Here is an 82,869-nt window from a genome sequence, read left to right as displayed (position 1 = left end):
CCTCTCCCCCGCCCGCGCCCGCCGCCTGATCGGCACCGTCCTCGAGCAGCTCGCCGCCCGCTGACCCCCCAAGACCCGAGCAGCCGTCCGCGCGGGAGACCGCGATGCCGTCGAGGACTGCGAGGAGAAGCGCCGCGTCGTCGGCGCCGAACGACGCCGCGGGATGCGCGGCGCGCAGCAGCTCCAGGCCGACGTCCTCCGTGCGCGACCAGCCGGCGGTGTGGATCGCGCGGATCTCCGGATCGGTGCCGGCGCGGGAGGCGAAGGCGGTCCACACGATCGCGTCGGGCACGTCCTCGTCCGCGACGCACGCGATCTCGTCGCAGAAGACGCGCAGCCGCACCTCGGCCGAGGGTTCGGCCTCCAGGCGGCTCCGCATCCGCTCGCGGAAGCGCTCCTCGACCCGGGCCATCGCGCCGGCCAGCAGCGCCTGCTTCGTCGGGAAGTGGTGCTGGACGGCCCCCACTGAGACGCCGGCCTCGGCCGCGACGGTACGGATGCTGAGGTGCTCCGCCCCGCGGGCCGAGAGGACGGCGACGACCGCCGAGAGGATGTCGCTCCTGCTCTCGCGCCGATCCGGCATGGCGTCCCTCTCGTTCGACTGCTCGAGCAGGCTACGCTCTCGGACATGACCAATACGACCGTATTGCCGCCCCGTGCCGGAGCCGGCCGCCGCATCGCGACCCTGGACGTCGTCCGCGGTGTCGCGATCATCGGGACCCTCGGCACGAACATCTGGATCTTCTCCCACCCCTGGGGGATGCTCGGACTGCTCTCCGTCCCGGTGACGCCGGAGACCTCCTCCTCCGCCGGGACTGCGCAGCTCCTGCTGATGGCGCTGGCGCAGGGCAAGTTCCTCGCCCTCCTCTCCCTCGCCTTCGGGGTGGGCCTCGCGATCCAGCACGCCTCCGCGGTCCGGCGCGGGACGCGCTGGCCGGGCCGCTACCTCTGGCGCGCGACGCTCCTCCTCCTGGACGGCGCGGTCAACTACGTGCTGATCGCGGAGTTCGACGTCCTCATGGGATACGCCGTCACCGGAGCGGTCGTCGCCTGGCTGCTGCTCACCCGGCCGACGACGCAGCGCCGCGTGATCCTCGTCTGCGGTGCTCTGCACGTCGTCCTGATCTCGGCGCTCGTGGCGCTCGTGGCGGCGAGTCCGGACGGTGCCGGACAGGGGCCGACCGGCCGGAGCCCCTACGCGGACGCGTCGTTCCTCGGCCTCGCCCTCTTCCGGCTGCAGAACGCGGGCGTCTTCCGTGCGGAGCCGGTGCTCATCGGGCTCCTCAGCCTCGCGATGTTCCTCCTCGGCGCGCGCCTCCATCGGGCGGGGGTCCTCGCCGCCGAGGGCGCGTCACTCCGCCGTCGCATGATGGTCCTCGGCGCCCTCGCCCTCCCCGTCGACCTCGCGCTGGGCGTCGGGGGGAGCGCCGCCGGTCTGCTCGCCGAGCGCTACCTCGTCGCGCCCCTGGTCGGGCTCGGCCTGCTCGCGGCCCTCGCCGAGGCCTGCCTCCGCCGGGGCGCCGAGGGCTGGGCGGCACGCCGGGCGCGGGAGGTCGGCCGGGTCGCCCTGAGCGCCTACCTCCTGCAGAACCTGCTCGGCGGCGCCCTCTTCTACGGCTGGGGACTCGGGCTGGCGGTGACCGCCGCGCAGTGGCGCGTCCCGGCGACCGTCGGAGCGTTCCTGCTCATCGCGGCGGTCGTCGTGCTCGCCGCGCACCTGTGGCTGCGCCGGTTCGAGCTCGGTCCGGTGGAGTGGCTCTGGAAGCGGGGCGAGCGGATCGGTGTCCGCGCGCCCCGCTGACCGGAGGGGGACCTACGCGAGGAGCTCCGCGGCGCCGGTGCGCAGGGCGGCGAGGCGGGACGAGACGGCCGACCAGCGGGCGTCGGCGTCGGAGTCGTGCGACCAGGCGTCGAGGTAGAGCTTGACCTTCGGCTCCGTGCCGCTCGGGCGCGCGATGAGACGGGCACCGTTCAGGGAGAAGCGGAGCGCGTCGGTCGGGGGCAGCGCGCCGCCCTCGGCGAGCAGGTCCTCGCTCCGCTCGACGGCGAGCCCGCCGATCGCGGTCGGAGGCGTCGCGCGCAGTCCGGCCATGATCCGGCCGATCTCGGAGAGGTCGGTGACGCGGAGCGAGATCTGCTCCGATCCGAAGAGCCCGAACCGCTCGGCGAACGACTCCAGCTCGTCGTCGATCGTGCGCTCCTCGGCGGCGAGCGCGCTCGCGAGGGAGAGGAAGGCGAGCGCGGCCGAGACGCCGTCCTTGTCGCGGACCGTCCCGGGGTTCACCAGGTAGCCGAGCGCCTCCTCGTAGCCGAAGACGAGGTCGGGGACGCGCGAGATCCACTTGAAGCCCGTGAGCGTCTCGGCGAAGTCGAGGCCGTAGTCGGCCGCCAGGGCACCGAGGGCGGGGGAGGACACGATCGAGCAGGCGAGCGCTCCTCCGGTGCGGCCCTCGCGGCGGGCCTGCTCGGCGGCGCGCCAGCCGAGGAGCGCTCCGACCTCGTTGCCGGTGAGGCGCCGGAAGCCCTCCGGCGCGGAGGCGTCGGGCACGGCGGCGGCGAAGCGGTCGGCGTCCGGGTCGTTGGCCACGATCAGCTGCGCGCGACCGGAGCGCGCGGTCGAGAAAGCGAGGTCGAGGGCGCCCGCCTCCTCCGGGTTGGGGAACGCGACCGTGGGGAACGCCGCGTCGGGCTCGATCTGCTCGACCACGACGGCCGGCTCGTCGAATCCCGCCGCGGAGAGCACCCGGTGCGCCGTCTCCCAGCCGACCCCGTGCATCGCCGTGTAGACGATGCGCAGCGGAGCGGACTGGCGGCCGACGGCGGCCGTCGCCTCGATGTAGGCGGCGACCACGGACTCGTCCGCGAGCCGGTACTCGCCGCGCGGCAGCTCCGGAACGCGCCGGTCCCGCGCGACCGCGAGGATCCGCTCGGCGATCTCGGAGTCGACCGGCGGCACGATCTGCGAGCCCTCGTCGGCGCCGCCGAGGTACACCTTGTAGCCGTTGTCCTGCGGCGGGTTGTGGCTCGCCGTGACCATCACTCCGGCGTCGGCGCCGAGGTGGCGCACGGCGAAGGCCAGCACGGGGGTGGGCAGGAGCCGGGGCAGCAGCACCGCGTCCACGCCGGCGCCCGCCATCAGCGCGGCGGAGTCCTCCGCGAAGACGCGCGAGTTCTTCCGGCCGTCGTAGCCGATCACGACCACGGGCCGCTGGACGCCCTGCGCCAGCAGGAAGTCGGCCAGGCCGACGGCGGCCTGCGAGACCAGCACGCGGTTCATCCGGTTGGATCCCGCCGCGATGGCGCCGCGCAGGCCCGCGGTGCCGAACGCCAGGCGGGCGCCGAAGCGGTCCTCGAGCTCGGCGCGGGCGGAGGCGTCGCCCGAGTCGGAGGCGGTCAGCAGGCCGACCAGCTCCTCCCGCGTCTCCGGGTCGGGGTCCTGGGCGAGCCAGGCCTCGGCGAGCTCCCGGACGTCGGCGCTCACAGGGCGCCCGTGATCCCGGCGAGCAGGCGGGCGAGGTCGTCCTCGGCGTCGCGGCCGGCCTCGAGCACCTCCTCGTGGCTGAGGGGGGTCTTCTGGATGCCGGCGGCGAGGTTCGTGATGAGCGACATGCCCAGCACCTCCATGCCCGCCTCGCGCGCGGCGATGGCCTCGAGGGCGGTCGACATGCCGACGATGTGGCCGCCGATGATCCTCGCCATCTGCACCTCGGCCGGGCTCTCGTAGTGCGGCCCGCGGAACTGCACGTACACGCCCTCGTCCAGCTCAGGACGCGTCCCCCGGGCGAGGTCGCGCAGGCGCGAGGAGTAGAGGTCGGTGAGGTCGACGAAGGTCGCGCCCTCGAGCGGCGAGTCGGCGGTGAGGTTGATGTGGTCGCTGATCAGCACGGGGGTCCCGGGCGTCCAGTGCTCCTTGATGCCGCCCGCGCCGTTGGTGAGGATCATCACCGTCGCGCCCGTCGCGGCGGCGGTGCGGACGCTGTGCGCGACGCGGCGCACGCCGTAGCCCTCGTAGTAGTGGGTGCGGGCGCCGATGATCAGCGCGCGCCTGCCGGTGGGGAGCAGGACGGAGCGCAGGGTGCCGCCGTGCCCGTGCACGGCCGGCTTGGAGAAGCCGAGGATCTCGGTGGCCTCCACCGTCGCGGTCGTCTCGCCGATCGCGTCGGCGGCCTTGCCCCAGCCGCTGCCGAGGGTGAGGGCGATGTCGTGCTTCTCGACCCCTGTCGCCTCGGCGATCTGAGCGGCCGCGCGGGCCGCGATCTCGAAGGGATCGGCGTCGGGGGCGTCGAGGGGGTGAAGGGTCTGGTCGGACATCCTCCCACCCTACCGACGGGCTGCGCGGCGGCGGAGGGCGACTCCCGCGGCCGATCCGACACCCCGCGATTGGGCGAACACTCAGTGAGAGAGGACAATGGGAAGCATGGCTTACGAGTTCGAGCGCGCGCAGAGGATCGCTGTACTCGGAGGGGGGCCGGGCGGCTACGAAGCCGCCATCGCGGGAGCGCAGCTCGGCGCTGAGGTCACCCTGGTCGAGCGGGTCGGAGTGGGCGGCTCGGCCGTCATCACCGACGTCGTCCCGTCGAAGTCGCTCATCGCGACGGCGGAGGCCACCAACGCCATCGGCGAGGCCGCCGACCTGGGCGTGCAGTTCTTCACCCGCTCGGAGCAGAACAAGCCGGTGCGCCCGGACGTGGCGGTCAACCTGGCGACGGTGAACAAGCGCCTGCTCGGGCTCGCGCGCCAGCAGTCCGAGGACATGCGCGCGAACCTGGTGCACCACGGCGTGCGCATCGTCCAGGGGGACGGGCGCCTGGACGGCTCGAACGCCTTGATCGTCTCCACGGCGGCCGGCGGCGAGGGCATGGACTTCGACCGCATCGAGGCGGACACGATCGTGGTCTCGGTGGGCGCCAGCCCCCGTGTGCTCCCGACCGCGGCTCCCGACGGCGAGCGCATCCTCAGCTGGACCCAGCTCTACAACCTCAAGTCCGTCCCCGAGCACCTGATCGTGGTGGGCTCCGGCGTGACCGGCGCGGAGTTCGCCTCCGCCTACCGTGCGCTCGGCGCCCGCGTGACCCTCATCTCCTCCCGCGACCAGGTGCTGCCCGGCGAGGACGCCGACGCGGCCGCCGTGATCGAGAACGTCTTCAAGCGCAACGGCATGGTCGTGCTCTCGAAGTCGCGCGCCGACCGCGTCGAGCGGACCGAGAAGGGCGTGCAGGCCGTGCTCTCGGACGGACGTGTCGTCGAGGGCTCGCACTGCCTGATGGCCGTCGGCTCCGTGCCGAACACGGCGGGCATCGGCCTCGAGGACGCGGGGGTGCAGCTGACGGAGTCGGGGCACATCCGCGTCAACCGCGTCGCCCGCACCAGCGTCCCCTCGATCTACGCGGCCGGGGACTGCACCACGTTCCTCCCGCTCGCCTCCGTCGCCGCCATGCAGGGCCGCACCGGCGTGTTCCACGCGATGGGCGACGCCGTGAACCCGACCGAGGTGCGCAACGTCGCGGCGAACATCTTCACGCAGCCCGAGATCGCGACCGTCGGGTGGAGCCAGCGCGAGATCGAGGAGGGCATCGCGCAGGGCGAGATCTACAAGCTCCCGCTCGCCGCGAACCCGCGGGCGAAGATGATGGGCATCCGCGACGGCTTCGTCAAGCTGTTCGCGCGCACCGGCTCCGGCACCGTCATCGGAGGCGTCATCGTCGCTCCGAAGGCGAGCGAGCTGATCTTCCCGCTCGCCCTCGCCGTGGAGCACCGCCTGACCGTCGACCAGGTCGCGCGGGCCTTCACCGTCTACCCGAGCCTCACCGGCTCGATCTCGGACGCCGCGCGCGCCATGCACATCGTCACCTGACGCGCCCCTCCGCCGGGCCGCGCGGGGTGCGGCCCTTCATCGGCAGAGCGCGCGACCGGGAATCGCGTGCGAAGCGATTGACGGCAGCGCGACGCGACCCGCTCGGCGGTACCCCTCACGTCGAGGAGCCGACCGCGCCGGGCCGCGCGGGGAGCGGCCCGGAACGGGCTCAGACGATCTGGAGGAGCACGTGTCCCGCGGGGACGGTCGCTCCGGCCGTCGCGTCGAGGCCCTTCACGACGCCGTCCTTGTGGGCGGTGAGCGGCTGCTCCATCTTCATCGCCTCGAGGACGACGACCAGGTCGCCGGTGACGACCGTGTCGCCCTCGGCGACGGCGACCTTGACGATGGTGGCCTGCATGGGCGAGGCGACGGAGTCGCCCGTGACGGTGCTGACGGAGGAGGAGCCGCGGCGCTTCGGGGAGGCGGCAGCGGCCCCGCGGGCGGGTCCCGAGCCGACCAGGTCGCCGGGGAGCGTGACCTCGACGCGGCGCCCGTCGACCTCGACGACCACGTTCCGGCGGGCCGCCGGCTCGTCGGTCGCTCCGGGCTCGCCGCTCCAGGCCGGGATCGTGTTCTCGAACTCGGTCTCGATCCAGCGGGTGTAGATCGTGAAGGGTGCGCCGCCCTCGGGGGCGAAGGCCGGGTCCTCGACGATCGCGCGGTGGAAGGGGAGGACGGTCGGCAGTCCGGTGACCTCGAACTCGGCGAGGGCGCGGCGCGAGCGCTCCAGCGCCTGCTCGCGGCTGTCGCCGGTGACGATCAGCTTCGCGAGGAGCGAGTCGAAGGAGCCGGAGATCACGTCGCCGGCGACGACGCCGGAGTCGACGCGGACGCCGGGTCCGCCGGGGGCCTTGAAGACGTGCACCGGGCCCGGAGCGGGGAGGAAGCCGCGGCCCGCGTCCTCGCCGTTGATGCGGAACTCGAAGGAGTGGCCGCGGGGCGCCGGGTCGTCGTAGTCGAGCACGCCGCCCTCGGCGAGGCGGAACTGCTCGCGCACGAGGTCGATGCCGGTGATCTCCTCCGACACGGGGTGCTCGACCTGGAGGCGGGTGTTCACCTCGAGGAAGGACACCGTGCCGTCCTTGCCGATCAGGAACTCGCAGGTCCCGGCGCCGAGGTAGCCGACCTCCTGCAGGATCGCCTTCGAGGCGCGGTAGAGCTCGGTGTTCTGCGTGTCCGTCAGGAACGGCGCGGGCGCCTCCTCGACGAGCTTCTGGTGGCGGCGCTGGAGGGAGCAGTCGCGGGTGGAGACCACGACGACGTTGCCGTGCGCGTCGGCCAGGCACTGGGTCTCGACGTGGCGCGGCTGGTCGAGGTACTTCTCGACGAAGCACTCGCCGCGGCCGAAGGCGGCGACGGCCTCGCGCGTGGCCGAGGCGAACAGCTCCTCGACCTCGTCGCGCTCGCGGGCGACCTTGAGGCCGCGACCGCCGCCGCCGAAGGCCGCCTTGATCGCGACGGGGAGGCCGTACTGGTCCACGAACTCGAGCACCTCGGCGGCGCCGGAGACGGGGTTGAGGGTTCCCGGGGCGAGCGGCGCGCCGACCTTCTCGGCGACGTGGCGGGCCGAGACCTTGTCGCCGAGGCGCTCGATGGCCTCGGGGCCGGGGCCGATCCAGATCAGGCCGGCGTCGATGACGGCGCGGGCGAAGTCGGCGTTCTCGGCGAGGAAGCCGTAGCCGGGGTGCACGGCGTCGGCACCGGAGCGGCGGGCCACCGAGAGCAGCTTGTCGATGACGAGGTAGGTCTCGGCGCTGGTCGTCCCGCCGAGGGCGTAGGCCTCGTCGGCGAGGCGGCTGTGCACGGCGTCGCGGTCCTGGTCGGCGTAGACGGCCACGGAGGCGATCCCGCTGTCGCGGGCGGCGCGGATGACTCGGACGGCGATCTCGCCCCGGTTGGCGACGAGCACCTTCGTAATCTTCGGCATGGTCCCCAACCCTAGGGGGCGGCTCCGCCCGGCCCGGCGCGGCTCACCACAAAGAAGCGGAGGGCCTTCGTCGGTTCCTCACAAGGGCGGGACGGGCCTCAGCGGTTCCAGAGCGCGGTCCAGTCGACGCCGAGGCTCCGCACCAGAGTGCGGAGGGTCGGCACCGACATCCCGATCACCGTCGAGGGGTCGCCCTCGATCGCGGTGATGAAGCCGGCGCCGCGGCCGTCGATGGTGAAGGCGCCGGCCACCTCGAGGGGCTCGCCGGTGGCGACGTAGGCGTCGATCTCGGCGTCGTCGATGTCGTCGGCGAACGTGACGGCGGCGGAGGTGACCGCTCCGGCCTCGGCGACGATCCTCCCGCCACGGTGGTCGACGAGCCAGTGGCCGGAGTGGAGGCGGCCGGTGCCACCGCGCTGGGCGCGCCAGCGCTCCCGGGCCCGCTCCGGCTCGTGCGGCTTGCCGTGGACGACGCCGTCGAGGACGAACGCGGAGTCGCCGCCGAGCACCAGACCGTCGATGTCCGGGCGCAGGACGGCGTGCGCCTTGGCGCGGGCGAGCAGCGAGACGGTGGCGTCCGCGTCCAGCGCCGCGCCCCGCTCCTGCTCGGCCCGGGCGACGGCCGCGGGCTCGTCCACCTCGGAGGGGACGACGACGGGCTCGATCCCGGAGGCCCGCAGCAGCGCGAGGCGCGCGGGGGAGGTGGAGGCGAGGTAGAGGCGCACGAGGGCTCCCTGCGGCCGGGCCCACGCTGTGGGATGCTCGACGGATGGCACAGACCCCGTCCCGAGCATCCGCCCGCCCCGACGGGGCCGACGACGCACTCGGGACCGAGATCGAGCTCGACATTAGCAACGTCGCCCACGGCGGCGTGTTCGTCGCCCGGCACGAGGGCCGCGTCGTCTTCGTCCCGGACGTCCTCCCCGGCGAGCGCGTGCGGGCGCGGATCAGCGAGGTCCGGCACGACAGCTTCTGGCGTGCCGAGGCGCTCGAGGTGCTCGAGGCGTCCGAGCACCGGGTGGAGCACGTCTGGCCCGAGGCCGCCCTCGACCGCCGCCCGGGGGAGCGCGTCGGCGGCGCCGAGCTCGGCCACGCCGACCTGGCCTACCAGCGCGAGCTGAAGCGCCTCGTGCTCGTCGACTCCTTCTCCCGCTTCGCCCGTCGCGAGGTCGAGGTGGAGGTCTCGCCGATCGGCGGGGACGACGCGTCCGGCGGCCTCGGCTGGCGCACGCGGAACCGCCTCCACGTCGACGACGACGGACGGGTCGGCCCCTACGCGGCACGCAGCCACCACGTCGTCACCGTGGAGTCGCTGCCCCTCGCGACCGCCGACTCCTCCTTGGCCGCACCGCTCGGCGAGCGCCTCGCTCCCGGCTCGGTGGTCGACCTCGTCGACGCGGCCGGGTCCGAGGGGGCCGCGGTGCTCGTGCACGACCCCTCCGACAAGCGCGCCCGCCGCGACCGCACGGTGGTGAGCGAGTTCGTCGCCGACCGCACCTTCCGGGTCGACCGCACCGGCTTCTGGCAGGTGCACCGCGGAGCCGCCGCCGCGCTCTTCGAGGCCGTGCAGGCCGCCGTCGACGCGGATGCGGCGGACCCGTCGGCCGCCAACCACGACCTCTACGGAGGGGTCGGCCTGCTCGCCGCGGCGCTGGCCGACCGCCTCGGCGCCGGAGTGCGCGTGACCAGCGTCGAGAGTGACTCCCGCGCCACCGAGCACGCGCTCGAGAACCTGGCCGACCAGGTCGGCGCCCGCGCGGTGACCGCCCGCGTCGACCGCTACCTCCGCGACGTCGTCGCCCAGGCCGATGCGCGCGAGCGGGCGCGGTGGCGCGCGGCGACCGTGGTCCTCGACCCGCCGCGCTCGGGCGCCGGCCGAGCGGTCACCGACGCTCTGGCGGAGCTGCGGCCGGCGCAGCTCGTCTACGTCGCCTGCGACCCGGTCGCGCTCGCCCGCGACGTGGGCGCCCTGACCGGGGCGGGCTACGAGCTGGAGTGCCTCGAGGGCTTCGACCTCTTCCCGCACACCTCCCACGTGGAGGCCGTTGCGCGACTGGTCCGCCGAGAGGACTGACCGCGGGCCCGCGTCTGCGTACCATGGGCGGGATGGAGCCCCACGTCGACGCAGCCGAGGCCCCGCGCGTGCGCGTGGCGATCGTGGACGACCACGAGTCGGTGCGCCTGGGCGTGGCCGCCGCCGTCGAGAGCGCGGGGATGCAGGTGGTCGCCGCCGCCGAGACCGTCCAGGCCCTCGAGAGCACGATCGGCGGCGCCGAGATCGAGGTGCTCGTCCTCGACCTGTCCCTGAACGACGGCTCGAGCATCACCAGCAACGTCAAGTGGGGGCAGGTGCGCGGCTCCGCCGTCCTCGTCCACAGCATCGCCGACCGCGTCGTGGCCGTGCGGGAGGCGCTCGCCGCGGGAGCGGCCGGCGTCATCCCGAAGTCCTCGCCCATGTCGACGGTCGTCGCCGCCATCCGCACCGTCGCCCGCGGCGAGGTCCTCAACAATCTGGAGTGGGCCTCGGCCATCGACGCCGACGACGACTTCGCGCGGGCCGTGCTCGGTCGTCGCGAGCGCGACGTCCTGCACCTCTACGCCTCGGGGCTGCCGTTGAAGCTGGTGGCCGAGCGGCTGCAGATCTCGGTGTCGACGGCGAAGGAGTACCTCGACCGGATCCGTGACAAGTACGTCGAGATCGGCCGTCCCGCCCCGACGAAGGTCGATCTGCTGCGGCGCGCGGTGGAGGACGGCATCCTGCCGGGCATCGACCCGGACGACGGCGATGGCGGGCGCTGAGGCGCCGATCGCCCGCCGCAACGCCGGGCGCGAGCGGATCGACCGGATCATCAGCACGGTCGTGTCGTTCTTCGGCTTCGGCTTCGGTGTGCAGACCGTCCCGCCGATCCTCGCCCAGCTGCCCCTGCTGCGCCCCGAGGTGGCCTGGCCGGTGCTGGTGCTGGTCTTCGGATCGCTCACCGCCGCCGTGGTCACCGCCGTGCTGCGGCGGGGCACGCGGATCACGGCGGTCCTGGTCGCGGTCGGTGTCCTCGTGGCCCTCCTGACCTGGCCGGCCGCCGTCGCCACCGGGGGCGCGGACCGCGAGACCCCGTGGATCTGGTACCTGCTGACCATCGGCACCGCCTTCTGCACGATCGCGGCTCCCCTCCGGATCGCGATCGCGTACGTGTCGGTGACGACCGTGCTGTTCGGGCTGCTGCGCGTCCTCCCCTCCGGCGGCGGGGCGGAGCCGACCCGCGCGATCCTCGACGCCGCCTACGTGGGCATCGTCGGCTTCGTGATGCTGGTGCTGATCACCGTGCTCCGGCAGTCGGCCGACCAGATCGATCGCGCGCAGACGACGGCCATGGAGCAGTACGAGGCGGCGATGCGCCAGCACGCCGGCGAGGTGGAGCGGGTCGAGGTCGACGCCCTGGTGCACGACAACGTGCTTGCGACGCTGCTCTCCGCCGCCTCCGCCGAGTCGCCGGCCGAGCGTGCGCTGGTCTCCTCGATGGCGCAGCGCACCCTCGCCGTGCTGCTGCCCGACCACGAGCCGGAGCCGCCCGAGGGGCTGGTCCCGCTCGAGCTCCTGCAGCGCCAGCTCGCCCACGCGGCGTCCACCTTCGGGACCGAGATCGCAGTCGCGACGGCCGACGGAGTGGATCCGCGCGCGACGACGCTGCCGCGCCCGGTGGCCGAGGCGCTGCTCGGCGCGGTCTGGCAGGCGCTCGCCAACAGCGTTCAGCACGCGGGTCCGAGCGGCAGCGTCCACCGCGCCGTGCACGGGCTGCTGGGCGACGGCGCGGTGGAGGTCGTGGTGGAGGACGACGGCCGCGGCTTCCGGCTCGCCGACGTCCCGCGCGAGCGGCTGGGCATCCGGCTCTCCATCCTCGAGCGGGTGCACAACGCGCGGGGATCGGCGCGGGTCGACTCGACTCCGGGCGAGGGCACCCGTGTCGTCCTCTCCTGGCGGGCGGACGCGGGAGGAGGGCCGTGATCGCCTACCCGCGCCCCCTGCTCCAGGCGCTCGGCGCCGGCTTCTCGCTGTACCACGTGGTGCTCGCCTTCTTCTCCTTCCGCATCTCCCCGGCCACGCCGGCCGACCTCGTCGCGGTCGCGCTGTACGTCGCGGCGACCGTCGTCGCCCTCTGGCCGGGAGCGACGACCCGGCTCGCCCTGCCCGTCGCGGTCGGGATGACCGCGGTCGCCGTCGCTCTGCCGCTGCTGGTCGCGCCCTCGCTCGATCCGGGTGCCTCCAACGGCTACTCCACCTGGTACATCGCCGCGGTCGGCACCCTCATGACGATCGTGTGCGCCCGCCGGCGCGCGGCCTGCGCCTGGGTCGGCGTCGGCTTCCTGATCGTGCACACCGTGTTCTGGGCCGGCCCGGCCGCGCTGGCCACTCTCGGCGTCGTCGGGGGGATCGCCTGGGTCGCGATCGCGCAGCTGCTCATCGTCGAGCTCGGGCGCGCGGGCTCCGAGGCGCGCGTGCTCGAGGCGGCCGAGCGCGCGGCCGCGTCGTGGCGGGCCGCGGAGGAGGCGCACCTCACGGAGCGCGAGGTCCGGCTGGAGCAGACCCGCGCCCTCGCCGCCGACATGCTGCTGCGCATCGCCGAGCCGGGACCGGGCCTCACCGACGAGGAGCGGCGCGAGTGCCGGCTGCTCGAGGCGGCCGTGCGCGACGAGATCCGCGGCCGGCGGCTGCTGGACGACGAGGTGCGGCGTCTCGTGCTCGACGCGCGGCGGCGGGGGGTGACCGTGTCGGTGCTCGACGACGGCGGCCTCGACCGCACCTCCGAGGGCGAGAGCCGACGGGTGCTGGGGGAGCTCGCCCAGGCTCTGAGCGGGATCCGCGAGGAGGTCGACCGCGTGGTGGTGCGCACCGCGTCGGCCGACTCGGCCTCGGCGGTCACAGTGGTGGGCCTGCGGACGGCCGGCGACGGCAGCGCGGGCGCCCTCGGCTCCGACGACGCGGGGGACGAGGTCGACGCCTGGGTCGAGATCCGGCGCGACGGCGTCGGCGGACGGGACGTCTGAGCGGCGGAGCGCGCGCGGGACGGCGCGGCCGTCCGCCTGCGCAGCGACCGGCGGCGACCCGCCCCGGAGGGCGTGCGGATGTCGGATCGGTGCCGCGGTCGGTACGCTCCGGCTCTCAGCACGGCTCAGGTCCTGGCGCACCCGGTCTCTCGGCGCGGACCGATCGTCGGCGCGGCACGAGCGTGAGCAGAGCCGTCATGAGCGGAGCCCGTTGAGCGCAGAGCGCGTCAGGACGAAAGCCCGTTAACGGAGTGCGGCGGGCCGTCCACTCCTCCGAAGAGGGGGCCCGGCCCGCCGTCAAACCCCGAGTGAGGGTAACAACCCGAATATTACCCTCACTCGCCCCCAACACACCCGCCTGCTTACCCTGGTCGGCGAGTGATTGGCGGTGCCCCTTCCGAAGGAGGAGCACCGTACGTCCACTAGTGTGCTCGCTCCGCCAGGAGGCGCATAGTCAGCACTTTAGGGGACTAATCGGGGGACAAATTTCACGTTCCGCGTCGCGGATCGCTCGTTCCCCGACGGGCTGCGTCTGCGAGTCCGCTCAGCCGGAGAAGGAGCGCCACGCTCCGGGTGCCGGCCGGAGCGGCCTGCGGACCGCTGCGGCGCGGTCGTTCCAGCCCCCGCTGAGCTCCTGCGGGGTCTCCGGCTCGGCCTCGGTGCGAGAGGTCAGTGCGGTGACGACGGCCGTGACGGCGGCGATCTCGGCGGCGTCGAGGCCGGGGGTGGAGATGACGACGGCGGGTGCGGAGTCGGAGGCGGTCATCCCGTGACGCTATCGCATGCCGTTCACGGCGCCGGTCGGCGGGGCATGGCTATGCTGACGCCGGATGCCGCCGGAGCGTCGTCCGTCCGTTGCGAACAGGAGCGTCCCCGCATGCCGACGTGGTTCCCGAGGAGCGGTGCCGCGGCGCTGCGCCCCCTGCGTCTGCTGGTCCGGAGGTCGCCTGCGGCCGTCTCGGTCGTCCTGGTCCTCCTGGCCGCGAGCGCGATCACGGGGACGCTCGTCGCCCCCGCGGGAGCCGAGACGACGGCCTGGTGGGCGGCGGGCCCGATGACGACCCTCGACGGCCGTCCGTGGACAGCGGTGACCGCCCTCCTGATCGCGGCGGACCCGCTGCAGCTGCTCCTGGACGTCGTGCTGGTGCTCCCGATGCTTCTCGCCGCGGAGCGCCGCCTCGGCTCGGCCCGCACCCTCCTCGCCTTCCTCGTGACCGGCGCCGTCGGGATCGTCGTCGGGTCCTCCGTGCAGTCGATCGGCGCTCTCGTCGGGGAGTGGTGGGCGGGCGACACCGTCGGCGACCACACCTTCGACCCGCTGATCGGCGCGGTCGGCGCCCTCATCGCCTCGACCGCCTTCATGGGCGCTCTGTGGCGTCGCAGGCTCCGGGTGACCGTCTTCGCCGTCGTGCTGATGTTCGTGCTCTACGCGGGCGACTCCGCCGACGCGTACCGGCTCCTCGCGGGCGGCGCGGGGCTCGTGCTCGGCGCGGTGCTCGCGCGGGGAGCGTCGGGGCTGCGTCCGCAGCGTCCGGCGCCGAGCTCGCACCGCGAGTCCCGGGGGCTGCTGGCGGCGGTCGTCGTCGTCACCGCGATCGGTCCGCTCGTCGCCGTCCTCTCCGACTCGGGCTACGGTCCGTTCTCGTTCCTCGGCCGACTGCTGCAGAGCGCCTTCACGGGGACGACGGACCTCGAGGACCCGTGCAGCCGCGCACTCCGGCACTGCGCGCACCACGTGAAGCTGAGCCTGGTCGCCCCCGGGCCGATCCTGCTGACGTTCGTCCCGCTCGTCCTCCTGCTCGTCGCCGCCTACGGCCTGCGCTCCGGGCGCCGCTTGGGCCTGCTGCTGGCGGTCGGGGTGAACATCGCGATCGCGATCCTGGAGGTCTTCTCCCTCCAGCGCGCCGCCCGTCACCCCGAGTTCCTGTACTACGCCGAGTACCTGCTCTGGGTGGCGACGACGGTGCTGGTGCCGCTGGCCGTCGTGGCGATGCTCGTGTTCGGGAGGAGGCACTTCCGCATCCGCGCGCCCCGTGCCGCCGCGAGGCTCTGGACGCGGGTCGTCGCCATCGCCTTCGTCGTGTCCCTCGGCGGCTACCTGGCGCTCTCGGCCGGCGTGCGCACGAGCTTCGAGCCGCTCCTGGGCCTCGGGAGGCTCCTCCTGGACGGGCTGCTGCGCTTCGTCCCGGTGAGCTTCCTCGGCGGCGCCGGACTGCTCGCCGTGCCGCGGGAGCCCGTTGCGCGGATCGTCTTCGAGTGGGTCGGCCCGGTGTTCTGGCTCGTGGTCGTCGTGGCGGTGGTCGCTCTGCTCCGGGCCACCGACGTGCAGCGGAACCGCGGCGACGAGGCGCGGTACCGCGCGCTCCTGTCCCTGCACGGCGCCGGCAGCCTCGGCCACCAGGGGACCTGGGAGGGCAACGCGCACTGGATCTCGGCCGACGGGACCGGCGGAGTCGCCTACCGGGTGATCGGCGGCGTGGCGATCACCCTCTCCGACCCGGCCTGCGCTCCGGAGCGGCGGGAGGACGTCGTGGCCGAGTTCGTGCGTTTCTGCGACGAGCGCAGCTGGACGCCCGTCTTCTACAGCATCCACGACGAGCTGCTCCCCGTCTTCGACCGGCTCGGCTGGTCGCGCCTCTCGGTCGGCGAGGAGACGATCATCGAGCTCTCCTCCTTCGAGCTCACCGGCAAGCGGTGGCAGAAGGTGCGCTACCCGCTCACGCGCGGCATCAAGCTGGGCATCGAGGCGCAGTGGACCAGCTGGCCCGAGCTCTCCCTCGGCATGGCCAACCAGATCGTCGACCTGTCGGAGCGCTGGGTCGCCGAGAAGGCGCTGCCCGAGATGGGCTTCACCCTCGGTGGGATCGACGAGGTCCGCGATCCCGACGTCGCCCTCCTGCTCGCGGTCGGACCGGACGGCGTGCTGCAGGGGGTGACGAGCTGGCTGCCCGTGCATCGGGAGGGGCGCGTTGTCGGCTGGACCCTCGACTTCATGCGCCGCTCCGACGACTCGATGCCCGGCATCATGGAGTTCCTCATCGCCTCCGCGGCGCTGCGCGTCAAGGAGGAGGGCGCCGAGTTCCTCTCGCTCTCGGGCGCACCGCTCGCCACCGCACCGGTCGAGGAGGGGGAGGAGCCTCCGGAGCCGACGGTCCTCTCGCGCCTGCTCGAGTTCCTCTCGCGGACGCTCGAGCCGGCCTACGGCTTCACGTCGCTGTTCCGCTTCAAGGCCAAGTTCCACCCGCGCTACGCGGGCCTCTGGATGACCTACGCCGACGCGCTGCAGCTGCCCCGGATCGGAGCCGCGCTGGGTCGCGCCTATCTGCCCGACCTCTCCGCCGCGCAGGCGCTGGCGTTCGCGCGGGTGGTCGGGGCGAAGCCGGAGGAGAAGCCGTCCGAGGCGTCCGCGGCGAAGCCGGATGCTCCGGCCGCCAGGGCAGGCGCTCCTGCGGCGAAGGCGGGTGCTCCGACAGCCGAGCCGGACGGTCCTGGGGTGAAGGCGGGTGCTCCTGCGGTCAAGGCGGGTGCTCCGGCTGCGAGGGCGGATGCCCGGGAAGCGGAGCCCGATTCCGCGACAGGGAAGCCGGACGCTCCGGCCGCGGAGCCGGACGCTCCCGTCGTGCGGCCCGATGCTCCCGCGGAGTCCGCTGCCCGACGGACCGGCCCCGGCTCCTCCGACTGATCGTTCCGCCCCCTCCGCCCCGTGAGGAGGTGGGCGCAGCGGAACGCCGCGGCACGGACGGTCTCCCGTCTCCTGCCGCGGCGTCCGAGCAGGCCGGGTCAGAGCGGGATGTTGCCGTGCTTCTTCGCGGGCAGGTTGGCGCGCTTGGTGCGCAGCGCCCGCAGCGCCTTGATGACGGAGACACGCGTCGCCGAGGGCTCGATCACGCCGTCGAGCTCGCCGCGCTCGGCCGCGAGGAACGGGCTCGCGACGTTGTAGGTGTACTCGTTCGCCAGGCGCGTCCGGACGGCTGCGACGTCCTCGCCGGCCTCCTCCGCCTTGCGGATCTCGTTGCGGTAGAGGATGTTCACCGCGCCCTGGCCTCCCATGACGGCGATCTCGGCGGTCGGCCACGCGAGGTTGATGTCGGCTCCCAGCTGCTTGGACCCCATCACGATGTACGCGCCGCCGTAGGCCTTGCGCAGGATGACCGTGACCAGCGGCACGGTCGCCTCGGCGTAGGCGTAGAGCAGCTTCGCGCCGCGGCGGATGACGCCGGTCCACTCCTGGTCGGTGCCGGGCAGATAGCCCGGGACGTCGACCAGGGTCAGGATCGGCAGCGAGAACGCGTCGCAGAAGCGGACGAAGCGGGACGCCTTCTCGCCCGCCTCGATGTTCAGCGTGCCCGCCATGGCGCTCGGCTGGTTCGCGATGATGCCGACGGAGCGGCCCTCGACGCGGCCGAAGCCGATCACGATGTTCGGCGCGAACAGCGGCTGCACCTCGAGGAAGTCGCCCTCGTCGACGATGTGCTCGATGACGGCGCGCATGTCGTACGGCTGGTTCGGGCTGTCCGGGATGACCGTGTCGAGGAAGCGGTCCGCGTCGGTCGTCTCGAGGTCGACCTCGGTCTCGAAGACGGGGACAGGCGACAGGTTGTTGTCCGGGAGGAAGGACAGGAGCGTCCGCGCGTAGTCGAGCGCGTCGTTCTCGTCGCTCGCGAGGTAGTGCGAGACGCCCGAGATCTTGTTGTGGGTCAGCGCGCCGCCGAGCTCCTCCATGCCGACGTCCTCGCCGGTGACGGTCTTGATCACGTCGGGCCCGGTGACGAACATCTGGCTGGTCTTGTCGACCATGATCACGAAGTCGGTCAGGGCGGGGGAGTAGACCGCCCCTCCCGCGGCAGGGCCGCAGATGATCGAGATCTGGGGGATCACGCCGCTCGCCGCGGTGTTGCGGCGGAAGATCTCGCCGTACTTGCCGAGGGCGACCACGCCCTCCTGGATCCGTGCTCCGCCGGAGTCGAGGATGCCGATGATCGGGACGCCGGTCTTCAGGGCGAGGTCCATCACCTTGATGATCTTCTCGCCGGCCACCTCGCCGAGCGAGCCGCCGAAGATCGTGAAGTCCTGCGAGTACACGGCGACCTGGCGGCCGTGGATGGTGCCGGTCCCGGTGACGACGGCGTCGCCGTAGGGGCGCTTCTTCTCCATGCCGAAGGCGTGGGTGCGGTGGCGCACGAACTCGTCCAGCTCGACGAACGAGCCCGGGTCGAGGAGGGTGTCGATCCGCTCCCGTGCGGTCATCTTGCCCTTGGCGTGCTGCTTCTCGATCGCCGCCTCGCCACTGGCCGTGACGGCCTCGTGGTAGCGGTTCCTGAGGTCCGCGATCTTCCCCGCGGTCGTGTACAGATCGGGCGCGGGACGTTCGGTGTTCGCGGTCACCCGCTCACCCTACCGGCGGGGCGGACGCCTCCTCTTGTCGCACTCGCACAGGGAGGGCCGCTCCCGACGGGAGGATCCGTACAAGGGCGGGACGTCGCGAGCGGCGCTCGGAGCGGCCTCGCGGGAGCCGCCGCTACCGTGGCGGCATGCTCCTCCCGCTCTCCTCCGCCGTCTCCCCCCGCGTCCTCGCGCTCGAGTCGGCGGGGTCGACGAACGACGAGCTCCGCGAGCGGGCGGCCGCCGACCCCGCCGCGTGGCCGCACCTCTCCGTCGTCGCCACCGGCGACCAGCGCGCCGGGCGCGGCCGGCTGGGGCGCGTCTGGCAGGCGCCCGCGGGCCGCACGCTCGCGGCCTCGACTCTGGTCGACGCCTCCGCCCTCGGCGCCGAGGCCTCCGGCTGGCTGCCGCTCGTGGCCGGCGCCGCTCTCGCCCGGGCCCTCGCACCCCTCGTCGACGGGGACGTCGCCGTCAAGTGGCCCAACGACGTCCTGATCGACGGCCGGAAGGTCGCGGGGATCCTCGCCGAGCGCCTGCCGGACGGGCGGGTCGTCGTCGGCACCGGCGTGAACCTGCTGCTGACGGAGGCGGAGCTGCCGGTCCCGACCGCCACCTCGCTCGCCCTCGCCGGAGCACGGACGACGAGCGCCGACGAGGTGCTCGCCGCGTTCCTGACCGGATTCCAGGGGCTGCTGGCTCCGCTGCTCGCCCAGGGCGACGCCGAGGCCTCCGGAGCGGCCGCCGCCGTCCGCGCCTCCTGCGGCACCCTCGGCACGCGCGTCCGGCTCGAGCTGCCCGACGGCACGCAGGAGGAGGGGACCGCCGCCGCACTCGCCCCGGACGGCTCGCTCCTGCTCGAGCAGGGCGGCGCGCTGCGCTCGTTCCCGGCCGGCGACGTCACGCATCTGCGCTCCTGATGGCCAGGACCGACCCCGCCGACCGCGAGCTGGCGCGGCTGACCCCGCGCGCCCGCCGGGCGGTCGCACCGGTCGTCGGCCTCCTCCTGCTCACCTGGACGGGCTTCTACTTCGCCGCGCAGTTCGAGCTCGCCCTGCAGCGCTGGATCATCGGGCTCGGCACCGCACTTCTGGTGCTGCTCCTCTGCGCTCCCGGGATCGCGGGCTGGGCGAGCGTGCGCTACCGCGTCACCGCCTCCGGCCTCAGCGCGCGCCGGGGCGTGGCGTCGATCCGGCGGGCCGAGGTGGTCTTCGATCGGAGGATGGAGGTCGCGGTCGACCGCTCCCTCGGCCAGCGCCTCGCCCGGTGCGGCGACGTCCGGATCCTGCAGGCGGGAGCCGAGGTGTTCGTGCTGCGGGACCTGCCGGATCCGGAGCTCACGGCCGACCTGCTGCGGGAGGCGATCGGCGCGGCTCCCGCTCTCGAGCCGGAGTGGCCGCCGCCCGCGTGAGCGCGTCGGGGCCTCGGTAGCATGGAGCCGCCCCGCGCCAGCGGGCGGAGACGGAGGAGCGCCATGCGCGTCGGCGTGATCGGGGGCGGCCAGCTCGCCCGGATGATGATCCCCGCGGCGGTGGAGCTCGGCATCGAGATCGCCGTGCTCGCCGAGAGCGAGGGCGCCCCGGCGGGCCTGGCCGCGACACGGGTCGGCGACCACCGCGACGAGGCGACCGTGCTCGCCTTCGCCGAGACCGTGGACGTGGTCACGTTCGACCACGAGCACGTTCCCCAGCCGATCCTCCGCGAGCTCGTCGCCCGCGGCGTCGCCGTGCACCCCGGGCCCGACGCCCTGCTGTTCGCCCAGGACAAGCTGATGATGCGGCGCCGCCTGACCGAGCTCGGCGTGCCCGTGCCCGAGTGGGCCGAGGTCTCCTCCGCCGAGGAGCTGGGGGAGTTCCTGGCCGAGCACGGCGGCAGCGCCGTGGTGAAGACCGCGCGCGGCGGCTACGACGGCAAGGGCGTTCGCGTGGTGCGCGGCGCCCACGAGGCGGACGACTGGTTCACCGCCCTCGCCGAGCACGGCCGGGGCGGCTCGCTCCTGGTCGAGGAGCTGGTGGGCTTCCGCCGCGAGCTCGCGCAGCTCGTCGCCCGGCGTCCCTCCGGCGAGAGCATCCTTTGGCCGGTGGTGGAGTCCGTGCAGCGCGACGGCGTCTGCGCCGAGGTGATCGCTCCGGCCCCCGCGTCCGCCGGCCGGCTCGCAGCCGCCGCGGCCGAGATCGCGCAGACGATCGCCGACAGCCTCGGGGTCACCGGCGTCCTGGCCGTCGAGCTGTTCGAGACGACGGACGACCGGATCCTGGTCAACGAGCTGGCCATGCGCCCGCACAACAGCGGCCACTGGACGATGGACGGATCGACCACGTCGCAGTTCGAGCAGCACCTGCGCGCGGTCCTCGACCTGCCGCTCGGCGCGACGGGCTGCCGCGACCCGTGGACCGTGATGGTCAACGTGCTCGGCGGCCCGGTGGGGGAGTCGCTGACCGACCGCTACCCGCGGGTGCTCGCCGATCACCCGGGCGTGAAGGTGCACAACTACGGCAAGGAGCCGCGACCGGGCCGCAAGGTCGGGCACGTGAACGCCACCGGCGACGACCTCGACCTCGTGGTCTACGAGGCTCGCGCGGCGGCGGCCGTTCTCACGGACTGACCCGTACGATGGTCGCCGTGACGAGCCTGCCGACCTCCCCGACCCCTGCCGGAGCCCTCTCGTGAGCGCGGACGCGCTCGTGAACGGGCCCGCGCCGCTCGTCGGCGTCGTGATGGGGTCGGACTCGGACTGGTCCGTCATGCAGGCGGCGTCCGCCGTCCTCGCCGAGTTCGGCGTGGCGCACGAGGTCCGCGTCGTCTCCGCGCACCGCACCCCGGAGGCGATGATCGCGTACGGCCGCGAGGCCCGCGGCCGCGGCCTGAAGGTCGTCATCGCCGGAGCGGGCGGAGCCGCCCACCTCCCCGGCATGCTCGCCGCCGTGACCTCGCTCCCCGTCGTCGGAGTGCCGGTCCCGCTCGCCCGACTCGACGGGCTCGACTCCCTCCTCTCGATCGTGCAGATGCCCGCGGGCGTCCCCGTCGCCACCGTCTCCATCGGCGGAGCGCGGAACGCCGGACTGCTCGCGGTGAAGATCCTCGCGACCGCGGACGACGCCCTCTCCGCAGCGCTCGACGCCTTCGCCGCCGACCTCGAGGTGCAGGTCGCCGCGAAGAACGACGCCCTGGTGGCGGGCCTGTGACGGCCGTCGCCCTGCCGCTGCGGCACCCGGACGTCGCCTCCCGCGCCTTCATGACGCGGCGGGCGTGGTGGCTGCTGATCGTCAACCTGCTGGTGCCCGGGTCCGCTCAGGTCCTCGCGGGCAACCGCCGGCTCGGGCGCCTGGGGCTCGGCTTCACCCTCGGGCTCTGGGTCGCCCTCCTGGTCGCGGTGCTCCTCTACTTCGTCTTCCCGACCGGCCTCTACACGCTCGCGACCTTCGACCTCTCGATGCTCGCGCTCCAGGCCGCGCTCGTCGTCTACGGGGTGGTCTGGGCCGTGCTGACGCTCGACACCCTCCGCCTGATCCGCGTCGTCCGGGTGCGCCCGCGGATGCGCGGCGTGCTCGCGTTCGCGACGATCGCGCTGATGGCGGTCTCGGTCGGCACCACCGCCTACGGCACCTACCTGCTCGGCGTGACCCGGGGGACGCTGTCGTCGATCTTCGGCGGCGGAGCGATCGAGCAGCCGATCGACGGCCGCTACAACGTGATGCTCCTCGGCGGCGACGCGGGGGAGGACCGCGACGGTCTGCGCCCCGACAGCATCTCGGTGGTCAGCATCGACGCGTCGAGCGGCAAGGCCTCGATCATCGGCGTCTCGCGCGAGTTCGTCGACTTCCCGTTCCCCGAGACCAGCCCGATGCACGAGCTCTATCCCGACGGCTACGACACCGACAACTGCGCCGTCGACGTCTGCAAGCTCAACTCGGTCTACACCGAGGTCGAGCTGAAGCACCCGGAGCTCTACCCCGACGCCGTCGACCACGGCAGCGAGCCCGGCATCGAGGCGATGCGCGACGCGGTCGAGGGCATCCTCGATCTGAGGATCCAGTACTACGCGCTGATCGACATGGAGGGCTTCGCCCAGCTGATCGACGCGCTCGGCGGCATCGACATCGACTACGTGGCCGACGAGCCGCTGCCCCTGGGCGGGCTGCCCGACTCCGACGGCGTGATGCAGGGCGTCAACCAGTGGATCGATCCCGGGCACTGGCACTTCAACGGCGAGCAGGCGCTCGCCTACGCCCGCTCGCGCTACACCACGAGCGACTACGACCGGATGGCGCGCCAGCGGCAGGTGCAGGAGGCGCTGCTCGCCCAGTTCGAGCCGGGCAACGTCCTCGCCAAGTTCCAGGACGTCGCGTCCGCCGGGTCCCAGGTCATCAAGACGGACGTCCCGCAGGGGATGCTCGGCTACTTCGTGCAGCTGGGGCTCAAGACGAAGTCGCAGCCAGTGGATCCGATCGAGCTGGTCCCGCCGGCCGTCGACCCGGAGGACCCGGACTACGACGTCGTGCACTCGCTGGTGAGTGCCGGACTGTCGGGCGACTCCGCGCCGTAGACGGCCGGGTGCCGCACGCCTCAGAGGTCGGCGTGCAGCGCCCAGACGCGCTCCGCGGAGTCGCGCCAGCTGAAGGCGCGGGAGCGGTCGCGGCCGGCCACCGACATCCGCTCGCGCAGACCGGTGTCGGCGAGCACGCTGCTCATGGCGAGGGCGAGGCGGTCCGGGTAGTCCTTCGCGTCGCCGCGCTCGACGGCGACGCCGGCGTCCGCGGCGACCTCCATCAGCGCGGGGTCGTCGGAGTGCACCACCGGCACTCCGAAGTGCATCGCCTCGAGCACGGGCAGGCCGAAGCCCTCGGCGATGCTCGGGTAGACGAAGAGGGTGGCCCGGGAGAGGACGACGGCGAGGTCGGCGTCGCTGAGGACTCCCAGGGCGCGCACGCGCGTCTCGTCGAGGCCCTGCTCGTCGGCGACGGAGGCCACGTCCAGGTCGCCCCAACCGGTCGGGCCGACCAGGAGCAGCGGGATCGCCGGCGCGGACGCTCCTCCGAAGGCCGCGATCAGCGAGACCAGGCCCTTGCGCGGCTCCAGCGTGCCGACGCTCAGCACGTACTCCGGGGGGAGGCCCAGCGCCGTGGCGCGCTCGTCGGCGTCCTCCGGGACGACCAGGCCGGAGCCGACGGCTCCGCCGATCACGCGCAGTCGATCGCCGAAGTCCATCAGCTGGGAGAGCTGGTGGGCGACCGCGTGGGTGGGGACGACCACGGCGTCCGCGTGCTTGCGGGCGCGCTTGGCCATCGCCCGGTGCCACTTCGCGCCGTGCGGGGTGAGGGTCTCGGGATGCGTCCACGGCACCGTGTCGTGGATCGTGACGGCGATCTGCTCGCCCTCGCTCCCGTCGTGGCTGCGCAGCGGGGCGAAGAGGCTCGGGGCGTGGATCATGCCGCCGCCGGCCGGGATGGCGATCCCGTACTGCCAGGCGCGCGAGAGCTCGCGGCGCCCGAGCGGCAGCCGGTGGATGCGCGCGAGGCCGGGCAGGCGCAGGCGCAGCTCCTCCTCCTTCTCGGGCGGGTGGGCGGAGACGACGGCCTCCACCTCGCAGTCGCGGGGAGCCGTCGCGATCAGCTCGCGGGTGAGCTCCTCGGTGTAGCGGCCGATGCCGCCGGGCACGCGGGCGAGCATCTGGTCGACGACGACGCGGAGAGTGGTGGTCACGGGGTCACCGCCTCGAGGGGTGCGGCGGCGAGCGCGTCCTGCCAGGAGCGCAGCGGCGGCAGGCCCGCCCGGCTCCAGCCGTCGTGTCCGAGGACCGAGTAGGCCGGACGCGGAGCGGGGCGGACGAACGAGCCGCTGTCGGTCGGGCGCAGGCGCTCGGGATCCAGGCCCGCCTTGGCGAAGACGGCACGGGCGAAGCCGAGCCAGGTCGTCTCGCCGGAGCTGGTGCCGTGGTAGACGCCGGCCGGGGCCTCCGCGTCGACCAGCTCGATCAGGCGCGCGGCGAGGTCGGCGGTCCAGGTGGGCTGGCCGTGCTGGTCGTCGACCACGGTCAGCGTCTCGTGCGCGCCCGCCAGCCGCACCATCGTCTTAGCGAAGTTGCCGCCGTGCTCGCCGTAGAGCCAGGCCGTGCGGACGACGTACCCGCGCTCCGGGTTGGCCTCGAGCACCAGGCGCTCGCCCTCGGCCTTCGTGCGGCCGTAGGCCGAGATCGGGTTCCGGGGGTGGTCCTCGGAGTAGGGGGTCGTCGCGGAGCCGTCGAAGACGTAGTCGGTGGAGACCTGCACGAGTGCGGCTCCCGTCTCGGCGGTGGCGAGGGCGAGGTTGCGCGCTCCGACGGCGTTGACGCGGTGCGCCTCCTCCTCGTCGGTCTCGGCGTCGTCGACGCGGGTGTACGCGGCGCAGTTCACCACGGCGTCGTGTCCCGCGACGGCGGCGCGCACGGCGTCGAGGTCGGTCACGTCGAGGTCGGAGCGGCCGAGGGCGGTGCTGGGGCGGGAGCCGAGGGCCGCGCGCAGGTCGGTGCCGAGCATGCCGGAGGCGCCCGTGATGAGGAAGGTCACCTCCTCATCATGCCCGAGCGGTCCGTCGGCCGACGGTCGGCGCTCCGGCACGCCGCCGGGTGGCGCAGAGAGGCGTCGCGGGCCCGTGACACGCCGTCGTTACACTGGCGACCGTGCAGATCCGAGAGCTCGACATCCCCGACGTCTACGAAGTGACTCCGCGCCAGTTCCCCGACGATCGCGGGGTCTTCTACGAGTTCTACCGCTTCGACCGCCTGGCCGAGAAGGTCGGGCACCCGCTCTCGCTCCGGCAGGGCAACACCTCCGTCTCGCGGCGCGGCACCGTCCGCGGCATCCACTTCGCGCAGATCCCGCCGTCGCAGGCCAAGTACGTCTCGTGCTTCTCCGGCGCGGTCCTCGACTACGTGATCGACGTGCGCGTCGGGTCGCCGACCTTCGGGCGCTGGGAGTCGATCCTGCTCGACGACGTCGACCGCCGCTCCGTCTACATCGCCGAGGGCGTCGCGCACGCCTTCGTGGCGCTGACCGAGGGCGCCGTGGTCTCGTACCTCGTGAACGCCACCTTCGACCCGGTGCGGGAGAAGGGGATCGACCCGCTCGACGAGCAGATCGGCCTGCGCTTCCCGGAGGAGGCCGGCGAGCTGCTCCTCTCGCCGAAGGACACCGACGCACCGACGCTGGCCGAGGCCGAGGCGCAGGGCCTGCTGCCGACCTGGGACGAGGCGCGGGCCTTCTACACGGAGCTCGACTCCGCGTCCTGACCGCCGATCCGGTGGGCGGGCCGCCCGGCGCCGGCCGGGCGGCCCGCCCGATCGGAGCGGATCAGCTCTTCGAGCGCAGGCGCATCAGCGCGACCCGGGCGCCCAGCCCGGCGCGGACCGCCGCGCGGATCGGCGCCTGATACCAGGCGCCGTACTTCTGCGCGAGGTAGAGGTAGGCGCTGCGGTGGTGAACCGCGAGCATCCGCGCCGAGGCCAGGCGGGTGGAGTGCCCGCCGAGGTGGGAGACGACCGCGTCGGCGAGGTAGACGTTGGTCCAGCCGCGCTGTCCGAGCGAGTCGCCCAGCTGGACGTCCTCGAAGTACATGAAGTAGCGGTCGTCGAACCCGCCGATCTCCTCGAAGGCCGTGCGGCGCACCATCACGCAGGCGCCGGAGAGCCAGCCCGCCTCCATCCGGCCGTGGCGGAGGGTCTCGACCGCGCGCGAGCGCCGGTAGGTCGCCGACCACGGGTTGCCGGGCCAGACGTGGGCGAAGACGGCGTGCCCGACGCCCGTGCCGAGCGAGGGCAGAGCGCGGGCGGAGGGGTAGATCGTGCCGTCGGAGTCGAGGATCCGGGGCCCGATCGAGCCGATCCGGTCGTCCGCCGTCGCGGCGGCGTAGAGGGCGTCGATCGAGCCGGGGAGGAAGACCGTGTCCGGGTTGGTCACCAGGATCCACTCCACTTCGGGCCCGAGGCGGTCGACCGCGTAGTTGACGGCCCGGCCGTAGCCGAGGTTCTGCCCGGTCTCGTGGAACTCGACCTGCGGCAGGCGCTCGACGACGCTGCGGACGGAGTCGTCCGTGGTCAGGTTGTCGACCACCACGATGCGCACGTCGTGCTCCGTCGCCTCCGGCACGGACTCGAGGCACGCGCGGAGGACCTCACCCGAGAAGTGGGTGACGACGACGACCGCGATGGGCAACGTCGAGCGGGCGATGGGAGCCTCCGGGTGGTGCGGCGTCGACGGGAGGAGTGCCCCGTCGGAAGAACTCGACGAGGCTAGCACGCGGCTCGAGCGGGGCCCGGGAGCCTGCGGCCCTCAGCGGACGATGTCGACGGGCTCGGTGCTGACGGCCACGGCGGCGGGGGAGACCGTCTCGATCGCGGGCAGCGCATCGTGCGCCGGACGGCGGAAGACGACGAACTTGTACATGCAGAAGTTCCACACCAGTCCCACGAGGACGGCGACGGCCTTGGCGATGTTGATCGCGAGGAAGGCGTTCTCGCCGGAGCTGGGGAGGAAGAGCAGCGAGTTGCCGAAGCGGGTGTCGAAGAAGACCTCGAAGCCGTAGATGATCGCCGACTGCAGGACCAGCGAGCTGAACCCGGTGACGAGGAAGAACTTCGCGAACGTGGCGACCGAGACCCTGCCCGGGTGGCGGAAGACGAAGAAGTGGTTCAGCGCGTACGAGATCGTGATGCCGACCAGGACGGAGAAGACGTTGGCGACGAGGGTCGGCAGACCGAGCAGGAGCACGAGCGTGTTGAGGATGAGGAAGTCGATCGCCGTGTTGGTGCAGCCCGCGATGAGGAAGCGGACCTTCTGCGATTCGAGGAGTCTCTTCATCTGCGGTGCTCTTTCCCGTCCCCCTCTGGCGTCGATGCCCGACCGTCGGGCTCCGACGGGCGTCCATCGGGGCAGGCGAACAAGGGGTGAACCGCCGTGCACTGTCGTCCATCGTAACCGCGGACCCCTGCCGGGCGGTCGAACGGCCGGTGCCATGTTCCTGAGAGAGTGCGCGGGCGGGGCGGCGGGCCGCGGGGCGCGCTCGGAGGCTCGCGAGCACCGCCTCGTTATACTCGCAGGGCTCTCACCGGTCAGCCGGTGCACCGGAAGAACGGATCCTCCCCGCCTCATGCGCTCCCTCGCCGTCGTCGTCCCCACCTACAACGAAGTCGCGAACATCGCGACGGCGCTGCCGCGGGTCGCGCTCGCGGCGTCCCGCAACCCCGACTTCCACGTGACCGTCGCCGTCATCGACGACAGCTCCCCCGACGGAACCGCGGACCGCGCGCGCGAGCTCGCGGCCGAGCTCGGATCGGACACCTTCGAGGTCCTCGTGCTCTCGCGCGAGAAGAAGGAGGGGCTCGGCGCGGCGTACATCTGGGCCTTCCAGCACCTCCTCGCGGCCGAGCGCCGCTACGACTACCTGCTGCAGATGGACGCCGACCTCTCGCACGACCCGGACTACATCGACGCCTTCCTCCGCGAGGTGCGCGCGGGCGCCGACTTCGTGGTCGCCTCCCGCTACATCGCGGGCGGGGGCACTCCCGACTGGACGCTCGACCGCAAGCTGCTGAGCGGTGGCGGCAACCTCTACACGCGCCTCTTCCTCGGTTCGAAGATCACCGACTGGACCGGCGGCTTCAACCTCTTCAGCGCGGACCTCCTGCGCACCCTCCACCTCGAGACGATCCGCGCAGCCGGCTACGGCTTCCAGATCGTGCTCAAGTACCGGGCGCTGCGCCGGGCCCGCGGAGTGAAGGAGATCCCGATCGTCTTCCTCGACCGCACGGTCGGCAACTCCAAGATCCCGAGCGACACCCTCCTGAAGAACCTCCTGCTCGTCCTGGCCATCCGGTTCGGCGGGAAGCACCGGTGACGGCGGGTCCGACGGGATCCCCTCGGACCCGGAGGGCCCTCCTCGAGCTCGCCGCCCTCGCCGTCGTCGTCAGCGGGACCCTGCTCGTGCTCGGATTCATGGTCGGCACGCCGTGGCGGCCGCTGCTCTTCCGCGACGGCGACTCGCTGGCGCTGCCGCTGATCCTGCAGTCCTTCGCCGAGGGCCGCCCGGCGGCGTGGGTGATGACGAGCCAGCTCTTCCTCTTCCCCGAGCTCCCCGTCTTCGGCGTCGCGTGGCTGCTGACCGGTGGCGATCCCGCGGCGGCGCTCGCGGTCAACGCCGTGCTCAACGTCGTCCTCCTCTACGGCGTGCTCCGGATGCTCGCGCGACGGCTCGTCGCGGACCGGCACCGCCGGCTGCGGCCCGCGGCCGCGCTCGCCGGCATCGCCGTGCTGCTGGTGCTCTGCTTGACGGAGGGCCGCGCGCTCAACAACGAGGGGGCCCTGGCGACCACCTTCCTCCTCACGACCTACTACTACGGCGCGGTGCTCACAGGCCTCGCCGGGCTCGCCGTCGCTCTGGGCGCACTGCGCGAGCGCCGTCCGGCCGCGCGTCCGCTGCTCCTGGTCGGGGCGGCCGTCGCCGCGACGACCCTCTCCGATCCGCTCCTCCTGGTGCAGTTCGTCGGCCCCCTGCTGGTGGTCCTCGTCGTGCTGCTGGTGCTCGCTCTCGCTGCTCCCCGAGCGGTCCTGATCGTCGCGGGCACGGTCCTCGGGGCCGCCGCGCTCGGAGCCGCGCTGCGGGTCCCGCTCGGCTTCCTGATCGGGACCGACGCCGGCGGGTACCTCCGGCTGCCGCTCGCCGGGACGGCACTGGACGACCTGATCGTGCAGTTCCTGGTGCTGAAGGCGCCGCTGATCGGCAAGCTCGAGGTGGCGCTGCTGGGTCTGCTGCTGCTGGCGGCCCTCGCCGTCGTCGTGGCCGGTGCCGCCCGACTGGCGCGGGGAGCCGCCCTCGACGAGGCGGCCCGTGCGCGCTTCGCGGTGTGCGCGTTCCTGCCGGCGCAGACGGCGGTGCTCCTGGTGGTGCAGGTCTTCACCGGCAGCTCGGTCAGCCGCTACCTGATGCCGATCCCGGTGACCGCGACCGTGGTCGTGATCGCCCTGATCGGCGCCGCGGCGGCGCACCGGCGTGCTGCGGGCGCGCGGCTGGCGCCGGTCGTCCGCGTCGTCGCCCCGCTGGCTGCGGCAGGCCTCGTCGTCGCCGCCGTGCCGGCCACAACGGCGGTCGCCTCCGCGGCGGCCGAGGCGCGATCGGACCCGGACGCCGACTGCCTGGAGCGCTGGATCGACGGCCGCGAGCTCGCGGGCGTCGGCTCGTTCTGGTCGACGCGGCCGCTGGACCTCTACGGGCCGGCCTCGCTGCACGTCCAGCAGGTCAACTTCGACTTCACGGTGCAGCTGTGGATGAACAACCTGAGCGACTACCGCGACCGGCAGTACAGCTTCGTCCTGGCCGACCGTTCGCCCGACTGGGCGGGGCTCGCGCGCGGGACGCTCGGCGCTCCCTCCGATATCGTCGCCTGCGGGGGGTTCGACATCTACGACTACGCGGGCACCGACGGCGAGACCGAGCTGAACCGGATCGTCCAGACCAGCGTGGAGGAGCAGCGCCGTGAGCGCGGCTACTGACGTGCGCGGCCCGCGGACGGCGAGTCGGCGGCGCCGGACGCTCGTCGAGCTCGGATGGGCCCTCGTCGCCGCCCTCGTCTCGGTCGTCGCCGCCGTGCTCGCGCTCGGGATCGGGCCGCAGGACCTGACGGCCCGCTGGACCGTGGGCGGCGACGACCAGATCCTGCACTACACGCTCTTCACCAGCGCCACGCAGGCGTTCCCGTTCGACGGCAACGCAGCGCTCGGCTTCCCCGACGGGTTCAACGCCTTCTTCAGCGCGCAGTTCGACGTCGCCTCCGCCCTCGCCGTGTCGGTCCTGGCCCTCGTGGTGCGCGACGGGACGACGCTCCTGAACGTCTTCTACCTGGGCACGTTCGCGACGGTCGCCGTCACCGGCTACGTGTTCTTCCGCGCCCTCCGCACGCGGCCCTGGGTCGCGGCGTTCTCCGCGGTCCTGCTGTCGCTGCTGCCGTACCACTTCCTCCGGATCGGATTCGGCCACGCGTTCCTCGCCAACTACTGGGCGATCCCGCTCCTGGGCGTGATGGTGCTGATGGTCGCCGGACCGCGCACCGATCCTCTCCGAGCCTGGGCCGAGCGGGGCGCGACGCGGAGGAGCCGCGTACTGCGCTCCGTCGTCCCGGGAGTCGTGCTCGGGCTCCTGGTGGCGAGCACGGGCGGCTACTACTACGTCTTCGCGGTCCTGGTCCTCGGAGCGACCTGGGCGGTGAGCACGGCCGCCGGGCTCCTCTCCCGCGAGCGGCTGCGCGTGCTCGCGGTCTCGTCGGTGCCGATCCTCGCGCTCGGCGTGTTCGTCGGGCTCTCGCTGCTGCTGCTCTCGCTCGACTTCGGGGAGCGCTACAGCCCGTACTTCACGTCGCGGACCGTGGGGGAGTCGGAGGCCTACGCCGGCAAGCTCGTGCTGCTGGGCCTGCCCTGGTCGGGGACCGGGCTGCCGCAGGGGTACGGCCTGCTCAACACCTACGCGGGCCAGTCCGGCGTGGCGCCGACGACGGAGCCGCCCGGGTTCTCGATCCTCGCCAGCGTCGCGCTCCTGATCACGCTCGTGGCGCTCCCGATCTCCGCGCTCGGCGGCGGACGGGCGCTCCGTGCGACCGCGGTCGGCCGGTTCTTCTCGGACGCCCGCGTGCGCGTCCTCGCCGTGGCGACACTGGCCGCGCTCCTCTTCTACACGGTGACGGGCCTGGGCGTCGTGGTCTCGCTGGTGGCGGGGCCGACGATCCGTGCGTGGGCGCGGATGTCGATCGTCATCGCGGTCCTCGTCCTCGGCGTGCTCGCGCTCCTGCTCGATCGGATCACGGCCCGTGGCGGTGTCCGGATCCTCGTGGCGGCGCTGCTCGCCGCCGTCGCCGTCATCGATCAGCTGGCCGGAGTGTCGGCCGCGGTGCCGATCGCTCCGACCGACGACTCCGAGATGCGCTCGTTCGTGTCGGAGGCCGACGCGCAGCTGGACGACGGCTGCGGAGTAGTGGAGCTCCCCCTGAAGAGCTTCCCCGACAGCGGGCGGATCGGAGCGCTCTCCGACTACGACGAGGCGCTGCCCTACCTCGCGACCGAGGAGGGACGCCTCCGCTGGAGCTACGGGGCGGTGGAGGGCACCTACGGCTGGGACGTCTGGGGCGACGTCGACGACCCCGCGGAGTTCGCCGACGCCGTGGCGGGCAGCGGCGCCTGCGCCGTCTACGTGGACACCGCCGGCTACACCGACGACCCCGACGGCTGGCGGGCCTACGTCGAGGCGGCGACGGGGGACGTCGAGCCCGAGGTCGCCTCCGTCTCCGGGCGCTGGCTGCTGTTCACGACCCGGCGCTGATCAGCGGTCGTCGAAGGCCAGCTCGAGCAGGCGCCGGGCGGTGCGGTCCCACCCCGGGATGGGCTCCGGTGCGAGTCGCCGGGGACGGCGCAGCGCCTCTCCGATCGCGGCCGACCACCCGGTGCGGTCCGCCGGGTCGATGAAGACGGCGGTGGACTCCCGCCCGGCGAGCGCGTCGCGGAGGCCGGGGATGTCTGCCGCGAGCACCGGAGTGCCGCAGGCGACGGCCTCGAGGGCGGGCAGGCCAAAGCCCTCGTGCCAGGAGGGCATGGCGACGGCGTCGGCCCCCGTGAGCAGGGCCGGCAGATCCTCGTCGGCGACGTAGGAGGAGGCGAAGCGCACGTCGGCTCCTGCGGCCACCGCGCGGGCGACGGCGGAGTGGACGTCCTCGTTGTCCCAGCCGTCCCCGCCCACCAGGAGCAGGGTGTGGTTCTCCGGCCGCTCGGCCTGCCGGTACGCGTCCACCAGGGTGACGAGGTTCTTGCGGCGCTCGATCGATCCGACGAAGAGCAGGTAGGACCCGAGCCCGTGCTGCGCGCGGACCCGCGACACCTCCTCCTCCCCACGGGCATGGAAGAGGTCGGCGTCGATCGTGGTCGGCAGCACGCGGACGCGCGCCGGATCGACGCCCAGAGCGCTCTCGACCTCGGCCGCGGAGGACGGGGTGCCGGTCAGGACCAGGTCGCTGCGCCGGATCCACCGGGGCACGGACCGCGACAGCAGCTCTCGGCGCTCGCGCGGAACGAGCTCGGGCATCACAGCGAAGCAGACGTCGTGCACGAAGGTGAGCGAGCGGGAGCGGGCGAGCGGCCAGCTCCGGAAGTTCGGGAAGAAGTAGGCGCCGCGGCCGAGCAGGAGGTCGATCCCCGGCGCGGGCACTCGGGTCAGTGCGCTCCACACCGGCCGGGGCAGCGGCACCGGTCGGACGCGCAGCGTACGGAAGCCGAAGCGCTCGATCGAGCCCGCCTCGCTCGCCGGGACGACGAGGAGCACCTCGACCTCTGCGGCGGTCGCGTCGGTGTCCAGCGCGTGCAGCAGGCCGAGCAGGACGCGGCCGACCCCGGTCAGGCGCGGCGCCGCGAGGGCGGTCGCGTCGACCAGGAGGCGGCGGCGCCGCGCGGTCACGGCCTGCTGAGGCGGACGGTGGAGTCGATGTCGACGACGCCGTCGTGCACGGAGGCCCGCTCGACCGTGAAGGTCGCGGCGACCGGGATCCGCATGGTCTCGCCCTGCGAGAAGGTGGCCGAGGAGGCGTGCACGGCGTAGTTGCCGGCGCCGAGGTGCAGGTTGGGGAGGGTGAACGTGACCGTCATCTCTCCGTCGACCGCGCTCAGCGGCGTGCCGATGCGCTCGGTGTTCGTCCCGAAGACGCGCTGGCCGAGGGGGGTGTCGATGCCCATGCCGATGTTCCAGTCGTCGACCGGGAGGCTGGTGCGCACCGTGACGTCGAACTCGAGGGTCTCGCCGCTGCGGACGACCGTGCCGCCGTGCTCGATCGATCCGCCGCGCAGTCGGCAGCCCAGGATCTCGATGAGCTGGGGGGCGGGCTCGTCCGCGGCCTCGGCGGCCTCGGCCTCGCGCTCCTGGCGGGCGGCCCGACGGTCCTCGAAGCTCTCGCGGAGGACCTGGAGTCCCTCGGAGGTCTCACCGTCGAAGACGACGGTGCCCTTCTCGAGGACGATGGTGCGGTCGCAGAGCTCGCCGACCTGCTCGAGCGAGTGGGTGACCAGTACGATGGTCTTCCCCGCGCGCTGGAAGGCGCGGATGCGGTCCATGCACTTGCGCTGGAACGGCTCGTCGCCGACGGCGAGCACCTCGTCGACCAGCAGCAGGTCGGGATCGGTGTGGATCGCGATAGCGAAGGCGAGCCGCACGTACATGCCCGACGAGTAGAACTTGACCTGGGTGTCGATGAACTCGGCGATCTCGGAGAAGTCGACGATCGAGTCGAACTTGCTGTCCAGCTCGCTGCGCGAGAGTCCGAGGATCGCGCCGTTGAGGTAGACGTTCTCGCGCCCGGTGAGGTCGGGGTGGAAGCCCGCTCCGAGCTCGAGGAGCGCGGCGAGGCGTCCGCGGCGCTCCACGGTGCCGGTCGTCGGCTGCACGATGCCGCCGATGAGCTTGAGGAGCGTGCTCTTGCCCGATCCGTTCGCGCCGATGAGGCCGACGGTCGAGCCCAGTGGGATCTCGAGGTCGACGTCGCGGAGTGCCCAGAACTCGTCGCGGTGCTTGCGCCCGCGGCCGAAGTTGACGATCCGCTCCTTGAACGACTTGTCCTTGCGGATGACGAAGCGCTTGGAGGCGTTGCGCACCCGGACGACGGTCGGGGTGCCGGAGGAGGCGGGCACGGACTCCTGCTTGCTGGTGAGGGTCACGATCAGATCTCCTGGGCGAAGTTGCCCTCGAGGCGGCGGAAGATCCGGTGGCCGATCCACACGAACACCAGCCCGACGACGAGGACGATGAGAAGGCGCAGCTCCATGTCCGGCGGCCACACCTGGGGGGCGATCTCGTTGCCGTCGATGATGCTGACGCGCGAGCCGTCTCCCCAGATCGCGCGCTGGAAGGCGAGGATCGCGTTCGAGATCGGGTTGATCAGGTAGAGCTGCTCGGCCCAGCCGTGGCCCGCTCCGGTGGAGGCGGCGACGACGAAGTTCCACGCGTAGACGATGGGGGAGAGCCAGAAGAAGATCTGCAGCCCGACCTCGACGAGGAACTGGACGTCGCGGAGGTAGACGTTGAGGGCCGAGAGGGCCAGGGCCAGCGCGAGGCCGTACACGAGCACGATCGCCAGCGCGGGCACGATGTAGAGGAGCTGGACGCCGAAGATCAGCGAGCCCGTGAGGACGGCTCCCGCGATCAGGACGACGAACTGCACACCGAAGTTGAAGAGGGCCGAGCCGATGGCCGCCACCGGGAAGATCTCCCGCGGCAGGTACACCTTCTTGATCAGTCCGCCGTTGCCGAGGATCGACGTGGTGCCCGCGGTCACGATCTCGCTGAACAGGCCCCAGAGGGTGAGCCCCGAGAAGACGAAGATCGCGAAGTTCGGGACGCCGCGAGAGGCCCCGAGGATCTGGCCGATCGCCACGTAGTAGATGAGGAGCATGATCAGCGGCCGGACGAGGCTCCAGACGAAGCCCAGGCTGCTGTCCTTGTAGCGCGACTTCAGCTCGCGCCCCACGAGCAGGCGGAGCAGCTCGCGGTGCCGCAGGATCTCGGCGAGGGAGGCGACGAAGCCGCCCGAGCCGCCGCCGACGGCCGACGTGGTGCCGGCGATCTGGAACGGCTCGTCGGCGATCGCGCGCGCGCGATCCACAGCTTTGCTGGGCATGGAACTCCAAGCTCTCGGCCTCCGCCGGGCGACGGACCGCATCATTATACGTGCAGCCCACCCTGGAGCCCCCTGGCTGGCGTGCCGGTGCGCGGCGCATGGCGGGTAGTCTTGCTCCCGCTCGCCGACTGAACGACACGAACGAGGTGTTCGCCATGCCCACGCAGCCTTCCGACGTCCCCCTGGACCCGGCGCCGCAGAGCGCTGGGGACCCCGCCCCCGTCCTCGGCGGCACGGGCGAGGACGCTCCTCCCGCTCCCGACCCGAGCCTCGAGTCGGCCGTCGGCGACGCCGCTCCCGCAGCCGTCCCGGCCGAGCCCGCTCGCACATCCGGGGTTCCCGTGGAGCCCCGTCTCGCCGAGCCCGAGTCCCCGGACGAGGAGCTCGCCCGCCTGCGCGCGCAGGTCGACTCCCTCCTCAACGACCCCTTCGACGAGTGGGTCGAGCGGATCCAGGTGGGCGGAGTGACCGCCTCCGGCTTCGAGCGCACCCTCTCCTGGCGGGTGACGAAGCCGCTCCGCCTGGTGCGCACCTTCCAGATCCGCGTCGAGCAGCTCGGGCTGTCGGGCGCCGTCGGCCACAGCGCGCGCTTCGTGAAGCGCCGCCTGTCCGGTCGGGCGCGATGAGCGACCGGTCGCAGGTCTCGGCCGCCGGCGCGGCCGCCGCGCGCGCCCACCGCACGGAGGCGATGCTGCAGCGCCTGGAGCAGATCGGCGCGCTCCTCTTCGACGAGGAGCGCCGCGCCTCGCTGCGCACCCGCGGGCCCGGCCCGTACCTCGACGAGGTGGCCCGCGAGATCCGCTCGCGCCAGGACGACGAGCTGACCTGGGTCGCGCTGGTGTCGTTCACGGCCGCGTACCCGACGAGCGAGCTGTTCGACTGGTTCCGCCGCGCCCTCGAGCTCGCCCCCGAGGAGGCGGCGCTGCGCATCTTCCTCGAGGCGGGCTCCCGCACCGCGACCGGGTTCGCCGATCTGGACGCCCGCGTCGAGGTCGTCGCCGGGGCCGTCCTGATCGACGTCGACTTCCCCGCCCGCCACGGGCACAACACCGGCGTCCAGCGGGTCGTGCGCCAGACCGTGTCCCGCTGGGACGCCGAGCACGAGATCGTCCCGGTCGCCTGGGTCCACGGATCGATGTCCTTCCGGCGCCTGAGCGCGATCGAGCACGAGCGCGTCGTCGACTGGTCCTCCGCCGGGCGGCGCGACTGGGAGCACGGCGATCCGGAGCGCATCGAGTTCGTCGTGCCCTACCGCAGCGTCGTCGTCATCCCCTCGGTGCCCGACTACAACCAGTGCGGGCCGCTCGCGGCCCTCGCCGAGTACTCCGGCAACGAGGTCGTCGTCCTCGGCCACGACGCGATCCCCGTCGTCAGCGCCGACACGGTGCCGCCGGAGGAGACGGTGCGCTTCGTCAACTTCCTCTCCGTGGTCAAGCACGCCGAGCGCGTCGCCACGGTGAGCGCCGCGGCCGCGCTGGAGTTCGAGGGCTTCGTGCGCGCGCTCCCCGGTCAGGGCCTCACCGGCCCGACCGTCGTCCCGGTCCCGCTGCCCGTGGAGCTCCCGGACGGCCTGCGCTCCGAGGGCCGGAGCGCGTCCGGCCTGCCGCTCGTGCTCTGCGTCGGCAGCCAGGAGCCCCGCAAGAACCATCTCGCGGTGCTGCACGCCGCCGAGGTCCTCTGGCGCGAGGGCCTGCGCTTCCGCGTCCGCTTCATCGGCGGGGCCAACCCCTGGGCGCACCAGGTCTTCGATCCCCGCGTGCGCGAGCTGGTCGCCGCCGGACGCCCGGTCGAGGTGCTCCGCGGAGCCGACGACGACGTCCTGATCGCGAGCTACCGGGAGGCGCTGTTCCTGGCGTTCCCGTCGCTGCACGAGGGGTACGGCCTGCCGGTCGCCGAGGCGCTGTCGATCGGGCTCCCCGTGCTGACCTCGCGCTACGGCAGCACGGCGCAGATCGCCGAGCACGGCGGATGCGTCCTGATCGACCCGGAGTCCGACGAGGAGATCACCGACGGCATGCGCCGCCTGCTGACGTCGCCGGAGCTCGTCGACGAGCTCCGCCTCGAGGCGGCAGAGCGGCCCGAGCGCACCTGGGACGACTACGCCCGGGAGCTGTGGGCCGCCCTGATCGGCCCCTCGGCCCTCATCGAGCACGAGGAGGCGCCCCGTGCGCTCTAAGCAGTACCTGGTCGACCGTCTCGCCACCCTGGTGCGCACCCTGGCCCCCACTGTGGAGCCGCTGGGCAGCGTCGACGCCCTCACCGGACAGCTGAGCGTTCTGCTGCCCGCCCCCACCGACCGCGAGGTCTGGCTGGTGCTCGCCGTCCTCCGCGGCACGCTCCCGCGCCGGGAGGACGTCGTCGACGGCCGTCGCCGGGCCCGGCTGGACGGCACCGCCGGTCTGCTCACCCACGCCGCGTCCACCATCGCCTCGAACCGGGTCTTCGCCCGCTTCCACCACCCCGAGGTCGAGGTGGTCGTCGGCGCGGTCGTCGTCGACGTGCACCACACCGCGCGCACGGGGCTGGCCACGGGCATTCAGCGCGTGGTGCGCCAGAGCCTCGTCCGCTGGACGCGCGACCACGAGATCCTGCTCGCCGGCTGGGACTCGACCCACGAGTCGCTCGTCATGCTCACCCCGGAGCAGAGCCGGAACGCCGTCTCGGGCGACGTGCCCGACGCCGCCGAGGACCGCTCCCGCGTGATCGTCCCGTGGCAGGGCACCTACCTCCTGCCCGAGCTCGCCGTGGAGGACGAGCGGACGTCGCGCGTCTCCGCCCTGGCCGAGTTCAGCGGCAACCGCACGGGCACCATCGGCTTCGACTGCGTACCGGTCACCACCGCCGAGACGGCGAGCACCGGCATCAGCGCCGCCTTCTCGCGCACGCTCGTCGCCGTGTCGCACATGGACCGGATCGCGACCATCTCCGAGGCGGCCGCGACCGAGTACTCCGGCTGGCGCCACATGCTCGGCAGCGTCGGGATGCAGGGGCCGGACATCCGGCCGATCCTGCTGCCCTCGCAGCCGGAGAGGGTCTCGGACGAGGAGCTGGCCACCGCCGCGCGCTCGCTGGTGACCGGTGACCTCCCGCTCGTCGTCTGCGTCGGCAGCCACGAGCCGCGGAAGAACCACCTGGCGGTGCTCCAGGCCGCCGAGCTGCTCTGGCGCCGGGGCGTGCGCTTCAGCCTGGTCTTCATCGGCGGCAACGCCTGGAGCAGCGCCGAGTTCGAGTACCGACTCGAGGTCCTCGAGGGCCAGGGCCGTCCGGTCCGCTCGCTCTCCAAGATCACCGACGCGCTGCTCTGGAGCGCCTACCGCCTGGCCCGGTGCACCGTGTTCCCCTCGATCAACGAGGGCTACGGTCTCCCGATCGTGGAGTCGATCTCGGTCGGCACCCCGGTCGTGACCTCCGGATTCGGCAGCATGCACGAGGTCTCCGCCTCGGGCGGCGCACTGTTCGTCGATCCGCACGACGACCACGACATCGCCGCGGCCCTCGAGCGGCTGCTGACCGACGACGAGCTGCACGCGCGGCTCTCGGCGGAGGCGCTCGCGATCGACGGCGGCACCTGGGACGAGTACGCCGCCCGCGTCTGGTCGTACCTCGTCGAGGGCGAGGGCGTCGACGAGCGGGCCCGGGCCGAGCAGTCGGACGCGACCGCCTAGGCGTCCTCGATCCACCGCGTGCAGAAGGCCCCCGCTCCAGGAGCGGGGGCCTTCTGCACGCGGTGCGCGCGGCTCAGCGGGAGCGGCGCGCCAGCTCGAGGTCGTTCTCGACCATGCGGGCGACGATCTCCTCGAAGCCGACGGTCGGCGCCCAGCCGAGCACCTCGCGGGCCCGGGAGGCGTCCCCGCGCATCTCGGGGGCGTCCACGGGGCGCGCGAACCGCGGGTCGATCGTGACCCGCTGCTCCCAGTCGTCGATGCCGGCCGCGGTGAAGGCGGCACGGACGAAGTCGCGGACCGAGTGCGCGACTCCGGTCGCCACGACGTAGTCGCCCGCCTCCTCGGCACGCGAGGCGCGCACGAGGGCGTCCACGTAGTCGGGGGCCCAGCCCCAGTCGCGGCGCGCGTCGAGATTGCCGAGCGAGAGCTCCGACTCGGCGCCCGTCGCGATCGCCGCGACTCCGGCGGTGATCTTGCGGGTGACGAAGCCGAGCGGCCGACGCGGCGACTCGTGGTTGTAGAGGATGCCGGACGAGGCGTGGAGCCCTCGGCCGCGGTAGACCGCGACGAGGTGGTGCGCGAACGCCTTCGCGGCTCCGTAAGGGGAGACGGGGCGGATCGGGGTCCGCTCGGTCTGCGGGTTCTCGGTCGCGGCCCCGAAGATCTCGGAGGAGGAGGCCTGGACGAAGCGGACCTCCCGGCCCGCCGACTCCTGGAGCGCCAGCGAGGCCTCCAGGAGCGCGGCGACCGCGGTGCCGGTCACCTCGGCCGTGAGCACGGGCTCCTTCCACGAGAGCGCGACGGAGGAGAGGCCGGCGAGGTGGAAGACCGTGTCCGGCTGCGCCTCCGCGACGATACGGCCGAGGCCGGAGGCGTCGCGGAGATCGCCCTCGAAGGCGCGGACGGCGGCGGGAAGAGCGGCGTCGTCGGTCCCGCGCACGAGCGCGGAGACCTCCCAGCCGTCGGCGAGCAGGCGCTCGACGAGGTAGCCCCCGTCCTGACCGCTCGCTCCGGTGACGAGAGCGGCAGGCATGACTACTTGATCAGCGCGGACTGCTCGGCGAGGTCGTTCTCGACCATCATCGCCACGAGCTCGGGGAACGAGACCTTCGGCTCCCAGCCGAGGACGTCGCGCGCCTTCGCCGGGTCGCCGATCAGCAGGTCCACCTCGGCGGGACGCATGAACGCGGGGTTCTGGGTCACGTACGGGGTCCAGTCCTCGATGCCGACGTGGTTGAAGGCGATGTCGAGGTACTCGCGGATCTCGTGGGTCTCGCCGGTCGCGACCACGTAGTCGTCGCCCTCGGGCTGCTGCAGCATGCGCCACATCGCGTCGACGTAGTCGCCGGCGAAGCCCCAGTCGCGCTTCGCGTCGAGGTTGCCGAGCTCCAGCGTCTCCTGGAGGCCGAGCTTGATGCGGGCGACCGCGAGGCTGATCTTGCGGGTGACGAACTCCGGGCCGCGGCGGGGCGACTCGTGGTTGAAGAGGATGCCGGAGGAGGCGTGCATGCCGTACGACTCGCGGTAGTTGATGGTCATGTAGTGGCCGAAGACCTTGGCCACTCCGTAGGGCGAGCGCGGCCAGAGCAGCGTCTCCTCGCTCTGCGGGACCTGCTGGACCTTGCCGAACATCTCGGAGGAGGAGGCCTGGTAGAACTTCACGCGCGACATGTCGGAGCCGGCGTAGAGGCGGGTCGCCTCGAGGATGTTGAGGACGCCCTTGCCGGTCACGTCGGTGGTGAGCGACGCGTTCTCCCACGAGTAGGCGACGAATGAGATCGCACCGAGGTTGTAGACCTCGTCGGGCTGGGCGGCGGCGAGCACGCGCACCAGGCTCGACACGTCGGTCAGGTCGCCGGTGAGCAGGGTCACCTCGGGCACGGTGCGGCGGACCAGCTCGTACTTGGGGTTGTTCTGCCCGCGGACGAGCCCGAAGACCTCGTAGCCCTTCGAGAGGAGGAGCTCGGCGAGGTAGAGGCCGTCCTGGCCGGTGATTCCGGTGATCAAAGCGCGGGGCACGTGGTGGTCCAATTCGTCGGGGTCGATGACAGCGGGACACATACTACCCACGGGCACGGCCGGGCGCCGGGAGCGGTGCGGCCCGCCGGTATCCTGGCCGGGCTTCGGACCGATTGGACGCCATGCCGGAACTCCGCCCCGTCACGCTCGCCGTGCTCACCGTCGACCCGGGCGGGATGGGCGGCGGCGAGACCTACGCGCGCGCGCTCACGCGCCTCCTGGCGCCGCGGCCGGGGGAGGAGGGACCCGCCGTGCAGGTGCTCGTCCCGGAGAACGCCCGCGGCTTCAGCGAGGGCGTGCCCGAGGTCGTGGCCGAGGGGGTCGTCAGCGGGGCGGGCCACCGCCGCCGGGCCGTGGGGATGCTCCAGGCGCTCCTGCGCACGCCGCGCCTGCGCCGGCGCCTCGGCCGGGACGCGGTGCTCTACTTCCCGTTCACGGTCCCGCTCCCGTGGCCGTCGCGGCGGCAGGGGCACGTGCAGATGCTGTTCGACCTGCAGCACCGCGACCTCCCGCACCTCTTCCCCCGCGTCGAGCGCGTCTTCCGCCGGCTCGCCTACGAGGCGACCGCTCGCCGCGCCGACGCGGTCATCACCATCAGCGCCTTCACCAAGGGGCGGATCGTCGAGCTGCTGGGCATCCCGGAGGAGCGGATCCACGTGTCGCATCTCGGCGTGGACACCCGGCGCTTCGTCGCGAATCTGGGCACACGCGAGGACTTCGTCTTCTACCCGGCGCGCGCCTGGCCGCACAAGAACCACGCCCGCCTGTTCGAGGCGGTGCGCCTCCTGCGGGAGCAGGGGCACGCCCTCCGGCTCGTGCTGACCGGAGGGGATCTGGACCGCCTCGGCCCGCTGCCGGACTTCGTCGAGTGGCGCGGCCACGTCACTCCGGAGGAGCTCGCCGACCTCTACCGCCGAGCCGCGGTGCTGGCGTTCCCGAGCCTCTACGAGGGCTTCGGCCTCCCTCCCATCGAGGCGATGGCGTCGGGATGCCCGGTCGCCGCGTCCGACGCGGGCTCGCTCCCGGAGATCTGCGGGGACGCCGCGGTCTACGTCGATCCGCTCGAGCCGCGCTCGATCGCGGACGGGATCCTCGAGGCGATCGAGCGGACCGGCGAGCTCGGCCCGCTCGGCGTCGAGCGTGCCCGGTCCTTCAGCTGGGAGCGCTGCCGGGAGGAGCACCTCGCCGTGCTCCGCCAGGTGGCGCGGCGGCGCGGGCGCTGAGGAGTCCGGTCAGTCCCGCGGGTGCAGGAGCCGACGCCAGCTCAGTCCCTGGGCCGCGCGCATCGCGCAGAGCACCACGAGCAGCCAGCCGGCGTCGAGCAGGATCGAGCTCTCGGCCAGCGCGGTGACCATCAGCACGGTCAGCACCAGCACCGGCCAGACGTGCACGACCGCCTTGCGCTCGGAGGCGATCAGCCAGGAGCGCCAGAGCGCGAGGCCGATCAGCACGACGAAGAGGACCACCCCGACCGCGCCGACCTGCAGGGCCACGTCGAAGAGCGCGTTGAGGCTCGACGAGTGCGGGCGGCCCGAGAGGTAGTCGATGGCGGTGAAGGGGTAGAGGTCGGGCCGCCAGTAGCCCACCCAGCCCCAGCCGACGATCGGAGCGAGGTCCGTGAAGCGCCAGACCTGCTGCCAGAGCCGCAGCCGGAACTCGAACTCGCTGCCCGCGTTCAGCAGCTCGATCACCCGGTAGCGCAGGAGCCACACGGTGAGGGCGGCCGCTGCGGCGACGCCGAGCACCGCGACCTGCCGCCGACGGCGGTGGGTGCCGTCGCCGTGGCGCACCCAGCGCAGAGCGAGGGCGACGACGACGGCCACGGCGAGCACGCCCGCGCTCACGGCGGAGCGCGTGAAGAGGAGGGTGACCGCGGCGAGGGCGATCGAGGCGACGGCCGGCCCGCGGGCGACGGAGCGGGTCATCAGCTCCACCGAGAACGTCACGATCGCCAGCAGGCAGACCAGCCCGAGCTGGTTGCGCGTGCCGACGAGTCCCTGGATCGGCCCGCCGACCGCGAGCAGGCCCTCCACGCCGAGGAAGCGCAGCGGCTGGTCGATCAGCACCCCCGAGAGCACCTCCACGGCCAGCGAGGCGATCAGCACGACCCGCAGCACGTCGCCGACCGAGCGGATGATCTGGATGATGTCGCGCGTGAGGCCGATCGCGATCGCCAGGAACGCCAGGGCGAACTGGTAGACGACGCTCGAGACCGTGGCCCAGGTGTAGTCGCTCCACAGCACGCTGAGCGCGATCCAGCCGAGGAACACCAGGATGCTCGTGGGCAGCAGGCCCTCCCAGTCGAGCCGCCCGCGCCGCAGGACGAGCATGACCGCGGCGAGGGCGGTGAGCGTGGCGACGGCGGCGATGTAGCCGGGCCAGCCGAGGAGTCCGCGGACCGCCGGAGCGCAGAGGACGGTGACGAGAGTGGTCTGCGCGAGGGCCGCCGCGAACTGCGGGGACGCCGTCGCGTCGGCGACGGAGGCGGGGAGCGAGGGGCGGCGGGGCCTCATCGCCTCGGGGAGGCGTCGGCGAGGGGGAGCGGGGTCGCGGCGAGGACCTCGGGCGTCTCGCTCGCCGGCCGCTTGGTCTGCACCGCGAAGAGGACGAGGAGCAGCCAGCCTCCCTCGATCAGGATCCGGCTCTCGAACAGCGACTGCGCCAGGAGGGCGACCACGATCAGCAGCGGAGCGAGGCTGACGGCCGTGTAGGGGAGGGTCGAGGTCGCGTCGCGCCGCGGGCGGTCGACCGCGCGGAACCAGGAGCGCCACAGCGTCGAGACGGCGAGCGCCGCGAAGAGGACGAGGCCGACCGCTCCCAGCTGGAGGGCGACGTCGAGCCAGGCGTCGTGGGCCTGCAGGTAGAGCACGCCCTTGCGCTCGGCGAGGGTGTCGAACGGGGCGGCCCAGGGAGCCCAGTAGCTGACCCAGCCCCAGCCGAGGACCGGGCGCTGCAGCGTGAGCGCGATCACCGAGTCCCAGATGTCGAGGCGGCCCGTGGCGTCCTCGCTCTTGCCGAGCAGGCCGAGGAGGGCGCCCCAGCCCGCGGCGCCTCCGGCGACGGCCGCCACCGCCAGCCCCGCGGCGGTCAGGTAGACGGGACGCCGGCGGGACTCGCCCCTCCGACGAGCCCAAAGCGCGAACGCGGCCGCGAGGACGACGGCGACGAGGCAGAGCAGGACGGTCGCCGAGCGGGTGAGCAGGAGGGTCGCGACGAACAGGGCGACCCAGACCGCTCCCCACCGGCGCCGGATCGAGTGGGCCGCCAGCTCGATCGCGATCACGATCAGGCCGAGCAGGGCGAGGAAGCCGAGGAGGTTGCGGTTGCCGACGATCCCCTGGACGGGCTCGCCGGTGAAGAGGGCGGCCTGCGACCAGTAGAAGGCGTCGGGCGTCGGTCCGTCGGCGGGAGGCTCGACGCCGAACGGCAGGACGGGCTGCCGCACGACGACCGCGACCACGAGCTCGAAGAGGAGCGACAGGCCGACGGAGAGGCGCAGGGCCCGTCCGAGAGCCGTGAGCAGCTCCCGGCTGCTCAGCGTGACGGCGAGGACGACGCCGCCGAGCGTCGTCGCGAGCTGCGCCGTGACTCCGATCGCGCTCGCTCCCGGATAGGCGGACCACAGCAGCGAGAGCACCGCGAGCCCGAGGAAGAGGACCAGCGACTTCGGCGTGCGGGCCCAGCGCGGGCGGGGGCGGGCGCGGACGAGCACGGCGATCGAGGCGCCCAGGAGCAGCGCGACGACGACGCCCCAGCCCCACCATCCGGCGAGGTTCCGCAGCGACTGGCCGGCCAGCAGCACGGCCAGCACCGCCACCGCGAGCGCTCGGGGAGCGGCGGGGGCGGCGCGTCGGATCATGGCGACCAGTCTAGGGAGCGGGGGCGGTGCGGCGGCGTGCCGGGCGCGCCGCCGCACCCTCCCCGGCCGGGGAGGCTCAGACGAACGCAGCGGTGCCGGTGATCGAGCGGCCGACGATCAGCGTGTTCATCTCGCGGGTGCCCTCGTAGGAGTAGAGGGCCTCCGCGTCGGCGAAGAAGCGGGCGACGCCGTAGTCGAGGACGATGCCGTTGCCGCCCATCACCTCGCGGCACCAGGCGACGGTCTCGCGCATCCGGGCCGTCGCGTAGGCCTTCGCGAGGGCGGAGTGCTCGTCACGCTGCTCGCCGGCGTCGAGCATCTCGGACACGCGGGTCGCCAGGGCGATGCTGGCCGTGATGTTGCCGATGCTCTTGACCAGGAGGTCCTGCACCAGCTGGTGCCCGACGAGCGGCTTGCCGAACTGCACGCGCTCCTTCGCGTAGCGCAGCGCCGCGTCGTAAGCGCCGATCGAGACGCCGATGGCCTGCCAGGCGACCTCGGCGCGGGTGAGCCGGAGCACCTTCGCGGTGTCGCGGAACGAGTTCGCGCCCTGCAGGCGCAGCGACTCCGGGACGCGGACGCCCTCGAGCACGATGTCGGCGTTCTGCACCGTGCGCAGGCTCTGCTTGCGCGCGATGGCGGTGGCGCGGTAGCCCGGTGTCGAGGTGGGGACGAGGAAGCCCTTCACCTGGCCGTCCTCCGCGTCCTTCGCCCAGATCACGGTCACGTCGCTGAAGGTCGCGTTGCCGATCCAGCGCTTCTCGCCGTCGAGGATCCAGTCGTCGCCGTCCCGGCGGGCGGTGGTGCGCAGGCCCTGGGCGGAGTCGGAGCCGGAGTGCGGCTCGGTGAGGCCGAAGGCGCCGACGACCTCGCCCGAGGCGAGCTTCGGCAGCCACTCGGCGCGCTGCTTCTCGGAGCCGGCGACGCCGACCGTTCCCATCACCAGGCCGTTCTGCACGCCCACGTAGGTCGCGATGCCCGCGTCCACCCGGCCCAGCTCGAGCGCCACCCAGCCGCGGAACACGGCGGAGTTCTCGATCGCGCGGGTCTCGGGCCAGGAGAGGCCGATGACGCCGGTGGCGTGGATCGCGGGGATCAGCTGCCGCGGGAACTCCGCGCGCTCCCAGTACTCGTCGGCGATCGGCCGCACCTGCTCCTCGAGGAACGCGCGGACGCCGACCAGCAGCTCCTTCTCGGCGGGCGTGAGCGCCGCCTCGAACCCGTAGAAGTCGGCCCCCAGGGTCTCGAAGGTCGTGCTGTCCATGCTCTGTGCTCCCTCGCTCGTCGGATGCGGCACGGCGACCGCTCCGACGGCGACAGTGCTGCGACTCCCAGCGTACGAAGCGCGCCTGCGAGTGCCGCGTCCTCTGGCGGAGAGCACCAACAGGCGGGCCCTCCTCCCGGGCCCGCGTTGTGGATCCTGCTAGCGTCGCAGCGGAGCGGCCCCGGCGCGTCCGGCTGAGCGGCTCGGACCCACCCCTCGGACGGAAGGCCAGCGCTCCCGTGTTCATCCCGATCGGCAACACCCCCCGCGACTACGCCTGGGGCTCGCTCACCGGCATCTCGGAGGCCCTCGGCACCGCGCCCTCCGGCGCCCCCGAGGCCGAGCTCTGGCTCGGCGCGCACCCGGGCTCGCCCGCGCGCCTCCTCGACCCCGCCTCGGTCGGCGCCGGCACGCTCGCCGAGTGGATCGGCGAGCACCCCGAGGCGGCGCTCGCCGGAGTGGAGGGGTCGGTCGATCCGGTCTCGGGCGCTCCCCGTCTGCCGTTCCTGCTCAAGATCCTCGCCGCGGGCGGGCCGCTGTCGCTCCAGGCCCACCCCTCGTCCGAGCGGGCCCGGCGCCGGTTCGTCGAGGAGGAGGAGGCCGGCATCCCCCGCGACGCCGCCGATCGCAACTACAAGGACCCGTTCCACAAGCCCGAGCTGATCTACGCGCTCAGCGAGACCTTCGACGCGCTCTGCGGCTTCCGTGAGCCGGCGGACGCCCGGGCGCTGCTCGCCGAGCTGGCCGGGCGCGCCCCGGCGGAGGAGGCGGCCGCGATCGCGCGGTTCGCCCGGACGCTCGAGGGCGAGCCCTCGGAGGTCCTCCGCGGCGCCGTGTCGTGGCTGCTCGCCGACGGCGACCGTGCGGAGGTCGCCGCGCTGGTGTCCGCGGTCGTCGCGGCGTCCGCGGGCGACGACCGCCTCGAGACGACCACGGTCCGGGACCTGGCCGAGAGCTACCCGGGCGACCCCGGAATCGTGCTCTCGCTCCTGCTCAACCGCGTCCGCCTCGCCCGCGGCGAGGTGCTCTACCTGCCCGCAGGCAACATCCACGCCTACCTCGCGGGCACGGGCGTGGAGCTGATGGCCGCCTCCGACAACGTGCTGCGCGGGGGCCTCACGCCCAAGCACATCGACGTGCCCGAGCTGGTGAGCGTCCTCGAGTTCTCGCCGCTGCCCGTGCCCTACCTCCCGGCCGAGCAGGCCGGATCGGGCGTGCGCGTCTACCGTCCGGACGTCCCCGACTTCGTGCTCGCCGTCGTGGAGCCGGAGTCGGAGACGCCGGCCCGCGTCGCCCTGCACGGACCCGCCATCGCGATCGCGACCGAGGGCTCGTTCTCGCTCGAGGGCGCCGAGGGCTCGGTCCGCGTCGAGCGCGGCGGCAGTGTGTTCGTGACGCCGTCGGAGGGCGCCCTCGCCGTCACCGGACGGGGCAGGCTCTTCGTCGCGACGGTCTGACTCCTCCAGCGATCCCGGTGCCGCCCGCTCAGGCGGCGAACGTGCGGCGGTAGGCCGCCGGCGTGGTCCGCAGGACGCGCGTGAAGTGGTGGCGCATCACCGCAGCCGTGCCGAAGCCGACCCGCGCGGCGATCGCCTCGAGGGTCAGCTCCGTCTCCTCCAGCAGCACCTGCGCCCGGAGGAGGCGCTGGCGGGTGAGCCAGGCGAGCGGAGTCGTGCCGAGGTCGGCCCGGAAGCGGCGCGCGAAGGTGCGGGGGGCCATCACGGCGCGACGGGCCAGCGCCTCGATCGAGAGGTCCTCGTCGAGGTGCTCCAGCATCCACTCGGTGACCTCGGCCAGCGAGTCCGCGCGCGCCTCGGGAACGGGGGTCCGCAGGTACTGCGCCTGCCCGCCGTGGCGCTGCGGGGGCACGACCATCCGCCGGGCGACGACGCTCGCCGCCGTCGCGCCCAGCTCCTCGCGCACCACGTGCAGCGCCGCGTCGATGCCGGCCGCGGTGCCCGCGCTCGTCACGATGCGCCCCTCCTGCACGTAGAGGACCTCGGGGTCCACCGTGACGGAGGGGAAGCGCCGGGCGAGCTCGGCGGCGTGCATCCAGTGGGTGGTCGCGCGCCGGCCGTCGAGCAGGCCCGCCTGCGCCAGGGTGAAGGCCCCGCTGCAGACGCTGAGGATCCACGCGCCGCGCTCGTGAGCCTCGCGGAGGAGGTCGAGGACCCGCTCGTCGGCGGGCCCGCGGCCGTGGGCGGGGACGGCGATCAGGTCCGCGTCCCGGGCCGCGTCGAGACCATCGGCGATCAGCAGGTCGAATCCGAGGCTCGTGCGGACGGGGCCCGGGTCGGGAGTGGCGATCCGGAAGTCGAGGGCGGGACCTCCGTCGGCGCCGCGGTCGATCCCGAACACCTCGCAGACGACCCCGAACTCGAACGGCGCGAGGCCGGGCAGGGCGAGGAGGGCGACGGAGCGGAGCACGGCGGCAGGATATCGCGCCCCGTCGTCATCCGGCCGATCCGCGCCGTCGATCCCCGCCGCTAGGGTGTCTTCCGGCGCGCGGAGTCGCGGGCCCGCACCGAGGAGGATCCACATGGCATGGCTGGTCACCGGGGGAGCCGGATACATCGGGGCGCACGTGGTGCGCGCGTTCTCGGAGCAGGGCATCGACCCCGTCGTCCTCGACGACCTCTCCTCGGGGCACGCGTCGTTCGTGCCCGAGGGCGTCCCGTTCCACCAGGGCTCGATCCTCGACGAGGCCCTGCTCGACCGCGTGCTCGCCGAGCACGACATCGAGGGCGTCGTCCACGTCGCCGGGTTCAAGTACGCCGGAGTCTCGGTGCAGCGCCCCCTGCACACCTACGAGCAGAACGTCACCGGCACCATGCGCGTGCTGGCGGCGATGGAGCGCGCCGGGGTCTCCTCGATCGTCTTCTCCTCGAGCGCTGCCGTCTACGGCGCGGTCGACGTCGAGATCGTCACCGAGGACACCCCCAAGAGCCCGGAGTCGCCCTACGGCGAGTCGAAGCTGATCGGCGAGTGGCTGCTCGCGGACGCGGGGCGGGCGCACGGCGTCCGGCACGCCTCCCTGCGCTACTTCAACGTCGTCGGGTCCGGCTACCCGGACGTCTACGACACCAGCCCCCACAACCTCTTCCCCCTCGTCTTCGAGGCTCTGCTGGACGGCCGCACGCCCCGGATCAACGGCGACGACTACCCGACGCCGGACGGCACCTGCGTCCGCGACTACATCCACGTCGCCGACCTGGCGCTCGCGCACGTCGCCGCGGCGCGCCGCCTGGCCGCCGGCGAGCCGATCGACCCGGTCTACAACCTGGGCAGCGGATCCGGGGCCTCCGTCGGGGAGATCATGCGCGCGATCGCCGACAGCACCGGCATCGCCTTCACGCCCGAGGTCGCCCCGCGGCGGCCGGGCGACCCGCCCCGCATCGTCGCCTCCGGCGCGACGGCGGCCCGCGACCTGGGCTGGGAGATGCGGCACACGGTCGCCGAAATGGTGGAGAGCGCCTGGCGCGCACGGAGCGCCGCGACCGCCTGATCGGATCTCACGTTCGCGACACGCCGGTGTGTCATGAACCCTCCACGGCGGGTTGAGGGTTTATGGTCCGCGACTTGACCTGAGCGAATGACACCGCTGTAATTACCTAGGCAGCGGCTCCGGGAGGAGCGGCCGCCGATCATCGGTTCGCAGGCGGGGTAGGAGACGGCATGACGCTTCCGGAACAGCACTCCGGAGTCCCCGAGGACTGGTTCGTCGATCCGGTCCGTCTGGGCGTGCCCGGGGTCCGACCCGGGATCGACACCGCGACCGAGGCGCCGGGGGGCGCGCTCTCCTGGCAGGTCGACTCGCTGTGCGCGCAGACCGATCCCGAGGCCTTCTTCCCCGAGAAGGGCGGCTCGACCCGCGACGCCAAGAAGATCTGCACCTCGTGCGAGGTCCGGGCCCAGTGCCTCGAGTACGCGCTCGAGAACGACGAGCGGTTCGGCATCTGGGGCGGCCTCTCCGAGCGCGAGCGCCGGAAGCTGCGCCGCCGGGCCTAGTGCCCTCCTCGCCGCGACCCGACCGACGGGGCGGCGAGCCGCAGGCGGGCGGCGCGGCGGCATCGCTTAGGGTGGTCCGCGATGTATCCACGAGTCACCGCCGTCCTCGTCGCGCGCAACGGCGCGGCCTATCTGGAACGAACCCTCGCGGCTCTGCGGGCGCAGACCCGTCAGCCCGACGCGACGGTGTTCGTCGACGGAGGCTCGAAGGACACGACCGACGAGCTCCTCGCGTCCTGGGGTCCGACGCAGCTCGTGCAGGTCGCCGAGCACCTCCCCTTCGGCCAGGCCGTGGCCCGCGCGGTCCGCGTGATGCAGCCGCCGGCCGGAGAGGACGAGTGGCTGTGGCTGCTCGCGCAGGACTCCGCCCCCGAGCCCGGCGCCCTCGCGGCGCTGCTGGGAGCCGTCGAGGTCGCCCCCTCCGTCGCGGTCGCCGGCCCCAAGATCATGGACTGGACGCGCTCCGGCTACATCCGCAGCTACGGCGAGTCGATCACCAAGCACGGCACGACCGTCCACCTCGTCGAGGACGAGCTCGACCAGGGCCAGCACGACTCCACGCCCGACGTCCTGGCCGTCGCCGCCGGCGGCATGCTCGTGCGCCACTCCCTCTGGGAGGAGCTCGGCGGCTTCGACCCCGGCCTGCCGGTCGTCGACGACGCGCTCGACTTCTCGATCCGCACCCGGCTCGCCGGGCACAGGGTCAGCCGCGTGCCGGACGCCCGCGTCACCACCGCCCGCATCGGGCTGCAGCGCCCCGACGGCCGCCGCATCGACAGCGGGGAGCGGCGCCGCGCGCGCCAGCACCGCACCGCGCAGCTGCACCGCCGGCTCGCCTACGCGCCCGTCGCGCTCCTCCTCCTGCACTGGCTCTCGCTCGTCCCGCTGGCGATCGGCCGCGCGGTCGTGCGCCTGCTGCGCAAGCAGCCCGGGCTGGTCGGAGGGGAGCTGCTGGCGGCCCTCGTCGTCGCCTTCGGGGGGACGAAGGTGCTGCGGGCCCGCACCGTTCTCCGCTCGTCGAAGAACGTGGGCTGGAAGGCGATCGCGCCGCTGCGCATCCCGCTGGACGTGGTGCGGCAGCTGCGCTCGGTGCGCCACGACGCCGTGCGCGTGCAGGCCGGGCGGGACCGCCATCCGCTGCACTTCTTCCAGGGCGGGGGAGTGTGGGTCGTCCTCATCGCCGCGCTCGCCGGCCTGGTGGTCTACACGCCGCTCCTCGCTGCTCCCGCGCTCAGCGGCGGCGGTCTGCTGACGCTCTCGCCGACCGTCGGCGAGCTGTGGCGCAACGCGGCCTACGGCTGGCGCGACCTCGGCTCGGGGTTCATCGGCGCGGCGGACCCGTTCGCCGCCGTCCTCGCCGTGCTCGGCTCGCTGACCTTCTGGTCGCCCAGCTACTCGATGGTGCTGCTCTACCTCGTCGCGCTCCCCGCTGCCGCCCTCGGCGCCTGGCTGATGATCGCGCGGCTCACCCCGCGCGCGACCGCCCGCGCCGCCGGAGCCCTCGTCTACATCCTCGCTCCCGCCTTCTTCGCCGCGCAGGCCGACGGGCGCCCCGCCCCGCTGCTGGTGCACGTGCTGCTTCCCTGGCTCTTCTTCGCCGGGTTCGGCGCGTACCGCTCCTGGTCCGCCTCCGCGAGCGCCTCGATCCTGGCTGCGGCCGTCGTCGCGTGCGCGCCGGTGCTGGCCGTGCCGCTCCTGGTGATCTGGCTCGTCGTCGTCGCCACCTCGGGGCGGCGGATCGGCCGCTTCCTCGGCCTGCCGATCCCCGCGGCCGTCCTCCTCTTCCCGCTGGTGGTCGCCCGCGCACCGCGGGGCGACTGGCTCGGCGTCCTCGCGGATCCGGGCGTCCCGCTGCCCTCCGCGCAGTCGGACCTCGTCGCGCTGCTCGCCGGCTTCCCGGCCGGTCTGCCCGACGGATGGCTCGCGTTCCTCGGCGGTCTGGGGATCGGCGCCTCCGCCGCCCCGCTGGTCACGGCCGTGCTCGTCGTGCCGCTGATCGTCGCGGCGCTGGCCGCCCTCCTCCTCCCGAACAACCTCTCGGCCCTCGGCGGAGTCGGCGTGGCGGCGGCGGGTCTCGTGACCGCCTCGCTCGCCCAGGGCGTGCAGGTCGCGACCACCGGCTCCGAGGCGGTCTCCGTCTGGAGCGGCACCGGTCTCAGCCTCTACTGGCTCGGCCTGGTGATCGGCGCGTCGCTCTCGCTCGCCGCCGTGCGCTCCGTGCGCGTGGTGCCGGCGCTCGTCGTCACGGCCGCGGCGGCAGCACTGGTCGGTCCGCTCGCGGTGGCTTTCCCGACCGGCGCCGGCACGTCGGTGTCGACCACGTCGGACCGCTCGCTCCCCGCCTACGTGGCGGCCGAGGCCCGGAACGACCCGCGGGTGGGCACGATCGTGCTCGTCCCGCAGGCGGACGGCGGCGTCCTCGCCCGGCTGGAGCGCGGAGCGGGCGCGACCCTCGACCAGCAGTCGACCCTCGCGAACACCGGCGCCGAGAGCACGGACGCGATCGACGAGCTGGCGGGCAACCTCGTCTCGCGGACGGGCTACGACGTCCCCTCCGCGCTCGAGAGTCTCGGCGTGCGCTTCGTCGTGCTGACCGAGCCGGCCGGCACCCAGGTCGGCGACGCGGCCGCCGCCGTGCGCGCGCGGGCGGCCGTCTCCCTCGACGGCAACGCGGCGTTCTCGGCCGTCGGCGACACCCGCTACGGGCTCCTCTGGACGGCCGTCGACACCGAGGGGACCCGCACCGAGGCCGCTCCGTCCGGCGTGGTCGGGCCCTTCGGGATCGCCTACACGATCGCCCTCCTCCTCGTCTTCGTCGTCGCCCTCCTGCTGGCGGTGCCCACCGGGCTCTCGCTCGAGCGGGGCCGCTCCAGCGGCGCGGTCGCCGGGATCGACGACGAGCCGGGCGAGGCCACCGGCCAGTTCGACGACGGGAACGACGATGTCTGACCCCGCCGACCAGGAGAAGCAGATGCCCGAGTCCTCCGCCCGCCGCTCCCGCGCGGAGCGCCGCGCCGATCGCTCCGCGGCATCGACGCCCGATCGCGCACCCTCGGCCGCCCGTCGGCGCCGGACGGCCCTGCGCGGTGCGGTGGGCGCGGCCGGAGTCGTGATCGCTGCGGCCGCCGTGGTCGTGCCCCAGCTCCTCCCGTCCCCCCTGGTCTCGAGCGCCGCGGAGGGCGTCGTCGTGACGCCCGTCGCGGCCGACAGCTCGCTGGTCTGCGGCGGCGATCTGATCGACGCCGGAGAGCCGGAGCAGCTGCGCGCCCTCGACGGCGCGGCGACCGCGGTCCGGCCCGAGGGCTCCACCTCGGACCCCACGGTCCTCGACGAGGACGATGTCGCCGCACCGGGCACCGGCATCACCGGTCTGAGCGTGCCCGCGGGCTCCGACCCCGCTCCCGGTGGAGCCACCGTCCAGGCCATCGGCACGGACACCCTCTCCGGACTGTCCGCCCGCGCCTGCGCCGAGCCCTCGGCCGACAGCTGGCTCGTGGCCGGCTCGACCGACGTCGGGCGCACCTCCGTGCTGATCCTGGCGAACCCGAGCGAGGTCGCCTCCACCGTCGACCTCACGCTCTTCTCCGAGACCGGCACCGTCCAGGCCACCGGCGCCACGGGCATCGTCGTTCCGGCCGGAGCGGTCCGCGCGCTCCCGCTCGCGGGGCTCGCCCCCGGGGTCGTCCAGCCCGTCGTGCACGTGACCGCCCGGGGCGGCGAGGTCGCCGCGAGCATGCAGAGCAGCGCCATCTCCGGCCTCTCCCCGGAGGGCGTCGAGACCACCGGCCCCTCCGCCGGCCCGGACACGCTCGCCGTGATCGCCGGCTTCACTGTCACGTCGCCTCCGGCCGAGACCGCGAGCGACGACGGCAGCGGCGGCGCGGGCAGCCCCGTGCTGCGCATCCTCACCCCCGGCGACGCCGACAGCACGGTCTCGGTCGAGGTCACCAACGAGGACCCGAGCGGGTCGGGCGCCTCCACCCAGGTCGTCGTCCCCGCCGGCCTCGTCGGCGAGGTCCCGCTCACGGGCCTGGCGGACGGCTCCTACCGCATCGTCCTGCGGGCCGATCAGCCGATCGTCGCGGCGGGGCGGACGACCTCGACCGGCTCGGCCGGCACGGACTTCGCCTGGTTCGCCTCCGGCACCGCGACCACGACGCCCTTCGGCGTCGCCGGCACGGGCGAGGGCGACGCGCGGCTGCACCTGGTCAACGGCAGCGACTCGACCGCCTCGGTCGAGATCGAGGCCCCGGGCGGCACCCGCACGCTCGAGCTCGGCCCGTTCGCGGCTCTCGCGACCCCGCTGGACGGCGACGGCGCGGTCGTCAGCAGCACCCAGCCCGTGCAGGCCTCGGTCTCGATCGCGCGCGACGGGCGGATCGCCTCGTACACGATCGTCCCGCCGGGACCGCTCTCCTCGCCGATCACGGTCTACTCGCACTGAGACGCGGGGCGGCGGCGCCTCGGCGGTGCCGGCGCCTCAGAGCTGCCGGCGCCTCAGGGGTGCCGGTAGCGGTCCGGGGAGATGTCCCACGGGTCGCGGCCGAGCAGCTCCGCGACGGCGCGGAACACGTAGCTCTCGATCAGCATGCGCTGGTGCCACTCGTCGCGGCGGTGCAGCTTCGCCAGGCGCTCGATCGGCACACGGTAGAGCGTGATGCGGCGCGCGGCGTGGTCGACGCGCCACCGCGCGATGCCCGTGCCCTGCAGCCGGTCGGGGTCGACGTCGGGAGTCGCCGCGACGTCGACGCGGATGCCGGCGAGCTCCTCCGGCCAGGTGCCGCGGAGGTAGTCGAAGGCCGAGCCGATCGTCGCCTCGAAGAAGTCGGAGCGGGTCTGCAGCAGGGGGAGGTGCGGACCGGTGATCGGCCCTCGTGCGCCGCGGCCGTGCCGGTCGCGGGAGCCTCCGCGCGACCCGCTCGTCGGGCGAGCGGCGGAACGACGAGCACGGGGCATGGCTCCAGCCTATTGCTACTGTGGGCGGCGATGACCGGACGGCACTGCTCGCGGACGGGCTGCCGCGCGCAGGCCGTCGTCACGCTGACCTACGACTACCGCGACTCGCTGGTGGCGGTCGGGCCGCTGAGTCCTGCGCCGGATCCGCACGGCTACGACCTCTGCGCCGAGCACGACCGGCGGCTCCTCGTCCCGCGCGGCTGGGAGACCGTCCGCTACGGCGCGGGGCCCGCCTAGGCCGCTGCCGCGCGCGTCAGGGCCGCTCGGGGAAGCCGCGCGGCGTGCTCGAGAGCACCGGGGCCAGCCGCTCGAGGCGCTGGTCGGAGAGGAGAAGGGCGCGCTCCTCCCGCGCCCGGCGGAGGGCCGCCACGGCGAGGAGGAAGTCCTCCGCGGGCGCGGCGGGCAGCGGGGAGACGTGGACCGCGGTCTCGTCGGCCAGCGCGGCGGCGAGCTGCGAGCGCGAGGGCTCCGTCATGCCGTGGCGCTGACGGAGGAACTGCGCCAGTCGGCGCGCCAGTGCGTCGGGGAGGCGCGCGGTGTCCGCTGTGACGGCCCAGCCCCGCAGCGGCTCCGGGATCTCGACGACCAGCGGCTCCGCGCGGGGAACGCGCTCGAGCTGGCTGTGCGTGCCCGCGAGGACGTCGCCGAGACGGCGCGATCGGCGCGAGAGGAGGCCGACGACCGCGGCGAGCCCGCCGAAGGTCATCAGGATCTCGAGGACGCCGGTGAGGCCGCGCACGAGGGCGTGCCGGAAGCCGATGGAACCGCCGTCGTCGCGGACGACGCGAGCGCCGACGGTGAGCTTCCCGAGCGAGCGGCCGCGACTGGCCGTCTCGACGGTGACCGGCACGATCACCACGGCGATGACGAGGGCCGCGATCGCCACGGCGGCCGAGGCGGCGGGGTCCAGGCCGCCGTCCCCGGAGAGGGAGGAGACCAGCAGGAACAGGCCCAGCGCGAGCAGGAGCTCCGCGATCAGGTCGATGATCGCGCCGACCGCGCGGAGCACGAAGGAGGTGACGGGCACCTCGAGCGCGATCGCCTCGCCGGTGACCAGGTCGGCGTCGTCGAACTCGGTGCGCTGCTCCTCCACGGTGCTCCTCCCGGATGCTCGGCCTCGGCGGCGTGCCTGGCTATCCTGTCAGGAGATGGACATCGACGCTCTCTCGGCCGCCCGCACTGCGCAGTGGACCCGCCTCGACGAGCTCTCGCGCAGGCGCCGCCTGACCGGAGCCGAGGCGGACGAGCTGATCGAGCGCTACCAGGCGGCATCCGCGGACCTCGCCACGATCTCCTCCACCGCCGGATCGACGGCCGTCGGCACGCGGCTCGCCGTCTCGCTCTCGCGGGCTCGGGGACGCCTGACCGGCACGCGAGACGAGCCGCTCGCCGCGGTCTCCCGCTTCGTCGTCCTCTCGCTCCCGGCCGCTCTGCACCGGCTGCGCTGGCTGACGCTCGCCGTCGCCCTCGCGACCGCGGTGGTGGCGACGCTCTACGCGCTCTGGATCCTCGGCGACCCGCGCCTGCTCGCCGCGCTGGGCGACGACGAGGAGCTGCGGCGCTTCGCCCGGGGCGACTTCATCGACTACTACTCCGAGAACCCCGCCGCCTCGTTCGCCGGGCAGGTCTGGACCAACAACGCCTGGATCGCGGCGCAGTGCGTGGCCTTCGGAATCGTCGGCGTCTACGTGCCGTACATCCTGCTGCAGAACGCGCAGAACCTCGGCACGTCGATCGCGGTGATGTTCCACGTCGGAGAGGGCGACACGTTCTTCCTCTACATCGCGCCGCACGGCCAGCTCGAGCTGACGGCCGTGTTCGTCGCCGCGGCCGCGGGCCTGCGGATCTTCTGGGCCTGGATCGCTCCCGGCGCGCGCACCCGCGGCCAGGCGCTCGCCGAGGACGCGCGGAGCCTGTTCACGGTGGCGATCGGCCTGGTCTTCGTGCTGCTCGTCTCGGGCGTGATCGAGGGGTTCGTCACTCCGGCGCCCTGGCCCTGGTGGCTCAAGATCGGGATCGGGGCGCTCGCCCTCGGCGCGTTCCTCTTCTACATGATCGTCGTCGGCGGGCGCGCGGTGCGGGCGGGGGAGACGGGCGACCTCGACCGGTTCGAGGCGGGGTCGCGCAGCATCGCGGCCGGCTGAGCCGAGCCGGACGAGCGCGGCCGTCGGAGCGGGGCCGACGATCAGCGCTCCCGGGACCGACGACGGCCCCTCTCGCAGGTCAGAGCCGTCCGGCCGCCTTGAGCGCGAGGTAGCGGTCCGCGAGCGCCGGCGGGAGCGCGGAGGGGCTGCCGAGCACGACGTCCCCGCCGAGACGGCGGACGGCGGCCGAGAGCCGGTCGACGTCCGCGAGCGAGCGCTCCGCGGCGGCGGCGGAGTAGACCGCGGCCCGGTCGCTCCGGTCCTCCGCCATCCGCTGCAGCTCGGGGTCGAGCGCGCAGGCGACCACGACCGTGTGCGCGCGGGTGAGCTGCGGGAGCACCGCGAGGAGCCCCTCCGCCGAGCCGACCGAGTCGAGCGCGGTGAGGAGCACCACCAGCGAGCGCTGGGAGGCCAGGGTGCGCACTTGCGCGGGCACCGCCGCCCAGTCGGTCTCGATGAGCTGGGGCTGCACGGGGGCGAGGGCGTCCACGACGCGGGTCAGCACCTCCGTGCCGGTCGCGCCGTGCACGCGGGCTCGCCGGGTGCGGTCGAACGCGAGCACGTCGACCCGGTCGCCGGCCGAGGCCGCGAGGGCCGCCAGGAGGAGTGACGCCTCGATCGCCGTGTCCAGGCGCGGCTCGTCCTCGATCCGGGCGGCGGACGTGCGGCCCGTGTCGAGCACGACGATCACGCGCCGGTCGCGCTCCGGGCGCCAGGTGCGGACGACCGGCTCCCGGCGCCGCGCGGTCGCCCGCCAGTCGAGCGAGCGGACGTCGTCGCCGCGGACGTACTCGCGCAGGCTGTCGAACTCCGTTCCCTGCCCGCGGATCATCACGCTGGTCCGCCCCTCCAGCTCGCGCAGCCGCGCCAGGCGCGAGGGCAGGTGGCGGCGGGAGCGGAAGGCGGGCAGCACCCGCACGACGGCCGGCGCGGCCCGTGTCGCCTGGCGGCCGGCCAGCCCGAGCGGCCCGCGGGAGCGGATGGTGACGTGGAGTGCCCGGCGCTCGCCGCGGCGCAGCGGCTCCAGGACCGTGGTCACCGCGCGGCGCTCGCCCGGAGGCAGACGCAGGGGCGACCGGGTCTCGAGGGCGCCGGCCGAGGGCTCCCAGGCGTCGCGGAGGACCCCCGTGATCCTCCTGCGGCCGGTGCTCGTGACCAGGAGGGTCGCCTCGGCCCGCTCGCCGAGCCGCACCCGGTCCGGCACCCGCCGCTCGAGCACGACGGCCCGGGGCGAGCCCGCGACCGCGACGTCGATCCCGACGAGGACCGCCCAGGCCAGGAGCCAGAGGCCGAGCACGGCGAAGGCGACCTCGGGGCGGCCGCCCAGGAGGACGACCGGCACCAGGCCGACGAGGAGGACGAGGACGCTGCGTCCGGTGAGGTGCACGGCTCAGACCGGGACGCGGACCTGCTGCAGGATCCCGCCCAGGACGGCCTCGGTGCGGACGCCCTCGAGCTCCGCCTCCGGCTCCAGCTGGATGCGGTGGCGCAGCACGGGCAGGACCATCGCCTGCACGTGGTCGGGGGTGATCGAGCCGTAGCCGTTGAGCCAGGCCCAGGCGCGGGACGCCGCGAGCAGGGCGGTCGAGCCGCGGGGGCTGGTGCCGAGCTTGACGCTCGGGCTCTCGCGGGTGGCTCGGGCGAGGTCGACGATGTAGCCGAGGACGTCGGGGCCGGCTCCGACGCGCCGGGCCGACGCCTGGGCGGCGCGCAGACGAGCGGCGTCGAGCACGGGGCGCACGCCCGCGGCGTCGAGATCGCGCGGGTCGAAGCCGGCGGCGTGGCGCGAGAGCACCTCCACCTCGACGTCGCGCGGCGGGATGTCGAGCACGAGCTTGAGCAGGAACCGGTCCAGCTGGGCCTCCGGGAGCACGTAGGTCCCCTCGTACTCCACCGGGTTCTGGGTGGCGGCGACGAGGAACGGGTCCGGCAGAGGCAGGGTGCGCCCGTCGACGCTGACCTGGCGCTCCTCCATCGCCTCGAGCAGCGCGGCCTGGGTCTTCGGCGGCGTGCGGTTGATCTCGTCCGCCAGCAGGAGGTTCGTGAAGACCGGGCCCTCGCGGAAGGCGAAGCCGGAGGTGGAGGCGTCGTAGACGAGGGAGCCGGTGATGTCGCCGGGCATCAGGTCCGGCGTGAACTGCACCCGGCGGGTGTCGAGGCCGAGCGAGACGGACAGGGCGCGCACGAGCAGCGTCTTCGCGACTCCGGGGACGCCCTCGAGCAGGACGTGGCCGCCCGCGAGGAGGGCGATCAGGAGCCCGGAGACGGCGCCGTCCTGGCCGACGACCGCGCGGCCGACCTCGGAGCGGACCCGGTCGAGCTCGGCGCGCAGGTCGTCGTCGGAGACCGGCGCTCCGTCGCGGGCGGAGGGGGTGGTGTCGCTCATCGGGAGGGGCCTTCCGGTCGTCGGGCGGTCGTCGGGGAGAGGGCGGCGCGGAGCGCGCTCTCGAAGCGGAGGAGCTCGTCGGAGGCGGCGACGAGGGCGGCGTCGTCGCCCGGCAGGTCGTCGACGAGCAGACGGCGCAGCGCGGCCTGATCGCGGCCGAGGCGCTCGGCGGCGACGGCGACGATCTCGTCGACCCCGGTCGCCGGAGCGAGTCCCAGGAGCGCGGCCGTCCGCCGGAGGGTGCCGATGCGCAGTGCGTCGAGGGCGCGGGGCCGCAGGGCTCCGCGCGCGTAGAGCCGCGCGCGGCCGCGGGCCGTCTCGCTCGCATGCACGACGACCGGCAGCGGCTCGACCGCGAGCGGGCCGAGCCGGCGGCCGCGCCAGACGGCGGAGGCGACGAACACGGCCACCAGCAGCAGGAGAGCCGGTGTCACCCAGCCGGGGGCGAGGTCGGCGGGTGCAGGGGTGGTGCTCGCCGAGTCGGCGGCTCCGGCGCGGTACCAGACCAGCCGGTCCTCACCGCCGAGCAGTCCGAGCGCGAGAGCGGCGCGGCCGTCCTGGCCGATGGTGCCGTTGCGGAGGAGGTCGGCGTCGCCGATCGCGGTGACCTCGGCGCCCTGCGGGAATCCGGTGCTCACGAGCAGGAAGCCGTCGTCGCCCGAGGGGAAGCAGCCGACGGCGTCGCCGTCGTCGAGGATCCGGTACGTGTTCCCTCCGGCGGGGAGCGTCCCGGCGCGCTCGGCCGCCGGGAGCGGGCACTCGGGGCGGAAGGGGCCGTCGCCGGCCGGGGAGCCGGCGAAGCGGACGTCCGGCAGCAGGGCGTCGAGCGCGGCTCCTCCCGGGGTCACCAGGACGAGCGAGGCCGAGGCGCGGGCGAGCCGGCGGTACTGGGCCTCGTCGAGGGCCACGTCCGGGTCGTCGACGAGCAGTGTCGCGTCGGGGGAGGAGGCGGCGAGAGCGGAGTCCAGGTCGTCGGCGCGGACGACCTCGACGCCCTGATCGCGCAGCACCTGGGCGAGCGCGCGGGCGCCGTCCGGGGTCGCGCTGTCGACGTCGAGGTCCGGGGCGGCCACCCGGGTCCCGGTCGCGACGGTGAGCAGCAGAGTGCCGACCGCGACGATCACGAGGAGGAGCACCCACACCCGTCCGCGGCGCAGCAGTGCGCCGAGGGTCGGGCTGGAGACCGTGTCGGCGCTCACCGGGGCGCCGCCAGGGCGTCCAGGACCGGCGAGGCCGCGGCGAGCTCGCGGTCCAGAGCCGCGACCCGCTCGTACTCGGCCGGGCCGCAGGGCTGCCCGAGGTAGCGCACGCGGTCGAAGTCGTCGGCCGTGCGGCGCAGCGCGGCGGCGGAGGAGGGGAAGGCCGCAGAGGCGCGCGACGCCAGGCCGAGCGCGGTCGTGCCGGGCGAGACCCGCAGGACGGTCCGCTCGTCGAGGGAGCGCACCAGGGCGCGGAAGCGCTCGACGAGCGCCTCGTCCCAGTCCCCGCGAGCGGCCGCGGCCTCGGCGAGCGAGCGGAGGATCGCGGCCGAGCGGGTGTCGTCGTCGGCGAGCACCGCTCCCGTGACGGTGCTGCGGCGACCGGCGCGGGGCCGTCCCGCGATGACGAGCGCGGCGACCACGAGCGCCACCAGCACCAGCACGCCGATCACGGCGGCGATCGGCACCGGCGGGCCGTCCCCCTGCAGCGTGAGGGAGGCGAACCAGTCGCGCACCGCCTGCACCACCCGGTCGAAGAGGGTCGGCTCGGCCGCCCGGTAGCGCGGGTCGGCGAGCTCCTCGAGGAGGAGTCGGCGCGCCTGCTCCGCGTCGGGCTCGAGAGGGGCCGCGGCGAGGATCACGGGCGCTCCGGCACGGGGAAGGGATCGGGGGAGGGGCGGCCCGCCGCGCGCTCCTCGACGTGGCGCATCAGCACCAGGTCGAAGCCCTCGCGGCGCATCCGTCGGTCGAGGTAGACGAGGCCCGTCACGGCCGACTGGAGCACGGTGCCGACGGCGCCGATCACGAAGCCCACGGCGACGGAGGCGATCGTCACCACGAGCGAGGTGACGAGCTGCGCGTCCGGGTCGGTCGGGGCGATCAGGGCGCCGGCGATCGGGATGAGCAGGCTGAACGGCGTGGCCACGATCTGGCCGGCGATCTGGATGATCACGGTCATCAGCGCGAGCGCGCCGAAGGTGCGCCAGAAGCCGCCCGCCACCAGCCGCCAGGAGCGCGCCACCGCACGGCGCAGCGGCAGCCGCTCGACGACGATCAGGCTCGGAACCAGGGCGAGCTTCGTCGACAGCCAGACCCCCAGCGCGAGGGCGACCAGGCCGGAGCCGACGAGCACCAGGATCCCGCCGACGATCGCGCTCGACGTCCCGTCCATCGCTCCGATGACGAACAGCGGCACGGCGAGCGCCACGGCGAGGAGCACCAGGAGGAGGTAGCCGACGCCCTGCAGGACCGTCCAGCCGATCAGCGCCCAGAAGCGGCCCCGCAGCCGGGCGAGCAGCTGTCGGAAGGTCGCCCGCTCGCCGAGGACGCCGCGGGTGACCTCGAGCACGACCACGCCCTGCACGAGAGCGCCGCTGGCGAGCGAGACGGCGAGGGGGATGAGGGCGGCCAGGACCACGACCGCGAGGGAGCCCGCGCCGACGGCGTCGCGGTCGGCGGACTCCGCCTGCGCGATGCGCCCGACGGCGAGCACCGCGATCAAGCCGTAGACCGCCAGGGCGAGCACCGACCCGAGGCCCTGCACCAGCAGGGCGACGCCCAGGGTCGTGCGGGGGCTGCGGCGGAGGACCTGGAACGGGGCGCCGAGCAGGGTGCCGAAGCCGAGCGGGCGCAGCGGCACGAGACCGGGCTTGGGCGGGGGAGTCCAGCCGGGCGCTGGGCGTCCAAGCGACCAGGTGCCGGCGCCGGCGGGCGACCAGGAGCCCCCGGCGGGACCGGGTGGTACGGGGCCTGCGCTCGGCGGCGCGGGCGACCAGGCCGGGGCGACGGGAGCGGGCAGCGGCCTGCGCCGGTCGCCGTCCTGCGCCGGGACGGCCGCGTCGTCCGGACGCCCTGCGGGCGGGGGCCACTGAGCTGCGTCGGTCATCCCCTCCATGCTGTCACAGGCGTGCGGGCGGGGTCCTCCCCCGAGCGGACCCCCTTAGCCCGCAGAGCCCGCTCCCCGCCCACGGAGAGGTGCGTCGGTTAGCCTGGGTCGGGTCACCGTGCGCGCCGTGGGCGGGCGCGACCCGAGACGAGGAAGAGCAGACCGATGAGCGCGCGCATTCTGGTGGTCGACGACGACGCCGCCCTGGCCGAGATGATCGGCATCGTCCTGCGCGCCGACGGGTACGACGTCTCCTTCTGCGCGGACGGCTCCGGCGCCCTCGAAGCCTTCCGGCGGGCCCGGCCGGACCTGGTCCTGCTCGACCTGATGCTGCCCGGGATCGACGGGATCGAGGTGTGCCGCGCGATCCGCGCCGAGTCCGGCGTCCCCGTCATCATGCTGACGGCCAAGTCCGACACCTCCGACGTCGTGCAGGGCCTCGAGTCCGGCGCCGACGACTACATGGTCAAGCCGTTCGACCCCAAGGAGCTCGTCGCACGCATCAGGACGCGCCTGCGTCCCGCCACCGCCGCCGCGAACGCGGTGCTGCAGGTCGGGGACCTGAGCCTCGACGTCGCCGGCCACGAGGTCCGCCGCGGCGAGACGCGCATCGGCCTGACCCCGCTCGAGTTCGACCTCCTCCTCGCCCTCGCCTCCAAGCCCCAGCAGGTCTTCACCCGCGAGATGCTGCTCGAGCAGGTCTGGGGCTACCACTACAAGGCCGACACCCGCCTCGTGAACGTGCACGTCCAGCGCCTGCGCGCCAAGGTCGAGAAGGACCCGGACGACCCCCGCATCGTGATGACCGTGCGCGGCGTCGGCTACCGCGCCGGCGCCGTCCTCCCGGGCTGACCGTGCCGCGCCTCGCCGCTCCCGACGTGCGCCGGTGGCCCCGCCGCGTGCTCGGGGTGTGGCGCACGTCGCTGCAGTTCCGCGCGGTCGCGATCACGGTCCTGCTCAGCGGCATCGCCATCGGCTCGACCGGCGTCTACCTCTCGTACAGCATCAGCGACAACCTGTTCCAGTCACGGCTGACGCAGGTCACGGGCGACACGTCGCGCGCGACCCGGGCCGCGCAGGGATACCTCGACGCCGCCACCGTCTCCACCCGCCAGGACATGGAGGAGGTGATGAGCTCGGTGCGCACCGCCGTCCGGGACGCCTCCTCCTCCGCGCTGATCGCCGTCGTGCGCTCGCCCGACCAGGAGGCGTCCTCGCTGGCGCCTCAGGACATCTACAACCGCGAGCTGCAGAACGGCGTGATCAGCGACGCGCTGCGCGAGCGGGTGCAGGCGGGCTCCGACGGGCAGTACTGGCAGTCGGTGACGCTCGACGCCTCCGGTCAGCAGCAGCCCGGCATCCTCGTCGGCTCGACCCTCGAGCTGCCGAGCTCGGCCGGGCGCTACGAGCTGTACATCGGCTACTCCCTCGCGGACGCGGAGCGCACGCTCCAGTTCGTGCAGCAGGTGCTCAACGTGGCGGGGATCCTGCTCATCCTGCTGATCGGAGCGGTCAGCTGGGTCGTCGTGCGGATCGTCGTCGCCCCGGTCCGGGTCGCGGCCGAGACGAGCCAGCGCCTCGCCGCCGGCGACTTCGACGTGCGGATCCCCGAGCGGGGCCAGGACGTGATCGCGACCCTCGCCCGGTCCTTCAACGGCATGGCCGACAGCCTGCAGGACCGGATCAGCGAGCTCGCGACGCTCAGCCAGGTCCAGCAGCGCTTCGTCTCGGACGTCTCGCACGAGCTCCGGACGCCGCTGACGACGATGAAGCTGGCCGGGGACGTGCTGTACGACCAGCGCGAGGACTTCGCCCCGGTCGCCGAGCGCACGGTCGAGCTGCTGCACAGCCAGATCGACCGCTTCGAGAGCCTCCTCGCCGACCTGCTCGAGATCTCCCGCCACGACGCGGGATCGGCCGAGCTCGAGCTCGAGCCGGTCAACCTGGTGAAGCTGGCCGGCGACGAGATCGAGGCGATGCGCGGGATCGCGGAGGCGAACGGCTCCCGGCTCACTCTCTCCGCCCCGGGCGGCTACTTCGACGCCGACCTCGATCCGCGCCGCATCCGCCGGATCGTCCGCAACCTGCTGGGCAACGCGATCGAGCACGGCGACGGCCGCGAGGTCGTCGTCACCGTCGACAGCAACGCCAGCGCGGTCGCCCTCGCGGTGCGCGACTACGGGCACGGCATGAGCAGCGAGGAGGTGGTGCGCGTCTTCGACCGCTTCTGGCGCGCCGACCCGTCCCGCCGCCGCACGCTCGGCGGCACCGGCCTCGGCCTCTCCATCGCGCAGGAGGACACCGCCCTGCACCACGGCTGGCTGCAGGTCTGGTCCGTGCCCGATCGCGGCGCCTGCTTCCGCCTGACCGTGCCCCGGCACCGCGGCGAGCGGATCGAGGCCTCGCCGCTCCCGCTGCCCCCGGTCGACGCGGGCGAGCAGGCCTACAGCGGCCCGATCGTCCTCCCTCCGCTGCAGGCTCCTCCGGTCGGGGCCGCGGGGGTGCTCCCGTGAGGCGCGGCGTCCTCCGCGCCGCCGCGGCCGCCGCGCTGCTCGCGCTCGGGCTGGCCGGGTGCGCCGGCATCCCGCGGGACGGCGACGTCGGAGTCGGACGGCCCGACACCGCGCCGCAGGACCTCCAGTACGACTTCCTCCCGTCGGGACCCGCCGTCGGTGCGTCGCAGCGCGACATCCTGACCGGCTTCATCGACGCCGCGTCGAGCCCGCAGAACAACTACAAGATCGCCCGCGAGTTCCTCTCCACCGGAGCCGACTGGACGCCGGGCGAGCACGTCACGGTCGACGAGGGCCAGCGCTCCGCCTCGCCGCAGTCGGGATCCACGCTCTCGCTGACGATCACGCCCGTCGCCGAGGTCGACGCGACCGGCGTCTACACCGACGTCGCCACCACGGCCGGCCTGACCCTCGACTACGGCTTCGTCCAGGAGAACGGCGAGTGGCGCATCAGCGCGCCGCCGAGCGGCGTGGTGATCGACCGCACCACCTTCGAGCAGGTCTTCTCGACGCACGCGCTCTACTTCTTCGACCCCGGATACCAGTACCTCGTGCCGGACCTGCGCTGGTTCGCCTCGCGCGCCGACAGCTCCACCAGCACCACGATCGTCACGGAGCTGCTGCGCGGCCCCACGCCGTGGCTGCGGGACTCCGCCGCCGTCGTGTCGGCCTTCCCGACCGGCACGACGCTGGCGGCCGAGACCGTCCCGGTCGAGTCGCAGCGTGCCGTGGTGGACCTGAACCCTGCCGCGCTCGAGGCCGATCCGGCGCAGTGGCGGCTGATGGCGCTGCAGCTGAACCAGAGCCTCGCGAACGTCTCGAACGTCACCGGAGTCGCGCTCTCCGTCGAGCAGAACCCGATCGACGTCCCCTCCGAGGTCACCGGGCTGCCGACCTCGCCCCGCGTCGACACCCGGCCGCTCGTGCTGACCGACGACGCCTTCGGATTCCTCGGCTCCTCCGGGCTGGCCGGCCTCGGGATCTCGGATCGGATCGAGGCGCTGCAGCCGCGGGCCGCGGTCCTCGGCGAGCAGCGCGGGGCCGACTCGGACGCATCGGCCGCCGTGCTCACCGCCGCGGGCGTGAGCCTCGTGGAGCCCGACGGTGCCGACGTCCTCCTCGACGCGCGGTCGGGCCTCGTCGCGCCGTCCATCGATCCGCTCGGGTACGTCTGGTCGGTGCCGTCGGCCTCGCCCGGGCAGCTGGTGGCGTACTCCGCGGACGGCTCGCGCTCGATGCAGGTCGCGACGGCCTGGAGCGAGGTCGAGTCGCTCGCCTCGATCGCCGTGTCGCGCGACGGCACCCGGATGCTGGCGCTCGCCCAGGACGGGCAGCAGGCCACGGTGCTGGTGGCCGGCCTCACCCGCTCACGGGACGGCGACCCGGTGGCGGTCGGCGAGCCGGTCGTCCTCCGCTCGACCCTGGGGACCGCGGTCGCCGCGGCCTGGACGGACGAGCTCGACGTGGTGTCGGTCGTGCGCGGCTCGACGGGGGAGGACGCCGTCACGATGAACCTGCTCGGCGGAGGCGCCACGGCGCTCGGCACGACGACGGGCACGGTCCAGATCGCCGCGGGCAACACCTCGACCCAGGTCCGCATCCTCGCCGAGGGCGGGGAGCTCCGGCAGCAGCGGGGCTCGGCCTGGCAGACGACCGCGACGGACATCCGGCTGCTCGCGGCGCAGACCGGCATGGGGTCCTGACCGGTCCTGTCGGCGGCGACGAGCCCTTCCGACGGCGGCGCTCCCCGGATGCTCCTCCCCAGGCGCGTCGGGCGGGCGGATCGTCCCGATCCGACGGATCCACCCCCCGCGCCGCGGCCCGGACGGCGAACGTGGAGGCATGCTCTCCGATCACCTGCTCGACGCCCTCGCCGTCCTCCTCCCGCTGGAGTGCCCCGCCTGCGGAGAGCCGACGAGCCGGGCGCCCTGTCCGGACTGCTCGGCCGACGCGGCCGCCTCGGCCTGCCTGCTGACCCGCGTCGTCGGGCCGCCGGACGATCCGCTCCTCGTCGTCACCGGTGCCCCCTACGAGGGCACGGTGCGCCGCCTCGTCGTCGCGCTGAAGGAGGAGGGCCGCACGGCCTGCCTCGCCCCGCTCGGCGCGCTGCTGCGTCCCGCCCTGGGTGCGGCGCTCGCCGGCAGCCCCGCGATCCTGGTCGTCCCGCCCGGCTCCTGGCTCGGCCGCGTGCGGCGGGGCGCCGATCCCGTCGCGCAGCTGGTCGCCGCGGCGGGAGGGCGGGCGGCGCGTCCTCTCCGGCGGTCGCGGATGGTCCGCGACCAGGTCGGGCTCGGCCGCATCGAGCGGCGCGGCAACCTCGACGGGGCGTTCCGCGCCTGCCGTCCGCTCTCGTCGTGGCCGCCGGTGGTCCTCGTCGACGACGTGGTCACCTCCGGCGCGACCCTGCTCGAGCTCCGGCGCGCCGTGCGTGCGGCCGGCGGGACGGTCCGGGCCGCGGCGGCCCTGGCCGGCACCGCGCAACGAGGAGGGAACGTAGCAGCAGAATCCGGACGAACTCCCGGTGACGATCCGGTGGCCGGGGTCTACGGTGGGGGCACGGCGTGAACGGTCCGCCCCGGAGAAAGGCGGCACGCCGTACTCGACTGGGAGGTTGTCATGGACATCGACATCACAGGACGCAACATCGACATCACCGATCGCTTCCGCGCGTACGCGACGGAGAAGTCGGACAAGGTGGCGCACCTCGCCGATCGTGCTCTCGCACTCGAGATCAAGGCGAGCAGGCACGCCGAGGGCAAGGGCTCGGCCGGCGGCGACCGCGTGGAGCTGACGCTGATCGGCAAGGGGCCCGTGGTCCGGGCCGAGGCGAGCGGAGCCGACAAGTACGCGGCGTTCGACGTCGCCATCGGCCGGCTGCTCGAACGGGTGAGACGCGCCAAGGACCGGAAGAAGGTCCATCGGGGCCAGCATCGGCCGACCTCGCTCCGCGACGCGGCCGCCGACGACTTCAGCGTCGTCGCCATCCAGCCGGCCGACGCGGCGGTGCTGGAGCAGCTGAGCACAGGCGTCATCCCCGTGCAGGAGGCGCCGGAGCCGGTCGAGGACGAGGTCGAGGAGCCGTACTGCCCCGTCGTCATCCGCAAGAAGGTCTTCGCCTCCGTCTCGATGACCGTCGACGACGCCGTGGACTACATGGAGCTGGTCGGACACGACTTCTACCTCTTCATCGACTCCGACACGAACCGCCCGAGCGTGGTCTACCGCCGCAAGGGCTGGGACTACGGCGTCATCGGCCTCGGCGACGAGGCCGACGAGCTCGCCGAGCAGGCCGCCGGCTGAGATCCGACCCCGGGCCCCGGAGCATCCGCTCCGGGGCCCTCCCCGTGCCCAGGCAGGGAGTCCGCCCAGGGCGGACGCGTCGCCCCGACCGCTCGCCGCCCGCCCCGGCTAGGCTGGTCGCGGTCCGCGCTCCGGCGCGCGACTCCTGTCTTCTACTTTTTTGGAGTACCCCGTGGCCTCTGTCCTCGAAAAGGTCCTTCGCGTCGGGGAGGGGCGGGTCATCCGCCGCCTCGAGAACTACGCGAAGGCCGTCAACGCCCTCGAAGAGGACTTCACGCACCTCAGCGACGAGGAGCTGAAGAACGAGACCGTCGAGCTGCGCGAGCGCTACTCGAACGGCGAGTCCCTCGACGACCTGCTGCCGGAGGCGTTCGCCGCCGTCCGCGAGGCCTCGCGCCGGACGCTCGGCCTCCGCCACTTCGACGTGCAGCTCATGGGCGGCGCCGCCCTGCACCTGGGCAACATCGCCGAGATGAAGACCGGAGAGGGCAAGACGCTCGTCGCGACCCTCCCGGCCTACCTCAACGCGATCGCCAGCCGCGGCGTGCACATCGTCACGGTCAACGACTTCCTCGCGTCGTACCAGTCCGAGCTGATGGGGCGTGTGTTCCGCGCCCTCGGCATGACGACCGGAGTGATCCTCTCGGGCCAGACCCCGGAGCAGCGCCGTGAGCAGTACTCGGCCGACATCACCTACGGCACGAACAACGAGTTCGGCTTCGACTACCTCCGCGACAACATGGCGTGGCAGGCGCAGGACATGGTCCAGCGCGGCCACTTCTACGCCATCGTCGACGAGGTCGACTCGATCCTCATCGACGAGGCCCGCACCCCGCTGATCATCTCCGGACCGGCGTCGGGCGAGGCGAACCGCTGGTTCGCGGAGTTCGCCAACCTAGCCAAGCGCCTCGACGAGGGCGAGGACTTCGAGGTCGACGAGAAGAAGCGCACCGTCGGCGTCCTCGAGCCCGGCATCGAGAAGGTCGAGGACTACCTCGGCATCGACAACCTCTACGAGTCGGCGAACACCCCGCTGATCTCGTTCCTCAACAACGCCATCAAGGCGCGCGCGCTGTTCAAGAAGGACAAGGACTACGTCGTGCTGAACGGCGAGGTCCTGATCGTCGACGAGCACACCGGCCGCATCCTGGCCGGACGCCGCTACAACGAGGGCATCCACCAGGCCATCGAGGCGAAGGAGGGCGTGCAGGTCAAGGCCGAGAACCAGACACTGGCCACCGTCACGCTCCAGAACTACTTCCGCCTCTACGCGAAGCTCTCCGGCATGACCGGAACGGCCGAGACCGAGGCCGCCGAGTTCATGTCGACCTACAAGCTCGGCGTCGTCCCGATCCCGACGAACCGCAAGATGCAGCGGATCGACAACGCCGACCTCGTCTACAAGAACGAGCAGGTCAAGTTCGCCCAGGTCGTCGAGGACATCGCGGAGCGCCACGCGGCCGGGCAGCCGGTCCTCGTCGGCACGACCAGCGTCGAGAAGAGCGAGTACCTCTCGCGCCTGCTCGCCAAGAAGGGCGTGCGCCACGAGGTCCTGAACGCCAAGAACCACGCGCGGGAGGCGGCCATCGTCGCCCAGGCCGGCCGCCTCGGCGCCGTCACCGTCGCGACCAACATGGCCGGTCGAGGCACCGACATCATGCTCGGCGGCAACGCCGAGTTCCTGGCGGTCTCCGAGATGACGGCCAAGGGCCTGAACCCCTCCGAGACCCCGGAGGAGTACGAGGCCGCGTGGGACGAGGTCTTCGCCGCCGTCAAGGAGAAGGTGGGCGAGGAGGCCGAGAAGGTCCAGGCCGCCGGCGGCCTCTACGTGCTCGGCACCGAGCGCCACGAGTCGCGCCGCATCGACAACCAGCTCCGCGGACGCTCGGGCCGCCAGGGCGACCCGGGGGAGAGCCGCTTCTACCTCTCGCTCACCGACGACCTCATGCGCCTGTTCAACTCCGGCGCCGCCGAGGCGCTCATGGGCCGGGGCAACGTCCCGGACGACATCGCCATCGAGTCGAAGGTCGTCTCGCGCGCCATCCGCAGCGCCCAGTCGCAGGTCGAGGCCCGCAACGCCGAGATCCGCAAGAACGTCCTCAAGTACGACGACGTCCTCAACCGCCAGCGCGAGGCGATCTACTCGGACCGCCGCCACATCCTCGAGGGCGACGACCTGCACGAGCGCACCCAGAAGTTCCTCGTCGACGTGATCGACGAGATCCTCGAGGTGCACACCGGCGACGGCAACGGCGACGACTGGGACTTCGACGCCCTCTGGACCGAGCTGAAGACGCTGTACCCGATCAGCCTCACCATCGACGAGGTGGTGCAGGAGGCGGGCAGCCGCGGCCGCATCAACAAGGAGTTCATGCGCCGCGAGATCCTCTCGGACGCGCAGCTCGCCTACCAGCACCGCGAGGAGCAGCTGGGCTCTCCCGCCATGCGCGAGCTCGAGCGCCGCGTCGTGCTCTCGGTGATCGACCGCCGCTGGCGCGACCACCTCTACGAGATGGACTACCTCAAGGACGGCATCGGCCTGCGCGCGATGGCCCAGCGCGATCCGCTGGTCGAGTACCAGCGCGAGGGCTTCGCCCTGTTCCAGCAGATGATGGGGCAGATCCGCGAGGAGACCGTCGGCTTCCTCTTCAACCTCGAGGTCGAGGTGACCCAGAAGCAGGGCGAGGTCGCCGGAGTCGCGGCCAAGGGCCTCGCTCAGCCGGTCGCTCCGGCCGAGAAGCTCAGCTACTCGGCCCCGAGCGACACCGGCGGCGTCGAGGTCCGCGACCAGCGCGGACAGGTGCAGCAGGCGGCCACCGCGAAGGCCCGCGCCGAGGAGGCCCGCAAGGCGCTCCCCGAGGGCGAGGCGGAGGAGACTCCGACGACCGGCGCCTTCGGCCAGAAGCCGGGCGGCTCGGACGCCCCCGCCAACCGCGAGGAGCGACGCGCGCAGTCCAAGCGCCGCTGAGTCCTCCCCGGACGACGCCCTCGGCCCCGGTCCCGCAGCAGCGGGTGTCCGGGGCCGTCGGCGTTCCTGCGGAGGCTCGGAGCCCGGCCTCGCCCGCCGTCAGGACTCGCCGCGCGCGAGAGCCGAGACGAAGCCGCCGGCGAAGGTGTCGCCGAGGCCGATCGTCGTCGGCCGGTCCGTCTCGAGGACGAGCCCGGGGACGCAGCAGGCCTCGAGCGCCGACTCCACCGCTGCGCACACCGCTTGCGAGCCGGGCTGGGGAGGGAGTCCGCCGATGTGGTCGTAGTCGGCGGCGGTGAAGCCGTCCCCGAGGAGGTCGCGGAGCTCGGTCGCGCGGATCATCTCGTCACCGCCGCCCCCGGAGCTCGAGGAGGCCCTGCGCGACAGGGGAGTGGAGATCGTGCTCCCGGCCGCTGCGGCCGTCCGGGAGCGCTGACCCGCTCCTCACAGCACGTTGATCGCGGTGGCACGCCAGCGCGCGTCCGTGCCCTCGAGCCGGATCGCGACGGCCCGGCTCCGTGCGCGGTGATGCACCAGGACCACTCCCTCGACGACGCCGTCCCGCGGCTCCGTGACGATCACCCGTCCGACCGTGAACGGGACGCGCTGCGCCGTCCGCTTCCGCAGGCTGCGGGCGCGGGCCGCGAGCACGACCCGCTTCTGCAGGTGGTGGTAGACCTCGTCGCTCAGCCACCGCGCGATCTGGTCGATCTCGCGCGAGCCCTCGAGGATCTCGATCACGAGGTGCGTGAGCCGGGCGAGCAGGGGCTCCGGGTCGGGCAGCTCCGCGCGGGTCGCAGGCTGCGGGGCGAAGAACTCCGCGAGGGTGAGCCGCTCCACGGCCGCCTCGGGGTCGAGGGGGAGGGTGCGGTAGTCGAAGGCGTGGAGGGGAAGGCTCATGCGGCGATCTCCTGGGGCAGGACGAGCTGTTCACGGGTCCGGGTCACCTCTCTGCTCGACGGGCGGGGCGCGCTGGGTCGGCACGCGAGGACGACCTCATCGAAGCAGTCGAGGGATGCTCATGGAGTGCAGAGGCGCAGACTGTGGATAATCGTCGGCCGTCCCGAGCTGTGGACAGCGAGCCCGGCGTGCACCGCCCGGCCGCGCCCTAGGCTTGTCGGGTGTCGACCCTCAGTGACCTCGTCCTCTCCCACGGCCGATCCGACGAAGCGGACGTCGAATGGCTGCACCTGCTCGTCGGCGACCTGCAGCTGCTCGCCGACCTGGCCTTCGCCGACATCGTGCTCTGGGTGCCCACGGCCGACGACAGCTTCGTCGCCGTCGCCCACGCGCGCCCCAGCAGCGCGGCGACGCTCTTCTACCGCGACTTCGTCGGGCAGAGGATCAAGTCGGAGTGGCGCGCCCAGGTCGTCGAGGCGTTCGAGACCGCGCGGATCGTCGACACCTCCGCCCCGGACTGGTTCGAGGAGACGCCCACCCGCGTGCGCGCGGTGCCCGTCCTGCGCCGCCTGGGGGCCTCCGACGGCGGCACGACGGACCGCCCCATCGCGGTCGTCACGCGCCACACCAACCTCAGCGAGACGCGCACGCCGAGCCGGCAGGAGCTGACGTTCAACGACTGCGCGAACGACCTCTTCTCGATGATCGCCTCGGGCGACTTCCCGGACCTCGGCGCGCCGACCGGTCCTCGTCGCGGGGCGCCGCGCGCGTCCGACGGACTGATCCGCCTGGACGTCGACGGCGTCACCACGTTCGCGAGCCCCAACGCCCTCTCGGCGTTCAACCGCATCGGCTTCGCCGACGAGCTCGAGGGGGAGTCGCTCGCCGAGGTCACCACGAAGCTGATCGCGGGGAAGGTCGTCATCGACGAGTCGCTCCCGCTGGTCGTGACCGGCCGGGCGCCGTGGCGCACCGACATTGAGGCCCGCGGAGTGACGGTGTCGCTGCGCGCGATCCCGATCCGCGACCGCGGCGAGCGGGTCGGCGCCGTCGTCCTGTGCCGCGACGTGACGGAGCTGCGCCACCAGGAGCGGGAGCTCATCACCAAGGACGCGACGATCCGCGAGATCCACCACCGCGTGAAGAACAACCTGCAGACCGTGGCCTCGCTGCTGCGGATCCAGGCCAGGCGCACCCACTCCGACCTCGCCCGGGAGGCGCTCACGCAGGCGATGCGCCGCGTCGCCGCCATCGCGGTCGTGCACGACACGCTCTCGGAGGGGCTGAACCAGAACGTCGACTTCGACGCGGTCTTCGACCGGGTGCTGCTGCTGATCGCCGAGGTCGCCTCGACCCACAACACCACGGTGCACCCGAAGCTGACGGGGAGCTTCGGCAACCTGCCCAGCGAGTACGCGACTCCGCTCGCGCTCGCCCTGACCGAGCTGGTCACCAACGCCGTCGAGCACGGCCTGGCCGGACGGGAGGGCGACGTGGAGATCGTCGCCTCGCGCAGCGACGACGAGCTCACGGTGAAGGTGCGCGACACGGGCGTCGGGCTGCCGGAGGGCAAGGTCGGATCGGGCCTGGGCACGCAGATCGTGCGCACGCTCATCCAGGGCGAGCTCGGCGGCACCATCGACTGGCACACGCTGGTCGGGCGCGGCACCGAGGTCACCATCGAGGTGCCGCTGCGGTGGCTGGAGCGCGCCCGCTCCTGAGCCCGGAGACGACGCGACCCCCGCTGCCGAGAGGCGACGGGGGTCGGGATCGTTCGTGCCGCCGAGCGGCTCGTGCGCCTAGGAGGCGCGGCGTGCGCGGGCGGCGCGGCGCTTCAGGGCGCGACGCTCGTCCTCGCTGAGGCCGCCCCACACGCCCGAGTCCTGGCCGGTCTCGAGGGCGTACTGGAGGCAGACCTCGGTGACGGTGCAGCGTGCGCACACCGACTTCGCCTTCTCGATCTGGTCCACGGCCGGGCCGGTGTTGCCGACCGGGAAGAAAAGCTCGGGGTCTGCGGTGAGGCAAGCGGCCTTGTCGCGCCAGTCCATGCGGGTGCTCCTTGTGTGAAGGCGTGCGTGGAGGAACCACGCAGTGTTCGGGTGGGATGATCGATCCACGCCGACGATCCCGACCAGTACTCGACCTCCGCGCCCTCACCGGCGCACGCCACGAGGCCCCGTGCTGGAGCGCGGGGTGGATCGGGGTGGTGGACGGGAGAACGCTCGGTTCTTGCCGGTGCACTCGACGCGATGCGTGAGCACTGCGTCGGCCACCCGGCTCCAGTGCTGGTCATCCGGCTCGCCCCCGTGCCTGACGGCGCGGCGGGATCGGATGTTCACATCGGCGGAAACCCACGACCCTGTGAGCGGTGAAACGAACTGGACTAGCCTGTCACGGGGATGAGCCCGAATCAAGAGTCCTGGATGGGATGTGCCTGTGACCGCTGACGCGAACGGGTCCCGCGGACCCCGCCCGACCGCCTCACGGCCGCTCGGTCTGGTGGTGCTGATCGCGGTCCTGGCCCTCGAGACGCTCGCCGTCGCCGGGGTCGCGGCGTGGCTCGTGCTCGAGCTGCTGACGACCCGGGCCGACACGGTCGGCGGAGGGATCGCCATCGTCGTCCTCACGCTGATCGCCGTGTGCTGGGCCGCCGCGACGACGCTCGGCGCCGTGCGACGGCGAGGCTGGATGCGCGCGTCGGCGCTGACGATCCAGCTGGTGATGATGGCCGTGGCGCTCGGCGCCTTCCAGGGCCAGTACGCCGTGCCCGACATCGGCTGGGCGCTGCTGGCGCCGGCCGCGGTGGCCGTCGTCGCGCTGTTCCTCCCGAGCGTGGTCGCCGCCACTCGTCGCGATCCGGCCGTGTAGCCGGACGGCTGGCGCGCCGCCGCTCGCGGGTGCGACGCTGGAGGGACCCCCTCCTCGACACGGAAGCGACGCGCATGGACTCCACCCGACTCGGCTCCAGCGGCCTGCAGATCTCCTCGATCGTCCTCGGCTGCATGAGCTTCGGCGCTCCCGACCGCGGTGCCCACGGCTGGAGCATGGGCGAGGAGGAGTCGCGGACCTTCCTCCGGCGGGCGCTGGAGCTCGGCGTCACCACGTTCGACACGGCGGACGTCTACTCCGACGGCACGAGCGAGGAGTTCGTCGGCCGGGCGCTCGCGGACTTCGCGGTCCGCGAGGAGGTCGTGATCGCCACGAAGGTCCACGGGCGGATGCGCCCCGGCCCCAACGGCGGCGGCCTCTCGCGGCGGCACATCCTCAGCGCGATCGACGACAGCCTCCGGCGTCTCGGCACGGACTACGTCGACCTCTACCAGATCCACCGCTGGGACCCCGAGACGCCGATCGAGGAGACGATGGAGACGCTCCACGACGTCGTCCGCTCGGGCAGGGCGCGCTACATCGGCGCCTCGAGCATGTGGGCGTGGCAGTTCGCGAAGGCGCAGTACACCGCGGATCTGGGCGGCTGGACGCGGTTCGTCTCGATGCAGGACCAGTACAACCTGATCCAGCGCGAGGACGAGCGCGAGATGCACCCCTTCTGCGTCGACCAGGGAGTCGGCGTGATCCCGTGGTCGCCGCTCGCCCGGGGCCGGCTCACCCGCGACTGGGACGAGACCACGGCGCGCACCGAGACCGACGTCTTCGGCGGCACCCTCTACCGCCAGCAGGAGGAGGCCGACCGGCGGACCGTCGCGACCGTCGCACGCATCGCCGAGCAGCGCGGCGTGCCCCGTGCGCAGGTGGCGCTCGCCTGGGTCCGGCAGCAGGAGGCGGTCACCGCTCCGATCGTCGGAGCCACGAAGCTCCACCACCTCGACGACGCGGTCGCGTCGCTGGACGTGGAGCTGACCGCCGACGAGCTGGAGGCGCTGGGCGCTGACTACGCACCGCGCGCCAACGAGGGGTTCTGATCCGGCCGATGCGCCACCGCTGATCCGCCCGAGCGGTCTCCGCTACGCTTCCTCTCGAAGATGACGGAAGCTCGAATCGGGAGGCGGCATGGCGAGGAGTGCCGGGGATCCGTTGGGGGCGCGCTACCGCCTGCTCGAGCGGATCGGCTCGGGTGCCGCGGGCGAGGTGTGGCGCGTCGCCGACGCGCAGGGGCCGGACCGCGCGGCGAAGCTCCTCCGCGGTGAGCACGTGCACGACGCGGGCCTGGTCGAGCGGTTCGTCCGTGAGAGGTCGGTGCTCACCCGTCTGCGGCACCCGCACGTCGTGGAGGTGCTCGACCTCGTCGTGGAGGGGGAGACGCTCGGGATCGTGATGGAGCTCGTCGGCGGCGGATCGCTGCGGGAGCTGCTGCGGGACGAGGGCACCCTCCCGGCGGTCGATGCGCTGCCCGTGGCGGCCTCGATCCTCGACGCTCTCGCCGCCGCGCATGCGATCGGCACGGTCCACCGGGACGTGAAGCCCGACAACGTCCTGCTCGCGGAGGGTGCGGACGATGCGGGCTCCGCCGTCCGCGTCTCCGACTTCGGCATCGCTCACGTGGTCGCCGAGGGGCCGCGCGCGACGACGGGTGTCATCGGGACGCCGGAGTACCTTTCGCCCGAGATGCTCGCCACCGGAGCAGCCGGCCCGCCGAGCGACGTCTACTCGACGGGGATCCTGCTCTACGAGCTGCTGTGCGGCCGGACCCCGTTCGCCGGCCCCGGCGCCGACGTCGCGGTCGCCTACCGGCACGTCGCGATGCTCCCGCCGCCGCTGGATCTGCCGCCGCGGCTCGCGTCGCTCCTGGACCGGATGCTCGCGAAGGATCCGGCGTCGCGGCCGACGGCTGCGGAGGCGGCGGGGATCCTGCGACGCCTCTCCCCGGCGCTGGCCGGGCTGCCGGCGCTGCCGCTCGCGGCGGGCGCGGCGGAGTTCGAGGAGGCCGAGCGCCCGGGCACGGTCCTCCGCGGGATGGCGGTGGAGATGTCGTCGGAGCCGGTGGAGGAGGGGCCCGCTCCCGAGCTCGGCCCGTCGTCGCAGGCGACCGTGCTCCGCCCGGTGCCGCGCCGCGAGCTGCGCCTGGTGGAACGGCCGTTCGAGGCTCCAGCTCGGCGGGGGCGCGGCGGACGTCTGCGGATGATCCTCGCCGCCCTCGGCGCCGGCGTCCTGCTCATCGGGGCGGTGCTCCTCGCCGTCCAGCCGCGCGGCGGCGGAGCACGGGCCTCGGCGCCGGATGCCGACCTGTCGGCCCGGCAGCAGGACCGGCCGCTGCCGACGGGCCTCGGAGTGACGCGATCGGCCACCTGGGACGCGGAGCGACGGGCCGTGGTCGTCGAGATCTCCTACTCCGCCCAGAGCGCGCCCCTCTCGGGGTCCTTCCTCGAGGTGCTGCCGGGCCCGGACGCCGCGGCGGCGTGCCCCGCGGCCAGCTGGTCCGGAGTGACGGCGGTGCGCAACCGGCCGAGCGTCACCGGAGTCGGGGTCGGCTGCGGTTGGAGCCTGACGGACCTGCACGTCCCGGCGCAGGGGATCGTCGACGTCACGGCGACCGTGCCGATCGCGGTGGCCGAGCAGAGCGCCCTGGACGGGTGGCTGGCGGCGGCAGCGTCTGCGACGGCACAGGCCGTGGCCGACCCTGCGGTCACCGGGACGGCGTATCCCGTGCAGCGGCTGCGGGATGTGCGGATCGAGACTCCCGCGCGGACGGTCGGCCGGACCCCGCTGCCGGTGACGCTGGTGCCGGTCTGGCCGAGCGGGGCCGACCCCGTGAATCCCCTGCTGGCGACGCCGTCGTCCGCGCCGGCGAGCAGCATGCTCGACGCGATCGCGGGCGGAGTGGAGGGCGTGCGGTTCAGCGACGGCTGCAGCGGCGCGGTCGCCGTGTCGTCCGACGGGCTGACGGTGACCGCCCTCACGGTGACTCCGTCCTGCGAGCTGCGCGCCCGAGTGGGCGCGTTCTCGGACCTCTCGAGCAGTCCCTTCGCGATCACCACTCGCGAGTGAGTCGACCTCCCGCGCCAGTGTCGAGCCGTCGACGCCACGCGAGCCGTCTGTGCTGTCTTGCCTTCTACCATGACGAGACATCCTCATGAAACGACGGTGGAGGGGGGAGCGGGCGGGACGGTCCCGTCCGCAGGGGTAGAAAGGTGTGATCCATGTCACGTGTTCTCTCGACCGACGAGGCGAAGTCCGCGATCCAGCAGATCCAGTCGATCGTCAACGGCGGCCTCGCCGATCAGATCAGCCGGCTCGACGCACAGGGGCGGACACTGTCCGATCCGAACGTCTGGGACGGTCCGCTGGCCTCGCAGTTCCGCTCGTCGACCTGGCCGGAGACGAAGTCGGCCCTCGAGAAGGCCAAGCAGGAGCTCGAGGAGCTGCGCAGCCAGCTGGCGACGATCTCGCAGAACATCTTCGCCGCCGGCGGAGGGAGCTGACCGGCCGTCCCGCCCCTGCGTGCTCCGGCGAGCGGGGGCGGGACGTGCTCGTCGTCTCCGCGCTCCTTCCTCCGCGCACCTCCATCGGTGCGTCTCGGAGTGATCGGAGCGCTCTCGAGGAGGACGCGCCGATCGACTCGGTGGCGGAGGCGCGATCACCCGCCCGAGGGCGCTGATCAGCCGCCGTCCGCCGGCGTCGGCGAGACCGACTGCACGAAGTGGATCTCGCCGTCGAGGCTGACGAAGCCCCGGCCCACCGTGGGCGGGACGGGGAAGCGCCGCGGGATCTGCGCGCCGAGGAGAGTGCCGTCGTTGTCGACGTCGGGCTGGAGCAGCAGCACGGAGCGGGAGGCCGCCGCCTTCTTCGTCCAGTTCCCGAAATGGCTGCGGAGCTCGCTCGACCGGCCGGCCAGCACGACGCAGAGTCCCGGGCGACCCGACGAGACCAGCCTCATCAGCGCCTGGTCGGTGTCGTCCCAGCGCTCGGCGTCGTCAAGGAGGAGCAGCACGGGGCCCTCCTCCGTCGACAGCGACGCGAGGAGGGTGCGGAGCTCCTCCGCGCCCACAGCGAGTCGGTCGAGGTCGGCGCCCCTCAGCGGGGAGCGTCGATCGCACACTCCCCAGACGGCGACCGAGCCGGCGGCCCGCGCCGCCTCGGCCAGGGCGAGCAGCACGGTCGACTTGCCCGATTGGGCGGGTCCGGCGATGACGACGTGCTCGCCCTCGAAGACCTGGAACGCCAGCGGGGCGAGGTCCGACTCGCCGAGGCCGATCGGGAGCAGCCACGGCTCGCGATCGAAGCAGGCCTCGATCCCGAGTGCGCTCACGGCGACCCTGTCGGGAAGCGTGCCGACCGTGCTCGTCCTGCCGCGCGCGTCCGGCCAGGCGGCCGCGAGCTCGGCGATCGCGTCGTCGAGACCGGCCCTCGGAGTCGCGACCTGCGTCTGCAGGAGCGACGAGGTGATGACGCAGCGCCCCGGCACCGCTGCCGGCGCCTGCACCGGCTTCACCCCGGCGGCGGCGTAGTCCTGCGGGTCGGCGAGGCGGAACAGCCACTTCTGCGTCGTGACCTCCTCCATCACCGAGGGGATCGCCCTCGCCCGGGTGCTCGTCACCGCGAAGTGCATGCCGAGCTCCGGTCCGTCGGCGTAAGCGCGAGTGAACGCCTCCATCAGAGCCAGGCCCTCCCAGTCCTGGAACTCGTCCTTCAGAGTCGCGAGACCGTCGATGAGCACCAGCGCACGACGGTGGCCCCCGGGCGATGCTCGGCGCCGGCGCACCTCGTCGCGCAGGTGACGGAGGAACCGGGTCTGCTTCTCGTGGGATACGCCACCTGCGCCGACGTAGGAGACGGTGTGCGGGAGTCGCGCGAGCGGGGCGGAGTCGCGGGAACCGGCATCGAGGACGTAGAGGTCGAGCTCGTCCGGGGGGAAGTGGCGGGCGGCCGTCAGTCCGATCGACGCGAGCGCCGTGCTGGTGCCGCTGCCGGGGATGCCGATGAGGAGCAGGTTCCCCTCGCCCAGATCCCAGCCGGTCGGCGTCCGGCGCTGCCGGTCGGGGTCGTCCGAGAGTGCGACGTGCAGGACGTCGCCGACGACGCGACCGAGGTCGGACTCCTCCGCACCGAACCCGCTGAGGGCCATGGTGTCCTCGAGCGGCTCCGGCCAGATCGGGCGGGGAGGGCCGAAGCCCGAAGCGGCGTCCGCCTCGACCACCGCGTCGATCAGGAGGTCGAGATCGGTCGGGGCCGTCTCGTCGGCGGCGACCGGGGAGGGGCCCTCGACGGGGACGCCCGTGGGTCCGACCGGGCGGACCTCGATCGCCTCGACGGCCGGCGCCTCCGCGCGACCGGTGACCAGCGCCGTCTGGACGGGCGAGATGTCGTTCTGGCCCCGCTTCACGTACGCTCGGCCGGTCTGGGAGCGGGAGATCCCGGCCGCGCTCGCGACTCCGATCACGTCGGCGGAGTCGTCCCGGCTCTGCACCCGGAGGGCGACGCGGAGGTTGGTGTTGGCGAGGATGTCGTCGTTCACCACTCCGGCAGGACGCTGGGTGGCGAGGATCATGTGCACGCCGAGCGTCCTGCCGACCGCGGCGACGCTCACGAGGGACGTCAGGACGTCGGGATGCTCCTTCGCGAGAACGGCGAACTCGTCGACGACGAGCAGGAGCCGCGGCATCGGCTCCGGCGGCGAGGTGGCCCAGTACGCGTCGAGGTCGTCGACACCCTCGCCGGCGGCGGCGAAGAGCCGCTGACGACGCCGCATCTCGGCCTGGAGCGAGCGCAGCGCGCGGTCGGCGAGCTGGGCGTCGAGGTTGCTGATGGTGCCGATCGTGTGCGGGAGCCGCTCGCAGGACGCGAACGCTGCACCTCCCTTGAAGTCGATGAGCACGAAGGTGAGGCGCGTCGGATCGTTCCAGGCCGCGAGGCCGGCCACGAAGGAGCGCAGGAACTCGCTCTTGCCCGAGCCCGTGGTGCCGCCGACCAGGCCGTGCGGGCCGTCGGCGACGAGATCGAGCACGAGCGGACCGTGCTCGGACGAGCCGACGGGCGCGCGCACGCCCCGGGCGCTCGACCACCACCCCCGGACGTCCGCGGCGGTCGGACGATCGGCGCCCAGGAGCGGCGGCAGCCGCACGAGCGCGGCGAGGGCCGCCCCCGCGGTGACGAGCTCCGGGTCCTCGAAGCGCGCCAGGTCGCGCGCACAGCGCTCGGCCGTGGAGGAGGCGAGACCGGCGAGCACCACGTCCTCGACGGTGATCCGCTCGTCGGGCCGGGAGAGGACCGCCGAGGCGTCCGCTCCGACCCGGACGACGACCGTGCAGGAGGCGGGGAGCTGCTCCTCCGACGCCGCGAGGACGAGGCCGGAGATCCGGGTCGCCGCCTCGCGCTCGCCGCGGCCGAGTCCGAGGAGTTCGCGCGCCGGAGCGGCGCGTCCCTCGGTCAGCACGTCGGAGTCGAGCACCAGGAGCACGCGCGGCGAGTCCTCGTCGCGGAGGGCGCGGAGGAGCTCGGAGCTGCGGTCGCGCCGGTCGGAGAGGCGGCGTCCGCCCCCGGGCAGACGCGTGTGGGGGAGCCAGGAGGCCCAGCTCCAGTCGGAGTCGCGTCGCCGGTCGCCGAACACCCCGATCGCCAGGTCGGCCGGACCGCAGTGGACCGCCGCCTGGCAGAGCAGGCTCCTCGCCAGAGCGAGGCCGCCCTCGCGGTCGCCGACGATCCCGACGACGCCCGAGTCCGCGAGATCGATGGACACCGGCGCGCTCGGGACGACGCTCACCGCGAGGATCGCGCGCACCTCCTCCTCGAGCCGCGGCACTCCGCGCTGATCGAGCGGGGGAGACCACGGGACGTCGCCGACGCCGATGTGCAGGCGGAGCACATCGGCGGAGGTCGCGCGCCGCTGCCACAGCGACGTGGCGGGCAGCGCCGCCCGGCGGATCGTCGTCGCCGGGTCGGGCGCGTCCTCCTCGAGGCGGGCCCGTTCGACACGCGCGGAACGGGCGATGTCGTCGCGGAGCGTCTGCAGCGCCTCGCCGTAGCGCTGCTCCTCGGACCGGGTCGCTCGGGCGTGCCGGTGCCGCTGCTCGAACCACATGCCCACCCCGGCCACGGGGCTGAGCGCGGCGAAGAGGGCGTAGCGCGCATCGCCCATGATGAGGACCATCGCGAAGGCGAGGACGAGCGGCGCGGCGACGGTGATCACGCTGAAGGTCGTGGCGGAGGCGATCTCGAGGCGGGCCGGCGGGACGACCGCCTCGCCGGCCGCCGGACGTCCCGGTCGCGGCGGCCGGTTGAAGGGCACGGTCGCCGTCGCGGTGACGTTGTCCGTGCTCCCCGGCTCGGGCGCGAGGAGCTCGGGAGGCGCGGGGCGCAGTCGGAGAGCCGCCCCACCGGCGATCACGACCACGGCGTCGGAGACGAGGACCCCGTCCCCGGTCGCGGAGACGCCGTCGACCAGAGTGCCGTTGGTGCTGTCGGCGTCGCGCACCCGCAGGCCGTCGCCCTCGCGGGTCACCGAGAAGTGCTCCCAGGAGGCGCTCGCCGTGTCGAGGACGACGTCGGCGTGCGGGGAGCGGCCCACGATCAGCGCGCGGGCCCGCGGGATCTCGACCACGGCTCCCGCGCCGAGACCGCCCGACAGCACGGCCGTCCACCCGCGGGCCGCGGCAGGTCGGGGCAGGGGGGAGCGGGCGATCCGCGTTCCCTCGAGCAGCAGCAGATCGGCCAGCCGGGTCTCCACAGGATGCAGGGCGGTGTCGACGGCGAGGGCCGTCCCGGGCGGGAGGCGGTGCCCGGTGGCGGTGGCGATCAGCTCGCCGAGTGTCGCGGAGTCGCGGTGGCGGCCGAGGTCGATGTCGGAGCGAGTGCCGTCGAGATCGAGGAGGAGTCGCACCGGGGGCTCACGGTCGGGGCTGTCCGGCGAACCAGAGCAGCGGCGGGTCGGCGGGCCGCAGGCCGAGACGCTGCGGCGAGGAGTGGAGGGGGAGTGCCGGGGCGTCCAGAGCGTGCGCGGCGCCGAAGTCGAGCGGCGGACCGGCGAGGCCGTCCGC

The 82,869-nt window shown here is 73.5% G+C and carries 70 protein-coding genes (1 of these 70 only partly in view); 38 read left to right on the top strand and 32 right to left on the bottom strand.

Annotated features, from left to right (window positions below; translation table 11 throughout):
* Window positions 1–583 (bottom strand): TetR/AcrR family transcriptional regulator (locus tag C5C44_RS02165; RefSeq protein WP_104335172.1); only part of this gene is annotated, 583 nt, incomplete at its 3' end.
* A 45-nt stretch (window positions 584–628) separates the two neighbouring features.
* Here C5C44_RS02165 and C5C44_RS02160 point away from each other — a divergent pair.
* Window positions 629–1,801, top strand: coding sequence for a DUF418 domain-containing protein (locus C5C44_RS02160; RefSeq protein WP_104335171.1), 1,173 nt, complete (start codon window positions 629–631; stop codon window positions 1,799–1,801).
* A gap of 12 nt (window positions 1,802–1,813) precedes the next feature.
* On the opposite strand, the gene C5C44_RS02155 is transcribed toward C5C44_RS02160, so the two are convergent.
* Together C5C44_RS02155 and C5C44_RS02150 are read right to left on the bottom strand one after the other, a co-directional pair.
* Window positions 1,814–3,481, bottom strand: a complete 1,668-nt coding sequence (locus C5C44_RS02155) for a phospho-sugar mutase (protein WP_104335170.1) — start codon at window positions 3,479–3,481, stop codon at window positions 1,814–1,816.
* On the bottom strand, window positions 3,478–4,311 hold the full coding sequence (locus C5C44_RS02150) for a purine-nucleoside phosphorylase (protein ID WP_104232831.1): 834 nt from the start codon (window positions 4,309–4,311) through the stop codon (window positions 3,478–3,480). The genes C5C44_RS02155 and C5C44_RS02150 overlap by 4 nt, the downstream gene beginning before the upstream one ends.
* A gap of 106 nt (window positions 4,312–4,417) precedes the next feature.
* On the opposite strand from C5C44_RS02150, the gene C5C44_RS02145 reads away from it, so the two are divergent.
* Window positions 4,418–5,854 (top strand): NAD(P)H-quinone dehydrogenase, encoded by a 1,437-nt coding sequence (locus C5C44_RS02145; RefSeq protein ID WP_104223171.1) that lies wholly within the window; start codon window positions 4,418–4,420, stop codon window positions 5,852–5,854.
* A gap of 169 nt (window positions 5,855–6,023) precedes the next feature.
* Here the strand turns inward: C5C44_RS02145 and C5C44_RS02140 are convergent, their stop codons facing one another.
* Together C5C44_RS02140 and C5C44_RS02135 are read right to left on the bottom strand one after the other, a co-directional pair.
* The gene (locus C5C44_RS02140; protein WP_104246684.1) at window positions 6,024–7,784 is read right to left on the bottom strand and encodes a biotin carboxylase N-terminal domain-containing protein; all 1,761 of its coding nucleotides are present in this window, start codon (window positions 7,782–7,784) and stop codon (window positions 6,024–6,026) included.
* A gap of 98 nt (window positions 7,785–7,882) precedes the next feature.
* Entirely contained in the window at window positions 7,883–8,509 is a 627-nt protein-coding gene (locus C5C44_RS02135; protein ID WP_258063397.1) for a nucleoside triphosphate pyrophosphatase, read from the bottom strand.
* Between the two features lie 44 nt (window positions 8,510–8,553).
* Here C5C44_RS02135 and C5C44_RS02130 point away from each other — a divergent pair, with 44 nt between their 5' ends.
* The 4 genes from C5C44_RS02130 to C5C44_RS02115 are packed head-to-tail and all read left to right on the top strand — an operon-like array spanning window position 8,554 to window position 12,824.
* Window positions 8,554–9,858 carry a class I SAM-dependent RNA methyltransferase gene (locus C5C44_RS02130; protein ID WP_146076846.1) on the top strand — a complete coding sequence of 435 codons (1,305 nt, stop codon included), beginning with the start codon at window positions 8,554–8,556 and terminating at the stop codon, window positions 9,856–9,858.
* A 23-nt stretch (window positions 9,859–9,881) separates the two neighbouring features.
* Complete coding sequence (locus C5C44_RS02125; protein WP_104223169.1) at window positions 9,882–10,583, top strand: response regulator transcription factor; 702 nt, start codon at window positions 9,882–9,884, stop codon at window positions 10,581–10,583.
* Window positions 10,570–11,784, top strand: a complete 1,215-nt coding sequence (locus C5C44_RS02120) for a sensor histidine kinase (protein ID WP_104256321.1) — start codon at window positions 10,570–10,572, stop codon at window positions 11,782–11,784. Before C5C44_RS02125 ends, C5C44_RS02120 begins: the two co-directional genes overlap by 14 nt.
* Window positions 11,781–12,824, top strand: a complete 1,044-nt coding sequence (locus C5C44_RS02115) for a hypothetical protein (RefSeq protein WP_104225461.1) — start codon at window positions 11,781–11,783, stop codon at window positions 12,822–12,824. The genes C5C44_RS02120 and C5C44_RS02115 overlap by 4 nt, the downstream gene beginning before the upstream one ends.
* Window positions 12,825–13,368: 544 nt before the next feature.
* Here C5C44_RS02115 and C5C44_RS02110 read toward each other — a convergent pair.
* On the bottom strand, window positions 13,369–13,590 hold the full coding sequence (locus tag C5C44_RS02110; protein WP_104225462.1) for an acyl-CoA carboxylase subunit epsilon: 222 nt from the start codon (window positions 13,588–13,590) through the stop codon (window positions 13,369–13,371).
* Window positions 13,591–13,701: 111 nt separating this feature from the next.
* On the opposite strand from C5C44_RS02110, the gene C5C44_RS02105 reads away from it, so the two are divergent.
* Window positions 13,702–16,506, top strand: coding sequence for a bifunctional lysylphosphatidylglycerol flippase/synthetase MprF (locus C5C44_RS02105; protein ID WP_181132658.1), 2,805 nt, complete (start codon window positions 13,702–13,704; stop codon window positions 16,504–16,506).
* A gap of 98 nt (window positions 16,507–16,604) precedes the next feature.
* Here C5C44_RS02105 and C5C44_RS02100 read toward each other — a convergent pair whose 3' ends face one another.
* Window positions 16,605–18,209 (bottom strand): acyl-CoA carboxylase subunit beta, encoded by a 1,605-nt coding sequence (locus C5C44_RS02100; protein WP_104223164.1) that lies wholly within the window; start codon window positions 18,207–18,209, stop codon window positions 16,605–16,607.
* Window positions 18,210–18,355: 146 nt separating this feature from the next.
* On the opposite strand from C5C44_RS02100, the gene C5C44_RS02095 reads away from it, so the two are divergent.
* From C5C44_RS02095 to C5C44_RS02075, 5 genes are all read left to right on the top strand, one after another.
* Window positions 18,356–19,123 (top strand): biotin--[acetyl-CoA-carboxylase] ligase, encoded by a 768-nt coding sequence (locus C5C44_RS02095; protein ID WP_104272570.1) that lies wholly within the window; start codon window positions 18,356–18,358, stop codon window positions 19,121–19,123.
* A complete protein-coding gene (locus C5C44_RS02090) occupies window positions 19,123–19,614 on the top strand; it encodes a PH domain-containing protein (protein ID WP_104335168.1) in 492 nt (163 codons plus the stop codon). The genes C5C44_RS02095 and C5C44_RS02090 overlap by 1 nt, the downstream gene beginning before the upstream one ends.
* Window positions 19,615–19,677: 63 nt before the next feature.
* A complete protein-coding gene (locus tag C5C44_RS02085) occupies window positions 19,678–20,808 on the top strand; it encodes a 5-(carboxyamino)imidazole ribonucleotide synthase (RefSeq protein WP_104335167.1) in 1,131 nt (376 codons plus the stop codon).
* 112 nt (window positions 20,809–20,920) lie between these two features.
* Complete coding sequence (gene purE / locus C5C44_RS02080; protein ID WP_104249647.1) at window positions 20,921–21,388, top strand: 5-(carboxyamino)imidazole ribonucleotide mutase; 468 nt, start codon at window positions 20,921–20,923, stop codon at window positions 21,386–21,388.
* Window positions 21,385–22,749, top strand: a complete 1,365-nt coding sequence (locus C5C44_RS02075) for an LCP family protein (protein ID WP_258062765.1) — start codon at window positions 21,385–21,387, stop codon at window positions 22,747–22,749. The genes purE and C5C44_RS02075 overlap by 4 nt, the downstream gene beginning before the upstream one ends.
* 20 nt (window positions 22,750–22,769) lie before the next feature.
* Here C5C44_RS02075 and C5C44_RS02070 read toward each other — a convergent pair whose 3' ends face one another.
* Together C5C44_RS02070 and rfbD are read right to left on the bottom strand one after the other, a co-directional pair.
* Window positions 22,770–23,906: a glycosyltransferase family 1 protein gene (locus C5C44_RS02070; protein WP_244229467.1), complete on the bottom strand. Its 1,137-nt coding sequence runs from the start codon at window positions 23,904–23,906 to the stop codon at window positions 22,770–22,772.
* Window positions 23,903–24,748, bottom strand: a complete 846-nt coding sequence (gene rfbD, locus C5C44_RS02065) for a dTDP-4-dehydrorhamnose reductase (RefSeq protein ID WP_104283345.1) — start codon at window positions 24,746–24,748, stop codon at window positions 23,903–23,905. Before rfbD ends, C5C44_RS02070 begins: the two co-directional genes overlap by 4 nt.
* A gap of 113 nt (window positions 24,749–24,861) precedes the next feature.
* On the opposite strand from rfbD, the gene C5C44_RS02060 reads away from it, so the two are divergent.
* Window positions 24,862–25,470: a dTDP-4-dehydrorhamnose 3,5-epimerase family protein gene (locus C5C44_RS02060; RefSeq protein WP_104232821.1), complete on the top strand. Its 609-nt coding sequence runs from the start codon at window positions 24,862–24,864 to the stop codon at window positions 25,468–25,470.
* 61 nt (window positions 25,471–25,531) lie between these two features.
* Here the strand turns inward: C5C44_RS02060 and C5C44_RS02055 are convergent, their stop codons facing one another.
* Together C5C44_RS02055 and C5C44_RS02050 are read right to left on the bottom strand one after the other, a co-directional pair.
* Window positions 25,532–26,392: a glycosyltransferase family 2 protein gene (locus tag C5C44_RS02055; RefSeq protein WP_244229466.1), complete on the bottom strand. Its 861-nt coding sequence runs from the start codon at window positions 26,390–26,392 to the stop codon at window positions 25,532–25,534.
* A gap of 117 nt (window positions 26,393–26,509) precedes the next feature.
* Window positions 26,510–27,037, bottom strand: a complete 528-nt coding sequence (locus tag C5C44_RS02050; protein WP_104223158.1) for a GtrA family protein — start codon at window positions 27,035–27,037, stop codon at window positions 26,510–26,512.
* Window positions 27,038–27,326: 289 nt separating this feature from the next.
* Between C5C44_RS02050 and C5C44_RS02045 the strand changes: the two genes are divergently transcribed.
* From C5C44_RS02045 to C5C44_RS02035, 3 genes are read left to right on the top strand one after another with little or no spacing between them, the layout of a single operon-like run.
* On the top strand, window positions 27,327–28,073 hold the full coding sequence (locus C5C44_RS02045; protein ID WP_104223157.1) for a polyprenol monophosphomannose synthase: 747 nt from the start codon (window positions 27,327–27,329) through the stop codon (window positions 28,071–28,073).
* Window positions 28,070–29,725 (top strand): hypothetical protein, encoded by a 1,656-nt coding sequence (locus C5C44_RS02040; RefSeq protein ID WP_104223156.1) that lies wholly within the window; start codon window positions 28,070–28,072, stop codon window positions 29,723–29,725. Before C5C44_RS02045 ends, C5C44_RS02040 begins: the two co-directional genes overlap by 4 nt.
* Window positions 29,709–31,541 (top strand): hypothetical protein, encoded by a 1,833-nt coding sequence (locus C5C44_RS02035; protein WP_146082230.1) that lies wholly within the window; start codon window positions 29,709–29,711, stop codon window positions 31,539–31,541. Before C5C44_RS02040 ends, C5C44_RS02035 begins: the two co-directional genes overlap by 17 nt.
* Here C5C44_RS02035 and C5C44_RS02030 read toward each other — a convergent pair whose 3' ends face one another.
* From C5C44_RS02030 to C5C44_RS02020, 3 genes are read right to left on the bottom strand one after another with little or no spacing between them, the layout of a single operon-like run.
* Window positions 31,542–32,666, bottom strand: coding sequence for a glycosyltransferase family 1 protein (locus C5C44_RS02030; protein ID WP_104324137.1), 1,125 nt, complete (start codon window positions 32,664–32,666; stop codon window positions 31,542–31,544).
* A complete protein-coding gene (locus C5C44_RS02025) occupies window positions 32,663–33,916 on the bottom strand; it encodes an ABC transporter ATP-binding protein (RefSeq protein WP_258066614.1) in 1,254 nt (417 codons plus the stop codon). The genes C5C44_RS02030 and C5C44_RS02025 overlap by 4 nt, the downstream gene beginning before the upstream one ends.
* Window positions 33,917–33,918: 2 nt before the next feature.
* Entirely contained in the window at window positions 33,919–34,875 is a 957-nt protein-coding gene (locus tag C5C44_RS02020; protein WP_104223153.1) for an ABC transporter permease, read from the bottom strand.
* Between the two features lie 155 nt (window positions 34,876–35,030).
* On the opposite strand from C5C44_RS02020, the gene C5C44_RS02015 reads away from it, so the two are divergent.
* The 3 genes from C5C44_RS02015 to C5C44_RS02005 are packed head-to-tail and all read left to right on the top strand — an operon-like array spanning window position 35,031 to window position 38,540.
* Entirely contained in the window at window positions 35,031–35,501 is a 471-nt protein-coding gene (locus C5C44_RS02015) for a hypothetical protein (RefSeq protein WP_104283350.1), read from the top strand.
* Window positions 35,498–37,051: a glycosyltransferase gene (locus C5C44_RS02010; RefSeq protein WP_104335166.1), complete on the top strand. Its 1,554-nt coding sequence runs from the start codon at window positions 35,498–35,500 to the stop codon at window positions 37,049–37,051. The genes C5C44_RS02015 and C5C44_RS02010 overlap by 4 nt, the downstream gene beginning before the upstream one ends.
* Window positions 37,041–38,540, top strand: coding sequence for a glycosyltransferase family 1 protein (locus C5C44_RS02005; RefSeq protein WP_104335165.1), 1,500 nt, complete (start codon window positions 37,041–37,043; stop codon window positions 38,538–38,540). The genes C5C44_RS02010 and C5C44_RS02005 overlap by 11 nt, the downstream gene beginning before the upstream one ends.
* A 73-nt stretch (window positions 38,541–38,613) precedes the next feature.
* Here the strand turns inward: C5C44_RS02005 and C5C44_RS02000 are convergent, their stop codons facing one another.
* Together C5C44_RS02000 and C5C44_RS01995 are read right to left on the bottom strand one after the other, a co-directional pair.
* On the bottom strand, window positions 38,614–39,573 hold the full coding sequence (locus tag C5C44_RS02000; RefSeq protein ID WP_104223149.1) for a GDP-mannose 4,6-dehydratase: 960 nt from the start codon (window positions 39,571–39,573) through the stop codon (window positions 38,614–38,616).
* A 2-nt stretch (window positions 39,574–39,575) separates the two neighbouring features.
* Window positions 39,576–40,559 carry a GDP-mannose 4,6-dehydratase gene (locus C5C44_RS01995; protein ID WP_104275317.1) on the bottom strand — a complete coding sequence of 328 codons (984 nt, stop codon included), beginning with the start codon at window positions 40,557–40,559 and terminating at the stop codon, window positions 39,576–39,578.
* 122 nt (window positions 40,560–40,681) lie between these two features.
* On the opposite strand from C5C44_RS01995, the gene C5C44_RS01990 reads away from it, so the two are divergent.
* Window positions 40,682–41,782 (top strand): glycosyltransferase family 1 protein, encoded by a 1,101-nt coding sequence (locus C5C44_RS01990; protein ID WP_104223147.1) that lies wholly within the window; start codon window positions 40,682–40,684, stop codon window positions 41,780–41,782.
* Window positions 41,783–41,791: 9 nt separating this feature from the next.
* Here the strand turns inward: C5C44_RS01990 and C5C44_RS01985 are convergent, their stop codons facing one another.
* From C5C44_RS01985 to C5C44_RS01975, 3 genes are all read right to left on the bottom strand, one after another.
* Window positions 41,792–43,072, bottom strand: a complete 1,281-nt coding sequence (locus tag C5C44_RS01985) for an O-antigen ligase (protein WP_104225478.1) — start codon at window positions 43,070–43,072, stop codon at window positions 41,792–41,794.
* On the bottom strand, window positions 43,069–44,418 hold the full coding sequence (locus C5C44_RS01980) for an O-antigen ligase (protein ID WP_104335164.1): 1,350 nt from the start codon (window positions 44,416–44,418) through the stop codon (window positions 43,069–43,071). Before C5C44_RS01980 ends, C5C44_RS01985 begins: the two co-directional genes overlap by 4 nt.
* A gap of 76 nt (window positions 44,419–44,494) precedes the next feature.
* The gene (locus C5C44_RS01975) at window positions 44,495–45,682 is read right to left on the bottom strand and encodes an acyl-CoA dehydrogenase family protein (RefSeq protein ID WP_104335163.1); all 1,188 of its coding nucleotides are present in this window, start codon (window positions 45,680–45,682) and stop codon (window positions 44,495–44,497) included.
* Between the two features lie 239 nt (window positions 45,683–45,921).
* Here C5C44_RS01975 and manA point away from each other — a divergent pair, with 239 nt between their 5' ends.
* Window positions 45,922–47,139, top strand: a complete 1,218-nt coding sequence (manA, locus tag C5C44_RS01970; protein WP_104335162.1) for a mannose-6-phosphate isomerase, class I — start codon at window positions 45,922–45,924, stop codon at window positions 47,137–47,139.
* A gap of 28 nt (window positions 47,140–47,167) precedes the next feature.
* On the opposite strand, the gene C5C44_RS01965 is transcribed toward manA, so the two are convergent.
* Window positions 47,168–48,109: a GlxA family transcriptional regulator gene (locus C5C44_RS01965; protein ID WP_104324131.1), complete on the bottom strand. Its 942-nt coding sequence runs from the start codon at window positions 48,107–48,109 to the stop codon at window positions 47,168–47,170.
* A 112-nt stretch (window positions 48,110–48,221) separates the two neighbouring features.
* Here C5C44_RS01965 and galE point away from each other — a divergent pair, with 112 nt between their 5' ends.
* The 4 genes from galE (at window position 48,222) to C5C44_RS01945 (ending at window position 54,134) form a co-directional block, all read left to right on the top strand.
* The gene (gene galE, locus C5C44_RS01960) at window positions 48,222–49,187 is read left to right on the top strand and encodes a UDP-glucose 4-epimerase GalE (protein WP_104232806.1); all 966 of its coding nucleotides are present in this window, start codon (window positions 48,222–48,224) and stop codon (window positions 49,185–49,187) included.
* 170 nt (window positions 49,188–49,357) lie between these two features.
* Window positions 49,358–49,690 (top strand): WhiB family transcriptional regulator, encoded by a 333-nt coding sequence (locus C5C44_RS01955; RefSeq protein WP_104224145.1) that lies wholly within the window; start codon window positions 49,358–49,360, stop codon window positions 49,688–49,690.
* Window positions 49,691–49,771: 81 nt separating this feature from the next.
* Window positions 49,772–52,639, top strand: coding sequence for a glycosyltransferase family 2 protein (locus tag C5C44_RS01950; RefSeq protein WP_104335161.1), 2,868 nt, complete (start codon window positions 49,772–49,774; stop codon window positions 52,637–52,639).
* Window positions 52,632–54,134: a DUF5719 family protein gene (locus tag C5C44_RS01945; protein WP_146084287.1), complete on the top strand. Its 1,503-nt coding sequence runs from the start codon at window positions 52,632–52,634 to the stop codon at window positions 54,132–54,134. Before C5C44_RS01950 ends, C5C44_RS01945 begins: the two co-directional genes overlap by 8 nt.
* 53 nt (window positions 54,135–54,187) lie before the next feature.
* Here the strand turns inward: C5C44_RS01945 and C5C44_RS01940 are convergent, their stop codons facing one another.
* A complete protein-coding gene (locus C5C44_RS01940; RefSeq protein WP_104224142.1) occupies window positions 54,188–54,646 on the bottom strand; it encodes a metallopeptidase family protein in 459 nt (152 codons plus the stop codon).
* A gap of 30 nt (window positions 54,647–54,676) precedes the next feature.
* Between C5C44_RS01940 and C5C44_RS01935 the strand changes: the two genes are divergently transcribed.
* The gene (locus tag C5C44_RS01935) at window positions 54,677–54,883 is read left to right on the top strand and encodes a DUF3499 family protein (RefSeq protein ID WP_104224141.1); all 207 of its coding nucleotides are present in this window, start codon (window positions 54,677–54,679) and stop codon (window positions 54,881–54,883) included.
* 16 nt (window positions 54,884–54,899) lie between these two features.
* On the opposite strand, the gene C5C44_RS01930 is transcribed toward C5C44_RS01935, so the two are convergent.
* Window positions 54,900–55,739, bottom strand: a complete 840-nt coding sequence (locus C5C44_RS01930; RefSeq protein ID WP_104224140.1) for an RDD family protein — start codon at window positions 55,737–55,739, stop codon at window positions 54,900–54,902.
* Between the two features lie 55 nt (window positions 55,740–55,794).
* Here C5C44_RS01930 and C5C44_RS01925 point away from each other — a divergent pair, with 55 nt between their 5' ends.
* Window positions 55,795–56,790: a stage II sporulation protein M gene (locus C5C44_RS01925; protein WP_104224139.1), complete on the top strand. Its 996-nt coding sequence runs from the start codon at window positions 55,795–55,797 to the stop codon at window positions 56,788–56,790.
* A gap of 79 nt (window positions 56,791–56,869) precedes the next feature.
* On the opposite strand, the gene C5C44_RS01920 is transcribed toward C5C44_RS01925, so the two are convergent.
* The 5 genes from C5C44_RS01920 to C5C44_RS01900 are packed head-to-tail and all read right to left on the bottom strand — an operon-like array spanning window position 56,870 to window position 62,260.
* A complete protein-coding gene (locus tag C5C44_RS01920) occupies window positions 56,870–58,177 on the bottom strand; it encodes a DUF58 domain-containing protein (protein ID WP_104335159.1) in 1,308 nt (435 codons plus the stop codon).
* A gap of 3 nt (window positions 58,178–58,180) precedes the next feature.
* Window positions 58,181–59,176 (bottom strand): MoxR family ATPase, encoded by a 996-nt coding sequence (locus C5C44_RS01915; protein WP_104224137.1) that lies wholly within the window; start codon window positions 59,174–59,176, stop codon window positions 58,181–58,183.
* Window positions 59,173–60,375, bottom strand: coding sequence for a DUF4350 domain-containing protein (locus C5C44_RS01910; RefSeq protein WP_104335158.1), 1,203 nt, complete (start codon window positions 60,373–60,375; stop codon window positions 59,173–59,175). Before C5C44_RS01910 ends, C5C44_RS01915 begins: the two co-directional genes overlap by 4 nt.
* The gene (locus tag C5C44_RS01905) at window positions 60,372–61,016 is read right to left on the bottom strand and encodes a DUF4129 domain-containing protein (RefSeq protein WP_104232800.1); all 645 of its coding nucleotides are present in this window, start codon (window positions 61,014–61,016) and stop codon (window positions 60,372–60,374) included. Before C5C44_RS01905 ends, C5C44_RS01910 begins: the two co-directional genes overlap by 4 nt.
* Entirely contained in the window at window positions 61,013–62,260 is a 1,248-nt protein-coding gene (locus C5C44_RS01900; protein WP_146084286.1) for a hypothetical protein, read from the bottom strand. Before C5C44_RS01900 ends, C5C44_RS01905 begins: the two co-directional genes overlap by 4 nt.
* Before the next feature lie 165 nt (window positions 62,261–62,425).
* Here C5C44_RS01900 and mtrA point away from each other — a divergent pair, with 165 nt between their 5' ends.
* From mtrA to secA, 6 genes are all read left to right on the top strand, one after another.
* On the top strand, window positions 62,426–63,112 hold the full coding sequence (mtrA, locus tag C5C44_RS01895; protein ID WP_104224133.1) for an MtrAB system response regulator MtrA: 687 nt from the start codon (window positions 62,426–62,428) through the stop codon (window positions 63,110–63,112).
* Between the two features lie 26 nt (window positions 63,113–63,138).
* Window positions 63,139–64,773 (top strand): MtrAB system histidine kinase MtrB, encoded by a 1,635-nt coding sequence (mtrB, locus tag C5C44_RS01890; RefSeq protein ID WP_244230606.1) that lies wholly within the window; start codon window positions 63,139–63,141, stop codon window positions 64,771–64,773.
* Window positions 64,770–66,476 carry an LpqB family beta-propeller domain-containing protein gene (locus tag C5C44_RS16850; protein WP_181132656.1) on the top strand — a complete coding sequence of 569 codons (1,707 nt, stop codon included), beginning with the start codon at window positions 64,770–64,772 and terminating at the stop codon, window positions 66,474–66,476. The genes mtrB and C5C44_RS16850 overlap by 4 nt, the downstream gene beginning before the upstream one ends.
* A 139-nt stretch (window positions 66,477–66,615) precedes the next feature.
* Window positions 66,616–67,338, top strand: coding sequence for a ComF family protein (locus C5C44_RS01880; RefSeq protein ID WP_104224132.1), 723 nt, complete (start codon window positions 66,616–66,618; stop codon window positions 67,336–67,338).
* Between the two features lie 51 nt (window positions 67,339–67,389).
* Window positions 67,390–68,073, top strand: coding sequence for a ribosome hibernation-promoting factor, HPF/YfiA family (hpf, locus tag C5C44_RS01875; RefSeq protein ID WP_104224131.1), 684 nt, complete (start codon window positions 67,390–67,392; stop codon window positions 68,071–68,073).
* 172 nt (window positions 68,074–68,245) lie between these two features.
* Window positions 68,246–71,041, top strand: a complete 2,796-nt coding sequence (secA, locus tag C5C44_RS01870; protein WP_104268421.1) for a preprotein translocase subunit SecA — start codon at window positions 68,246–68,248, stop codon at window positions 71,039–71,041.
* A 99-nt stretch (window positions 71,042–71,140) separates the two neighbouring features.
* Here the strand turns inward: secA and C5C44_RS01865 are convergent, their stop codons facing one another.
* Together C5C44_RS01865 and C5C44_RS01860 are read right to left on the bottom strand one after the other, a co-directional pair.
* Window positions 71,141–71,383, bottom strand: a complete 243-nt coding sequence (locus C5C44_RS01865) for a hypothetical protein (RefSeq protein WP_104224129.1) — start codon at window positions 71,381–71,383, stop codon at window positions 71,141–71,143.
* 102 nt (window positions 71,384–71,485) lie between these two features.
* Window positions 71,486–71,941, bottom strand: a complete 456-nt coding sequence (locus C5C44_RS01860) for an Rv3235 family protein (protein WP_219812326.1) — start codon at window positions 71,939–71,941, stop codon at window positions 71,486–71,488.
* Between the two features lie 221 nt (window positions 71,942–72,162).
* On the opposite strand from C5C44_RS01860, the gene C5C44_RS01855 reads away from it, so the two are divergent.
* On the top strand, window positions 72,163–73,662 hold the full coding sequence (locus tag C5C44_RS01855; protein WP_104224128.1) for a sensor histidine kinase: 1,500 nt from the start codon (window positions 72,163–72,165) through the stop codon (window positions 73,660–73,662).
* Between the two features lie 78 nt (window positions 73,663–73,740).
* Here C5C44_RS01855 and C5C44_RS01850 read toward each other — a convergent pair whose 3' ends face one another.
* The gene (locus tag C5C44_RS01850) at window positions 73,741–73,989 is read right to left on the bottom strand and encodes a WhiB family transcriptional regulator (RefSeq protein ID WP_055788231.1); all 249 of its coding nucleotides are present in this window, start codon (window positions 73,987–73,989) and stop codon (window positions 73,741–73,743) included.
* Between the two features lie 388 nt (window positions 73,990–74,377).
* On the opposite strand from C5C44_RS01850, the gene C5C44_RS01845 reads away from it, so the two are divergent.
* The 4 genes from C5C44_RS01845 (at window position 74,378) to C5C44_RS01830 (ending at window position 78,318) form a co-directional block, all read left to right on the top strand.
* A complete protein-coding gene (locus tag C5C44_RS01845; RefSeq protein ID WP_104335156.1) occupies window positions 74,378–74,809 on the top strand; it encodes a hypothetical protein in 432 nt (143 codons plus the stop codon).
* A 74-nt stretch (window positions 74,810–74,883) separates the two neighbouring features.
* Window positions 74,884–75,861: an aldo/keto reductase gene (locus C5C44_RS01840; RefSeq protein WP_104335155.1), complete on the top strand. Its 978-nt coding sequence runs from the start codon at window positions 74,884–74,886 to the stop codon at window positions 75,859–75,861.
* A gap of 88 nt (window positions 75,862–75,949) precedes the next feature.
* A complete protein-coding gene (locus C5C44_RS01835) occupies window positions 75,950–77,884 on the top strand; it encodes a serine/threonine-protein kinase (protein ID WP_104268423.1) in 1,935 nt (644 codons plus the stop codon).
* A gap of 152 nt (window positions 77,885–78,036) precedes the next feature.
* The gene (locus C5C44_RS01830) at window positions 78,037–78,318 is read left to right on the top strand and encodes a pyrophosphorylase (RefSeq protein ID WP_104224124.1); all 282 of its coding nucleotides are present in this window, start codon (window positions 78,037–78,039) and stop codon (window positions 78,316–78,318) included.
* A 176-nt stretch (window positions 78,319–78,494) separates the two neighbouring features.
* Here C5C44_RS01830 and C5C44_RS01825 read toward each other — a convergent pair whose 3' ends face one another.
* Both C5C44_RS01825 and C5C44_RS01820 read right to left on the bottom strand, forming a co-directional pair.
* Window positions 78,495–82,712, bottom strand: coding sequence for an FtsK/SpoIIIE domain-containing protein (locus tag C5C44_RS01825; protein WP_104335154.1), 4,218 nt, complete (start codon window positions 82,710–82,712; stop codon window positions 78,495–78,497).
* A gap of 7 nt (window positions 82,713–82,719) precedes the next feature.
* On the bottom strand, window positions 82,720–82,869 hold the final stretch of the coding sequence (locus tag C5C44_RS01820; protein ID WP_146084285.1) for a hypothetical protein. It continues 1,152 nt past the right edge of the window; the window shows 150 of its 1,302 coding nt (coding positions 1,153–1,302); its start codon lies beyond the right edge, outside the window; the stop codon is at window positions 82,720–82,722.

The sequence above is a fragment of the Rathayibacter sp. AY1F6 genome (assembly GCF_002932035.1).
Classification (GTDB): Bacteria; Actinomycetota; Actinomycetes; order Actinomycetales; family Microbacteriaceae; genus Rathayibacter.
This window is presented reverse-complemented; position numbering and strand designations above follow the sequence as displayed.

Excerpts from the sequence above, each read along its gene's own strand:
- C5C44_RS01865 (WP_104224129.1), bottom strand. The coding sequence starts at position 71,383 with ATGATCCGCGCGACCGAGCTCCGCGACCTCCTCGGGGACGGCTTCACC.
- C5C44_RS02085 (WP_104335167.1), top strand. The coding sequence starts at position 19,678 with ATGCGCGTCGGCGTGATCGGGGGCGGCCAGCTCGCCCGGATGATGATC.
- C5C44_RS01945 (WP_146084287.1), top strand. The coding sequence starts at position 52,632 with ATGTCTGACCCCGCCGACCAGGAGAAGCAGATGCCCGAGTCCTCCGCC.
- galE (WP_104232806.1), top strand. The coding sequence starts at position 48,222 with ATGGCATGGCTGGTCACCGGGGGAGCCGGATACATCGGGGCGCACGTG.
- C5C44_RS01915 (WP_104224137.1), bottom strand. The coding sequence starts at position 59,176 with ATGAGCGACACCACCCCCTCCGCCCGCGACGGAGCGCCGGTCTCCGAC.
- C5C44_RS02140 (WP_104246684.1), bottom strand. The coding sequence starts at position 7,784 with ATGCCGAAGATTACGAAGGTGCTCGTCGCCAACCGGGGCGAGATCGCC.
- C5C44_RS02015 (WP_104283350.1), top strand. The coding sequence starts at position 35,031 with ATGCCCACGCAGCCTTCCGACGTCCCCCTGGACCCGGCGCCGCAGAGC.
- mtrA (WP_104224133.1), top strand. The coding sequence starts at position 62,426 with ATGAGCGCGCGCATTCTGGTGGTCGACGACGACGCCGCCCTGGCCGAG.
- C5C44_RS02105 (WP_181132658.1), top strand. The coding sequence starts at position 13,702 with ATGCCGACGTGGTTCCCGAGGAGCGGTGCCGCGGCGCTGCGCCCCCTG.
- C5C44_RS01975 (WP_104335163.1), bottom strand. The coding sequence starts at position 45,682 with ATGGACAGCACGACCTTCGAGACCCTGGGGGCCGACTTCTACGGGTTC.
- C5C44_RS01935 (WP_104224141.1), top strand. The coding sequence starts at position 54,677 with ATGACCGGACGGCACTGCTCGCGGACGGGCTGCCGCGCGCAGGCCGTC.
- C5C44_RS01925 (WP_104224139.1), top strand. The coding sequence starts at position 55,795 with ATGGACATCGACGCTCTCTCGGCCGCCCGCACTGCGCAGTGGACCCGC.
- C5C44_RS02090 (WP_104335168.1), top strand. The coding sequence starts at position 19,123 with ATGGCCAGGACCGACCCCGCCGACCGCGAGCTGGCGCGGCTGACCCCG.
- C5C44_RS01955 (WP_104224145.1), top strand. The coding sequence starts at position 49,358 with ATGACGCTTCCGGAACAGCACTCCGGAGTCCCCGAGGACTGGTTCGTC.
- C5C44_RS01900 (WP_146084286.1), bottom strand. The coding sequence starts at position 62,260 with ATGACCGACGCAGCTCAGTGGCCCCCGCCCGCAGGGCGTCCGGACGAC.
- C5C44_RS02045 (WP_104223157.1), top strand. The coding sequence starts at position 27,327 with ATGCGCTCCCTCGCCGTCGTCGTCCCCACCTACAACGAAGTCGCGAAC.
- C5C44_RS01830 (WP_104224124.1), top strand. The coding sequence starts at position 78,037 with ATGTCACGTGTTCTCTCGACCGACGAGGCGAAGTCCGCGATCCAGCAG.
- C5C44_RS01985 (WP_104225478.1), bottom strand. The coding sequence starts at position 43,072 with ATGAGGCCCCGCCGCCCCTCGCTCCCCGCCTCCGTCGCCGACGCGACG.
- C5C44_RS02110 (WP_104225462.1), bottom strand. The coding sequence starts at position 13,590 with ATGACCGCCTCCGACTCCGCACCCGCCGTCGTCATCTCCACCCCCGGC.
- C5C44_RS02095 (WP_104272570.1), top strand. The coding sequence starts at position 18,356 with ATGCTCCTCCCGCTCTCCTCCGCCGTCTCCCCCCGCGTCCTCGCGCTC.
- C5C44_RS02125 (WP_104223169.1), top strand. The coding sequence starts at position 9,882 with ATGGGCGGGATGGAGCCCCACGTCGACGCAGCCGAGGCCCCGCGCGTG.
- C5C44_RS02150 (WP_104232831.1), bottom strand. The coding sequence starts at position 4,311 with ATGTCCGACCAGACCCTTCACCCCCTCGACGCCCCCGACGCCGATCCC.
- C5C44_RS02000 (WP_104223149.1), bottom strand. The coding sequence starts at position 39,573 with ATGCCTGCCGCTCTCGTCACCGGAGCGAGCGGTCAGGACGGGGGCTAC.
- C5C44_RS02130 (WP_146076846.1), top strand. The coding sequence starts at position 8,554 with ATGGCACAGACCCCGTCCCGAGCATCCGCCCGCCCCGACGGGGCCGAC.
- C5C44_RS02120 (WP_104256321.1), top strand. The coding sequence starts at position 10,570 with ATGGCGGGCGCTGAGGCGCCGATCGCCCGCCGCAACGCCGGGCGCGAG.
- C5C44_RS02145 (WP_104223171.1), top strand. The coding sequence starts at position 4,418 with ATGGCTTACGAGTTCGAGCGCGCGCAGAGGATCGCTGTACTCGGAGGG.
- purE (WP_104249647.1), top strand. The coding sequence starts at position 20,921 with ATGGGGTCGGACTCGGACTGGTCCGTCATGCAGGCGGCGTCCGCCGTC.
- C5C44_RS01950 (WP_104335161.1), top strand. The coding sequence starts at position 49,772 with ATGTATCCACGAGTCACCGCCGTCCTCGTCGCGCGCAACGGCGCGGCC.
- C5C44_RS01860 (WP_219812326.1), bottom strand. The coding sequence starts at position 71,941 with ATGAGCCTTCCCCTCCACGCCTTCGACTACCGCACCCTCCCCCTCGAC.
- C5C44_RS01980 (WP_104335164.1), bottom strand. The coding sequence starts at position 44,418 with ATGATCCGACGCGCCGCCCCCGCCGCTCCCCGAGCGCTCGCGGTGGCG.
- C5C44_RS02160 (WP_104335171.1), top strand. The coding sequence starts at position 629 with ATGACCAATACGACCGTATTGCCGCCCCGTGCCGGAGCCGGCCGCCGC.
- C5C44_RS01990 (WP_104223147.1), top strand. The coding sequence starts at position 40,682 with ATGCCGGAACTCCGCCCCGTCACGCTCGCCGTGCTCACCGTCGACCCG.
- C5C44_RS01940 (WP_104224142.1), bottom strand. The coding sequence starts at position 54,646 with ATGCCCCGTGCTCGTCGTTCCGCCGCTCGCCCGACGAGCGGGTCGCGC.
- C5C44_RS01835 (WP_104268423.1), top strand. The coding sequence starts at position 75,950 with ATGGCGAGGAGTGCCGGGGATCCGTTGGGGGCGCGCTACCGCCTGCTC.
- hpf (WP_104224131.1), top strand. The coding sequence starts at position 67,390 with ATGGACATCGACATCACAGGACGCAACATCGACATCACCGATCGCTTC.
- C5C44_RS01840 (WP_104335155.1), top strand. The coding sequence starts at position 74,884 with ATGGACTCCACCCGACTCGGCTCCAGCGGCCTGCAGATCTCCTCGATC.
- C5C44_RS01850 (WP_055788231.1), bottom strand. The coding sequence starts at position 73,989 with ATGGACTGGCGCGACAAGGCCGCTTGCCTCACCGCAGACCCCGAGCTT.
- C5C44_RS02010 (WP_104335166.1), top strand. The coding sequence starts at position 35,498 with ATGAGCGACCGGTCGCAGGTCTCGGCCGCCGGCGCGGCCGCCGCGCGC.
- C5C44_RS01880 (WP_104224132.1), top strand. The coding sequence starts at position 66,616 with ATGCTCTCCGATCACCTGCTCGACGCCCTCGCCGTCCTCCTCCCGCTG.
- C5C44_RS02050 (WP_104223158.1), bottom strand. The coding sequence starts at position 27,037 with ATGAAGAGACTCCTCGAATCGCAGAAGGTCCGCTTCCTCATCGCGGGC.
- C5C44_RS02020 (WP_104223153.1), bottom strand. The coding sequence starts at position 34,875 with ATGCCCAGCAAAGCTGTGGATCGCGCGCGCGCGATCGCCGACGAGCCG.